The organism is Clostridium grantii DSM 8605 (assembly GCF_900129965.1).
GTDB classification, from domain to species: Bacteria; Bacillota; Clostridia; order Clostridiales; family Clostridiaceae; genus Clostridium_AF; species Clostridium_AF grantii.
On record NZ_FQXM01000009.1, the window covers coordinates 57672 to 164459 of the forward strand.

The following is a 106788-nucleotide window of genomic DNA, read 5'->3' on the forward strand; positions in this document are numbered from 1 at the left end:
GTTAAACCAGAATATTTCAGATCAATATATATTTTATCAGGAATGTGGAAAGAAACAGGTTTCGCTTCAATAGTTTTCTTTGCTGCTTTAAGCGGGATATCTCCAGCACTTTATGAAGCTGCAAAAGTTGATGGTGCAACTAGGATACAACAAATGTTAAATGTTAGTATACCAGGAATTGCTCCTACAATTATCATTATGCTAATAATAAGAATTGGGCAACTTTTATCAGTTGGATATGAAAGAGTTCTGTTATTGTATCAACCAGTTACTTATGAGACAGCTGATATTTTAAACACATATATATATAGGTTAGGATTAACGGGCTCAACAGATTTTTCACTAGCAACTGCAGCAGTATTTTTTAATGCAATCATCGGCTTTGTATTAGTTAGAACAGCCAATTCAATCAGCAGAAAAGTATCAGAAACTGCGTTATGGTAATTAAGCATAGGAGGATATGATTTTGAGAAAAAATAAATTTTTTAATGATGAAAAGATATTTGTTTTTATAAATTATTTAATATTAACACTTTTAGGTATTATGGCACTGTATCCTTTTCTTTATGTTCTAGGTGCTTCATTAAGTTCAGGACGTGCAGTAGATACAGGTAGAGTAACATTGTTTCCAGTAGAGTTCACTATTGATGCTTATATACATGTATTTAAAGATAATCAATTTTGGATATCATATGCAAATACTTTGTTTTATACTTTTGTAGGTACTTTATATAGTATGGTTCTTACTTCTATGGGTGCTTATGCTTTATCAAAGAAAAAGCTAATGTTTAGAAGAGAATTAAACTTGTTTGTAGCATTTACAATGTGGTTTAATGCGGGTATGATTCCTACTTATTTAAACTTACGTGATTTAGGATTTATTGATTCTAGACTTGGTATCATTATGGCCTTCGGAATGCAAGCTTTTAATATAATTCTTTTAAGAAACTATTTTGAAGGGGTTCCAGAAGCAATTGATGAAGCAGCTACAATTGATGGAGCAAATGAATTCAAAAAATTCTTTAAAATATATCTTCCTTTATCTAAACCGGCTTTAGTAACTGTTGCATTATTCTATGCAATAGGTAGATGGAATGGTTTCTTTTGGACAATGATTTTGATAAGAGATACAAATAAAATATCACTGCAAGTTTATCTTCGTACTTTAATTATAGATAAAGCTAATGCAGCAGAAGAAATTGCTAATAATTTATTATCTTTAAGTTATTCATATGATACATTAATTTATGCAATCATAGTATGTTCTATGATTCCAGTAATACTTGTTTATCCTTATATACAGAAATATTTTACCAAAGGTATTATGGTTGGAGGAGTAAAAGAATAATTTACAAATCTAACTTGATATAAAATATATAATTTATTAAATTAATAATATTTTAGGGAGGTAACATAATGAAAAAGGTTATAGCTACAGTATTAACAGCAATGTTGAGTTTGTCTTTACTATCAGGTTGTGGTAGTAACGCAAATAATTCAGAAGGAACAGCAAACGAGGCAGAAAAAGCTGCGGTAACATTTCCATTAGCAGCAAAAACAGAGTTTGATGTTCACTATCATGCAAGAGATAAATATGTATTTAATGAGTCATGGCCAGTGTTCCAAAAGCTTGGAGAACTTACAAACGTATATTTAAAAAATACTGCTAACGAAGTTGCTACAAACTCAACAGAACAGTTTCAATTACAAGCAGTAGATGGTTTCCCCGCTGATATATATGGAGGAAACAGTCTTGCACAATACTTTATACAATATGGACAAGAAGGCGCATTTAAAGCTATAAATGAATATTGGGATTACGCTCCTAATTTCAGAAAGTTTTTAGATGAACACAAGGATATTGAGGCAGCTATTACTGCACCAGATGGTAACATATACTACATACCATATGTTGTTGATGGTGATGTATCAAGAACATACTTTATGCGTACAGATTGGTTAGACAAGTTAGGTTTAGAAGTTCCAGATACAGTTGAAGATTTAGAAAAAGTATTAATTGCTTTTAGAGATGAAGATCCTAATGGTAATGGAGAAAAAGATGAAATACCATATTTCAATGATAAATGGCAAGAAATGCTTCGTTTATCAAACTTATGGGGAGCACGTGTATATGGAAACGACTCTTACGATGAGCACTTCATACCAGATGATAATGACAAGCTGTATAATTCTTTAGTTCAACCAGAATTTAAAGTTGCAGTTGAAAATATTTCACGTTGGTATGATGAAGGTTTAATAGATCAAGAAATATTTACAAAAGGAAGTTCATCACGTAAAGAATATCTTCCAACAAACGTTGGTGGTATGACACATGAATGGGTTGCATCAACTTCAGGTTATAATGATAAAGTAGATGTTGAAGGATTTAAGTTTGAAGGAATAATTCCTCCTACAGGAACTAATGGCGAGAAATGGGAAGAACATGAACGTATTCCTGTTAAACCAGATGGATGGGCTATTTCATCAAATTGTGATGATGTAGCAACTGCTATTGCTTACTTAGATTATATGTGGACAGAAGAAGGAAGAATATTAACTAACTTTGGTGTAGAAGGTGTTTCTTACACAATGGTTGATGGAAAACCTGTATTTACTGATGAAGTATTAAATGGTGAAAAAGCAGTAAACGCTTATCTTGAAGAAGATATGGGAGCTCAGTTAAAAGGTGGATATTGGCAAGATTATAACTATGAGTTACAATGGACAAATGCTATAGGTCAAGATGTAGTTTCAAAATATACTGGCGGAAAATATTCAGTAAAACAATTACCTCCATTCCAATTTACTACAGAAGGTCAAGCGATTGTAGATAAGTATTTAAGTAATATAAATGCTTATATGGAAGAAACAATTCAATCTTGGATCTTAGGTGATTACAAAGATATAGATGCTCAATGGGATAAATATGTAGCTACTTTAGATGAAATGGGACTTCAAGAATTACAAGCAGCATATCAAGAAGGTTATGATAATTACTTAAAGATAGCTGAATAAAAATTAATAAAATCATAGGTGTAAAGTATTTTACACCTATGATATATTATATAAAATCGAGGTATTATATATGAATGAAAAAAAATATTTATTTATTTCACAGGATATTGATGTACTAAGAGAAGAAATTAAAAACGTACGTAAACCATTTTTCAAACGTTTATACGACATGTGTCGTTTATATTCAACTGAGCAATTACCAGAGGTACATCCACCTAAAAGTACAACTTTTATGGGAATTGCATCTGTTAATTTAAGTTTAGCATATCTTTTGACTAAACAAAAACATTATCTTGAAGAAGCTAAAAGATGGATTTTTACTGCAGTAAATTACCCACATTGGGGTAACGCTCATTTAGTAGATGTTGATTTAAGTGCATCTTGGTTATTATTTGGACTTAGTTTATCTTATGATTGGTTAAAGGATGGATTAAGTGAAGAAGAAAAAGTACTATTTAAGGAAAAATTGATACTACAAGCAGAAAGAATGTATGAATTTAAAATTAATACAGAAGGTGAAGGTTGGTCTACAGCATATTGGCAGAATCATAATTGGATCAATCTAAATGGGTTAGCTACAGCAGGGTATGCCTTAAAAGAGGAATACGAAAATGCTCAATTATGGATTGACAATGCAAAAGAAAATTTTGAGATAGTATACAATGGTATGGCAGATGACGGAAGTGACTACGAAGGTGTAGTGTATTGGCGTTATGGTGCCATGTGGTTATTTGTATATGCTCATTTATTGAAAGATACAGAGAACATAGATTACTTTAAATCTTGTGGTTTTTTGAAAAATACTTTCTATTATAGATTATATCAAGCAGCACCTAATTTAGAAGAAATTATTAATTTTGGGGATTGTCATGATAGAAGAAGTGGCCATTCTTCAGCAGTATACTATAAAGTTGCTTCTGAGTATGGTAATGAACATGCACAATTTTTGGCGAACGATGTTCGCAATAACTACCTTTTTAGAGAACAATATGAAAGTGGAGTAAAACCTGGAATTTTACCAGAAGCAGCATTAGAATTACTTTGGTTCAATCCAGAAGTTCAAGAAAAAAACTTTGAAGATTTGCCTTTAGTAAAACACTTTGAAGATTTAGGCTTAGTTGTAGTTCGTTCAAGTTGGGAAAAAGATGCTATTCATTTTTCCTTTAAGTCAGGTCATCCAGGCGGAAAGAAACAATGGAAACAGTCTTGGGATATGTTTAGAGAAAAAGGATGGAAAACTAGAGGATTATCTCATCAACATCCAGATAATAATAGCTTTATTCTTCATGCTTTTGATGCATATTTAGCTGTAGATGAAGGCTATAATAGAACTGTTAAAGCATCAGAACATAATGTAGTTACAATAGATGGGAAAGGTTACACAAATGAAGGTGGAAACAATATTTGGAAAGAAACACCAAAAGATGTAGTAGCTGAAATAGAAACATTTAAAAGCGAGAAAGGTATAACTTATTTTGTTGGGGAAGCCCATAAGATGTATGACCCTAGTTTACAATTAACTCGGTTTGCTAGAAATGTTATCTACACTGAAAAAGGATATTTTATTATATTGGATGAGTTAATGAGTGATTTAGAACATACTTATACTTGGAATATGCATTCGGATACTTTCCCAAATAAGATAAAAGACAATGTTTTTGAATATGAAAATGGACCAGCAAAAATGAGATTATATTCAATTGAGTCAGATGAGTGTAGCTATAATTTCAAAAACACAAATGTAAGAGCTGTAATGACGACTCAAGAACCAGACAAATTTAGAGAAACAAGAATGAAGACAATGGTTATTGAGAACAAAGTCAAATCAAAAGACACATACTTCTTAAATATTCTTTCAACTAGAAGTGCTTTTGACGATGAAGGAAGAAAAGTGAAGGAAATTAATGTTGATGGGGCAAGAGGGTTTGTTATTGAAGACAATAGCGAAAAAGAAATATTCCTTTTCTCAAAATCAGGAAAAATTGAATTTGAAGATATAAAAGTTCATGCAAAGATTGTACTACTACAATATAAAAATGAAAAATTGATAAAGGTTATGGCTTCAGATTGCACACAATTTACATGTGGTGAGATAAAAATATTTGAGAATAGTTATCCTTTAACAATTATTCAGGAGGTATAGAATGAATTATTTTAGTGATTTAAACTTAGTAAAAGAACTAGATAAAGATAAAAAAATATACCATGATATGCTAAATGAAATGGATAAAGAAGTTACTTCTTTTGCTGAAAGCTTTAAAGATGATTCAAGCAAAATGAGTGAGTGGGGGCATAACTACTTCTGTGAAGAAGATGGGGGAAGACTTATATTTGACCTTGAAAAACCACATTCTCATGTATGCGAAATATGTGGTAGAGAATTTAAAGGCCAAATGTTTGATAATGTGTGGGTATATTTTTATAGAAACACTGCTATTATAACATTAGTAAAAGCTGCAACGCTTTATAAAGTAAGGGGAGATGAAAGATATTTAGCATATATAAAAAATATATTATCTTTCTATGCAGATCATTACAGTGAGTTTGTTATTCATGCTAAAAACAAAGTAATAGATGATTTAACTTATGATGTTGGTGGTGCTGCAAAAATAATGCCTCAAGCTTTAAATGAAGCAATAATTTTAGTTCGTATTATTAGTGCTTTAGAAATGGTAAAGAATGAAATTGGAAAAGAATATTTAGATGAAATAAATAAAAAATTATTTATTCCAGCAACAAATTTATTAACACCACAATTAATAAGAATTCATAATATTCCTTGTTGGATAAATAGTGCTTTAGGAATAGTAGCTTTATTTACTGATAATAAAGAATTACTAGATAAAGTATTTAATAGTGAATTTGGTGTTAGAAATCAATTAAAAGAAGGAGTTACAGACGAAGGATTCTGGTATGAAGGATCTGTTCACTACAATTTCTTTTTATTAGAAGGAGTAACAAATTTACTTTTATTCACTAAACTTTATGATTATGATTTTGGTGAAGAAGAAGCTATTATAAGAAAAATGTTTAAATCAGCATTTTACTATGCTTTTGATAATGATATTTTACCTAATCCTAATGATGGATGGCCAAATGTTAATTTGAAGACTTATAGTTATATTTATCATGTAGCAACTAAAATCTTTGGAGAAAACAGTGAAGTAGGTAATTTCTTGAAAAACATTGAGAAGGGAAGTTTAGATCGTGCAACTATCCCTCTATCAAGACCATATTATTATCAAAATGAAATTCCTTTAGAAAGATTAACTTTTAATCCAGAATTAGATTTTAGTACTATGGAAGTAATTAATCGTGAATCAAATAATTTTGCATCATCATATTATGGTACATTAAGAAATGACAAAATAAATGTATTCTACAAATATGGACATAGAGGACCGTCTCATGCTCATCCAGACAAAATGAATATTGAAGTTATGCTTGGAGAGTCAATATTAACGAGAGATTTATCAAATGCAGGATATGCTTCTCGTTTATGTAATGAATGGCATCGTATGTCTGCATCTCATAACACTGTAGTTGTAGATGGAAAAAATCATGTTTCAACTGAAGGCGGTATAATTTTAAAATTTACAGAAGAAAGTCTACATGCAAAAGTTGAGGATGTTTATGAAAAAGTAGATTATGAAAGAAAAATTGATTTACTTCCATCAGGATTTAATGATGAGTTTATAGTAAGCTCTTCAGAACAACATACTTATGATTGGTTCTTCCATAGTGAAGCTAAACTTTTATCAGAATTGAGTTATGAGTCAGCTTCTTTAGAATTCAATGAAAATGGATACCAACATATTAGTAATGTTAGAAAAGTGGTTACTGATAGCACTATTATTTCTTTAGAATGGGAGTTAGATGGAAAGATTATTGAAAGCAAAATAGATATTACAGATAAAGAAATGTTTATATGTGATACATTTGATAATCCAGTTTCATCATTACGTACATCTATTATTTTGAGAGAAAAAAATAATAAAGCTACATTTAAAGTAAATTGGACATTAGTGTAATTTAGAAGTGTTAAGTTAGAATAAAATACTAGGAGGCGAAATGAATGGCAGAAAAATATTTTTTCTACAACAAAGAAATAAAGTTTGAAAAAATAAATGATAAAATTCAAAGAAAAATCGTAGCTCATGGTGGAGATATGATGATTGTTGAAGTTCATTTTAAAGAGGGCGCAATAGGAACTCTACATGAACATTTTCATGAACAAGTAACTTATTGTATAAAAGGTAAGCTAGAGTTTACTGTAGGAGATGAAAAAACAATTATTAATGCAGGAGACTCAATTTATATGCCACCAGACATATTGCATGGATGCGTTGTTTTAGAAGATGACACAGTTTTATTAGATATTTTTACACCACAAAGAGAAGATTTTCTTTCTAGTGGAAAGTAATAAAGAACTTAAAAATTATGAAAATTTGAGGAGGACATAAAATGTCAAAAATCGCGTTAATTACAGGAGCAACAGCAGGTATTGGTTTAGCAACAGCTATGGAATTAGGAAAAGGTGGATATGATATAATTATTAATGGTATTTTTCAAGATCAAGCTGATGAAGCATTAGTAACTTTAAAAGAAGCAGGTATAAATGCAGAATATTTTGAAGCTGATATTACAAATGAAGATGCAGTAAATGCTATGTTTGTAGCTATTGGAGCAAAATATGATAAAATCGATGCATTAATTAATTGTGCTGGTGGATTAGGTGGAAGATCTCGTTTCGAAGATATGACTACTGAATTCTACAGAAAAGTTATGGCTTTAAATTTAGATAGCGTATTCTTTGTATCTAGAGCAGCTATTCCTTTCTTAAAGAAAGGTGAAAACCCTTCAATCGTTAACTTTGCATCAATTGCTTCTTACAATGCAGGTGGTCCTGGTGCTGGAATATATGGTACTTCAAAAGCTGGAGTTTTAACAATCACTCGTGCTTTAGCTAAAGATTTAGTTGAGTATGGCATAAGAGTAAATGCTGTTTCTCCAGGAACTATAGATACTGCATTCCATGCTGCTACAAATAGAGATATCATGGAAGGCTGGAAAAATGGAATTTTAATGAAAAGATTTGGAGAAGCATCAGAAGTAGCTTCAGTTATAGAATTCTTAGTTTCAGATAAAGCATCTTATTTAACAGGAGAAGTTATCCAAATAAATGGTGGCCAAGATTTCCTATAAGATTTATAGGGGATAAATAGTTTGTTAAAAAAATAGTTAGTTTAAGTGAAACAGTATATATATACTGTTTCACTTTATTAAGAGGAATTTATTTGAACAAAGTAATTCATAAAATAGAAAAAATCATAAATGTAAATTTACTAGAAATTATATTTTTATATTTAAATTAAATTTTGGAATAAAAAGTTTGGCATATTCTTTTAAAAATTTTAAATTGGAAAATAAGGATCTATATGCACTATTAATTGTTTCATTACCAATTATAATAGAAAAATCATCTATTGCTTATGTTTTTTGATGATTAATCAGTATGTTATTGGATATGGTAAAAAAGTTTTGGCGGCATATGGAATTACAAATAAAATTAATGCTTTCACTTTTAGTAGTATAAGTGGCTTTGGTGCTGAACTTGTCACCATTGTAGGTCAAAATTTGGGAGCAAACCAGATCTATAGAGCAAAAGAAACAGTGAAAAAAACATGATTGTTTTAGTGAACGTTGATACAATAGTTAAATTACATTATTAGTATTATTTAAGGTGCGGATATCTACTTTATTTACAAAAAATGATATAATAATGTTGAAATATAAACTAAAGGCTAAGACTGAGGTTTCTTCTTCAATAATTGGTTGGGCTATTTTTAGTTGATTATTTTCGCAATATTCGCGGTAATTCTTTACTTTAAATCAAATTGGATAAAAACAAATAAAAAAATAGTGGGTGAATAGGATGAAATTTTTAAAAAAAATAACTTTTGAACAGAAAAAATGGATATTTGAGGCTTATATGGCTGGAATGGCTTTCTTTGTGGGAGGAATACTGCTTGCTCAAAGTTACCTAGAAATTGCAATAGTGGTAGCAATATTGAAAACATTTGTAAATGAACCTTTATTAAGAGCTATCACACATGGTAATAAAGCAGATGAAGGTCCAAAATCTAAGTTTAGGTTTTTAAAAAATCTTTTATATGCTTTAATAATTTCTTCTCTTATAATGTTACTTTATCAGTATGTAATGCCTATACTAATTGAACCAATATCTTTTGGATTGCTTTATAAAGTGTTTGATTCATTAATACAAAAAATTATTAGAAAAATAAGAAGGTGATTTTATGAATTCTGAATTAATTAAATTTTCAAGAAAACCATTAAAATTGTTAAATAATAGAGTTTGGAGAACATATACTGGAGGAAAGCTTATTGAACAATGGCAAGGTAAAGATACTCCACAAGATAATGACAAACCAGAAGAATGGGTAGCGTCTACGGTAGAAGCTAGAAATAAAAATTATATTAAAGATGAAGGTTTGAGTTTTGTTGAGATTGATAATAATGAAACTATTAAGTTAATTGATCTTATAAATTTAAATAGCAAGAAGTTCTTAGGTGACAGTCACGTTGAGAAATATGGGACTAATATGGCGGTACTTACAAAGGTACTAGATGCTTCTATACGACTTTCTATACAGGTTCATCCAAATAAGAAGTATGCAAAAGATTATTTTAAATCTGACTTTGGTAAAACAGAGGCATGGTATATTCTTGGGGGTAGGGAAGTCGACGGTGAGCCACCATATGTTTTGTTGGGATTTAAAGAAGAAGTTACAAAAGAAATGTGGGGAGAATATTTTAGAAAACAAGATATTAATGCTATGGTTGATTCTCTTCATAAATTCTATGTTAAAGAAGGAGATGTATTTCTTATAGAAGGATCTATTCCCCATGCTATTGGTAGTGGATGTTTTTTAATTGAAGTACAAGAACCAACAGATTATACCATGAGAGTAGAAAGAGGGACTTTTGATGGTGGTATGTTACCAGATATGTTGTGTCATCAAGGCGTAGGATTCGATAAAATGCTTCAATGCTTTAATTATGAAAGTGTTTCAAGAAAAGAAACCTTGGAAAGATGGTATAAGGCGTCAACTTTAATAAGAGAACAAGTTGGTGGAAAAGAAGTAAGTCTTATTGGAGATAAAGATACAAAATGTTTCTCTATGAAAAAGTTTACAATAAGAGATAGCTTTGAAATTAATGACGATTCATCTTTTAGAGTAATTATTGCTTTGAAAGGTACAGGAAAAGTAATATATACAGATGGGGAAGTTGATATTAAACAAGGAGATATGTTTTTTCTTCCTTATGAAGTAAAAGAGATAACTTATAAAAATATAGGAGAATGTGATTTGGAAATTATTTGTTGCTATCCTCCAAAATAGATAATGGAAAACCAGATATTAATAAATATTTTATTAAAATGAACTTATAGGCAAAAAAATGTATTAAAAAACTATACAAATAATAGATACAAAATTTTTTTTTTATGATAAAATTAAATTGGTTTCGTAATTACGAATAAAATAAAATTTGATTAAAAATTATTGGAGGAGTATGCATGAAAGTAAATAGAACTTCTAAAAGAACTATAGAAATGCTTGAACTCATTTCTAAGAATCCTAAAGGGTTATCCTTAAATGAAATTGTGAATATGATGGATATACCTAAAACGAGTGCTTTTGATATTTTACATACACTAGAAGAGCTTGAGATGGTTGAATTAATAGATGCTAGATCAAAGTTATATTCAATTGGAGTACGTTCGTTTATTATAGGTAATGCTTATATTGATAATGCGGATTTAGTTAATATAGCCAAACCTTACTTAGAAAAATTAGGAGAACAAGCAGGTAAAACTGTGTTTCTAGGTAAAGAAAGCAAAGGAAAAGTTATATATTTGTATAAATATGAACCAGAGAGAGCTATTATTACAACCTGTAAAATAGGAAATCAAAACGAGTTACATTGTACTGGATTAGGAAAATGTGCACTTGCTTTTTCAGAGGACTATAAAGAAATAATTGATAAATTAGAGTTAAGAAAAAGAACTGAATTTACTATAGTTGATAAAGATAAATTAACTGAAAATGTAGAGCAAATTAAAAAACAAAAATTTTCTGTTGATTTTAGAGAATATGAGGAGCATATGTTATGTTTAGCAGCACCTCTATTTGATCATAAAGGAGAATTTCATGCAGCTATAAGTATATCAGGTTTGTATGTTGAGGGTATGGATTTTAAGGAAGAGGTTCAAATGTTGCAGAAAACTGCTGAAACTATTTCAAGAAAACTTGGATTTTCGGGGCACTATTAAAAACAACGATAGTTTTATAGTTAAAGATTATAATAAGCATAATAAAGGGGTATGGTTAATGTTAGAAAATTTTATATTTAGCATTAGTATTGCAATGCCTATATTTTTTGTGATGTGCATTGGATACTTTTTAAAAAGAAAAGAAGTAATTAATGAGGAATTTATAAAAACTGCAAATTTCATTATTTTTAATGTAGCTTTGCCAATTAAACTTTTTAATGATGTATCAAAAACTTCATTCGGAGAATACTTTGATGCAAAATTTATTGCTTTTACTATGGTAGGGACTATAACAAGTGTTTTGATAATTTGGATAATAGCTTCACTTTTTATAAAAGACAAGACTCAAGTAGGCGCTTTTATTCATGGTTCTTTCAGGGGAAATTTTTTGTATATTGGATTAACACTTATGGAAAATATAACAGGGTCAATAGGAATAAAAGCTCCTTTAATTATTGCAATTATAATCCCTTTATACAACATATTAGCCATTATCATACTTACTTATACAGATCAAAGTAGAAGCTCTAAAATAAGTTTTAAAGACACTATTCTTAGTATAGGTAAAAACCCGCTAATTAAAGCTATACTACTAGGAATAATTTTTTCTTTAACAGGATTAGAATTACCAATGATAGCAACTAGAACAATGAGTTATTTTGGATCACTAGTAACACCTCTGGCGTTGATTACAATAGGAGCTTCATTTAATTTTATGAATATTTCTAGAAATTTAAAACCAGCAATTATAGCAAGTATTATAAAATTATTTTTTATGCCAGTAATAGTAGTTTTTTTCACTATGGCTATGAATTTTTCTAATGAAGATGTTTTACTAATTTATTTACTATTTGGGGTTCCAAGTGCTACTGTTTCTTATATTATGACAGCAGCTATGAATGGGGATAAAGACCTGGCTGCCAATATAATTATGATTACAACAATTTTATCTACAATTTCTATGACTATATTTATATTTGTGTTTAAGACAATAGGTATTATATAACAAGTAGGATTTTCTCCGAAAATCTTAAGTTGTTAAAAGATAAAGAGCTGATCATCTTGGATGATAAGCTCTTTGATATTTTTCAAAGAAAAAACTTTTTTTGTTCTTATTAAATTTCTTTTAGTTTTTTGTTTTCACTATTTTTGATTGTGCAATTAATCAGTTTTTCTTCATCAAGAGTTTCATATTCAAGTAAGTTGTTTGATATACAATGAAGACTTTCCATATTTTCTTTTAAAATATCTTTAACTGAAGCATATAGGGTGTCCACAGTGTTTTTACACTCATCTAGAATGGCCATTTTATGGTGATGGGATAGATCTCCTAGTTCTTCTTCAGTTAAAAGCCCAAGAGAATCACCCATTCCATAAGTTGTAATCATATTTCTTATGGTATTAGTTGTTCTTTTTAAGTCACTAGAGGCACCTGTAGTTATTTTTTCTTTTCCGAAAAGTATTTCTTCAGCTGCACGACCACCTAATAAAACCATTATTCGATTTAAAATGTATTCTTTGTTTTGATACAATTTATCCTCAGGAATGCTCATGGTATATCCACCAGCACCTTTAGTTGTTGGTATGATTGTAACTTTTGAAACTTTTTCTTCAGGTAGTACAATTAAGGATATCAAAGCATGACCTGCTTCGTGATAAGCAGTAATTTTTCTATCCTCTTCTCTTATATGAGATCTATTCTTTTTTTCATGACCAGCTACAACTACGTTAAAAGCAGAATCTAAATGAATATCTTCTATTAAAGGACTTTCATCTTTACAAGCAAAAATAGCGGCTTCATTCACGAGGTGCTCAAGTTTTGCCCCGGAAAAATAAGAGGTTTTTTTAGCCCAATCATTAATATTAATTTTATCAAAAGGTTTATTCTTCATATGAAGATTAAGAATTTTTTCTCTTGCTTGCACATCAGGTAAGGATACTTCTATATGTCTATCAAATCTACCAGGTCTTAGTAAAGCGTCGTCTAACATATCTAATCTATTTGTAGCTGCCATTACTACAATACCTTCTTTTTCTGCAAATCCAGACATTTCAGTTAAAAGAGCATTAAGAGTTTGATCTCTTTCATCAGAACCACCAGAAGCGTTACCGCTTCTTTTTTTACCTATAGCATCAATTTCATCTATAAAAATAACAGCTTTTCCATGAGATTTTGCTTTTTTAAATAATTGTCTAATTCTTGAAGCACCTACACCTACATAAACTTGAATAAAGTCAGAACCAGAAACAGCATAAAAAGGAACATTTGCCTCTCCAGCTACTGCTTTTGCTAGCAAAGTTTTTCCGGTACCAGGTTCCCCATAAAGAATTACACCTCTTGGCATTTTTGCCCCGTAAGATGAATATTTTTCAGGATTTTTAAGAAAGTCAACAACATCCATAACACTTTCCTTAGCTTCTTCATTTCCAGCTACACTTTCGAAATTTAAAGTCATTTCTTCTACAGCCTCTGCATGAAGAGAATCAACTGATTTAAGCTTACCTTTAGATAAGTTGGAACCTTTAATCATAAAAATCAATATAAACCCTACAGAAGAGCCTAATAACACTATTGGAATTATTTTTAATGGAGACATATAAGATTGTTCTAAAACTTCAACACCTTGAGTTAGTATAGACTCCTTAAAAGTATCTACACGTGGATTATCAGTTTCGTAATAAACATTATTTGCAATTTTAACAGTTATTTTAGGAGAAGTGGTATAATAAACACTTTCTACAGAATTACTGGCTAAATCATTAAGAAAAGTATTATAAGGTTTATAACTTATAGGTTCATAGATAAAAGAAAAAGCAACCAAAGATAAAATAGATATCAAAGCAACTACAATAGGTAAAATCAGAATTTTTTTCTTTAGTTTATTCATTAATTGACCCCCTGAATTTTTGAATTATTATTATATAAAATTTTATCTATATACTTTGCGGTAAAAACTTTAAATTGAGACAAGTAAAATATTCAACCTTAAAAATGATGATTTTTGCAGGAAAAATTCATCATGTGGATATTAAAAATTTATATATGGCAAAGGGATTGAAAGATTAAGATGTTAAAGAATTAAGGAACTTGTGATATTAGATGATAAGAAAAGAATAAATAATACTATAGGATTTTATGCCCATAAGTATTCTCCATTTGTAACTATATTATAATATTTAAAAACACTTGTCCAATCAAAATCCTAACATTTACTAAAGTAAATATTGGAACTATATTTCCCAGTTTTTTATCTTGTAATAAAGTATTTGCATATAAAACTTATATTATCTATAATATAAGGTAAATGATTGTTAAGTTTGATTAATAAACCATTTTAATGGTAAAAATTTAGATAAAAGCTAAAAGTAGTTATTTTATTTATAAAGTAGATTTTTTATATGGAATATATGTAAAATATCACAAAAGATAGTGAAAGTTTTTCTCAAGGCTGTACAAGCTAATGATTAAAATATAACAAAAACTAGAATAATAGGAGGAATCATTATGAATATATCTAATGTATCAGTTAAATTAACAGAATCAGATTTACTTGGTATTTTAAAAGAATATGTAGAAGATGAGAGTCTACACTTTGAAAAAATAGTTATTGATAATAGTTTTAATATTAAAGGGTGGTATAAGAAAAAAATAAAAATTGGATTTAAAGGCGCTGTAGCTTTTGCTGGAGCCATAGATAATGTAATTAGTTTGAAAATTCTTTCAGCAGGGGTAGGGATTATACCTGTATTTATGCCTTTGATTAATTTTATTCTTAATAAAATATCTAATAAAACTAAGAATATAGGAATATATTTTGAAGAAGGGTTATTAAAAGTTGATTTTAAGAAGATGGGCAAAATAATACCTCAAGTGGACTTTACTATAAAAAAGATTTTTCTTTTTAACAATGAAATGGAAGTTGAATTAGAAAAAATAATTTATAATGAAGAAAAGAAAGTACTTACATTGGACGAGCTAAAAACTCAACTTCTTAGTGGAGAAGTTCAAGATTTAAGTGAATCTGAGCATAAAGAAAAAACTTTTCAAGAAAAAAATAATGACAATAAAAGTGATACTTATGAAGTTTTAAGAAAAGAAGCTAAAAATAGAACACCTGAAAAGTATAAAAACATAGTAAAATATGCTTTAATAATTCCAGATATAGTTGTACTTTTATATAATTTATTAAAAGATAAAAGAGTTAATATAAAAACACGTTGCATGATAGGTGGATTAATAGCTTATTTAGCTATGCCTTTTGACATTATACCAGATACTATACCAATTCTAGGTCAATTAGATGATGTGGCTATAGTATTTATTATGGTGGAAAAAATATTAAAAGATCTAGATAAAAATATAGTCTTTGACAACTGGCAGGGTGATGGTGATATAATAGCTAAGGTGAAAGAAGGAAGTGAATTTGTTTTAGCCTTTGTTAGTAAGGAAAAAATTCTTAAGATTATAAAAGGAATATTCTCAGTGAGCAAGAAAAAAAGGAGAAGATAGTATGCCAAAAAAATTTTATGCTGTGAAGTATGGAATTGATCCTAGTACAAAAAATGAAGTGAGAGATAAGATTTTTGAAAGCTGGGACAAGTGCTCTTTAGTAGTAAAAAAAGTTAAGGGAGCTAAATATAAAAGTTTTTCAACTGAAAAAGAAGCTATAGAGTTTTTAGAATTAGGCGATAAACTTTTAAAAAAAGGGGAGGATTCTTTTGATGAGAATATATTCCATGCTTATGTTGATGGAAGCTATTTGAATACAACTAAAGAATTTTCATACGGAATAGTTATTACTTTAAATGGAATTGTTCATTATTTAGATATGGGGGCATTTAAAAGTGATGAAGAAAACAATGTAAGGCAGGTAGCAGGCGAATTAATGGGAGCAATAAAAGCAATAGAGTTTGCAAAAGATAACAATATAAATGATATTGCTATTTTTCATGATTATGTAGGAGTGGCATATCATGCTACTGGATTTTGGGAACGTAAAGAACCTTCTTCAATAGAATATTATGAAAAAATGAATAACCTAATGAAAGAAAACTATATTAATGTATCTTTTGTTAAAGTGGATAGTCATACGGGTGATAAGTTTAATGAAATTGCTGATGAATTAGCAAAGCATGCTGTTGGAAATAAATCTACTGGAGAATTAAAAAAAATAATTGAAAAAGATGGAATAGATGTAGTAAGTGAAGATTTAAAATTAGAGTTAGAGAAAGTGGCTGGACTAAAAAGAAGTAATAAAATCAAACTAGTTAACAGCAATTTTTCTGCTGATATGAATTCAGCAAAAGCTGAAAAAGAAAGTACTAATGGATTAATTGATTTGCTGAAATCCTCAAAAAAAAATGAAATAAAACATATACTAGATACATTAGAAAAGAATGAATTGACAAAAATAATAATAGAACTTTTAGAGTAGAAACAGTATTTTTTTAAGGAAATTGCACAAGCTATTTATGATGGAAAGATTATTGATAAGTTTAAATAATCTTAAAATAAAGATAGGGAGTGAAAAAAATGCGTGCTAAATTCATAAAGGGTATTACTACAGGAGCTATGATTGGAGCGGCGGCTGGATTCATGGTGGCTCCAAATATGAAGAAATCAACTAGACGAAAAATTATTCGAGGAAGTAGACATTTTATAGACACTGCTGGAGAAGCATATGAGAGTATAATGCATTATATGAAATAAAAAAGAGCCTTAGGCTCTTTTTTGTTGTAATTTAGTTTTTGTAGCACAATGGTTCATTCTTATGTTATAATTAAATAAGTTTAACATCTTCTTTCAATATCATTAAAAAAAATACAATAAGATTCTTTTAAGAATCCTCAAAAGGTATATTAGGTAAAGTAGTATCTAATACACAGTTAAAATTATAGTGTTTTGTATAATAAACAAAAATAATTTAAATAAATGAATAGGAAGTGGAATAAAAGCATGGAAATACTGTCTTTAGGTGAAAAAATTAAAAGAAGTAGAAAAGAACAAAATATGACTTTAAAAGACTTAGCTGGAGACAGAATAACTCCAGGTCAAATTAGTTTAGTAGAAAGCGGAAAATCCAATCCAAGTATGGATCTTTTAGAGTACCTTGCGGGAATTTTGAATGTATCTATTGAATATTTGATGGAAACAGAAGAAAGTCAAGCTGAAAAAATTTGTGGTTATTTTGAAAACATAGCTGACTCACACATTTTTACTAGAACGTTTGATTTGGCACAACAATATATAAAAAGTTCTTTGTATTATGCAAATAAATATGATTTAGAATATAAAAAAGCGAGAGCTTTATATTTAGAAGGAAAAATTGCTTTATTATTAGAAGACTATGCTCAAGCACAACAATTATTGTTGTCTTCTAATGTAATATTTATAAAATATAATTATCATGGAGATATTGTTAAAACATACATAAAACTGGGTAGAATAGCATTGGAAATGAAAGCGTATCATTCAGCCTGTAGTTATTTTAAACAAGCGGAGAATGTATTTGTAGACAATAGTTTGTCTGATGAGCTAACATTAGGTCAAATTTTTTATTATATAGCGAATACTTATTATAAATTAGAGGATATAGAACAATCAGTAAATTATTCATATTTAGCAAAACAAAAATTTCAGCAAGTTGGAAACAAAAAGGAATATGCTAAATCTCTTTTGCTTTTTGCACAAGGAGCTAATAAATCAGGGGATATCGATGCAGCTATTAAGCATTCAAAAAAAGCATTAGAATTGTTTAAAGAAATTGATGAGTTAATGTATATTTCAGAAATTGAAAATAATTTGGGAAAATTATTTTACGAATTCGACAATGTAGAAGAATCGTTTATTCACTTTAATATGGCAAAAAAAATAAGAGAAGAGTTTCAGGATGAACAATATATTGATACTTTAGTGAATATATGTGAAAATCATATAAAGCTAAAAGATATTAAGAATGCAAAGAATATATTAGAATCTATTAAAAAATCAGCAGAAAAAATCAATGAGAAGTATTTGATAAAATATTATGTATTAAAATATAGAGTTGATATTATTGAAGGGGATAGTGTAGAAGCTGAATATACCTTAGAAAAAGCTTTGAGTTTTGCAAAAGAGAAAGATTTAAAAGAAGAGTATGCTGATTTAGCTATCATGATAGGTAGATTTTATATAAGTACTGGAAATAATGAAGCAGCAGCTAAATATTTAAGTTCAGGAGTAGAATTGTTTGAAAATTTGGGACTGATATAAAACTAGATTGTAGAATATATAAAATACTAAGTATCAAGTAATATTTTAATAATCATTATAGAGATAATAATAAGTCTAAGTTTAGTTGAGGTTGTGATAATATATGGAAGTTATAACTGTAGGTGAAAAAATAAAAAGAGCACGTATTTATAAAGGTTTCACTTTGAAAAATCTGTGTGGAAAAGATATATCAGTATCAAAATTAAGTTGCATAGAAAATGGTAAAGTTAAGCCAGAAAAATGGATTTTGAAAGCTTTATCTGAAAAACTAGGAGTTGATTATGAGGAATTAAAGAAAGAGATTGATCAACAAATAGTGGAAAGCATAAAACAAATAGAATCGGATAAGCATAAAAATGAAGAGGATTATATTGAGCATTTGTATGAATATGCAAAATTAGCCAATGAAAGCAAATATTATGAACTTGCCTTTTCATTAACTCACAAAATTTTTCTTTTCATGATAGAAAAAAAGAATTTCAAAAAAGTTCTTAATCTTCTTGGCCTTCATTATGAATTAAGTAATAAAACAAAACCAGAGAATAAGTTAACGTATTATTTTGATGCAGCTACTTATTTTTTTCAGAGTGAAGAGTATTTACAAGCAAAACATTATTATTATTCTATAAAAGAAGAATTATTAAAAGTAGACCCAGATAATAAAGAATTAATTTCAAAAGCTGCTTATTATGAAATTTTATGTTTTCATGGTATGAAGGAGTATAAAAAAGCCTATGAGCTAGCAAAACAACTAGAAGAATATTTCTATGAAACAAATTTTAATAATTCAAAATCAAATTTATATCATATAATGGCTATTTTAGCTATTATAAATAATGATGATAATTATTCAATATATATGGATAAAGCTTATACATATTATGAAGATAATAATATAAAAAAAGTTCAGGCTAAGCTGGATTTTGGTTTAGAATTTTTGAAGAATGAAGAAATTGAAAAAGGAAAGATTTTAATTGAAGAAGCTTTAAAAGAATTTGATAAAAGAGATAAAGAAGAGTATGCAGTATTTTTATTAAAAGCAATAGAGGCTTTATATAATCAAGGAATATACAATATGGTAGATGAATATATAGATGCAGCTTTGGACTTATCTATAATACTTAATAAAGCAAAATTGATGGAAAAAGCATATTATTATAAAACAAAACAATTAATTACACAGGAAAACTTTTTTTCAGCTGAGATGTATTTAACTTTATCTTTAGAATTTTTATTGAAGTTTGGGAAACCTAAAGAACTATATCAGAGATATATGGAAATGGGTAAATTTTATTATGATATTAAAAACGTGGAAGACGCTGTTAAATGTTTTACTTCGGCAAGGTCTATGAAAAACCGCCTTTAAAAATAAATAATTAAAAACGGAATACATATAATTCATATAATTTATTAAAAAAGCCTAAGGGGCTTTTTTTTTATAATAAAAATTAAATTAGTTCTTTAAGAATATTGCAACTTATATTGGTTATTATTATAATAATAATTAAATAAATACCAATTACAAATTAAAGCCGGAGGTTTACACATGAATGTTGAAAAAATGACCATGAGAGTACAAAAATCCTTATCAGATGCTCAAGGGGTGGCAATAAAAAACAATCATCAGCAAGTAGACACAATTCACTGGTTTGCAGCTTTGATTGATGATAATGATGGGCTTATCCCTAATATTTTTGAAAAGATGGGAAAAAATCTTACTATTATAAGAGAGGAAACCCAAAAAGAGTTAAATAAAATGCCTAAAATTCTTGGTGAAACTGGAAATTCCAATGTTTATGCATCTAGAAAATTAGAAGAAATTTTTATTGAAGCGGAAAAAATTTCTGAAAGATATAAGGATTCCTTTGTTAGTGTTGAGCATGTTTTATTGGCTATTATGAAGATGGAGTCTAAAGGATCTGTAGGTAATATACTAAAAAAAGTTAATGTAACTGAAATTGAATTCCTAAATGCTTTATCTTCAGTAAGAGGAAATCAAAGGGTAGAAACTCAAGATCCAGAAGGAACTTATGAAGCACTTTCAAAATATGGAATAAATTTAGTGGAGGATGCTAAAAAACATAAATTAGACCCAGTCATTGGAAGGGATGAAGAGATAAGAAGGGTTGTTAGAATTTTATCTCGAAGAACAAAAAATAATCCAGTGTTAATAGGGGAACCAGGGGTTGGTAAAACTGCAATAGTTGAAGGGCTGGCAGAAAGAATTGTTTCAGGGGATATACCAGAGGGGTTAAAAAATAAAACAATTTTTTCTTTGGATATGGGAGCTTTAATTGCAGGGGCAAAATATAGAGGAGAATTTGAAGAAAGATTAAAAGCAGTTCTTAAAGAAGTGCAAAGAAGTGAGGGCAAAATTATTCTCTTTATTGATGAAATTCATACTATTGTAGGAGCGGGAAAAACAGAAGGAGCTATGGATGCAGGTAATCTTATAAAACCATTACTTGCTAGAGGAGAACTTCATTGTATTGGTGCAACTACTTTTGATGAGTATAGAAAATATATTGAAAAGGATAAAGCATTAGAGAGAAGATTTCAACCAGTGGTAATTGAAGAGCCTACTGTAGAGGATAGTATATCTATTTTAAGAGGACTAAAGGAAAGATTTGAAATTCACCATGGAATTAGAATTCATGATTCAGCAATAATTGCAGCAGCAAAAATGTCTCATAGATATATTAATGATAGATTTCTTCCAGACAAAGCTATTGATTTGATTGATGAAGCTGGAGCCATGATTAGAACAGAAATAGATAGTTTGCCAGCAGAATTAGATGAAGTGAGAAGAAAAGTATTTCAATTAGAAATTGAGAAAGAAGCTCTTTCACATGAAAAAGATAAAGCCTCAGTAACCAGATTAGAATCATTGCAGCAAGAACTTTCAAATCTTAAAGATAAAGATAATGCTATGACAGCAAAATATGAAAATGAAAAGAAAGATATAACTTTAATACGTAATTTAAAAGAGCAATTAGATGAGGCAAGAGGTAAATTAGAAAAAGCTGAAAGAGAATATGATTTAAATAAAGTGGCAGAGCTTAAATATGGAGTGATTCCACAAATTGAGGGAGAAATAAAAAATAATGAAACTAAGATAAAAGAAAAAGGTGAAAATTCTCTTTTAAAAGAAGAAGTAACTGAAAGTGAAATCTCCCAAATAGTTTCTAAATGGACTGGAATTCCTATTACAAGTTTATTAGAAAAAGAAAGAGATAAACTACTTAGATTAGAAGAAGAACTTCATAAAAGAGTAATAGGTCAAGAAGAAGCGGTTATTTCAACTGCCAATGCAGTAATAAGAGCAAGAGTGGGTTTAAAGGATGCTAATAAGCCTATAGGGTCTTTTATATTTTTAGGACCAACAGGAGTTGGTAAAACTGAACTGGCAAAAACTTTAGCTAGAACTTTATTTGACGGCGAAGATAGTATGATTAGAATTGATATGTCTGAGTACATGGAGAAATTTTCAGTATCTAGATTGATTGGAGCACCTCCAGGATATGTTGGGTATGAAGAAGGGGGACAATTAACAGAAGCGGTGAGAAGAAAGCCATATAGCGTCATTTTATTTGATGAAATCGAAAAAGCCCATGATGATGTATTTAATATCTTCCTGCAAATTCTGGATGATGGAAGATTAACAGATAATAAAGGGAAAACAGTTGATTTTAAAAATACTATAATTATTATGACTTCAAATATTGGTTCATCATTTTTATTAGAAAATGAAGGTAAAAAAAGCATTGATGAAACTGTGGTTAAAAGAGTAATGGATAATTTAAAAAAAAGATTTAAGCCAGAGTTTTTAAATAGAGTAGATGATATAATTATGTTCAAACCATTATCTATTTATGAAATAGAAAAAATAATTGATATTTTCTTAGAAGGACTAAAAAAAAGATTAAAAGAAAAAAATATTGAAATAATAGTTTCAGAAAATGCAAAAGAATATTTAGCAAGAGAGGGATATGACCCTATTTATGGAGCAAGACCATTAAAAAGATTTATTCAAAATGTATTAGAAACTTCCATTGCTAAAATGCTTATAAAAGGTGAAATTTACGATGGATGCACTATAAAGGTGGATAGTGAAGAAGAAGAATTAAAGTATATTATTGAAAATTAAATAGTAAAATAAAAAGCAATGGATATTACCATTGCTTTTTATATAGGTATTTTCAGTTCAACTATTAATTTATACGTATCCAAAACTCCCAAAAGTCGTAGCTTTTGGAAAACTAGTTGGTGCGTCTAATTTTTAGAACAAGTGTAAATGAAGTTTTACATTAGGTTTCCTATAATTGTAATAAAAATGAAACCTTTATATATACAATAAAGTGTATAATTAAATGTGAATAAGTTAAAAGATAATAAAAGCTATGGTTAGCTAAATAGAAGGGGGAATTTTATTGTTATTAGTTAAAGATTTAACCAAAAAGTTCGATAAGGTATTAGCTGTGGATCAACTTACTTTTCAAGTGAATAGTGGGGAAGTTGCTGTGTTACTTGGCCCAAATGGTGCAGGGAAAAGTACCACTATCAAATCAATTGCAGGATTACTTAAATATACAGGGAGTATAAAAATTAACGGGGAAAACAATAAAAGCGTTAATGCAAAGAAAATTTTTGCTTATATTCCTGAAACTCCAGCACTTTTTGATATGCTAACAGTTGAAGAACACTTAGAGTATATTGCTCATGCATATGAAGTGGATAATTATAAGCAGCAAGCTGAAAAATTATTAACTAGATTTGATTTAATGGATAAAAGAGATAAATTAGGAAAAGAATTATCTAAAGGTATGCAACAAAAGGTAAGCATTTGTTGTGGATTATTGATAAAACCTAAAGTAATACTTTTTGATGAACCAATGATAGGGTTAGACCCTAAAGCTATAAAAGAATTAAAAAAGGTTTTTCTTGAATTAAAAGAAGAAGGTTCTGCAGTTTTAATAAGTACTCATATAATAGATTCTATTGAAGAAATTTGGGACAAAGCCCTTATTATGAATGAAGGAAAAATTGTTTTATTAAGAACAAGGAAAGAAATTGAAGAAACAGGAGAATCTTTAGAAGAAAGATTTTTTGAAGTGACTGAAAATACGGAAAACACTTCACCGAACATTCAATAAGGAGGAATTTTAAATGGGTCCATTATTTTATATAATGAGGAAAAGTTTTAAAAATACTTTATTAAGTTTAAAGAAAAAACCACTAGCTTTGATTGCTTATATTTTAGCAGCAGTAATTTTTATAGGTATGGTAGTGCTAAGTTTTATTATGCCTTCAAACGCAATAGCTAATGCCTCACCAGAAATTTTTGGTATGATTATAACGGGTATCATAATTAGTTTTACATTAATAGCTGTAAAAACAGCTGTAAAAAGTGGGGGAACTTTCTTTAGACAATCAGATGTAAATATGGTTTTTACATCTCCAATATCTGAAAAAAAAGTGCTTGTCTATGGATTTATTAAGCAATTGTATAAGATAGTATTTTTTCTGTTTATTATTATGTTTCAAATTCCTAATTTAAAAAATAATTTTTCTTTAACAAATAAAGGAATTGGTATTATTTTATTCGCTATGTTCATGTACTTTATGACAATTGGGGTTATATCTATATTGATTTATTCTTTTTCATCTAAAAGCAAAAAATCCACCAATTTAGTTAATAAAATAATTCTTATTATATGGGTTATATTAGCAGTTGCTTTTATTATGGAGTTTCTAAAAACTAATGATATTTTATTATCAGCAAAAATCGTACTGAATTCTCAATTTATTACGTATTTACCTTTCTTTGGATGGATAAAGAGTTTGTTTATGTATGCGGTTGGAGTGGGGAATACATCTATATTGATGAATGGAGCTTTATTGATTCTATTTTATGGCTTAATGGTTGCTTTATTAATTATGACAAATACGGATTATTACGAAGATGTCTTGCAAGCTACTGAAAATTATGAAGAAGCAATTACTATGAAAAAAGAAGGCAAAACAATGTATGGGACAATGAAAAACAAAAAGTTGAGAAAAGTAAAGTCTAATTTTACTTTTGTAGGTGCAAAGGTTATTTTTCAAAGGCATATGCTAGAATATAGAAAAGCAGGATTTTTGTTTGTTGATATATTTACTTTAATTATTGTAGGGTCCTCTATTGTTTTTTCTTCTTTTATGCAAATTGGAGGAATGGATAGTGTAATGTATTTTTCTATTTATATGTTACTTATTTTTTCTTTTCAGGGAAAGTGGATTTATGAGAGTAGTAAGCCTTATATATATTTGATACCAGCAACATCTTTTAATAAAGTGTTTTATGCTACTTTAGCCGATAATATAAAACATCTAGTAGATGGAATAGTATTATTTACATTAGCGGGCATTATGCAAAAATCAGATTTACTTACTATAATTCTATGTATTCTTGTATTTACAACTTATGGATCTGTTTTTACATATGGAGACGTGCTTTCAAGAAGAATTTTAGGGGGAACTCACAGTAAAAATTTATCTTTCTTTCTTAAATTTATTTTAATTATTATTATTATAATTCCAGGTATTGCAGTAAATATTGCTATATTGATTATTTTTAAAGAATTAGTTTTTGTTAGATATTTAGCATATCTAGCTATGATAGTTTATAATTTGATTGTTTCAGGAATACTATTATTTGCATCAAAGGGCATATTTGAAGATATTGAAATGGAATAAACTATTTTATAGGATAGTATTAAACTTGTAATGGAAATTATATTGTACTTAAATTAAAGCAATTTTTTTAAACAGCTAAAAAATCCTTAATTCGTTAATAAAAAGAATTAAGGAGCTTTTTTTTGAAAGGAAACAGGAAATTGGGTTTCTGATATTGGATAACTCCTAATTAGTATATTAAATATATAATTGTTAAAAATAATATTAAGATAATTATTGAAAGTAGCTTTAATAAAAAAATCCACTTGATGACAAATTATATATGGAGGATAGTTTATGAGAAAAAATAGGGTGATTACTATATTAATATTAATATTTATTACATCTACAGGTGGATATATTTTTTATCAATATAAAAGAATTAATAAAATAATTAATAAAGTAGAGATAAATCATTCAAGTGAAATTTTAGAGATAAATGAAGAAACTAATAAAGAATCAAAAAAGTTATCTATATATAATTTTGTGTTATTTGGATTAGATAGAAGAGAAAAAAGTGAAGATGCACGTTCGGATAGTATTATTATAGTTACTATAGATGAAAAAAATAATAAAATCAAACTTTCCTCTATTATGAGGGATACTTATGTATCTATTAAGGGACATGGCAAAAGTAAAATTAATCACGCTTATGCTTATGGAGGACCAGAATTAGCAATAAAAACAATAAATAAAAATTTTGAATTAAATATACAAGAATATGTAGCGGTTAATTTTTGGGATGTTATAGAAATTGTTGATTTAATAGGTGGGGTTAATGTAGACATTCATGAAGATGAAGTTAAGCATGTTCATGGTATAGATAAAGTAGGAAATTATAATTTGAACGGAAGTCAAGCTTTGGATTACTCTAGAATTAGATATGCAGAAGGAGGAGATTATGTAAGAACGGATAGGCAGAGAAAGATTTTAACAACTATGTATAATAAAATAATGAATTTAGAGGATAAGGATAAGTATAATTTACTGTCTCAAATAACATTAAATATTGAAACTAGTATGGATAATGATTTTATTTTAAAATTAGCTTCTTCAGTTATTTCTAATAAAATTACATCTATTGAAGAAAAAAGATTTCCCCTAGAAGGAGAAGATAAAAAGATTAAAGGAGTGTATTATCTTGTTACAGATATAGAAGAGATGAATACAGATATGAAAAAGTTTATATTCAACTAATAAATACATATATGGCAATAGAATAATGAATTTTTAAAATCACATAGTAGGACTATTTATTTTTATATATTGTAAATTAAACCAGTATTATATATAATAGTAATTGTTGGATTCTTTTAATCTAAAAATTTATTATATTTTAATAGATATTAAAATATAATAAATTAAATAAAGAGGTGATTTAATTTGAATTATGATTTTGCCATTAATGTTAATGAATATTTTACTTTAAATAAACTATCTTTAGGTGCATTTATAAATGCAGTTCTTGCGATGGTTTTCTTTATAGTATTTTTTTGTAGCTATTTTTTTGTGTTCAAAAATAAATTAATATATTTCATGTCAAAATTCTCATTCTTTATTTTTTTAATAACACTTTCATTTGGATTTTTCACAAATAGTAGATCCATTATGGGGGTAACTTATTGGCATAAAATCTGTTTTATTTCAAGTTATATGCTATACTACACCATAATACAAATAAATGAATTGATTACTTTAAATGATTTTAAAATATATAAAAAAGTAATGAAGATAGTAATAGTATTAGTTACTATTTTATTATTTTTGGATAAAGGCTATATTTTAGGACAGGAAGTAATTTTTGATAAATATCCTCATTTAAGTTCAGGAAAATTCTATTATATATTTGCTTATATAATACCTATAAGCGTAATTATTAATAATTATAAGACTGCAAGAAAAAATATTACGATTAAAGATAGGAATTTGTCTATAATTAAAATTTTTGATATATTAATAGTGATTAATCTTATGATTTCATTGATATCAATCAAAATTAATGAATTACAAAATTTGCTTTGGTTTTTTTTGATAGCTTTAGTTGTTATAATTATCATAGCAATTATTAAAAACCAAAATAAACTTTCTAAAGAGTTACAACAATCAATAAAGGATAAAGAGGATCTTTATGAAAAAGTAACTAGAAGTTCGTTGACTGGTGTTTACTCAAGAAGTTATGTGCGTGATATGTTTAATGAGTACAGCTTTAAAAATAAAAATGATAATGATTTAAAAAAAAATCATTGGGTTGCATTTATGGACATAGATAATTTCAAAAAAATAAATGATTTTTATGGACATGTAGTTGGGGATAAAATACTGAAAGAATTTGGAGAAATACTTTTAAAGAACAGTAAAGAAAATTATATACCATCAAGATATGGTGGAGATGAGTTTATGATTCTTATTAAAGAAGCTGATAAAAAAGAAGTTGAACATTATTTTGATAAAATATTACTGGAATTTGAAGAAAAAATAAATATAATATTAAATGAAAATAATAAATTTAGTGTTGGTCTGAGTATAGGAATAGTGGGATCAAACAATATAGGAGTAGATTTTCAAGAAACAATAATGATAGCGGATAATACAATGTATAAAGCAAAAGCAAAAGGTGGTAATAGATATTATTTTTTTGATTAATAGAAAAAAGTTGTGATCTACATAGGATATGTTTTTATGAAAAAGCATATATGTGGAAATCGCAACTTTTTATTTTAGGTTAAATTATTTTACATAAAATTATTTTATATCAAAGTCAAAATAAGTATCTTTATAAGGTTCATTTACTAAAGTGTAGTGCCACCATTCATTTTTATAGTACTTAAATCCATGTTTCTCCATTGTAGATTTTAATAAAGCACGATTCTCTTTTTGTATTGCAGAAAGATTTTCATAATAAAAGTGAGCTTGTACACCAAAAAAATCAAATTCCGTACCCATATCCAGTTCTTCACAATTTTCAAGACTTATGATAGTTAAATCTACAGTACTACCTCTTGAATGACCTGATTTACTAGCAATATACCCACTTGGAATTAAAGTGGATTTATCTAAATCTGGATAATGAATTTCTTTTGTAGCAAGATCGCTTTCATCAGAAGCCCATTGAACAAAATTATTTACTGCCTTTTGAGGCCTATATCCGTCGAAAATTTTAAGGCCAAGAGATTTTTCATTTAAATCATTTTGAACTAATGATAAAGCAATAGCTGATTCTTTGCTTAAAATAGCTAAATTAGAACTATATCCATCAATGATCTTTCCAACAAAATTATCTTTTGAAGAATACTTTGCATCTACAACAATATTAGGAATAATATCATCTACATAAACAAATCCTTCTGGAAGTTCATATGATTTTTCAGGTTTTTGTTGTTCAATTACAATAGAATCTTCTATAGGTGTAATTTTCGATGTAACTTCTTTTTCATCAATAACAGATTTTTCTAGTATTTTCATTTCTGCATTATCCTCACTTATAATATTTGTTTTATTATTTTTTTCTGTTTGTACATTTTCAGAATTAGTTGTGGTATTAGTGGAATTATTTTCTTCAATATTATTAGAGCAACTTGATAATGAAAATATGAGTATTAAAGTTACTAATAAAATAAATATATGCTTTTTTGTATGGTTCATAGTTCCCTCCTATTTAAAATTGTCTTAAAAAATTAATCTATATTTCAGTATAATAATATCACAAATTTCCTTTTGAGAGTAAATCTATTCGTAATAACTATAATAACTATAGTAGCTTAGAATATAAATTGATAAATTAATGAAAATTATCTTTGGAAACATAATGATTATGATAAGTATAATTTGAAAAGGAATACATTGATAAATTAATAAAAAAAATACCAAAAATATGATTATTAATCAAAAAAAGCTTGATTTTGTTAATAATAAATGATATATTCAATATAATAATTAACAGTTTAACAATAAGGCAATAAAAAAAATTATTAAATTGGCAATAGGTTATGACTTTATAAAAGATTCTTATTTAAATTGGTTTAATAACCATAAAAATTAATTGCAATTTTTATGGTTAAATAAAAATAAAATAGGTGTAAGGAGGAGTTAAAATGAGACAAGTAGCTATTTATGGAAAAGGTGGAATCGGGAAATCTACAACAACACAAAATTTAACAGCAGGTTTAGCAGAAATGGGTAAAAAAATAATGGTAGTTGGATGCGATCCTAAAGCAGATTCAACAAGATTACTATTAGGTGGGCTTGCACAAAAAACAGTATTGGATACTTTAAGAGATGAAGGGGAAGATATTGAATTAGATGCTATCTTAAAACCAGGGTATGGAGATATTAGATGTGTAGAGTCAGGTGGACCAGAACCAGGGGTAGGTTGTGCAGGTAGAGGAATTATAACTTCAATAAACATGCTAGAAAATCTTGGAGCATATGAAGCTGATACAAAAGAAGAAGAACTTGATTATGTTTTTTATGATGTATTAGGAGACGTTGTATGTGGTGGTTTTGCAATGCCTATACGTGAAGGTAAAGCACAAGAAATATATATTGTTGCAAGTGGTGAAATGATGGCACTTTATGCAGCTAACAATATAGCAAAAGGTATTCAAAAATATGCAAATACTGGTGGAGTTAGATTAGGCGGAATAATTTGTAATTCAAGAAAAGTTGATAATGAAAGAGAATTGTTAGAAGCTTTTGCAAAAGAATTAGGAAGTCAATTAATTCATTTTGTTCCTAGAGATAATCAAGTACAAAAGGCTGAAATTCATAAGCAAACAGTTATTGAATTTTCACCGGAAGAAGCACAAGCAGACGAATATAGAACTTTAGCTAAAGCTATTGATAATAATAAATTATTTGTTATACCAAAACCAATGGCACAAGATAGATTAGAAGAAATATTAATGGAATTTGGATTAATGGATATTTAGTTTAATTAAAGGTTGAGAGTTGAGAATTGAGTGTTGTAGAGAATTGAGTGTTATAAATGGAGGTTTCATTAAAATGAGCTTATTAGTTTATAAAAAAAGATACACCCTACGAATTTGGCGAGACGAGGGGTGCACCTTGACTATTGAAAATGAGATATAGCTTAATTGCCATACCCATATTTTCACTTATTTGAAATATCTCTTAAGCTCTCTTAAAATCAATGAATGTTAAAAGTGATGTCGAATTATGTAGAAAGTCAGTATCATCAATATTATATCAAAAAATAATGGGAGGGTCAATATTATGTTTATGATTAGAGCTATTATAAGACCAGAAAAAGTTACGAATGTACTTTCAGAATTATCTGATGCAAATTTCCCAGCAGTTACTAAAATGGATGTAGTGGGAAGAGGTAAACAAAGAGGAGTTAAAGTAGGAGATGTTCACTACGATGAGATTCAAAAAGAAATGTTGATGTTAGTTGTAAATGATGAAGATAAAGATGATGTAGTTAAAATAATAATGAAAAATGCTAAAACAGGTGAAAAAGGTGCTTTTGGTGATGGTAAAATTTTCATCACTGAAGTTGAAGAAGCATATACAATAAGTTCTAATACAAAAGCTTTATAAGGGGGCAGAAAAAATGAAAGAAGTCCTAGCCATAATAAGAATGAATAAAATAAATGATACTAAACATGCTTTATTAAATAATGGATTTCCATCTTTCAACTGTGTAAAAGTTCTTGGTAGAGGTAAGCAAAAGGTTGATTTTTCAATGCTAGATGGAATTGATGCTGAAGCATTAGCTAAAAGCTCATGGGCTAGTAGTTTAGTTGAATCGTATAGACTTATACCAAAAAGAATGGTTTCTTTAGTTGTAAAAGACGAGGATGTTAAAAAAGTAGTTAGTATAATAACAGATGCAAATATGACAGGTAATGCTGGAGATGGAAAAATATTTGTTGTGAATATTCCAGAAACAGTAAGGATCAGAACGGGTGAATCAAACGAGTTAGCAATTTAGAACAGAAAATTAAAGTGAGGTGGATTATAGTGAAGAATATTGTAGATAAGGCGCTAGAAAAATACCCTGCTAAAACCTTTAAGCAAAGGAAAAAGCATATTATTGTTAAAGACAGCGAAAATGAATCACAAGATATAGCAGCTAACACTAGAACAGTTCCAGGTATAATTACTAACAGAGGTTGTTGTTATGCAGGATGTAAAGGTGTTGTAGTTGGACCTATAAAAGATATGGTGCATATAGTTCATGGACCAATAGGATGTTCATACTATGCATGGGGTACAAGAAGAAATAAAGCAACAGCAGAAAAAGAGGGAGATACAGCTGGAGAAAACTTTATTGAATATTGTTTTTCTACAGATATGCAAGAAAGTGATATAGTTTTCGGTGGAGAGAAAAAATTGAAATTAGCTATTAAAGAGGCTATGGAGTTATTTAATCCTAAAGCTATTTCTATATCTGCTACTTGTCCTGTTGGACTTATTGGTGATGATATTAATGCTGTAGCTGTTCAAGCTGAAAAAGAGTATGGGATACAAGTTTTAGCCTTTAATTGTGAAGGATATAAAGGGGTTAGTCAATCAGCAGGACACCATATTGCAAACAATAAGTTTATTAAAGATGTAATAGGTAAAGGAAATAAAGATTTCTCAGATAAGAAATTCAACATCAATATTCTTGGAGAATACAACATTGGTGGAGATGCTTGGGAAGTTGAAAGGGTTCTTAATAAAATTGGATACAATGTAATAGCTACATTAACTGGGGACGGGTCTATTGAAAGAATAAAAAATGCTCATAAAGCAGATTTGAATTTAGTTCAATGTCATAGATCAATAAACTACATTGCTGAAATGTTAGAAGAAAAATATGGTACGCCATGGTTAAAAACTAATTTCATTGGTATAGATGCTTTTAGTCAAACCCTAAGAGATATGGCTATATTCTTTGATGATGAAGAATTAACAGCAAGAACAGAAGCAGTTATAGCAGAAGAATTGGAAGCTATTGAAGGTGAAGTTGAATATTATTCTGAAAGATTATCAGGAAGAACAGCTTTCTTATATGTAGGAGGTTCTAGATCACATCATTATCAAAATTTATTAAGTACTTTTGGTGTTGAAACAATTCTTTCGGGATATGAATTTGCTCATAGAGATGACTATGAAGGAAGAGAAGTTATTCCTTTTATAAAGCCTGATGCTGATAGTAAAAATATTGAAGAATTAAAGGTTCAAAAGGATGAAAAGAATTATAGAGTAATTATTTCTCCAGAAAAACTTGAAGAGTTAAAGAAAGTAATACCTCTTAATGAATATAAAGGATTAATAAAAGATTCTCCAGAAGGATCTATAATCATCGATGATTTAAATCATTATGAAACAGAAACATTTATTAAGATTTTAAAACCAGATATGTTTTTCTCGGGAATCAAAGATGTATTTGTAGCTAAGAAAATGGGAGTTATGGCAAAACAGCTTCATTCCTATGATTACTCTGGTCCTTATGCTGGATTTAGAGGAGCAATAAATTTTGCAAGAGATACAGATATGGGTGTTTATACTCCAAGTTGGAAATATGTAACAGCACCTTGGAAAACGGAACCAATGATAGTAGGAAATGTTGAGGAGGAGGTGGCATCATGTTAGATAAAACGCCAAAAGAATTATATGAAAGAAAAGCTTTAAGAATAAATCCAGCGAAAACTTGCCAACCTATAGGTGCAATGTATGCTGCATTAGGAATCCATAAGTGTTTACCCCATAGTCATGGTTCTCAAGGATGTTGCTCTTATCATAGAATGCAACTTACTAGACATTTTAAGGATCCAATAATGGCATCTACTAGTTCATTTACAGAGGGAGCATGTGTATTTGGCGGTGGATCTAATATGAAAACTGCTGTAAAAAATATATTTGAAATATATGAGCCAGATATTATTGCAGTTCACACAACTTGTTTATCAGAAACAATTGGTGATGATTTAAAAACTATTATAGCTCAATCTCAATCAATAGTTCCAGAGGGAAAACATGTTATTCATGCTAGTACTCCAAGTTATGTTGGTTCTCATGTAACAGGGTATTCAAATATGGTAAAAGCAATAGTAACTTATTTAGCAGAGAATACAGAAACTCCTAATGAAAAAATAAATATTATACCTGGATTTGTTAGTCCCGGTGATATAAGAGAAATTAAAAAATTGTTACAACTTTTAGGGGTTCCTTTTATAATGATGCCTGATACTTCTGGAGTTGTAGATGCTGGAATGACTGGACACTATGATATGTATCCAGCTGGTGGAACAAAATTAGAAGATGTAAAAGATACAGGAAATTCAAAACATACTTTAGCATTAGGATCTTTCTCTTCAGAAGCAGGTGCAGCTGAGTTAGATAAAAAATGTAAAGTACCTATGGATACTTTGACTATGCCAATAGGAATAGAAGCAGTAGATAGATTTTTAATGACTGTTTGCAAATTAACAGATAAAGAAGTTCCTTATGAAATTGAAGAAGAAAGAACACAATTAGTAGATTTAATGCTTGATTCTCATCAATATTTATATGGAAAAAAAGTTGCCATATCTGGAGATCCAGATACTGTAATAAGTATGACTGAATTTGTAGTAAGTTTGGGAATGATCCCTAAATATATAGTAACAGGAACTCCAGGAGCAAGTTTTGAGAAACAAATCAAAGCTATTTTAGTTAAAGCAGGAATAGAAGAAGAATGTAAATATAAAGCATCAGGAGATTTATTTGAATTGCATCAATGGATTAAGAATGAGCCAGTAGATTTATTGGTAGGAACAACTCACTCTAAATTTATATCAAGAGCGGAAGACATTCCACTGATCAGATTTGGTTTCCCAATAATTGATAGATATGCTCATGCTTATATGCCAACTACAGGATACAAAGGAGCTATAAGAATAATAGAAATGTTTACAAACGCAATCTTAGATAGACAAGATCGTGATTGTGCAGAAGAAGATTTTGAAATGGTAATGTAATACTAATTATGATGTAATACAAAATGTAATTTTTATAATGTATCGTAAAGATAAAATAAATCAGGATGTAGGGGGCGGTTTCCACGCCGCCCCTATTATTCAAATAATTATACAAATAATTATATAAATAATTATATAAATAATTATATAATGCAAGTTTTTAATTACTTGAAAATTTACATTATACAATTATAAATATAAAAAAATAGATAATATATATTTATAAATAGCTAGGGACTTTGACATAGGTAAATAAAAACTGGTAGGGGGATTATTTAAAAAGGGGGGCTTTAATATGAAAGATGGAAAAAACTTAGATTCTCACGGGACTGAGATCAATGTTACACCAATAAAGGAAAGAGAAAAATCTATTCATGTTAATTCTGGAGAATGTGGTATGAATATGAATTGTGATGGGAATAGTGTATCTGGATCCGTTAGCCAAAGAGCATGTGTTTATTGCGGGGCAAGGGTAGTTTTGAATCCTATTACAGACGCTTATCATATTGTGCATGGACCTATTGGATGTGCAAGCTATACTTGGGATATTAGAGGAAGTTTGAGTAGTGGAGAAGAAATTTATAGAAATAGTTTTTCTACAGATTTAAGGGAAAAAGATATAATCTTTGGAGGAGAAAAGAAATTAACAGAAGCTATAAAAGAGATAGTTGAACAAAATAATCCTAAATTAATTTTTGTTTATTCAACTTGTATTGTAGGTGTAATTGGGGATGATACTCAAGCAGTTTGTAGACAAGCGGAGAAAGATTACGGTATTAGAGTAATTCCAGTTTTTTCTCCAGGTTTTGCGGGTAACAAATCCATGGGATATAAAGCAGCGTGCAACGCATTAATATCATTAATGGGTGAAGAAAAACAAGAAAAAGTTGAAGGTATAAATTTCTTGGGAGATTTCAATCTTTCAGGAGAAATGTGGATGTTGACGAACTATTTAAAGAATCTGGGTATTAATATTATATCTAAAATAACTGGAGATGCCAGTTATGACGAGATAATTAAAGCACCATCGGCTACTTTAAATATTGTTCAATGTGCGGGGTCAATGACATTTCTTGCTAAAAAAATGGAGGAATTGTATGATATTCCTTTTGTAAAAATTAGTTTTATAGGGGTAGAGGATACTATTCAATCTATTAGAACTATTGTTGATGTAATTGGCGATGAAGAAATGAAAGAGAAAGCAGAGAAGTTCATAGAAGAAATGTTCGCTAAAACAGATAAAGAATTAGCTTATTATAGAGAAAAATTAAAAGGTAAAAAAGCAGCTATTAATGTTGGGGGAGCTTTTAAAGCAATATCATTAATAAAGCAATTCAATGATCTTGGAATTCAAACTGTAATGGTTGGAACTCAAACAGGTAAAAAAGATGATTATGAAATAATAAGAAGTATTTCAGATGAAGGAACAATAATTTTAGATGATACCAATCCTTATGAAATTGAAAAATTCGTAAAGCAAACTGAAGCAGATATTTTAGTTGGAGGAGTTAAAGAAAGACCTTTAGCTTATAAATTGGGATTAGCTTTTGTTGATCATAATCATGAAAGAAAACACCCTTTAACTGGATTTGAGGGAGCTATCAATTTTGCTAGGGAAGTACATGAAAGTGTAAATAATCCTGTGTGGAAATTTATAAAACAAGAAAAGATGAAGGGAGATGATAACTATGTCAAGGAACTATGTGAACTTGAATGTGAATCCATGTAAGATGTGTATGCCTATGGGAGGGGTCATGGCTTTTAAAGGAATCGAAAAAGCTATGGTAATTCTTCATGGGTCCCAAGGATGTAGTACTTATATTAGAAGACATATGGCTACTCATTATAATGAACCTATTGATATAGCTTCTTCATCTTTAACGGAACAAGGAACGGTTTATGGCGGAGCAGATAATTTAAAGAAGGGAATTATGAATGTACTTTCTTCCTATGAACCTAGTGTGATTGGAGTTCAAACTACTTGTTTAGCAGAAACTATTGGAGAGGATATAGAAAGAATAATTCTTGAACTAAGAGAAGAAAAACCTGAATTAAATAATGTGAAAATAGTTCCAGTACCAACGCCAGGGTATGAAGGCACTCAAGCAGAGGGTTATTACAGAGCACTTAAATCAATGGTTGTAAATTTAACTAAGAAAACAAAGAAAAATAGCAAGATTAATATAATCGCTGGAAATTTAAATCCTGGGGACATTAAAGCTTTAAAAGAAATATTAGAAGATTTTTCTGTAGAATATGTTCTACTTCCAGATGTTTCAGATACATTAGATGCTCCTTTTACTACAGAATTTAAAAGACTTCCTGATGGAGGAACTAAAATAGAAGATATAGAAATTATGGGGGGATCTATTGCAACCATAGAAATGGGAGCTACTATAGAAAAAGCCTATTCTCCAGGAGAATACTTAAAAGAAGAATATGGGGTTCCTTTGTATAAATGTGCTATTCCTATAGGACTTGAAAATACTGATATTTTCTTTGAAATTTTATCTTCTATAACTAAAAAACCAATGCCAGCAAAATATAAAAAACAAAGAGGATTATTATTGGATGCAATGATTGATGCTCATAAATATAACTCAGAAGCAAGAGCAATAATTTATGGAGAACCAGAACTTGCTTATGGCATTACAAAACTTTGTTTAGAAAATGGAATAAAACCTATATCTGTTGCTACAGGTTCTGTAAATAAAAAATTAAAAGAATTAATTGAAAATATTTATTTTTTAAATAATTTAGATGAAAGAGCTATAATTCTTGATGATACTGACTTTGAAACTATAGAACAGGTGGCATTAAAAGAAAAAGCTAATATTATGATAGGAAATTCAGATGGGCGAAGGATAGAAGAAAATCATGGGATTGCTTTAGTTAGAGTAGGATTTCCAATACATGATAGGATTGGAGCTCAAAGAAAATGTATCACAGGTTATAAAGGAACTATGGATTTAATAGAAGAAACAGCAAATGTGATGTTATCTAAGAAAGAAACATCTTTTAGAGAAGAAATGTACAATAAATATTATAAAAAAGCTGAAAAAGTTGGGGACAGGACATGTGAAACAAGAAAAATATCGGCAAAATTCGGGGACAGGTTAGATAAAAAGCTTTCAAATATAGGGGGTGCAGTAGAAATGGATATGGAAATAGAAAACAAGGATATATTGAAGAAGTCTATTGAACTTGAAACAATAAAAGAAAAAACAGAAAAACATCCTTGTTATAACCAAGGAGCTCATGACTATGCAAGAATGCATCTTCCAATAGCACCAAAATGTAATGTAAGTTGTAATTATTGTAGCAGAAAATATGATTGTCCAAATGAAAGTAGACCAGGGGTTACAAGTGAAGTATTGAATCCAGAGCAAGCTTTAGAAAAATTTAAGTTGGTGAAATCGAAAATGCCAAATTTAAAAGTTATAGGGATAGCTGGTCCAGGAGATGCTTTAGCTAATTTTGATGAAACAAGAAAAGCTATAGAATTAATTAAAGCAGAAGATCCTACTATTACATTCTGTCTTTCAACCAATGGGTTAATGCTTCCTTTTTATGCAGAAGAAATTATTAGACTTGGAATAAGTCATGTTACCATAACAATTAATACAGTTGACCCAGAAATTGGAGCTAAAATTTATAAAAATGTGAATTATTTAGGAAGAAAACTCTCAGGGGTAGAGGGTGCAACAATAATTCTACAAAATCAATTATCTGGACTTCAGTATTTGGCTTCTAAAGGAATAATTTGTAAGGTGAATATAGTTATGGTAAAAGGTGTTAATGCTGAACATATACCTGATGTGGTTAAAAAAGTTAAGGAAATGGGTGCTTATATAACAAATATAATGCAAATGATACCTGCACCAGGAAGTGTATTTGAAAACCAACCTTTAACTAGCAAACTTGAACTTGATAAAATGAGAAAAACCTGTGAAGTAGATATGAAGCAAATGTATCATTGTAAACAATGTAGAGCTGATGCAATAGGAACTTTAGAACAGGATAGATCCATAGAATTTAGATGTTCTGGTGGGGGATGTTCAAGTGAGAGCAAGGATAAGGTTGTTAGTATAGGCGATTTTAGTAACAAAACCTCTAAAACTCCTAAATATAGATTTGCTATAGCATCAAGCACTGGAATTAATGTAGATCAACATTTCGGGCAAGTAAGTGAATTTTATATTTATGATGAGATAGATGGGAATATTACTTTCATTGAAAAAAGAAATGTTGAAAAATATTGTAATGGAAAAACTTGTGTTGAGAATAATGAATATTTAGATGAAAGTGTAAAAGAAGATAAAACCTCTAAATTAGATAAGATATATAAATCTGTTGAGGATTGTCAAGCAGTATTAACTTTAAGAGCGGGAGAAAAACCAGTACAAGAATTATCTAAAAAAGGAATAAAAGTTTTCCAAATGTATGATGGAATTCATAAAGCAATAAAAGCGGCTAAAGAAAATCTATTGGCAAGTTAAAAACAAAATAAGGGAGGAATATAGAAATGATGAATATTAAGAAGCATATTTTTGTGTGTACTAGCTGTAGAATAAATGGTGTTCAAAAAGGTTTTTGTCACCAAAAGGGTGCTGTGGATTTAGTAGAAATGTTAAATGAGGAAATTAGAGACAGAGATTTATCAGACGTAATGGTTACTAATACAGGATGCTTTGGAATATGTGAAAAAGGACCTGTTATGGTAGTTTATCCAGAGGGTGTTTGGTATGGAAATGTTACTGAAGATGATATAGAAGAAATAATAGAATCTTATATTGAGAATGATGAACCTGTTGGAAGACTAATGATTTAATAGATAAGTTTATTTTATTAAATTATTGATTATTACCTAGGAAATTAATTGCTAATTACTATGCAGGAGCAAATAAATTTTTTTAACTTGTCGGTAAAGAAGTTTATTCTCTTAAATTAAGGATAAGACGTCCCTGTTATCTTTAATGTTGAATTTATTTTGGTACTCCTGCTTTTTTAAAATATTTTTTTAGACTAAAGAATATGTTACACACTCTTTAGTCTTTTCTCCTTTATATTAAGTATTTAAAGAAGGTTTATTGAGGATTTAATAGAGCATTTGATGAAAAAACAAGGATGATTTTAGTGAATCTAATATGAATTATAAAAAAAGGGGGTATTCATGTGAATAAAACTAGAATAATAGATCGAAGCGTTTTAGAAATTTCAAGTTATATTAAATCAAGAGAATTTAGAGAATTTGACGGGGACAGGTACCGAAGAATACTTAATGGGGTCGGGGACAGGACTCATAAAAAAAAGGAAGACATAAGGGAAGACATAACTGATTTGATTGAGTTAATGAAAATTTTAGGTGCAGACCTCCAAGAAATTAATAGTATAACTATTGAATTGCTGAAAAATCTGCCTAGAGATATTAAATATATTTTTAATTTAGAAAAAAAAGAAGATTTTTTTTATATACAAAAATATGGGTTTGATACTGTAGTTATCAATAAAAATATTGTAGAAAACTCAAGTGTTGAATATGATTTGGATAAAATCAAAAAAAAGAATATTAAAATTATATTAGAAATTTATGCTAATAATCTGGAAAAGGCTTTATTACAAATTGAAGAACTAAAGGGTAAAATAGATTTATGTGATTTTAAAGGCATAAAGATTTTTGGATTGAGCGAAGAATATCCCCATGAAATAGGAGTTAATATTAAGAAGTTTAAAAATAAACTTGTTTGTATGGGCGAAAATATTGATATTTGGATTTGTCCTGATAATAAATCTTTTTCAGCAACTGCTTTGGCTGTTGAATTATATGATGAAGGTGTGGACTATATAAATTTGAGTTTTAATGGGTTCAAGTCAGAAAGCATTAACAATTGGGCTTGTTTTGAAGAAGTAGTAATGGCTTTAAATATTATTTATAAAAAAGAAATAAAAAGCACAACAAATTTATTTCCACAGGTTAAAGGTTTGTTTGAAAAACTAACAGATTTTATAATTGAAGATAATAAACCGGTTATAGGCAGCGGGATATTTAAATGCGAATCAGGAATACATGTTGATGGAATTAATAAGGATTCATCTACTTATGAACCTTTTAATCCAGAAATTATAGGGCAAAAAAGAGAATTTATATTAGGAAAACATTCAGGGTCTAAAGGCTTAGAAATAAAATTAAAAGAGCTAGGTATTAATTTTAAGAAAGAGGAACTTTCAAATTTGTTGGATAGAATAAGAGAAAAAAGTATTTTAAATAGTGGAGTAATGGATAATCAAATTATTTTTAATTTGGTTAGTGAATGTGAATTGTAAATTAAAATATAATACAAGAGGGTGATTTCATGGGAATTTTAAGTTATAGAGTTGTTGATACAACAATGAGAGACGGAGAGCAGAAAGCAGGGATTGCTTATAGTAAAATAGAAAAAATAAAAATGGCAACTAAATTAGATTCAATGGGTATTTATCAAATTGAAGCAGGCATTCCAGCTATGAAGGGCGAAGAAAAGGAAAGTATTTGTGAAATTATGAAACTTGGTTTAAAAGCTAAGATTTCATCATGGAATAGAATGAATATTGAGGATATTAAACATTCTCTTGATTGTGGAGTGGATATAATTCATATATCAGCTCCAAGCTCCGATATTCAAATAAATAGTAAATTAAAAAAAGATAAGCAATGGGTAATAGACAATTTAATTCAATGTTTAGAGTTTGTTGATAGTAAAAAAAGAAAAATAACAGTTGGTTTTGAAGATGCAACTAGAGCAGATATTAATTTTTTAGAAGAATTATGTTTAGTATGTGAAGAAAATCAAGTATCTAGAATAAGACTTGCAGATACTGTAGGTATTATGACGCCTAGTAAAACTTTTGAAATAGTAAGTAGAATAAAAAATAAATTTAATCTAGGAATTGAAATTCATGCCCATAACGATTTTGGTATGGCAGTGGCAAACTCTATAGCAGCTGTTAAAGCGGGGGCAGGTTATGTGAACTGTACTTTGAATGGTATAGGGGAGAGGGCAGGTAATTGCGATTATTATAAGGTTAAAGAGTTGGATAGCTTGGCTATGAGGTGCAGATAAATCTACGTGGAACAGCCAAGCTGAGTATTATTTGGTCATTTGTAAATAGTATTCAACAATAGAATGTTCAATATTTCTAAAATTTTTAGATTTACACATAAATCTTAAGGTCAATGTAATTGTATCCTTATCCATTGAAGTGTAAATGGTATGTCCTAAATTTGTATAGTATATAGGGTACTCTTTTGATGCATTTTCTAAAGCTTCAGTAACTTCGGCTACTTTGTTACCTAATATTTTATCAGCAGCTTCTTGAATAATTTCTTTTGATTTTTTCCAATCTGATTCTGAAGATAAGCTAAAGGGAATCTCATTCCAAGTATAGGGAAAAGTTGTGTTTTCATTAACAACATCTTGAGTAAGTATTTTCACATTAGGAATATGAATATATCTACCAGTGCTTTGTCCGTAGTAACTATGTTCTTTTTTTGACTCTAGAATTGTAGTGTGAAACCAATCAATTTTGAGAACATCACCTACATTATCTTCTATTTTAATTCTATCTCCAACTTTGAATACTTTTTTAGAATTTATTACTGTCCATCCAAGAAAATTGGCAACAACATCTCTTAAGGCAAAAGCTAAGCCGGCTGAAAATAGTCCTAAAAAGGTTAATATGTCTTTTGAGTTATACCAGATGGTCAATAGAATAACTCCAGTTATTGTCTTCACAACTAATGAATAATTCTGTTTGGTTTTCATAATTGTAGAGGGTTTTAAAGCACTTTTATCTAAGTTTCTGTTCCAAAATTTTATTAATATATTTGAAAAGAAAAGTATTGCTAAGGTAGCTATAACTTTTGTTAATATGGAAACATTAGATAAATCCGCTGCTGCTTGTAAAAAAAAATTTTTCAATGTAAATCTCCTTTTAAATTGATTATAGAATTAATATTCCCATAAGAATAAAAAAATTCTTATTAAAATTATAATTAATAAGATTATGAAGGTCAATATATTATAGGAATCCCATTGTGAAACTTAATTTATACTTGTACAAAATCTCCACACTTCTAGGAGTTTTGGACATGTATAAATTAATAGTTGAACTGGGATATCTATAAGATGAATATTTTGTAAGAATTTACATATAAAAAAAAGATGCAGAGCATCTTTTTTTTATATACACATATTTTATTTGAATATCCCGAATGGTTTTCCAACAGGTAAAAATATTTTTCCAAAGTGTGAATTTAAAACTGCAGCAGCTGAACCATAGAATGATAGCATAGCTATTATAAATTCAGAGTAAGCAGCAAAAGCATGTCCAAATTCAGGAGCAATTCCTAAAGTACTTAATGATAAACCTATAAATAAGAAATCAATAAATAAAAATATTAAGAATAATACCTTGTGTACTTCCATAGCACCTATTGTCATATAAACTGAGAAAATAAGATAACCAACAAAAGCAAAACCTAATTGTCTTACATCAGCAGTTTCAGCAAGTTTAGCACCAAAAACTCCATTTTGTATTAACCAAGTTAAAGCAACACCAAACCAAAAGAATGCAAATCCACCAAAAGCAGTAGCACCAAATACATTATTTTTTTTTGCATCTTGAATTGAAGCATATAATTGAGCCGCAGCTCCTAAAAATATTGCCCATGGTAAAATAAGTGAAACACCTGTAGTTAAACCAAGTTTTTGTGAAGAGGCAACTAAAGTAACCATAGCTAATCCAAATAATCCTAAAGCAGTAGGATCAGCAACAACAATTTTTCTTTCTTCCATTAATAAAACCCTCCTAAATGAGTCGAACAAAGTCGAATTTACAACCTTAATAAGTATAGCAAAATTCTTAAAACACTTCAATGGAAAATAATAAATATTATAAAGTTTGAAAATTTGCTTTTGAGTACATTTTCAGAAATGAAGAAATAATAATGAATTAATGATAAAATAGAAGAAATTGTTATAATAGTTAAAGGGGAAATTATATATGGGACAAATGAAAAGAAATATATCAAAAATAGGTAAAGCACCTGGTAGTGCTATTTATACTGGAAATAAAGAATCTTTTGAAACAAAGATAGAGTATATAATGTATAACGAAAGTGATTATAAAAGAGAATCAGTAAATAATCTAAAAGAAATAGATTGGAAAGCTGAAGAAAATACATGGATAAATATAGTTGGAATAAATGAATCAGAGGTTGTAGAAGAAGTAATGGAATATGTGAATTTAAATTCGTTAGTTGTGGAAGATATTCTTCATATTGGTCACAGACCCAAAATAGAAATTTATGATGATTATATTTTTATTGTAATAAAAATGCTTACATTTGAAGAAAATAATTTAAGAATTAATAGTGAACAAGTATCTATGATTCTGCATGGAAATACTTTAATTACCTTTCAAGAAATAGAGAAAGATGTTTTTGACCCTATAAGAAAAAGAATAGCGAATAAATTAGGCTCAATCAACAAAAGACATATGGATTATTTATTATATTGCTTAATTGATTCAATTGTAGATAATTATTATATTTTGCTAGATGAGATAGAAGATAAAATTGATGAATTAGAAGAGGATATTCTTATAAATGATAATGAATCTAATCCTTTGCCAGAGATATATAAATTAAGAAAAGAATTACTTTTATTAAAAACAGCAGTTTGGCCTATAAAAGAAATAGTAAATGAACTTCAAAAGGATTATTCACTGCTTACTGAACCAACAAGAATTTATTTATCTGATTTAAATGATCATGTTAATCAAATAATGGATTATATTGTGGTTTATAGAGAAATGATTTCAACTATGTTTGATACTCATTTATCAAATATGAGCAATAGAATGAATAAAGTTATGACAACTTTAACTATATTTTCAGCTATATTTATTCCTATAACTTTTTTAGCAGGAATATATGGAATGAACTTTAATTATATGCCAGAGTTATCTTATAAATATGGATATCCAATATTTATTTTATTATGTTTTATTATATCAATTAGTATGCTTTATATTTTTAAGAAAAGAAAATGGATGTAATTTATAGTTGAATTGTGATACCTATAAAATATTTTACAAAAATAAGTAAAATAAGTATAAAAAATTATAAATATAAACATAGAATATAAATATAAAATATAAATATAAACGTAAAATATAAGTATAGAATCAAACAAAATACTAATTTAAGCATAAAACCCATGAAATATGCATAAAAAGTATAAAAAAATCAAAAAAATATAGACATTAAAAAAGAAATATGTTAAACTTAAAAAAGAAATGAAACTATGTTTTATATTACGAAACCACAATGAAGTAATGATAAATTTTTATTGCAAGTTATAAAAACTATATTTGAAGCATAGCTTTTATTTATAAAATTAGTTTAAAACTTGGTTTCATAATAAGAAACAACAAATAAATTATTAGAAACTCATAATTATTTATATTAGCAGTAAAGTGGAGGAATTAACGTGGAAAAAACTTTAGAAGTAGTTACTTTTGGTGAAACAATGGTTTTATTTAATCCAGATAATATAGGTCCACTAAGATATGCAAATAATTTTAGTAAATCAATAGGTGGGGCTGAGTCCAATGTTGCTATTGCACTTGCTAAGTTAGGGCACAATGTTGGTTGGTTTTCAAAGCTAGGCAATGATGCTTTTGGAATGTATATTAAATCGGTAATTATGGGAGAGGGAGTAGACGTATCTAGAGTTGGCTTTGATGAAGAAAGAAAAACTGGAATTATATTCAAAGAAAGGTTTCAACATACTAATCCTAATGTGTATTATTATAGACAAAATTCTGCAGCAAGCCATATAGGTGTAAAAGATTTGGATGAAGATTATCTTAAATCAGCTAAGATTCTGCATATAACAGGTATTACTCCAGCAATTTCTGAAAGTGCGAGAGAAGCAGTTTTTAAAGCAGTAGAGATAGCAAAAGAAAACAATGTTATTGTATCTTTTGATCCAAATATAAGATTGAAATTGTGGAAACTTAATGAAGCTAAGGAAGTTATTTTAAAAATAGCAGAGAAAGCAGATATAATTTTCCCAGGAGAAGATGAAGGTAAAAAGCTTTTAGGAACAGATAATCCAGAATTGATTGCTGACGAGTTTATAAAACTTGGTTGTAAATTGGTAGTTGTTAAACTTGGAGAAAAAGGATGTTATGTTCAATCAAAAGATGAAAAAATATATGTAGAAGGATATCCGATAAAAAGGGTAGAAGATACCGTTGGTGCAGGAGATGGATTTGCAGCAGGTTTTCTATCAGGATATTTGAAAGAATTAAGTTTAGAAGATTGTGCTAAGTATGCTAATGGAGTAGGTGCAATGGCAGTTTTAGTAAGAGGAGACATGGAAGGCTATCCAGATATAGAGCAATTAGAAAGTTTTATTGGTATCACAGAGAGTGTTGATAGATAGATTTAAGTAGTATGTATATGAGTGAACAATAAAATAAATATATCAAATTAAAAGGGGTGTTCTTATGATAGGAATGGAGCATGTTGGAATTTGTGGAAAAGATACTAAAGCTTTGAAAGATTGGTATGTTAAATTATTTGATTTTAAAATTGTTTATGATAGCCAAAAGGAAAGACCTACTTATTTTTTATTGATGGAAGATGGTAGCATGATTGAGATTTATGCATCGGAAGATAATATTGATACTTTTAATAATAGAAAACAAGGAATTAGACATATTGCTTTTAGTACTGATGATATAGAAAAAGAATATAAGAATCTTGTAGATAATAATGTTGAAATTGTAACTGATTTGACTACAAGCGACAAAGGCGTTTCAACAGTTTTCTTCAGAGATATAGAAGGAAATATACTTCACTTCATATATAGACCTGAAGACCAAAAATTAGCACCCTAATATAACCTTATAATATAGTATGAATAAAAAAGTCTCTTTTTAAATAAAAAGGGGCTTTTTTATTGTAGGAAAGGTGAAAATAAAAAAAATGTTTAAAAAATAGATTCAGGAAAATAATTATAATGACTATAATTATTTTATTTGAAATTAATTACAGATTAATACAAAAAAATAGTAAAGTTATGGTATAATATTTTCGAATGGGTATAAATCAAATATAAAATATAAGGCTATTCAAATAGAATCATAGCCAACTATGAAGGAGTGTTTTTATGAAAGTGAGAAAAGCAATAATTCCAGCAGCAGGATTGGGAACTAGATTTTTACCAGCAACAAAAGCACAACCAAAAGAAATGTTACCAATAGTAGATAAACCTACAATTCAATACATAATAGAAGAAGCAGTGGCATCAGGTATTGAAGAAATATTAATAATAACAGGAAGAAATAAAAGAGCTATTGAAGACCATTTTGATAAATCAGTAGAGTTAGAACTTCAGCTTGAAAGCAATAATAAAACTGATATGCTTCAAATGGTAAGGGATATTACTAATATGGTAGATATTCATTATATAAGACAAAAAGAACCTAAAGGTCTTGGGCATGCTATAAGTTGTGCAAAAGCATTTGTTGGCAATGAACCTTTTGCGGTTTTACTAGGGGATGATGTAGTTGATAGTGAAGTTCCTTGTTTAAAACAAATGATAGACTGCTTTAATGAATATAAAACAAGTATATTAGGAGTGCAAGAAGTTCCAGATGAAGATGTATGCAAGTATGGTATTGTAAAAGGAACGCACATAGAAGATAGAGTCTATAAAGTTAAAGGATTAGTTGAAAAACCTTCAAAAGAAGAAGCACCTTCCAATGTTGCAATTCTTGGTAGATATATAATTACGCCTAAAATTTTCGAAATTTTAGAAAATACTAAGCCAGGAAAAGGTGGAGAAATTCAATTAACTGATGCACTTTTAACTTTGGCATCACAGGAAGCTATGTATGCTTATAATTTTGTAGGAAGAAGATATGACGTAGGAGATAAATTAGGTTTTTTAGAAGCAACAATAGAATTTGCTCTTAAAAGAGAAGACTTAAAAGAACCATTTACAGAGTATTTAATAAAATTACAAGAAAAATATAAAAAATAAAAAGTAATATAAGAAATAGAAGAAATAGAAGAAATATTACATTAATAAAATAAACTATTAGTGTGGTATTTCTTTTTGTTTGAAATAATTATTTAATGTATAATGTATTAATAGATAGTATATATAATTAATAATTATGGAGATTTTTAAATTAAATGACTATAAGCTTTTTTAATACACTTATGAAATGGAGGAAGAAGATTGTTATATTATGAAATAATAATTAGGTTGTTATTAGCCATATTTATAGGTGGTTTAGTTGGATATGAAAGAGAATATAAGCATAGACCAGCAGGGTTTCGTACACATATATTAGTTTGTGTTGGCGCAACAGTGGTGTCTATGATACAAATATATGATTTGCAGCGAGTAATGACTTTATTAGAGCAAAATCCTAGTTTGGTAGGGTCGTTAAAAACTGATATTGGAAGACTTGGAGCCCAAGTGATAACAGGGGTAGGGTTTTTAGGGGCTGGAACTATCATAAGAGACAAAGGAGCAGTTAAAGGACTAACTACAGCAGCTAGTTTATGGGTTGTTGCATGCATTGGACTAGCAGTAGGTATGGGATATTATTTTTTGAGTATAGTATCAACTTTAACTGTATTTATAGCTTTAGTTTCCTTGAAAAAAATAGAAATTAGATTAATAGACAAAAGCAAATTAGTTAAATTTGAAATTGAATATTATGATAAAAATTTTATAAGAGATGCAGAAATTATTTTTGATGAAAATGGTATTAAAATTAAAAATATTGAATTTGATATTGAAGAAAATGAAGAAGTAGAAAAAATAGAAAAATCATCAAAAAAGGAAAAAGTATTGCAAAATGATAAAATAGTTTTTTATACAATACTTATTCCAAGACACATACAAACATCTTATATTTTAAGTGAAGTTAGCAAAATTAAAGGGGTAAGCAAAATCGAAAAAATCTAAAAATATTGTGTAATCTTATTTCTAAATTCACTAGGAGTTAAGGTTACATTTTTTTTGAAAGAAGTAGAAAAGTGGGGTGCATTTTTAAACCCACATTTTAAAGCAATATTTTCTATAGAGTTATCAGTATGTATCAAAAGATTCTTTGCTAAAGATATTTTTTTATTCAAAATATATTTATTAGGACTAATACCAAGGTATTTTTTGAATATTTTTTGAAAATACCATGGACTTAAATTGATTAAATTACTTAATTCTAATAAGGGTAAGGGTTGATCTAAGTTATTTTCTATGTAATTAAGTACTTTTTTGAGTTTTAAATTATAAGGAGAATTAATTGTGTTAAAGTTATTGTATAAGGAAGATTTACTTTCTTTAAATAAATTATATAAAATTTGTATAATAATAGCTTTTATTTGTATTTCTGAATATAAATCGTTTTTTATAAAAGCATCTAAAATTTCGGAAAAATAATGTTCAAAGAGTTTAGGGTTTGAACATTTTAAAACACGTGGAATTGAATCTAAAAATTCATGTTGATAAATTGGTTGAAAACTTTGAGGGTTATAGATATTGTAATCAGTACTACTTTTATTAGTATTATTTTTTAAATCAATTGCTATCATATAGCACTTATAAGGATAGATACCATAGGTATAGTCGCCTGGCCTTCTAAATACAATTGAATTAGCAGGTATATCAACAAAATCACCATTGATGTACATCATACCTTCGCTTTCAATGATAAACTCAATTTCGTAGTCAAAAACATATCTTGGATCAGATTCTTCTGATTTGTTTTTAAGATTAATTAAATAACAAGTCAATAATCTGGGTGAAATTTCATTAATATGGATTTTATCAGTAGATATTTTTTTGTGCATAAGGTCACTCCTTTTAATTTATTAAAAATGAAAATTAATAGTTGAACTGGGATTCCTATATATAGATAAAGTTTATGTATAAATTGATGCTACATATGGTTTGTACATATATTTATACATAGTGAGCATAATATTATTATAAAACAATTTATAAAAATGACAAGAATATATAAATAATCACAGTTTATTATATTAAAATAAAACAATTTAAGTGGTATAGTTATAACAAGAAAAGAAATTAAATCAAATAATTAAATGGTAAATAATGTGCAATTGAAAGGAGTTTAATAATGAAGTTTAAAGATGATTTTACATGGGGTGTGGCGGCTGCATCTTATCAAATAGAAGGTGCTGCTTATGAAGATGGAAAAGGATTATCTATATGGGATATGTTCTGTAAAACACAGGGAAATGTATGGGAAAAGAATACGGGCGATATGGCTTGTGATCATTATCATAAATTTAAAGAAGATATAGCTATTATGAAAGAACTTGGAGTAAAAGCTTACAGATTGTCATTAAGTTGGCCTAGAATTATGCCAAAAGGAATTGGTGAGGTAAATGAAAAAGGCATAGAATTTTATAATGAATTGATTGACGAATTGATTGCCAACGATATTGAACCTTATGTAACAATTTTTCATTGGGATTACCCTTATGAGCTTTATAAAAAAGGACATTGGTTGAATACTGATTCCTCAGCTTGGTTTGAAGAGTATACTAAAGTAGCAGTAGATAGATTTTCTGATAGAGTTAAAAATTGGTTTACTTTAAATGAACCACAATGTTTTATTGGATTGGGTTATGGACAAGGAGAACACGCGCCAGGGTTGAAATTAAGTGAATATGATTTGATTTTAATGGCTCATAATACATTGCTTGCCCATGGTAAGGCAGTGAAAATAATAAGAGAAAACAGTAAATTGCCGGCTAAAATTGGTTATGCACCAGTGGGTGTAGTAGCAATTCCAAATTCAGATAGAGAAGAAGATGTAAAAGCGGCAGAAATAGCAATGTTTCATATGGATGAACATACACCAGTGGGGAGTATTTTTTGGTCCAACTCATTATGGAATGATCCTGTATTCTTGGGAAAATATCCAGACGAAATTATTAGAAGATATAAAGCTTATCTTCCAGATACTCTTGAGGAAGATTTAAAAATAATTAGTGAGGAGTTGGATTATTTCGGATGCAATATTTATAATGGTAGGGAAGTGGAAATGAAAAATTCAGTACCTGTCCCCGCAAAACGTCCATATGGATATACTATAACAGCTTTCGAATGGCCAATAACACCAAAATCATTGTACTGGGGACCGAGATTTTTTTATGAAAGATATAAGAAACCAGTTATGATAACTGAGAACGGATTATCTTCAAGAGATGTAATAAGTTTAGATGGAAAAGTTCATGATGCAAATAGAATTGATTTTCTTAATAGATATTTATTGGAACTTAGAAAAGTATCAAAGGAAATACCAGTAGAAGCTTATTTCCAATGGTCAATAATGGATAATTTTGAGTGGGCTCATGGATATAAACATAGATTTGGTTTAGTATATGTGGATTATGCTACTCAAGAGAGAACGATTAAAGATTCAGCATATTGGTATAAAACAGTTATTGAAAGTAATGGAGAAAATTTAGATTAAGATGTTAATTAGATTTTAATGATTATACAATTCAAAAAAGTTGCGTACTAAACATACTGCAACTTTTTTTCAATTCTTAAAACTAAGGATTACGAGGAATTTGTTATTTGATGGGCATGGTGATTAATTTGAAGTTATTGGAGTTATTGGAATTAAATTAACTGTGATAGATAATGGGTCTATTTAGATGATAGTTTACAATAAAAGCGAATTATAAGAACAATTTGGCTTTACAAGTATAGGAAAATCAAGTATACTAAGGACAGTAAATAATATAAAGATTATAGTAGCTAGGGGTGTCTTGTTTTGACTGAGAAATAAATCAATGTGAATTGAGTTATTACCCTCATTACCTGATCTGGGTTATACCAGCGTAGGAAAGCAGAAAATATTAATATTTTCTAACAAGAAACTTCTCGCGCAATAAGGGAGGTATTTTTTTATGTTTTTAAGCGCATCTATAGGAGAAAATTTAACAGAAATCTTTTCTTATCCAACGACCTACATAACATTGTTAGGAGTGTTGATTCTTTTAATTGGGTTGAATAAGATGAAAAAAATTCAATTTACAACCAAAATGTTGACATTTATGGGACTTGCGATTGCATTAACAGCAGTTTTAAAAATGTTCAAGGTTTACCAAGCACCATTTGGAGGAAGTGTAACTTTTGGAAGTATGATTCCTATTCTTTTGGTGGGATATTTTTATGGAACAGAGGTTGGACTACTTACAGGATTTGTTTATGGAATTGTAGATTTAATTTTAGGTCCTTATATTTTGCATCCTGTACAAGTATTATTTGACTATCCACTTCCATTTATGATGTTAGGACTTATTGGATTATTTAAAGGAAGAGATAAAAAATTTGTATTTTTAGGAACCTTGGTAGCAGTCTCAGCTAGATTTATGTGTCATTACTTTGCAGGAGTGGTTTTCTGGGGAAGTTATGCACCGGAGGGAATGTCACCTTATTTATATTCCTTACTATATAATGGATCATATCTAGTATTTGATTCAATAATAGTAATAGTTATTTTAGCTATATTACCATTAGATAAATTGAAAAAAATTATTACTGAATAAATTTTTTTGAATAAATGAAAAAAACACTATATTAATGTATAGTGTTTTTTTCATGGTAATATTAAGCTAGTTTTTATTTATACATTTTTGTAGAAGTATTCTAAGAGTTTTCATATAGGTAAATCAGATGTGTTTATTATCATGTTAAAATAATATATATGATCCATAAAGTGTGTAGATCTTAAGTATATAAGGTGAGAAAATAAAAGTAGCTATGAAACTATGAATCTAGCTTAAATGTTGATATTTCATTTATTGAAACTTATTGAATATATTAAGGAGAAAAATATAAGTCATCTAACAATAAAAATGTTAGATATGTAACTATTTGTGATATAATTTAAATAAGATTAGTTAAATATATAAGAGTACACAAAATTGTTTAAATGGGAGAAGTACACAATGAATACATTAAGTGGATTAATAAAGAGACATAAGTTAAAAATTTCATTGACGGCTGTATTAATTGTTTTTTTGGTATTTATATTAGCTGCCTATCCTATAAAAAGTAAAACCCGCCTAACAGTAGTTAATGGCAACATAGACCTTAGTTCTTTTGATTTTAAAAACAATGTTAAACTCAATGGACAATGGAAATTATATCCTTACAAGTTGCTTAGTTATGAGGAAATCATTAATATAGATGATTATGAAGGTATTAATATAAAAGTTCCTTCTTTATGGACAGGCGTGGAATATGGGTCTTCTATTATGGAGGGAAGAGCATTTGGAACGTATGTATTAAAGGTTCAGCTTCCAGAAGGAAACAAGGACCTGTCCCTGGAAATTAGGGATATTTGTTCGGCGTACAAACTATATATAGATGATGATTTAATGATTGAAAATGGCAAAGTCACCACATCAAAAGAAGAATTCATAGCATCATATAAGCCTAATTTAATAAATTTCTATACAAATGAAACTGAAATTAATATTATAATCCAAGTAGCTAATTTTTCTCAACTCGATGGAGGAATTTGGGATTCTATTTATATAGGGACAAGTTATAATATAATTAATAAAGCTTTAAAAGATCATATTTTAGATTATTTTATAATAGGTGGACTTGTTTTGATGGGTATTTATCACTTGGTATATTTTATTTTTAAGAATCAATGGAAAGAATATTTGTTTTTTTCTTTGTTCGCAATTACAATTGCTTTGCGTAATATTGTAACAAGAAGTAGGAGTATTTATTTGATATTTCCTAATATAAAGTGGATTTTTGTAACTAAATTAGAGTATTTAACTATATATTTAGCTTTCTTATTTTGTAATATGTACGTATATCATATTTATAAAGAAGTTTATAATAGGCGGATTTATAAAGTTATTAAAATATTATTTATTTTAGCTATATTATTGCACCTTTTTCTGCCAACAAGTATAACACAAAAATATTTGAATGTTTTCTTGATAATGTCAGCCCTCTTATGTCTATATATATTAAATGTATTATTTAAGACTTATAAAAATCAAAAGGAAGGTGCTTTTACTTTTATAGTAGGCATGTTCATTATTTTCTTATGTTTTATAAATGATGCTTTAGTAACTATTGAAGTTTTAGAAACATCTTTTTTAGTGCCAATAGGAGTATTTATTTTTATCGTTATACAATCAATTGCTACTGGAAGATTGTTTACAAATGCATTTAAAAATCTTGAAATTTATGCTAATGAAAATAGAAAAATGTATGTAGAAATTAAAAATTTAAATGAAACTCTTGAGTTAAAAGTAAAAGAAAGAACTAATGAGCTGAAGAATAAAAATATGGAATTAAAAGAATTGGCTTGTATAGATAGTCTTACAGGAATTTTAAATCATAGAAATATTGTGAATTATCTACAAACGAGTATAGATAATATAGATGAATATAAATTTTTATCGGTATCAATGATGGATATAGATTATTTTAAAAGAATTAACGATAGTTATGGACATCAAATGGGGGACAGGGTATTAGAAAAAATTGTAGAACTAATCAAAAATACTTTAAATAAAAAAGGTATAGTTGGTAGATATGGAGGAGAAGAATTTTTAATAGTGATGCCAAGATTAGGTATTTATGAAGCTTTTAAATTAATAGAAAAGATAAGAGTTAACGTAGAAAATTTGAAAATAGAAGGTATAAAAGATAAAGTAACAATAAGTGCTGGCATATGTGAGTGCACTGTAAATTCAAATGTTTCCGATATAATAGATAGATGTGATGAGCTTTTATATAAAGCAAAAGATTTAGGAAGAAATAGAACTGAATTCTGATAAGGTAATTTGGAAAATCATAAAACGCAGCAAAAGCAAAGGAATATAAAAAGACTGTTAAAAAGGAACAAGGTAGAGAGCATTCTACCTTGTTCCTTTTATTGGGTTTTATTAATTTATTGAAAGTATATAATTAGTTAGCTTTTTTGTTTGAAACTTTTTTAGTTTCTTTTTTTTCTTCTTTTACTTCTGAACCGTTAAAAGCATTGATATAAAGTTCTTTTATTTCACTAATTAATGGGTATCTAGGGTTAGCTCCAGTACATTGATCATCAAATGCATTTTCGCATAATTCATCTAAAGTTGCATAGAATTTTTCTTCAGATACACCGAAAGCTTTTATAGATTTAGGAATTCCTACTTTTGCTTTTAATTCATCTATAGCTTTTATCAATAGTTCAACTTTTTCATCATCATTACTTCCACCAAGATTTAAGTAATCTGCAATTTTAGCATATCTCCATTTTGCATTTGGATATTTGTATTGAGCAAAAGCAGCTTGTTTTCTTGGGTTTTCTACAGCATTGAACTTGATTACTTCGTTAATTAATAAAGCATTTGCTACACCGTGTGGTACATGGTGTTCAGCGCCTAATTTGTGTGCCATTGAGTGGCAAACTCCTAAGAAGGCATTTGCAAAAGCCATACCAGCCATTGTTGAAGCATGAGCCATTTTTTCTCTAGCTTTTACATCAGTTGTTCCATTATTATATGCATCTGGAAGATATTTAAATATCAATCTAATAGCTTCTAGTGCAAGACCATTTGTATATTCAGAAGCTAATACAGAAACATAAGCTTCGATTGCATGTGTAAGAGCATCTATACCTGAAGCAGAAGTTAATCCTCTTGGCATATTCATCATAAGCTCTGCATCAACAATAGCCATATCTGGAGTTAATTCATAATCAGCAAGAGGGTATTTAGCACCAGTTTTTTCATCTGTAATTACAGCGAAAGGTGTAACCTCTGAACCTGTCCCTGCTGAAGTAGGGATAGCAACCATCATTGCTTTATCTCCAAGATGAGGGAATTTATATACTCTTTTTCTAATATCCATAAATCTCATAGCTAAATCTTCAAAATGAACTTCAGGGTGTTCATACATAACCCACATGATTTTAGCAGCATCCATTGGAGAACCGCCACCTAAAGCAATTATTGTATCAGGTTGGAAACTTGTCATTTCAGCAGCACCTTTTTTAGCAGTTGCTAAAGTAGGATCAGGTTGAACATCAAAGAAAACCTTACAATCAATTTCATTTTCTTCAAGAACTTTAACTACTGAATCAACATATCCTAAATCATATAAAACTTTGTCTGTAACAATGAATGCTTTTTTCTTACCTAAATCTTTTAATTCTTTAAGAGCTATAGGTAGGCAACCAAATTTAAAATAAACTTTTTCAGGAACTCTAAACCAAAGCATATTTTCTCTCCTCTCAGCAACACTTTTAATGTTTAATAGATGTTTTACTCCTACATTTTCAGATATAGAGTTTCCACCCCATGAACCACAACCAAGTGTTAATGATGGAGCAAGTTTGAAGTTATATATATCGCCGATAGCACCTTGAGCAGATGGCATATTAATTATTGTTCTACCAGTTTTCATTTTAGCACCAAATTTTTCAACTCTATCTCTGCATTTTACTTGATCAGTATATAATACTGAAGTATGGCCAAATCCACCAAGTTCAACAAGTCTAGCAGCTTTTGTTAATGCTTCATCAAAGCTCTTAACTTTATACATAGCTAATACTGGAGATAATTTTTCATGAGAAAATTCTTCTTCTAATTCTACAGATTCAACTTCTCCGATTAATACTTTAGCAAATTCAGGTACTTCTATACCAGCTAATTTAGCTATTTGGTAAGCAGATTGACCAACAATTTTAGCATTCAATCCACCATTGATAATAATAGTTTTTCTAACTTTTTCAATTTCATCACCTTTTAGTATATAAGCGCCTCTGTCAGCAAATTCTTTTTTAACTTCTTCATAAACTGAATCCATTACTACTATAGATTGTTCTGATGCACAAATTACACCATTGTCAAAAGTTTTTGAAAGAAGTATTGAGTTAACAGCCATTTTAATGTGAGCAAATTCGTCTATGATTGCAGGCGTATTACCAGCACCAACACCGATTGCAGGTTTACCAGATGAATAAGCAGCTTTAACCATTCCAGGACCACCAGTTGCAAGTGTTATATCACAATTTTTCATAACAGCACTTGAAAGTTCAACAGATGGTTCATCTATCCAGCCAATAATATTTTTAGGAGCACCAGCTTCTATAGCAGCATCTAAAATAATTTTTGCAGCAGCTATAGTAGAATTCTTAGCTCTTGGATGAGGTGAGAAGATAATACCGTTTCTAGTTTTTAATGATATTAAAGCTTTGAATATAGCAGTAGAAGTAGGATTTGTAGTTGGTACTATAGCAGCAACTACTCCGATTGGCTCAGCAACTTTTTCTATTCCGAAGGAAGCGTCTCTTTCGATAACTCCACATGTTTTTTCATCTTTATATTGATTATAAATATACTCAGAAGCAAAATGATTTTTTATAACCTTGTCTTCAACAATACCCATACCTGTTTCTTCAACAGCCATTTTTGCAAGTCTAATTCTTGCATCATTAGCAGCCATTGCAGCTTGTCTGAAAATTTTATCTACTTGTTCTTGTGAAAAAGTAGAGAATTCTTTTTGTGCTGCTTTAACCTCAGCAATTTTTAATAATAGTTCATCCATATTTGTAACTTTCATAAAACCACTCCTCAGATATTATTTTTATTATCTTAATTTACTTAATTTACTTAAAGCATACTACTAGTTTTTGTTTTAAAATATTAAATCATACTAACATTTTTGATTCAGTATTGTTTATTGTAATATTTAGTACTGATTTACTATTGAAATTTAGTTAAAGTTTGTTAACCATTTAACAATTTAATTATATGACATCGTTAAAATTTTGTCAATACTATTTCTCAAAAAAAGAGGCATATAGATTTAGCTTTTTTTATGTAAAAAATTAAATATTTGCGTAAAATCATTGTAAACGTTGTTAGATAGCTTAATGATTTTGTAATAATAAGGATTAAATGTAAAATTATAAATCAAATAAGATGTTATATATTATCCTAAAAATATTTAGTCTAGCTTAAGTAAAGGATTAAAAAAGGAGTAAAATCAAAAAAAATGTAAATGTTTACTCAGATATAGTTAAAAAATTAACAAAGAAATGATTGACTGATGTGGGGGACTGATGTGGGGGACAGGTACTATTAGAGTATTATATACATAAAGATGAACAAAGCAAGTATGGGGACAGGTAATACTTACTTTGTTTTATTTATTTTGTAAATAACAGTGTATTAATTAATATGGTATAATACAAAAGAAAAGTAAAATCAAAATGTAAAAGAAAAGAGTTTTACATAAAATAATTATTAAATAATCATTAAAATAATGAAATACAATGAAGTTATAGTTATTTGAAATTTGAAATGTAGTAATATTATTAAAGATATAGTGGTTTAAATATTCAAATAACATTCGTATATTTTGTAAACTTGTTTTTTTAGCTATAAAGATTTAAGAAGTTATTTATTTATATTGAGAAGTATAAGTAACTCTTAGCATAAATAAACAAATATAAAAAGAAAGTGAGTTGAGCAAATGTATTTACAATTATTCGTAATTGCGGTCCTTCCAGGGATTGCTTTGGCGTTAGCAGCATATTTAACTGATAGGTTTGATAGGGAACCACTTAGTTTGTTAGGAAAAGTGTTTTTGTTTGGAGCATTATCAGTAATACCAACAGCTTTAGTTGAAGGAATTTTATCTAGATTTAATATATTTATTGGAGTAATTGGAATTGCTTATACTGCTTTTATTGTAGCTGGATTTACAGAAGAGCTAATAAAAAGATTTGTTGTTATGAAATTTGCATTTAAGAATCCGGCATTTAATGAGAAATTAGATGGAATAATTTATGCTGTATTTGCATCATTAGGATTTGCAACAGCCGAAAATATTATATATGTAGTATTCAGATTTGCAACAAATCCCTATGTGGGTTTATCAAGAGGAATTTTTTCAGTGCCAGCTCATATGCTTTTTGCAGTTACAATGGGATATTACCTGTCCCTATCTAAATTTTGCATTTATCCAAAATTGAGTAGGGTATATTACAGAAAAGCGTTAACAGTACCTTTGGTTCTTCATGGTATTTTTGATTTTATTCTAATGTATGGCAATGGATTTGTATTTTTGGTGTTTTTTCCATTTATAATATATTTATGGGTAGCTAATTTAAGAAAACTTAACATTTATTATAAAGACTCTAAAGAAAGATCATCTAATTTAGATTAAGACATCTATTTGCGTTTTATAATGTGAACCAATATTAAACAAAAAAAGCATGTAAACAAAGATAAGCATAAAGCAAATCTTTATTACATGCTTTTTTAATACTTAGCTGTTGGAGGGGCATCCAGCAGCTAAAGTAAGGGGTAGTTATAGGAGGCTAAGTATATATACTTACTAATAACTTATTAATGTAATGCTTATTTTGGTTATTAAAACATACATATAATATTTATAACAAAGTATCAATATTAAGAACATTATATAGTATATATTGCTCTTAATTAAACATGACTAAACTTTAAGCATGTCCACCATAAAAAATATATAAACCTAGTTTAGTTATTGGATAGTATAGTAGAAAAGTAATACTATTTTATAATTAATAATAATTCTTTTTTAATAATTTGTCAATGACAAATAAGAAATAAATTCATTTAATGGCATAAAAATAACTAAAAACAAAAATAGGCAGTTATACTTGGAAAACATCAAGAGATATAGAATATAAAGATAATTTAAATGAAAATTGGGCCAAAATCTAAAGAAAGATTAGCGATAAAAATATATATTGAGTTGGTGAGCTAAATAATAGTTTTTCAATTTTCACTCATCACTTAACTCATCACTTATAGGGATAGAAAATTTTTTGAGAAAGCAGTAGTATAGTTGTTTGAAATATGGTTCTTTGCAGATTAAATCATATCCTCTCGAAAATTTAAGGGACATAGAATCAAGGTTATAAGTTTTAAAAATATCAATAATTTCAGAATATTTTAGGCCTTTGAAACCATGTAATAGTAATATACAAAAGGATATGTGTTCATTAACTTTTGTATTATATTTTTTCAAAAATTCAGTTTCAGGTATATTAGATTGATTAATTAAAAATGCTAGTATTTTTTCAGTATCAACAGATCTTTCGAAAGCAGGGAAAGAATTATTGAGATTAGGGGAATTAATTTTATTATTTAGATATTCTAATTGAACTATATCTAAATTTCCATCAAAGTCTTCAATACAAAGCTTTGATTTAACAAAATTAATGAATTTTATTCTAGACTGGATAATATCATTACCCCAAATTTTTAGAATAAAATCACAGTCTATCAATAAATACTTATCTTCGAATATACCAGTATATATGCCGAAACTGGAGAATTGATATTTTTCCACACAATCGTTGTAACCCTTTATATCTTTAGGATTATTATGTATATATGCTGCAACATTGAGTAAATCATAATTATCCTTAGTTATTCTACTGTAAAAACGGTCGCCAAATACATGACCTTTGCGATTATATTGTTTATTGTAATAAATTGCATAGGATTGATTTATTCCATGCATAAACTTACTTATATCAGCTCCGTTTGAATATATTAATAAATGACAATGAGTACCTAATATACAGTATTCATAAACTGTAAATAAATAAATTAATTGATATTTTTTTAGGATTTTTAAAAACTTGTTTCTATCTTCATCATTTCTAAATAACCATGAATCACTAAAGCCTTTAAGTGATATATGATAAATTCCATTTGGAAGTTTAATTCTATTTTTTCTTGACATTAGAAGAGCCTCCTTAGTTTTTGATTTTTAGTTGTTATTTGTTTTGAATATATTCGTTAGCTTAATTATCACCAATAATATTAAAAATAATCATAATTTCATAAAAAACAATTAATTATTTAATTTGCAAATTATAGGAAAATAATATTTTGATTAATGATAGATATGATAAAATAATTTTATTGAATAATAATGCTTAATAATTTAATAATAGTATGATAATATGCCATTAAGGTTAAATAGTTAGAATATATAAAAGTGGATTAAATATTTTTTAGGAGGAATAGCAAATGAATATTGAAGATATAGAAAAGTATTGTTTATCTAAATTAGGTGCTGAAAAAGGAATGCCTTTTAAGGTACCTGTCCCCGTATATAAAGTTGGGGGGAAGATTTTTGGACTTGCTAATATTCATGAGAATAGGCCAAGTATTAACTTGAAAAATTATAAAGAAGAAAATTTAATATTAAGGGAAATGTTCCAAGAAGTTATTCCAGGATATCATATGAATAAAGTACACTGGAATACAATTTATTTAGATGGAAAATTAGACGATAATATTATTAAGAAATTTATTGATGTATCATATGATATAGTATTTAATTCTTTAACGAAGAATAAACAAAAAGAAGTTTTAAGGGACAGGTAATAAAAAATTCAAGGAGCGATTAGGAAGCCTTAGAGGTAAGTTATATGAAAAATTATAGACTACATAAAATATATGTAGTCTATGTATAAAACAAGTAAAACAAAGGCTTGTGTTGACATATACACGAGATATCAAAAGGAGTGAAATTAAATGATTGAGAAATTGATTACAGAAATGATAACCTATTTTGATGGAGATATAAAACGTATTAATCATGCGTTGAAGGTACATAGTTTTTCAAAATTTATTGGGGAAAATGAAAAGTTGAATTACGATGATAGAATAATATTAGAAATTGCTGCTATTTTGCATGATATAGGTATAAAAAATAGTGAAATTAAATATAATTCATCTAATGGTAAATGGCAACAAATAGAAGGACCACCTGTTGCTAAAGAAATTCTGCAAAAATATAATGTGATGGATAAGGTAGTAGAAAGAGTTTGCTATCTTATTGCGCATCATCATGACTATAGCAATATACAGGGACAGGACTATCAAATTCTTATAGAAGCAGATTTTTTAGTTAACATTTATGAAGATGAGTTTGATAAAGGATCAATAAAAACCGTATATGATAAATATTTTAAAACTGAGACAGGTAGAATGTATATTGAAAATATTTATAAGGTATATTAAAAGAATAATTATAAAGTATAATTCAAAGTATCAATTTTTATAATTTTATAGTATAATAAAAGAAAACAGATAAATAATAGTATATAATAATAATTATTATTTATTAGCAAAGATGTATTAAAAATCAACCTAAGGGGGTACTTATATGAGCAATTTAGTTAAATTCGTAAAAGAAGTTGAAAGTAAAAAAGGTAAAACTATTCTAAGTGTAGCAGAAGAATCTAAAGTAAAAATAAAAGATTCATGTGGTGGTAAAGGTAAGTGTGGAAAATGCTTAGTAAAAGTTTTGGAGGGAAAAGTATCAGAACCTACTAAAGCAGAGAAAAAAATTATAGGAGATAAAAAATTGGAAAAGGGTTATAGACTTGCTTGTGAATGCCAGATTGATGGAGATGTTTCTATTGAGGTTGTAAAATAAGCAATTAATTAATAAAATACATGTTGGTTAAAAAAAATATATAATGTACCTGTCCCCGTATAAGTACGGGGACAGGTACATTAACAAAACAAAGTTTTCTTAGTAATTTGGAGGCTTTGTTTTGTTTTTTTTGACTATATACATGAGGTAAGGTAAACTTTTTAGGTGTTATTTGTATTAATTTCTTTATTTTTATGGATAGTAATAATGGGGAAGTATTATCAAATAAAACATGAAAAACTGACAATGATAACCATATAGCAAAAATCAAATTAATTAACCAAATAGACAATTAAAGCTTTGAGTCATAAGTATTAAGTAAGAATAAAAACAAAGGATGAAAAAATCATATAATAAGCAATTTTGTGACAATACATACATTGCAATAAAAATGTGAGATTTTTTAAAAGTTGAGAATTTGATATAAGTTAAGATCAAAATAATTCAACATATAATAAGATTAAAATAATTCTAGATTAATTATTGGAATAGAATAAACTTTGTGTTAAAATCAAATTTAAGGTTTGTGAAAAATTAATGTGTTAGAAATGGGTTAGTAATTATAAATTATTAACTCGCTTAATCTTAAAAATAAGTAAAAATGATTTTAGCTTGGGGACAAAGTTTACACTTTGAGGTATTGTCATTTGTGAGTTTTTAAGAAAAATATGAAGTGAGGTAGTAGGAAGAGGAGGAAAAAAATGTTTAAAATTTTAAAGAAGGAACTTTTAACAGAAGATATCTATTTAATGGATATTGAGGCTCCAAGGGTTGCTAAATCAGCAAAACCAGGTCAGTTTATTATTGTAAAAACTGACGAAAGAGGTGAAAGAATTCCACTTACTATCTGTGATTATGATGCTGATAAGGGGTCAGTAACCATTGTATTTCAAAAAATAGGTAATTCAACTTTGGAAATGACTAATTATGAAGTAGGTGATTCTTTTAAGGACTTTGTTGGACCGTTAGGACAACCTTCTGAATTTATTTATGAAAATATTGAAGAGTTAAAAAATAAAAGATTTTTGTTTATAGCTGGAGGAGTAGGGACAGCACCTGTATATCCTCAGGTAAAATGGTTAAATCAAAATGGAATTAAAGCAGATGTTATTATTGGAACAAGATCAAAATCTACATTAATATTAGAAGAAGAGATGAAAGCAGTTGCAGGAGAATTATATGTGGCTACTGATGATGGTTCTTATGGATTTAAAGGTTTAGTAACAGATGTATTTAAAGATTTATTAGATAACAAAGGTAAAAAATATGACCATGTAGTTGCTATCGGACCAATGATAATGATGAAGTTCGCAGCTTTAGCTACAAAAGCATATAATATTCCTACAACAGTTAGTTTGAATCCTATAATGGTTGATGGGACTGGTATGTGTGGAGCATGCAGAGTTACTGTAGGGGATGAAGTTAAATTTGCTTGTGTGGATGGGCCAGAGTTTGATGGACATTTAGTAAATTTTGATGAAGCTATGAGAAGAAGCAGAATGTATAAAACAGAAGAAGGGAAAGCACAACTTAAAACAGAAGAGGGAGATACTCATCATCATAAAGGTGAAGGCTCATGCGGAGGTGATCACTAATGGATAGAATGAAAAAAGTTCCAGTTAGAGAACAAGAAGCAGATATAAGAAATAAAAATTTTGAAGAAGTTTGTTATGGATACAATGAAGAAGAGGCAGTAGCGGAAGCAGCAAGATGTCTTAATTGTAAAAAACCATTATGTGTTGCAGGATGCCCAGTAAGTATTGATATTCCAGGGTTTATTCAATGTGTTAAAAATAAAGAATTTGAAGAAGCTGCAAAAGTTATAGCTAAATATAGTGCTCTTCCAGCGGTTTGTGGTAGAGTCTGTCCCCAAGAAACTCAATGTGAACAAAAATGCGTATTGGATATAAAGGGAGAAGCTGTTGCTATTGGTAAGTTAGAAAGATTTGTGGGGGACTGGTCAAGAGAAAATAACATAGACCTATCTGTTACAGCAGAGAAAAATGGCAAAAAAGTTGCCATAATAGGAAGTGGCCCAGCGGGATTAACATGTGCAGGAGATTTAGCTAAAATGGGTTATGATGTAACTATATTTGAAGCTTTACATGAAACAGGTGGAGTTTTAGTTTATGGTATACCAGAATTTAGACTTCCAAAAGATACTGTTGTAAAAACTGAAATTGATAATATTGAAAAGCTTGGCGTTAAGATTGAAACTAATGTAATTATAGGTAAAACAGTTACTATAGATGAATTATTAGAAGAAGAAGGTTTTGAAGCTGTATTCATAGGTTCAGGGGCAGGTCTTCCAATTTTCATGGGCATACCTGGAGAGAATGCAAATGGGGTATTTTCTTCTAATGAATTCTTAACAAGGGTTAACTTAATGAAAGCTTATAAAAAAGAATATTCAACACCAGTGAAAATCGGTAAAAAAGTAGCAGTAATAGGTGGAGGAAACGTAGCAATGGATGCAGTTAGAACTTCATTGAGATTAGGTTCCGAAGCTCATATAATTTATCGTAGATCTGAAGCTGAACTTCCAGCAAGATTAGAAGAGGTTCATCATGCTAAAGAAGAAGGTGTAATATTTGATCTTCTTACAAATCCAGTGGAGATTTTGATAGATGAAAATGGCTGGGTTAATGGAATGAAATGTGTGAAAATGGAACTAGGTGAGGCGGATGCATCTGGAAGAAGAAGACCACAAATTATTGAAGGTTCTGAGTTTGTAATGGATGTAGATACTGTAATAATGGCACTTGGAACTTCACCAAATCCATTAATTTGTTCTACAACTGTTGGACTTGATTTGAATAAATATAGATGTATATGTGCTGATGAAACAGGAAGAACAGCAAAGCCAAGAGTTTATGCAGGTGGGGATGCTGTAATTGGAGCAGCTACAGTAATATTAGCTATGGGTGCAGGAAAAGAAGCAGCTAAAGCTATTGATGAAGATATTAGAAATTCTGTGAATTAACTAAAGCTGTTTAAATGAGAATTTGGTTGAGTGAACAATTTTAAGTATTATTAAAAATTTTACAATGGACAGGATATAGATTTGTAATTACACAAATTTATATCCTGTCCTAAAGTTTTTATATGGCGTTTTATTGTTTTTGGAGGATATAGCGAGTTAAATATTTGTATAGTGAAACCTTTTATATAAGGTATTCAACGATACCTGTCCCCAATGAATCAATAATTTTAAACATGAAGCATGTCTTATGTTTAAAATTATTAATTTGATTAGTATATTTCTTTTATAATCAAATCAACTAAATCATCTATAAGTTCAACAATTTTACAATCTTTTACACCGGCCACTAGTAAACCACATCTGTTTAAAGGTAGTAATATCTTTTTTGCATCACTAGTTCCAATTGAAAAAGCAATTTCAGAAGAAATTTCCCCCAACATAGAATTTGGAACGCAAATGGCTATGGGACCAGATATAATATCTACTTTCTGACTCATTACTTTTATAGCATTCTCTCCGGTAGCACCAGACGTAGCACCTGCTTTTAGCATTTCCATTGTAGCAATAGAATTAGTGCCCAATGCTATAATATCAATTTTTATTGATGAATTTTCAATGGATTTTTCACTCAAATTTTCTTTTAATTTCTCAATGATTTTTTTCCCGATTCCTCCACCTTGACAATCTACAACAGCTATTTTCATAATATAATCCTCCAGAACAAATTAAAAAATATTTTAACAAGATTAATTATATCATATTTAAATAAGTATTATGATATATATATTTGAGTTAAGTAAAAACTAAAAAACAAGGTTATATGAATAGTACATTTAATAATATTTAAAAAATAATTAAATAATTTGTTTTTAGAAGATAAATATTGTTTATATTTGTATTTTGATATGGTATTATTATTATAATAAAATACAAATTAACTAAAAAATATGTATTTTACCATATATGTAAATGGTGGGTGAATTATCAGTAAATAAGGGGGAAATTGTATGAATCAGGATATGATAATTAAATTAATTACTAACGTTTGTGAAAACAAAAGATTTGCAGATAGCATTTTTAGTGGAGAAAACACGAAAGAAATTATCCATGCAGCTTGGGAAAAAGGGATTTTACTTACAAATGAAGAAGTGAATTTTTTTAATTCTGTTCTGAGACAATATAGTTTAAAAGACAGTCAAAATGATTTGGAATATAATTTAAATTATGATTTAGATATAGAGTCAAAAGAGGAAAAACATATCCTAAATAATAGTATATACAGTTATGAAGATATGTATTTCAAAATTCAAATGATGAATAAGCCACTTTGGAATGAATATAAAAATAGATTATTATTTAAATAACTGCCTTATGGGCAGTTTTTTCGGTTAAAATGGATAAAATAATTAATTTTTTATATGTTAAATTATAGGGTTCGCATCTTAAAAATTAACTTATATCTATTATTTATTCATTAGTAAATCAAGTTTTGAAGGAATGTGTAACTTTATATATAAATTATAAAAGACATGCTCAGGTAAAATATGAGCATATCTTTTATATTCTTGTAATTTAAAAGACAAAAGTTTAAAAATTTCTGTACAATTATAGGAATTTAGTAGGGACAGGTACCGAAACTTGGTACCAAAACTTTACAAGAAAGGAGCGGACTTTTAAGTTTGAGTTGAAATATTTGAATTAATTGACTTCTTTTATTTTAACTAATATATCATTCATCTGGATATAAGTCATCATTCCAGGGACAGATCCTAATAAAATACCTTCTTCATTAATGAAAAAGGAAGTTGGAAAAGAACTGACTAAATAAGTAGAAGATATGTTGCCAGTTTCATCCAATAGTACAGGAAAAGAATAAGCACTATTATCTATATAATTTTTGACAATATCATAGTCTTCTTGAACATTTACAGCAAGAACAACAATTTCATCATTTTCATCATCAAATTTTTGGAGGTCGGGCATTTCTTTAACACAGTATTTACACCATGTAGCCCAAAAATTCACAATAACAATTTTACCTTTGTAATCACTTAAAGAAACTTCCTCACCATTTAAATTTTTAAGAGTAAAATCAGGAACTTCTTTTCCAACTTCAGGGATTGTTGCTGATGGCTGATTTTCAACAGTTGATTGATTGTCTTTTTCATTGGTTTTATTTTCTATAACAATTTCGTTAACTTCATTTGAAGAAGAATCATTTGTATTTGAAGATTTTGAAGAAAGATTTTCTACCACAAAATAAGATAGAGCACCTATAAAAAGTATTGATACTATTAAAACTACAAAATTATCTTTTTTCATTCTTGAGCCTCCAATTAATTATTTTTGAACATAAGCAAAAATAAAAATATTATTTATAAAATTTTTAATACTTAACTTTGAAATATCATTAAATCTTGTTATATAAAGTAAGTAGAAGTAGCTAAAAGTTAAACAAAAAGCCTACTAAGGTTTATTATTTTATTAAAGAAAACAAGAAAACCAAAAATCACCATTATAGCTCCACTTATTTTAGGAATAAAGATGAGAAATTTTCTGGATTTTTTTATAAATTTTCTAAAATAATTAATAAATAAGGCTGTAACAATAAATGGAATAGCCATCCCTATAGAGTAAATTAGAAGTAACAATATTCCTTTTAACATAGTTTCAGAACTTCCAGCAAATATTAATATAGATGCAAGAATTGGCCCAAAACAAGGGGTCCAACCAGCAGCAAAAGCCATTCCAACTAAAATTGAACTAAACCAACTAGTAGCTACTCTTGGTTCAGATACTTTTTTTTCAATTTGTAGAAAATTAAATTTGATAATGCCCATCATATTTAATCCAAAAATTATAATTAATAGACCACTTATTTTTGAAAAAATTGATTTGTTTTGTACAAATATCTTTCCAATAAAAGTTGCAGTGGCGCCCATTAATATAAATATAATTGTAAAACCGATAACAAATCCTATTGTTCTAGTTAAAACTATTTTTTTTTGGTTCAATAACTGGCTTTCTATAGTGCTTTCAGTAATATACATGAAATAAACTGGAATCAAGGGAAGTATACAGGGAGAAAAAAAAGACAAGATACCAGCACCAAAAGCTACCCAAAAAGAAACGTTTGTTGCAAACATAAAAATTCTCCTTTCATAAGTAGGTTGGAACAATTTGATGATAATGTGACAACAATATTGTACAAAATAAAGCAGCTAAATTTTAGCAGTGTAATATTATAGAATTCTAAAGTTGAGTTTAGTATTATTAGCAATAAATTTTGTAATCATATAGATTATTATACCACATAATTAATAAAGTATATCATTTAATAATTAATATTTTTGTTTTTTAGCGTTTTGGTGGGGACAGGTACAGAAGACAAATCTTTTGTACCTGTCCCCGGTTATAGGGATCTTTATCGGTTATAGGGATCTTTATAAGATAAGCATAAATCAAAGTTAATTAGATTAAATTAAATAATTGATCATTCACGGGTGTAAAAGAACATCTAATATTTTATGGATTGAAGGTTTATTTTCAATTGAGATTTTATTATTTAAAGAAATATTTACAGGTAAGGAAGGTTCTTTACAAAGTTATAAAAATCTTCATAATTACCTTTGTAATCGAATTTTATTTCACTAGTATCTCTGTTAATTATATGATTTTCAATTAGATAGGTTTTAATACCTAGTTCACTGGCTATGAGGTCTTCTTGAACATCATTTCCAACCATTAAACATTCTTTTGGAGATTTGTGTAAATCGTTCAAAATTTCTTTGTAAAAATTTAAACTTGGTTTAGTAAAACAATTTTTTTCATAAGAAGATATGTACATAAAGTCATTGGGGTCAAGTTTAGCCCAATTAATTCTATGAAGGATAGCTTTTAAGGGGAAGAGTGGGTTAGTTGCTATGGCTAAGGTATATCCTTTTTCTTTTAATATTTTTATCATTTCAGGTACTAATTTATTATCAAAAATCGAAGCTTTTGTTTTTAGAAATGCTGAATCGTAGAAAGAATCAAATTTTTCATTGTAAAATTCTAAATCTTCTGAAATTCTATTGGAAAAATCACACATAAAAACTTCTTTATTAGTTTTAGTTTCAGTATTTTCTAAAATAGCTTTTGTAGATGATAATAAATTTTGAATAAAAATATCCCCATCGGTAAATTCATTAAAATAAGCCTTAATTTCTTTAAAATATATTTCCATAAAAACATCAGTATTCATAGGAAGTAAAGTTCCATCTAAATCAAATAAAATTGTATTCATTAGTATCTCCTTCATTTTTATTTTTTTGGGTGGGAATTATATATGTATACAATACTATAATATTTTAACATATTATTGTTATTAAGAAATAGTGTTAAAGAAAGTATTAAAATTAAAAATGAGGGGACAAAAAATGAGGGGACAGGTATAGTTAAATGGGATAAGCAATCAGTTAAAAGTTTAAAGGACAAGTTTAAGGGACAGGTATAATAAAAGAAACTTGTCCCGTGATAAGATTTATAGTTGTCATGGTATAGAAAATAGGGATAGTATAAGTATTATGGGTATTGTTTAGGGGTTATAGTTAAATCTAAGTTTTGAAGGGCATTGCTATTAAGTTTTGACCCTATAGTAAAATTAATTATTTTTTTTATTATTTCTTCTTTTTTATCCTTAGATAGTATATGAACGTTTAAATTTTTTGATATAAATAATAAATCTTTTTTCAAAAATGAATTCTCATTGAATAATTTATATGCCTCACTTAGATTTTCACATTTCTTTAAATCATTTATGAAAGATAAGTTTTTTGATGGGTTTGGCGATAAGTTTTTATTTATATTATCTGATGATAATGATTTTTTTGAGCTTGTTGCATTAAATTTTTTGGAATTTTTGGATATAGTTTTGTGAGAATCAAATGTTTTAGTTAGTGATAGAGTGCATTTATTTTGTAGTAAGAGTTTAAATTCTTCATCAGAAATATTATCAAGGAATTCTTCTAATATCTTAAATATACACGATAAATCTGTTTTATTACTCAAATTAATCACCTACTTTTTCTATAAATTCTTTTACAAAATTTGTTAGCTCTTTATTAACAGAACGTGATGTTGCATTTGTTGGTTTTACTAATATAACAGGTATTTTTTCGCTAGGAGCCATACAAAACAGGGTATTACTTTCCCTTATTTTACTGTTAAAAACAGGAATAGCTTTTGAACGAATTTGATCTTCAAACTGTTTTTGTGCTGATATTAAATCATTTTTTTTTATTGTGACCATGTTAAAAATTACACCTAAAAAGCTTGGATTTACACTAGTATAATTATTATCAGTAAAGGATGCATAATTATTATAGGTGCTTAACAAATTATCTGTATGTTTTTTTAATTGTTCAATACCAAGAGTTGAAAGAAAATCCGGTTTTGCAGGAACTAAAAAATAATCGCTACAAATCAAAGAATTTTTTGTTACAATATTAAAATTCGGGGGACAGTCTATTAAAATAAAATCATATTTTCCCTCTAAAGATTTAATACCATTTTTCAACATTGAATGAACTTTCAAGAAATTATTTCTTTGTTGGCGTTCAGATGCACCTCCTAACATGACAGCTAGTTCAAGATCAATATTAATAAGTGCTAAATGTGAAGAAATTAAGTCTAAGTTTTTGCTGACATGCTTGTTTACTTCATATGGTTTTATTATAAATTTTGATAATTCTATAGGATCATTTTCATCTATGCATTTGTTAAACCAGGTTTTTATGGTTTTTTTAGATTCATATTTTTGATGCCATTTGGAAACATCTAAAAATGAAAAAGTTAGGTTTGATTGAGGATCCAAGTCAATTGCTAAAACCTTATTCTTGTTTTTAGATAATTCGGCAGCTAAGTTAGAGGTTATAGTTGTTTTACCAACACCACCTTTATAATTTATTATAGATATAACTTTCATTAATAGGCCTCCAATTATAAATTCTACTTAAAATTATTTATATGATAATCTATTTGATACTAGAATAAATAAATTTAGATTCATATTGATTGAATTGATATTGATTCAATTAATATGAAGGGACAGTTCTTTAAAATAGTCCTTTAAAGGATTTAAAAAACAGTAGCTCTTAAAAAGCTATAAACAATACGCATATGTAAAAAAAATACAAAAATACAAAATATAGTTTGAAAAAACTCAAAATTGATATATAATATATATAGAAGTAGAAAAGGTGTATTTAAAATTTTATCTTCCGGGGATTGATTTTAAATTTATATCTTTTAAGTGTTCAAAAATGCTTGTGTTAATTATTGATGTTTTAACTTGTTAAAATAGACAATCATTGAAGTATAAAAAAGAAGACATATAATAATAAGTTGTTAAGTGCTAGAAATAATTACTTAAGAAATTTGAACTTATTATTGGAAATGTATTTTTACAAGTTAATGTAACCTCTATATGATGAATGAATCATATTTGTAAACCACACTGTTACTATAACTATAGGAAATGACACAATATATTATAAGTTCTTATTGGGAAATATTAAAAATAATTAGTTTAAAAGTATTTGTTATAAATTTAGAAAAAAGTTCATTGTTAGTCAAAGCATAAAATCTAAATAACAAATGTGATCAACAGAGGCAAAGACAAACATGATGTATATAAAATTGTTGGTGATACTTATTTATTTAAAAACTTATTTATTTCATTTGATAGTGTATTAATTATAGGATAGTTGACAATTAAGTGATGCATTAATATTTATATGCTATTTTAATGGCACATACAAAATCCAGTGAAATATATGTACATTTTTTCATTAATATTTTGATAAGTATGTAAAAGTCCTATTATATAGGGCTTTTATTGTTTTAGATTATATAATAGTGGCTAATTTGCATTTATATGTAATCAGGAGTATTATAATAAGTGACAAAAATAATAAGCATTTTTAGAGATATACTACAAGTAGAGGGGGAAAAGTAAGTATGTTCTTAGAAATGAGAAGAAAAGAAAAAGAAATTACCAAAGATAAATGTGAAGAAATATTATATAAAGGTGAATATGGTGTTTTATCAACTATTGGATTGAATGGGTATCCTTATGGAACACCACTTAATTATGTTTATTTTGAAGGAAATATTTATTTTCATAGTGCAATAGATGGTCATAAATTAGAGAATATTAAAGAAAACAACAAGATTTGTTTTTCGGTTGTGGGGGATGTAGAGCTAATACCAGAAAAATTTACAACTAAGTATGAAAGTGTTGTTATATTTGGGGAAGCAACTGTAATTAAGGGGAAAGAAAAGGTTGATGCCTTACTTGCTTTAATTAAAAAATATTCAAATGATTACTTGATTGAAGGAGATAAATATATACTTAAAGATAGTAATGTTACAGAAGTGATAAGAATAAGTGTAGATCATATGACAGGTAAAGCGTCGAAATAAATAAAAAAATCTGTTTAATTATCATAATAAATATAAGATGTATACAACTTTTTTTGCAAGCAATAAGGACTGAATATAGTATAAGCTATTTTCAGTCCTAGTATATGTTTCGATTCATTATGGGGGGAATCAAAACTCTTATTGTCTAATTAATATATTAATTAGATAATGCTATTATATAATAAAATCAGGAATAATTCGAGCTTTGGCTACGTATACATTGAGAAAATTTAATCTAATTAAAAAAAATCGTCAAAAAACATAAAAAATATGAATCAAATATGTGAAAATATACAAGTATATTTTGTGAAAGTTATACATAATAACCTTAAAAAGTAGTTATTATTTTAAATTTCAAATATAAGTTTGATAAAACTATACTAAGATAAAATAATATGGAGGACATGTATGGATTATAAAGTAGTTAAATTTGAAGTATTTATACCAGAAGAATTTGTGGAAGAACTTAGAAATGAATTAAATAAAGTGCATGCTTTAACTGTAGATGGAATATATGATAATTGTATGGCGGTTTCTAAAGTAAAAGGATCTTGGAGACCTTTAGAAAATGCTAATCCTTATGAGGGTGTAATTGGTGAGATTTCGGAAGAAGAAGAATGTAAGGTAGAGTTTACTTGTAGATATGAAATTAGTAAAGAGGCGATTAAAGTAATTAAAAGAGTACATCCTTATGAAACACCGGTTATAAATATATTACCCAACTTGATTTTTGATATATAGGATTCCATCTTAAAAATTAACTTATACCTATTATTTATTCATTCATTTGATAGTTAGTTTTAAAAATAATTGAAATGTGTGATGATAAAATATATAAAATGTGATAAAATTAAAATAACGTAAGCGCTTACTCTTAATTATAAGATTAATTTGTAAGAGTTAAGCTAGAGTTAATATATATTAGGAGAGATCTCCATGAAGATAACAATTAGCGATGTTGCATTAAAGGCAGGGGTATCAGTAGCTACGGTATCAAGAGTTGTGAATAATCAAGTAGGATATTCAGAGAAAACTAAAGAAAAAGTTCTTAAAGTAATAGAAGAGTTAAATTATACGCCTAATGCAATTGCAAGGGGACTTGCTAGTAATAGCAGTTCTACAATAGGAGTATTAGTACCATATATACCAACAAATATTGTTTCAACTATTATAAAAGGATTAGAAACTTCGGCTAGCGACAAAGGATATAGTATTATAATTTCTAATACTGGGATTGATGGTGAAAGAACAGGTAAATGTTTGGGGCTTATGAGTGAAAAAAGAGTTGATGGCATAATTATAGTTAGTGAGCCTATTCATGATGAATACTATAAAATTTTAGAATTAATGAATATACCTGCAATACTAGTATCAACTCTTTCATATAAATATGAAGTGCCATTTGTAAAGGTAAATGATGAAAAAGCGGCTTATGATGCTGTACAATATTTGATTAGTAAAAATCATCGAAACATTGCAATGATAAGTGGTTGTGAGGATGATTTAATAGCTGGAAAACCAAGACTTGAAGGATATATTAATGCTTTGACTGAAAATAATATTAATATAAATAAAAGATTGATAAAGTATGGAGATTTTTCCTACAAAAGTGGCAAAACATGCATGGAAGAGCTAATTTCACAAGAAAGAAATAATTTTACTGCTGTTTTTGCAGCAAGTGATGATATGGCTATTGGTGCATTGAAGGCGGCGTACTATAATAATATTAAAGTACCTGAAGATGTTTCAATTATGGGATATGATAATACTCAAATTTCTGAGATGGTAACACCAGCATTAACAGTGATTTCTCAACCCTTTGAGGAAATGGGTAAAGTTGCAGCTAGTAATTTGATTAAAATTATAGAGAAAAGTAATGTAGTTAAAAACACTATTTTAAAGCATGAAATTATTGAAAGAGAGTCAGTTGAAAAGTTAATATAGCTTTTTAACTTTTGTTTTGAATTTAACGTAAGCGCTTACTCTGGATAATAAAAGATAGACTCGAATAAGCAAATAAGTAAATAAATAAGCAATTAATTAGTAAATCAATTAATTAGTAAATCAATTAATTAGTAAATCAATTAATTAATAAGTCAATTGCGAAAGTAAACTGAAGAAGTAAATTAAGAAATTAATCAAGGAATTAATTAACATTAATAAAAGGAGAGAGTAGAAATGAAAAAGGCCTGGTGGAAAGAAAGTGTGGTATATCAAATTTATCCAAGAAGTTTTATGGATTCAAATGGTGATGGAGTTGGAGATTTAAAAGGAATAATTCAAAAATTAGATTATTTAAAAAATTTAGGGATTGATATTATATGGATAAGCCCTATTTATAAATCACCAAATGACGATAATGGGTATGATATAAGTGATTATAGAGATATAATGGATGATTTTGGAACTATGGATGATTTTCATCAGTTACTTAAAGAAGCTCATGATAGAGGTTTAAAAATAATGATGGATCTAGTTGTAAATCATAGTTCGGACGAGCATTATTGGTTTAAAGAAAGTAGAAAATCAAAAGATAATCCATATAGAGATTATTATATTTGGAAAAAAGGTAAAGACAGTTTAATAGATGAATTATATCAAAAAGAATATATATATGAAGAAAAACAGTTAAGTAAGGGGATAGAGCTTGAGCCACCAACTAATTGGGAAGCTTGTTTTAGTGGTTCCGCATGGCAGTACGATGAAGCAACAAAAGAATATTATTTGCACTTATTTTCAAAAAAGCAACCAGATTTAAATTGGGAGAATGAAAAATTAAGAAAAGAAGTTTATGATATGATGCACTTTTGGTTAAAAAAAGGTGTTGATGGATTTAGGATGGATGTAATAACTTTTATTTCAAAAGACCAATCTTATGGAGAAGGAATTATTAGAGAAGGGAAAAAATACGGGGACGGGTCCCGGTTTTATGTATCAGGACCAAGGGTGCATGAATTCTTAAGAGAAATGAATGAAGAAGTCCTAAGTAAATACAATTTGGTAACAGTAGGGGAAGCTCCAGGAGTGGGTGTAGAGGATGCATACAATTATGTTGGAGAAGATAGAGAAGAATTAAATATGCTTTTTCAGTTTGAGCATGTGGAAATTGGCGGTGGTGAAAAAGGTAAATGGAGCAATAAACCTTGGAAACTAAGTGAATTAAAAGGAATTCTTACAAAGTGGCAAAAGGGCTTAGAGAATAAAGGTTGGAATAGCTTGTACTGGAACAATCATGATCAACCACGTGCAGTTTCAAGGTTTGGTAATGATAAAGAATTTAGAATAGAAAGTGCAAAAATGTTAGGGACATGTCTTCACATGATGCAGGGAACTCCTTATATTTATCAAGGAGAAGAATTGGGAATGACAAATGTAGCTTTTGAATCTATTGAAGATTATAAAGACATCGAAATTATTAATTATTATAATGAAGAAATTAATAATTATGGATCGGATGCTAAAGATATTTTAAAGTCTATATATGCTAGAGGACGTGATAATGCGCGTACTCCAATGCAGTGGGATGATAGTGAAAATGCAGGGTTTACTAAGGGAAATCCTTGGATTAATATTAATGAAAATTATAAAGAAATTAATAGTAAAGAATCATTAAATAATCAAGATTCTATATATTATTATTATCAAAAACTTATCAAATTAAGAAAAGAAAATAAAATAATTGTATATGGGAGTTATGATTTGATTTTACCAGAACACGAGAAGATTTTTGCATTTACAAGAACTTTTGAAAACCAAAAACTTGTTGTTGTTTGCAATTTTTCATGTGAGCAAGTGGAATTTGAATTACCAGAAAATATTAATTATAAAGAAAAGAATTTATTAATACAAAATTATAATGCAAACAAAGAAAAAGAAAAAGAAAAAGATAAAGATAATGGTAATGGTGAAAATCAAGATTGTATAGAAAAATTTGAACTTAAACCTTATGAGGCAAGAGTGTATATTTTAGAAATTTAAAATAACCGGGGACAGGACCTATCATTTCATAGAATGATAGGTCCTGTCCCCACTAAATTCATTAGAAATTTACCTAGTAACTAACAATTTTTATGTTATTATGTTATTATAGTCATAATGAAATATGGTGTTTAAGATACTTAAATAAATTTTAATAAATTTAAATAAATTCACACAAAGGAGAATAAATTATGAGAGACAATTTAATAAGTATAGTAATAATGATAGTATCATTCTTTACATTTAGAAGTATATATAGAAAGTTTAGGGTTAAAGAAAGAATAAATAAAAAGATAAAATTAGATACTTCTTTTAAAGTTTTAAACTTTAATGCAATAGTTATAATAGTGCTATTTTTAGTTGGTATGTTAATTAGTTATTTGCTAGGAGTTTCATTGGAGGGACCATATAGAATATATTCGTCAATATTATTGGGATTGTTGGTTACTAATCAACAAGAGTTAGAAATAAAAAATGACAAGAAAAAGGGAAAAATTTAATAGAATAAAGCGAAAAGAAAATATAAATAATAATTTACAATTCATTTAAAAAATAGTATAATAATATAAAATATTAATATTTAACAAATAGAGCAGGCGATACATTTATATTTAATGTGTGGGGCTGGGCCAGCAATTACTGGCAGCAGGGAAAATACCTGTGGGACTATAATCTAAAAAATTATGGTGCCACAGGTATTTTTTTATAAAAATTTTATATTAATAAACCGAAGAATATTAAAAAAAAAAATTATTTTACAATTTTTGAGGAGGGTTTATTGTGGATAATGAATTATTGAGGTGTTCACAAGCAAAAAAAGTTACATGGGTAGGATTTTTAGTAAATTCATTTTTGACAGCTTTAAAACTATTTGCTGGATTTACAGGTAATAGTGGGGCAATGATTGCTGATGGTGTTCATTCATTATCAGATTTTCTTACGGATATAGTAGTGTTGGTGGGTTTTAACTTTATAGAGAAACCAGAGGATGAGGACCATAATTATGGTCATGGCAAATATGAGACTTTTGCAACAATAATAATAAGTATATTCTTATTAATAGTAGGTGTAGGTATATTTAAGACAGGTTTTGAGAAAATAATAAGCATAATAAATGGTAGTGAATTATCTAGACCAGGGGTTAGGGCTTTATTTGCAGCAATGATATCAATTATAAGTAAAGAATTATTATATCGATATACAATTAGAATAGGTAAAGATATTAATAGTTCCGCTGTTATTGCAAATGGTTGGCATCATAGATCGGATGCATTTTCTTCCGTAGGAACACTTTTGGGAATAGGTGGTGCACTGATTTTAGGACACAAATGGATCATACTAGACCCTTTGGCTTCGATTATTGTTAGTTTATTTATTTTTAAAGTAGCTGCTGAGATATTTGCACCGGCTATGAATGAACTTATGGAGAAATCTTTGGAAGAAGATGAGAAAAAACAGATTATAGAAATTATTAGTGAATGTGACGAAATTGAAAGCTATCATCAGTTAAGGACGAGAAAAATAGGTTGCAAGGTGGCTATAGAATTTCATATTTTAGTTAATGCAAATATTAATATTGCAGAGGCTCATGGAATTGCTACCAAAGTGGAAAATAAGATAAAAGATATTTTTGGGAGATTAAGTATTGTAACAATTCATATAGAACCATATTTGGATAGTGAAATTATAAAATATGTATAGGTATTTTATAAAGTGTCCGTGTGAAAGTTGAGTTATTAACAAAGCACTAGGGGCAGGTTGTCCAATACCATGATTATTAACGCTTTTGCATCTAATAATCATGTAGATGTCATAATTGCAATGGGGTTTGCTATTATGGGAGGGACTTTGGCAGGAACGGTAGGGTCTTCTTTAACAAAAATTATTAGAAAAAAGCATACAACTAAGAGTGAAGTAGAAGACAACTTGTTTTAGATACTGAACAGAATTAATATATATGAGAGAGAAAGGAAATGGTATTTTTAAGAAGAATATAGTATGATAGATATAATAATTTACAAATGTTTAAAGGAGCATACTATGCTATTAAATAGAAATGATGTTCAAAAGATTGTTAATCGGGTAGTTAGTATTCTAGGAAAAAATATTAATATAATGGATCAAAATGGCATAATTATTGGGTCAGGAGATGAGCTTAGAGTAAATGATTATCATGAGGCTGCTAAAATTTCGGCTCAGGAAAAAAGAGAAATAATTGTTACTGAGGAAAATAAAAATTTATACAAAGGGAGCCAACCAGGAGTAAATATTCCTATTTATCACAATAATCAGGTTCAAGGGGTAGTAGGTATTACTGGAGAAAAGGCTGAAACACAAGGGTATGGACAATTGGTAAAAGAATTAGTGGAATTAATGATAAGTGAAATTGAGCAAAAGAAAACAGAACAATTTAAAGTGAGGGCTATGGAAGAATTTGCAAAGGAATTAATAAAAGAGAATTCTGAAGAAGATGTTGAGATTTTAAAGTGGCGAGCTCAGTTAGTAGGTTTTGATTTAAAGCAAGAAAGAAGAGTAATATTATGCGATATAATAAATTTTAAAGAAGCTATAGAAGACTTGAAATCCAAAGATTCATTGGAATCCTTGGATTCTTTTAAAATTGATATAAAAGAGGAACAGAAAAAAACTTTAGTAATGCCACAAGATACTTTGGAGATAAAAATTCAAAAGCTAAAGCAAAAGGTAATTGAGTTAATTCAAAGTTTAAGTAATAGAAAATTTGATTTAGTATTTAATTTATATCAAGATAGATTTGTAATTTTAACATCAAGTAAGGAGAATCCACTGGAATATTGTGAAAGAATTAGAAATAAAGTAATGAAAAACACAAAATTAGATTTGGTTATGGGTATAGGAGATAAATGTTCCCATATTAATGAATATAATAAATCATTTAATCTGGGAATAAGCTTATTAAGAGTAGGGACAGGTACTGATTATTTCCTTGAATCTAGTCTTAAACTTGATAAAAAAATATTTGGTTATAATGATTACAGTATGTATCTTTTATATGAAAATATTGCAAAAACAACAAAAGATATTTATCTTAAAGAGTATAGAAAATTATTCTATGACATGACCAATAATACTAGCATAAAGGAATTACTTGCCACAGTTAAAGTATATTTTTTGAATGATATGAGTATAAAAATAACCAGTGATAAAATGTTTATACATAGAAATACTATAATATACAGATTTAAAAAATTAAAAGATAATTATGATATAGATGTAACGAATTCGTATGAGTGTATGAAACTTTATACTGGGATTATTATATATGAACTTGAACAATTACAGCAAAATTAGTTATGGTGCACAAAGTATATTAAAACACACAGGGATTTCTTGTGTGTTTTATATATTTTATAAACAAATCTTAGGGAGTATAATATAATTATAAAGTATTATATTTTAATTTTAATATTGAATTGAAACATGAAGGTTGAAAACATAATAAAGGATAAGAATAAAAACTCAAAGTGTGAATAAAAATAACTTAAAAATATATGAGGAGTGATATAAATGAAGTTTGTTATAGCACCAGATTCATTTAAAGGAAGTTTAACAGCAGAAGAGGTGGCAGAGTCCATTAAAAAAGGAGTACAAAAGGTTTTTCCAGATTCGGAAATTATAACAATACCTATGGCCGACGGTGGAGAGGGAACTGTGCAGTCTTTGGTGGATTATACTAAAGGACATATTAAAAAACTTATAGTTAAGGATCCTTTATTTAGAGATGTGGAGGCATTTTACGGGATTTTAGGTGATAAACAAACTGCTGTTATAGAAATGGCTGCGGGGTCAGGTCTTCCACTTTTAACAAAAGCAGAAAGAAATCCTATGAAAACTACAACTTATGGAACGGGACAAATAATAAAAGATGCATTAGATATGGGGTGCAGAGATTTTATAATAGGAATTGGGGGAAGTGCTACTAATGATGGAGGAGCTGGAATAGTTCAATGTCTAGGGGGTAGTTTTAAAACAAAGGATGGCAATGAAATTCCCTTTGGTGGAGAAGGTTTGGAATTTATAGATTCTATAGATTTATCTAATTTTGATGAAAGAATAAAGGAGTGTAAAATTACAGTAGCTTGTGATGTGGATAATCCTTTGATTGGTAAGAAAGGAGCCTCTGTAGTATTTGGACCGCAAAAGGGTGCTAATAAAGAGATGGTTAAAAAGTTAGATGAAAACTTAGAACATTATGCTGATAAGATTATGGAGTTTAATGAAATAGAAATCAAAAATTATCCAGGGGCTGGAGCAGCAGGTGGACTTGGTGGAGGATTATTGGCATTTTTCAATGCTAAATTAGAAAAGGGAATTGATATAGTTATAAAAACTGTAAATTTAGATACAGCTATAAAAGATGCGGATTATGTGTTTACTGGAGAAGGAATGATGGATTTCCAAACACAATTTGGTAAAACACCTTACGGAGTAGCTAAAACTGCTTTAAAATATAATATTCCGGTAATAGGAATAGCGGGTGGGCTAGGAAAAGATTATATGGAATTATTAGATAAAGGATTTAATTCAGTGTTTTCTATTACTGACAGGCCTATGACATTAGAGGAAGCCATTTTAAATTCTCATGTATTGGTAGAGAATACAGCAGAGAGAATTGCAAGAATGTTGAAAATTATAAAATAATAAATTAAAGAGATTCCTTTTTACAGTTTGAAAACTATAAAAAGGAGTCTCTTTTTTTAGCTATGATTAAAAATATGCATAAGGGCATTTAAAAAATACACAAACAACAATAATAAAATCAAAAATATTACAAATTTTAGAAAAGTATGGTATAATTGCAAATATAAAAAGGAATAAAATGTAATAAAAAATATATATAATATCATGGAGGGATACTAATGCAAAAGGATGATAGACTAGATTTAAGGGACTATTTACATATTATAAAGAAAAAAATAATGGTAATTATCACAATAACATTTTTAACAACATTAATAGGGGGTATTTATAGTTTTTATGTTTTAAAGCCTACATATTATTCAAGTATGAGTGTTATTATTGGTAAAACAGTGAGTGTTGACGGTAATATATCTATGGATATAAATGATGTAACCATGTATGTTAAAGCTTTAGAAACTTATATACAAATTGCTAAATCAGAAGATGTTGCAGAAGGAGCTAGGGGAATTTTAGGAGATAGATATTCTTCGGGTCAACTTATGGGGATGTTATCTGTGGGAGCACAATCAAATACTCAAATCATGAATATAACAGTTCAAGCTGGGAATGAAGAGGAAGCGAAAGAAATAGTACTTGCTATTACTCAATCATTTAAAGAAAATGCTGAAAAACTTATCCCAAATGGAAACATAAAGATTTTTCAAAATCCAAGATCATTTCAAGATTCAGTAAATAAAATTAAAATAATTTTATATAGTTTTATATTAGGGTTATTAATATCAATTACATTAGTATTTCTTTTGGATTTTTTAGATAACACTATCAAGACTAAGGAAGAAGTAGAAAAATTCATCGGTTTACCTGTGATAGGATTAATACCTAAAATAACCGAAAAAGTGTATTTAATTGTAAAAAGCAATCCTAGTAGTATAGCAGCTGAAGGGTTTAGAACACTTAGGACAAACATTCAGTATTCTTCAATTGATAAAAAGATAAGAACAATAGTAGTTACAAGTGCAGGTCAAGGAGAAGGTAAAACACAAGTTTCTGGAAATCTTGCGTTGACTATGGCAAATTTAGAAAAAAAAACAATAATAATAGATTGTGATATGAGAAGGCCTAATGTGCATAGAAAATTTAGAATTTCTAATGAAATTGGATTATCAGATATATTAAGTGAACAAGCAGAGTTTGAAGAGGTTGTGCACAGCTATGATAAGCATCTTTGTGTGATTCCATCAGGACCAATGCCCCCCAATCCCGCAGAAATGTTAAATTCAATTAAAATGAAGTTTTTTATTGAAAAACTAAAAAATGATTTTGACTATATAATTTTAGATACCCCCCCAGTTATTCCGGTAACAGATGCACAGGTTATAGCTAATGAAGCAGATGGAGTTATTTTGGTAGTTGCCTCAAATGAAGCAGATAAGGATGCAGTAGTTAGAGCTAAAGAACTATTATTAAAGGTAAGAGCTAATATACTAGGTGTAGTTTTAAATAAGATTGAATTTAGTAAAGGAAAAGGATATTGGTATAATTATGAATACTATTATTCCTATGGTAGTAGTAATAAGCATAAAAATACAAAATCTAAAAGATTAAAGCAAAAATCAATATAATATATACAAAATAGTAGTATAAAAACAATTTATACTACTATTTTTATTTTACTGAAAAAAGTTTAATGTAAGTATTAAATTTTTTGAAAAAAAGTTCAACGAATGAAGTAAAGATTTATCAGTATATGTTTTAATATAGGATTAAACACAGCAAATACAAGATAATATGAGCAAATGATAGTATATATAAGTATATAAAAAATAATTCAACTGAATACCCCAAAAACACCGTATATGAGGTAAAATAAAACAATACAATAAATGTAAAAAAAATACAATGATGTTATACTTTGCTTAATGTTAAAATATGGAATAAGAGATTTGTAAATAAAAAATAAATAATATATATATATGATAACTATAGTATTTTTGTATGAAAAAATAAAAAAATTATTAAGGTCAGCAAATAGTAAAATGAATAAAATATAAAATTTATTAATGAGGGATGTGGACAAAATATGAAAAAATTATTTAATAAAATAAAAATCCGGCAGAAAAAAATTATATTGTTGATTTCTGACATTATTTTTGTGAACGTTGGATATTTATTTGTACTATTTTTATTTAATGAAAGATACAAAGGAATTTTTATAACAGCATTTTTAGTAACTAGTATTTATATATCCATATTCACATTATTTAGATTATACGACAGTTTATGGAAGGTTGCAGGTTCTTATGAGTTCTTTAATGTTATAAAAGCAAATTTATTATCATGGGGAATATTTTACGGTGTAAATTTTTATATGATGAATTCAAAGTTTGATTTTGTTATATATTTTATATTCTTTATTTTTACTTTGAGTTTAACTTTTTCTTTTAGAATATGTTATAGATTCTTAAGAAGATATATGATTTTTAGTTATGGCAATTCAAGTAATTGTTGCAAGGTTGAAAAAAGAGTAATGATAATAGGGGCAGGATATACAGGCAGCTTGATTATAAAAGAAATGCTATCAAACAAACAAGATGGTTATAACCCTGTAGTTATTATAGATGATGATAAAAGTAAATGGGGAAATTATATTAATAAAGTAAAAATAGTTGGTGGCAGAAATAAAATTATTCCAACAGCAATTAGTGAAAATATCGATGTTATTGTAATTGCCATAGCTAAAATTCAACAAACTAATAAAAAAAGCATTATAAATATTTGCAAAAATACTGGTTGTAAATTGAAGATAATACCTTCCTATAATGAAATTTTAAATGAAAAAGTATTTTTAAGCAAAATTAGAGATGTAAATGTTGAAGATTTATTGGGGAGAGATCCAGTACAACTAGATATGGAAAACATCAGTGATTATATTAAGGATAAAACAGTATTGGTTACTGGTGGCGGGGGTTCCATAGGTTCTGAAATATGTAGACAAGTTTCTAAATTTAAACCTAAAAAACTTTTAGTATTAGACATATACGAGAACAACGCTTATGACCTTCAAAATGAATTAAAGACAACTTATTCAGAACTAGATATGCAGGTAATTATAGCATCAGTTAGAGATAAAAACAGGTTGGAGAATATATTTGCCAAATATAGACCAGAAGTCGTTTTTCATGCAGCAGCGCATAAACATGTGCCATTAATGGAAGAAAATCCAGGTGAAGCTATCAAAAATAATATTTTTGGAACATTGAATACAGCAGAGTGTGCTGATAAATTTGGAGTTAAAAAATTTGTTTTGATATCTACTGATAAAGCAGTAAATCCTACAAATATAATGGGGGCAACAAAGCGTGTTTGTGAAATGATAGTACAATCAATGAATAATATAAGTGAAACAAGTTTTGTGGCGGTACGTTTTGGAAATGTATTAGGAAGTAACGGTTCAGTAATACCACTTTTTAAAAACCAAATTAGAAGTGGAGGACCAGTAACCTTAACTCACAAAGATATAATTAGATTCTTTATGACTATACCAGAAGCGGCACAGCTAGTACTTCAAGCAGGAGCATATGCCAATGGGGGAGAAATCTTTGTTTTAGATATGGGTCCGGCAGTTAAAATATATGATTTAGCATGTGATCTTATCAAGCTATCAGGACTTGAACCAAACAAAGATATAAAAATAGAAATTACAGGATTAAGACCTGGAGAAAAGCTTTATGAGGAATTATTAATGGATGGGGAACTAAATGGACAAACTAAACATAACAAAATATATATAGGTAAAGTAAGTAATACTGATTTCTATAGATTAAGAAATAAACTTAATAGGATTAGATTGATAATAAGCAACGAGGATGATGAACTCATATATGCTATTATGAAAGATTTAGTTCCAACATTTAATCCAAAATGTATGCAGATAAATAGTAATAATGAAGAATTTGATTTTGATTTAGAAGAAGGTAATGTAGCAGTTACTTTAGAATAATGTGAGATTGGAGTGGGTGTTATGGGAGAAAAAAGAATTTATTTAGCTTCCCCTCATATGGGCGGATGTGAAGAAAGTTTTGTAAAAAATGCATTTGAAACAAATTGGATTGCCCCTTTGGGGCCACATGTTGATGGTTTTGAGAAAGAAGTTGCGAGTTTAGTTGGAATAAAGTCTGCAGCTGCGTTATATTCTGGTACTGCTGCAATACATATGGCTTTAAAATACTTAAATGTTTCAAAAGGAGACATAGTATTTTGTTCCTCTTTAACATTTTCTGCTAGTTGTAATCCTATTATTTATGAAGGGGCTATACCAATTTTTATAGACTCAGAATTAAATAGTTGGAATATGTGTCCAGAAGCTTTAAGCCAAGCTTTTGAGGAATGTGAGAAAAACAATATTCTACCAAAAGCGGTTGTTGTAGTTAATTTATATGGACAAAGTGCTGATTTTGATAAGATAACAGAAATTTGTAATAAGTATAAAGTACCAATAATAGAAGATGCAGCTGAATCATTAGGTGCAAAATATAAAGGTAAATATAGCGGCACAATTGGAGAATTTGGAGTATATTCTTTTAATGGAAATAAAATAATAACTACCTCAGGAGGTGGAATGATAGTATCAAACAATGAAGTAGCTATTAAAAAGATAAAATTTTGGTCAACTCAAGCAAGGGATAGTGAAAGATATTATCAACATAGTGAACTTGGATATAATTATAGGTTGAGTAATGTATTAGCAGGGATAGGAAGAGGCCAACTTCAAGTTTTAAATCAAAGAATAAGTCAAAAGAAACACATATATGAAACTTATAGAAAACAATTTTCAGATATTGAAGAAATTGAAATGATGCCTATTGCAAAATATGGAGAACCTAATTACTGGCTTTCTGTAATCACATTAAAAGAATGGAGTAAAGTCAAACCAATAGATATAATTTTGGAACTAGAAAAAGAAAATATAGAAGCTAGATTAGTTTGGAAACCTATGCATTTACAACCGTATTATTATAAAAACAAGTTTTATTCAACTAAAAATCACAATGAGAGTATAGCAGAGGATATTTTTAATAGAGGAATTTGTCTACCTTCAGACACTAAAATGACAGAAGAAATATTGTTAAAAGTAATTCAAGTAATAAAGAATCAGTTTAATAGATAATTTTTATATCTTTTTTTAAGAAGTAAATAAAATATTGAGAGGAGGAAACTTTATTATTAAGAGATTAGTTGATTTAATGTTTAGCTTTATAGCTCTAGTTACATTTTCTCCATTATTCATAATAGTAGGAATTTTAGTATATGTAAAGTTTGGAGCCCCAATTATATTCTCTCAAAATAGAGTTGGGAAAAATGGAAATATTTTCAGAATGTATAAATTTAGAACTATGTTAAATTCCAAGAATAGTGAAGGGAATTTACTTTCTGATGAAGAAAGGCTAACTTCTTTTGGAAAATTTTTAAGAAGTACAAGTCTTGATGAATTACCAGAGCTGATAAATGTATTAAAAGGTGATATGAGTTTGATAGGACCTAGACCACTGTTGGTTGAATATATTCCATTGTATAGTGAAAAGCAATTTAAAAGACATGATGTGCTACCAGGTTTATCTGGGTGGGCTCAAATTAATGGTAGAAACACAATATCATGGAAGGAGAAATTTGAACTTGATATTTGGTATGTTGAAAATCAATCATTCGTATTGGATCTAAAGATTATGATGTTAACAATAAAAAAGGTATTTATAAGAGAAGGTATAGATCAAAGTTATGGGGTTACAATGGAAAAATTTAATGGGGTAAATTAAAAAGAGGTATTTAAATGAAAGATATATTGATTATTGGTGCAGGAGGAGTTGGAAAAGAGACAGCATGGATTATAGAACAAATTAATGAAGCGAAGAAAACGTGGAATATTATAGGTTTTATTGATGACAATCAGGAAATTCAACACAAAAATATTAATGGATACCAAGTTGTTGGAAGATGCGTTGATGTAAAAAGATATAAGGGAGCCAGGGTAGTATGCGCTATAGCTAACTATAAAGTAAAGAAACAAATTGTAAGTAGAGTACAAATTTATGGAAACGAGTTTGTGAATATAATTCATCCATCAGTATACATATTAAAATCTAATCATATAGGCCAAGGAAACATTATTTATCCAGGAGTTGTTTTAACAACAAATATTTCTATTGGAAATCATATAATTATAAGTCCTAAGTGTGGAATTGGACATGAGTCAAATATTAATGATTATAGCTCTATTCTTTGGAATGTAAATATCTCAGGGAATGTGACAATTGAAGAAGGATGTTTTATTGGAACAGGAGCAACTATTCTTCAAAACATTAATATTTGTAGAGAATCGATAATAGGTGCTGGGTCTGTAGTATTAAAGGATATAGAAGAAAAATGTGTTGTAGTTGGAGTTCCTGGTAAAGTGATTAAGAAAATTAATGTATAAATAATTTAGCACATATTAGGTTAATAATTCACAAGATATAGCTACATAATATACAGGAAGTTGCTACAACAAAAGCAGCGCTAGGGTAGGTGACGATTAAAATGAAAAAAATCTTATATGTCACAACAGTAAGTAGAACAATAAATGCTTTCCTTGTGCCGCATATAGAAATGTTACTAGATAACGGGTATCAGGTTGATTGTGCTTGTAATATAGACAAGCCTTTTAGTAGTAAGTTGGTAGATCGTGGAGTTAGGGTATTTGATGTTCCTTATCAAAGAACTCCCTTTAACATAAAAAATTTAAAAGCATTAAAGGAATTGCAAAAGTTACAGATAGAAAATCAATATGATATGATTCATGTCCATACACCGGTGGCATCTTTCTACACCAGATTATTAAAACGTAAATTCCAAAATGTAAAAATGGTTTATACCTGTCATGGGTTTCATTTCTATAAAGGGGCGCCACTCATTAATTGGGCATTATTCTACCCAGCAGAAAAATTAGCTGCTACATTGACAGACACATTAATTACTATTAATGAAGAAGATTATCAAAATGCTTTGAAACTAGGAATTAAAGCTAATAAGGTATTTAAAGTCCATGGGGTTGGTGTAGGTGAACTGGCTTTTACTGTGAAAGAAAGTAATATTAGAGAAGAATTAAATTTAGAGGATAGTGATTTTATAATTACTGTTGTTGCGGAATTAAATAAAAATAAGAATCATATACAAATAATTGATGCGATAAGAGAAATAAAGGATGAGTATAAGAATATAAAGGTTTTGTTTGTAGGTGACGGAAAATTAATAGGACATTTAAGGAATACTATAAGTAAATATGGTCTTGAAGATAATATTCATATATTAGGTTTTAGAAATGATGTACCAGATATAATTAAACACTCAGATGTTATAGGGTTATTTTCTAAGAGAGAGGGACTTCCAAGGTGTTTGATGGAAGGGATGATGTGTGGTAAACCATTAATTACTTCTAATAATAGAGGCACAAGAGAGTTGGTTATATCCAACAAGAATGGTTATTTGTTAAAAAATGATGATGTAAATATGACTAATAAGGCAATCATAAATTTATATAAAAACAAAGAAAATATAATTTGCATGGGAGAAAAGTCAAGAGAATTAGTGCAAAAGTACACATTGAAAAACGTTTTAAACCAACTAACTGAAATTTATCAAAGTATTTAAAAAGGATGGGAAAAATGGATAAACCTCTTAGAATTCTGCATGTTGTAGTGAATATGAATCGTGGTGGTGCCGAAACACTAATAATGAATCTTTATAGAAATATGGATCGTTCTAAGATTCAGTTTGATTTTTTAACATGTAAAGAAGGGGTTTTTGATAAGGAAATATTAGAAATGGGTGGAGCAATAAATAGAATCCCCTATGTGACAGATGTGGGTCATTTTGAATATATAAAGGCTCTAAATAAGTTTTTTGTTACTCATCCAGAGTATAAAATAGTTCATTCACATATGGATAAAATGAGTGGTTTTATACTTCGAGCCGCAAAAAAAGCTGGAGTTTCCATGCGTATAGCCCATAGTCACAATACTAGTAGCGAGGGAAGCATAGCTGCGAAAATGTACAAATGGTACTCAGGAATTTCTATTAATAAGGATGCAACGCAGTTTTTAGCATGTTCAAATGAGGCATCTAAATGGTTATTTGGGAAAAAATCAAGAAGTTCATTGGTGCTTAAAAATGGTATTGAGTTAGATGATTTTGGATTTTCGCATAAAGTTAGAAATAGTGAAAGAGAAAAAATGGGGTTGGATGAGAAAGCTCAAGTTATTGGCCATGTAGGACGTTTTTGCGAACAGAAAAACCATTCATTTATTATTGATATATTTGATGAGCTTTTAAAGATTAATCCCAATGCTGTACTTATTTTAGTAGGTGATGGACCATTACGAACAAAAATTGAAAGTAAGGTCACAGATATGGGATTAACTAATAGTGTTAAGTTTCTAGGGGTTCGCGGTAATGTAAATGAATTATTGCAAGCTTTTGATTCCTTTATATTCCCATCCTTACATGAGGGTTTGCCAGTGACACTAGTTGAGGCACAAGCATCAGGATTATCTTGTTTTATTTCCGAGGCAATTACACCAGAAGTAAATATGGAAACTGGGTTGATAAATTATTTGCCAATTAATGATAAATATCAGTGGGTTGAAAAAATAAATGCTATTGATAAAGATTTCCCTCGTGAGATAGCACACCATGCTTTAAATAAAAAGGGATACGATATAAAAAATACAGCTAAAGTCATTGAGAGACTTTATTTAGAAGGGTGAGGTGATTTATATGAAAAAGCTGACAGTTTTTACCCCAACTTATAACAGAGCATATTGTCTTAGTAAGTGTTATGAGAGTTTAAAAGAACAAACCTCAAAGGAATTTGTTTGGCTAATTATAGACGATGGGTCTACTGATGACACAAAAGCATGGGTAAATGCTTGGATTTTAGAAAATCAGATACAAATAAGATATTATAAACAAGAAAATATGGGTATGCATGGAGCACATAATACTGCTTATGAACTCATTGATACTGAGTTAAATGTGTGTATTGATTCCGATGATTATATGCCAGTGGATGCTGTGGAAAAAATCATTTCATTTTGGCATAAATATGGCAATGATGATGTTAGCGGTATTATAGCATTAGATGCTTATACTAACGGTTGTATAATCGGGAGTAAATTACCAGAACAATTAAAAACTTCTACACTTTTTAATTTGTATTATAAGTATGGTGTTATAGGAGATAAAAAATTAGTTTACCGTACTGAGTTAGTAAAAAAATATCCTTATCCATTATTTAAAGATGAAAGATATGTTGGATTAGCTTATAAATACTATAAGCTTGATGAACAGTATGAAATGTTACTTATGAATGAAGTACTTTGTTTTGTAGAATATTTACCCGATGGTTCCTCTATGAATATGCTAAAGCAATATCGTAAAAATCCAAAGGGTTTTGCATTTTATCGTATAGAGCTTATGAAATTATCTTTTACAAATATATTATTTAAATTTAGACAGGCTGTACATTATGTGTCAAGTAGTTTGATCTCTAGAAATAAAAGATTTATTAAGGAATCGCCATACAAAGTTATAACAGCATTGGCAGTACCTTTTGGAATATTATTGTATTGTTATATCATGAAGAATACTGAAACAGCTTAGGTTTACTTTAAGATGACACTATGAAAATAGGAGACTAATAATGAAAATTATATATATAACATTAATTTCCGTATTTATATTTGCTTCATTATCAAGATTATTTAGTGAAAAATATAAGAGCTTAGCTAAGTTTTATTATATTCTTGCGTTAGTAATGTTAGTGGCGGTCGCAGGACTTAGAACAAATATTGGAGATACTGGAATGTATGCTCATTTTTATTATCTGGCTGATAGTACAGCAGTTTTTGATGGTGGTTACGAAAGTGGTTTTGTAATATTTATATTAATTTTGAAGAGTATTTCTATGAATCCTCAATTCATGATTTTTATGACATCTTTCATAACTCATTTCTTAAATATGTTAACCATGAAAGCATATTCTACATGTGTAGAATTAGCCACTTATTTATACATTGCGTCAGGATATTATATTGCAGCAATGAATGGCATAAGACAATCATTAGTAGCAGCAGTATTATTTGCATCAACAAAATTAATTATAGATGGTAAATTTAAAATATATTTACTAGTAGTGGTGTTAATGTCTACATTTCATTGCTCAGCTTTAATTATGATTCCCATTTATTTTATTGTGAGATTAGAAGCATGGTCACCAAAGATATATAAGATAATATTTATATTTGCTATTGGCATGATATTTTTTCAGCCACTTATGGACAGAATTTTTGGTTTATTACAAAATACGAAATATGGGCAGTATAGTGATTTTAATGAAGGTGGAGCGAATGTTCTTAGAGTACTAGTTTCAGCAGTGCCAGTGATATTAGCTTATATGAGAAAAAATGAGTTGAAAGAAAAGTTGCCGGAAAGTAATGTTTTGGTCAATATGACCCTTGTGAATTTTATAATAATGAGTTTTTCATTATACAATTGGATATTTGCAAGATTTATATATTATACGCAATTATATACATTTGTAATATTGGCAATAATTATCAAAAATTGCTCTGTAAATAAAGAAAAAAACTTTTTATATTATTTATGTGTAATATTTTACTTTGTTTTTTTCTATTATGATCACGTAATAACACTTGGCATTCAATATAGAAGTAATTATTTAAACTTTTAATAAGTAGGTGAGTAGGTGAAAATGGATAATAAGAATATACCCAAGATAATTCATTATTGTTGGTTTAGTGGAAAAGAAAAACCTAATATAGTAAAAAAATGCATTTATAGTTGGAAAGAAAAATTACCTAATTATGAAATTAAAGAATGGAATGAAGACAATTTTGATATAAATATCAATATGTTTGTGAGACAAGCATATAATTCAGGAAAATTTGCATTTGTTAGTGATTATGTAAGAGTCTATGTTCTCTATAAATATGGTGGGATTTATTTGGATACTGATGTGGAAGTTTTACAATCCTTAAATAAATTTTTGGAACATGAGTCTTTTTGGGGTTTTGAAGAAAAAAATTATATTGCAACCAGCACCATTGGAGCTAGAAAAGGTAATCCATTAATAAAAGAATTTTTAGATACTTATGAAAATAAAAGGTTTGTAAAAGAAAATGGATCAATAGATACATTAACTAATGTATCGGTTGTTTCTGAGATGATTCAAGAATATGGAATAAAATTAAATGGAGAATATCAAGAAATAGAAGGGTTATGTACTATTTATCCACAAACGTATTTTTCGCCTTATGATTATATAAATTGCTATAGTAAAGCTAATGCAAATAGTTTTACAACACATCACTTTTTTAAAAGTTGGCTTCCTTTTAGTGATAGAGTAAAGACTTATTTAAAGGTATATTTAGCAAAAGTAATAGGTGGTAAGAATATTGCACTTTTAAGAAATCGCTTATTTACTAGATAAAAAGGAGGTTAATATGATTTTAAATGTAGCATATTCAACTGATAATAATTATGTTCAGCATGTAGGCGTATCTTTGATTTCTCTGTTTGAAAATAATAAAGAGTTTGATGAAATTACAGTTTATATTATTGAAAATAATATATCTGAAATAAGTAAAGTTAATATTAAGTTAATATCGGAAAAATATAATAGACAAATAAAGTTTATAGATTTTAATAAGTTTAAGGGTAATTTGAAATTAGATATTAAAAATTCTATCTCACTAAGTTCTTATGCAAGATTATTTTTAGGAAGGATTATTTCAACTAACGTTGAAAGAGTTATTTATATGGATTGCGATTCTGTTATAAATAAAAGTTTAATGGATTTATGGACTATGAACATATACCAATATTATATTGCTGGGGTTTTGGATACGGTAAGTAATGAAACAAAAGTAAAAGTTGGTATGGACTTAAAATCTCCTTATGTAAATGCAGGTATGTTATTGATAAATTTAAAAAAATGGAGAGAAGATAATATTGAGGAAAAGTTTATTGAGTTTATTGATACTTATAATGGGAAAGTATTTCATCACGATCAAGGAACAATAAATGGGGTGTTAAATAAGAAAATACTCATATTACATCCAAAGTATAATGCTATGACTACTTTTTTCACAATGAATAGAACAGATATAATTACATATTATGGGTTGAGTGATTATTATGATGAAGTGCATTTAAAGGAAGCAATAGAAGAACCAATATTTGTACACTACACCCCAGCATTTACAACTAGACCTTGGATAAAAGGGTGCAAGCATCCATTAAGAGGACTTTATGAAAAATATTTAGATATGACACCATGGAAAAATATTAAGTTACGTAGTGACAGCAGAAAAGCAGTAGAAAAGTTTGTTGCTTCTTTATATAATAATTTACCATTCAATGTTGCTAATAGAATATGTAAATCTTTATACAGATAGTTTAATTATTAGATTGGGGATACAAGTATGAAAAAAAAAATATTTATTAGTATGTATTCATTGAATATTGGTGGAGTAGAGAGAAGCTTAATAGGACTTTTGGAAACTATTGATTATTCTAAGTATGATATAGATTTGTTTCTGTATAGGCATGAAGGGGAATTTATGGAATTTATACCGAAGGAAGTTAACTTGCTTTCACAAATACCACAATATTCAACTTTTGAGAGGCCTATAAAGAATGTTATCAAAGAAGGACATGTACTATTAGGTTTTGCAAGAATTTTAGCAAAAGTGAGAAGCAAAATTAAGAGTAAAGGCTTAATAAATGAAGAAGGTACCTATAAATATATGCAATATATTTGGAGGTATTCCATTCCTTTTTTACCTACTTTAAAAAAACAATATAATCTAGCAATAGGTTTTTTAGGACCATATGATTTTTTAATCAATAAGGTAAAGGCTGAAGTTAAGATGGGATGGGTTCATACTGATTATTATACAATTGTTAATCCTGATAAAAAAATAGATCGAAAAATGTGGAATAAGCTAGATTATATAGTTAATGTCTCTGAGGCGTGTGAAAAATCATTTTTGAAAGTGTTTCCAGAGTTTCGGCACAAAACTATTGTTATAGAAAATATTCTATCTACTAATTTTATAAAACAGCAAGCAAAAATAGAGGTATGTGATGAACTATATGATAATTGTAAAGTTAAAGTATGTTCAGTTGGAAGACTTTCACATCAAAAAGGATTTGATATGGCAGTACAAGCATGTAAATTATTAGTAGATAAAGGATATAATATAAAGTGGTATATTGTAGGACATGGTTGTGAAGAAGGAAAAATAAAATCTTTGATAAAGCAGTATAGTATGGAAAATGAGTTTATATTGTTAGGCAAAAAAGTAAACCCATATCCATATATCAAAAAATGTGATATATATTGTCAACCATCACGATACGAAGGAAAAGCTGTAACAGTACGCGAGGCTCAGATATTGAACAAGCCAGTGGTAATATCAAATTTCCCTACAGCAAAAAGTCAACTTGAAAATAGAGTAGATGGTTATATAACTGAATTATCTATAGAGGGGATAGCTGATGGAATAGAAAAACTATATCAAGATGAACATTTAAGATACGAATTAAGTGAAAATTGTAAAAAGCATGATTATAGTAATAAGAATGAATTAGAAAAAATATATGATATTTTATAATAATTGATGATTAGAGAGGTATATCAGTATGTTACCCAAGGTAAGTGTTATAATACCAGTTTACAATTGTGAAAAATATATTGCTAATTGTTTAGAGAGTGTATTGAATCAAAGTTACACAAATATTGAAGTAGTGATTATAAATGATGGATCAAAAGATAGAAGTCAAGAAATAATTAAAACTTATGAACTTATAGATAAGAGAATAAAATTGTTGAATCAAGAAAATAAGGGACCATCTGAAGCTCGTAATAATGGACTTACAAACGCAACTGGTGAATATCTAGTTTTTGTTGATTCTGATGACACAATACATGAAATTTATATAGAAAAGCTTTTATATAAATCACTAGAGGGAGGATATGACATAGTCTGTTGCGGATATAATGAGGAAAGTAAAAATGGGATGATAAGTTATAATGATTTTTGGTTTAATAAAGAAAAAGTTTTGCGTAATGATTTTGCAAAGTATATTTGTAGTGGTGTTGGCGGGACGATATGGGGAAAAATATTCAAGCGGAATATTATTGTAGAAAATAATATTCGAATGGACTCTAAAATTTTTATGTGTGAAGATTTGTTATTTGTTTTAAATTACTGCCTTTATTGTAATACATTTGCCGCGATACCAGATTTTCTATATCACTACAACAGATTAAATAATTATAGTATAACTTCAAATATTAACATAAGTTATTTAAAAAATAATATTACTGTCATTCAAAATATGGAATCTTTATTAATAGATATAGGTATATATGAAGCAGTTATTGAAGAAATAGTAATATCTAGGGTTCAATCTCTAGTTATGGGTTTTATTTTTATCGAGGCTCAAAAATTTTTAAATAATAAATCTCACTATTGTATAAAAAACATTGAGAGTATCATTGGCAACGAATATGTATCCTCATATAAAAAAAGTTTTGAGGTTAAAGATGGTAAGGACAAGTTGATAATGCCATTTGTAAAAAACAATAAATATTTTATGGTATTTTTAATTTCTATTACCATTGAAACAGCTAAGAAGTTTAAAAATATAAAAGCTAAGGTTAATTGATAGGAGCAGTATATAGTATGACTAATGTATTATTTGTTATAGATTCTCTAACTTGTGGAGGAGCACAAAAAAGTTTGATTTCGTTACTTAATAATATAGATTATTCACAATACCAAGTAGAACTTTTACTTTTTAGAAGAGGAGGAGGATTTGAGAGGTTTCTTCCATCTCAAGTTAAAGTACTTAATGTTCCTCAATACTTTCGGTTTGTTTCAGGAGATACTTCAATTAATTTTAAAAGTAGAGTAAAGTATCATCTATATAGACTGAAAACCTCATTAAAATTAAGATTAAATAATATTACTAGGAAGAAAAAACATTCTGAACAAATAGTATATACATCAATTAAGACTATTTTAAATAATGTTGGTAAAAAATACGATGTAGCAATAGCCTATAGTCAAGGGTTGCCAACATATTTTATTGTTGATAAAGTAGAGGCAGATAGGAAGATAGCATGGATTAATTGTGATTATATAAATACATTATATGATAAAGACTTAGATAATGTATTCTATAGGAGTATAGATACAATGGTTACAGTTTCTTCTTATACATATGATTCTATATCAAAAATGAAATATAACTATAAAGATAAGTTGAAAGTAATACTTGATATTGTTAATCCTGAAATAATTACTAAAATGTCATTAGAGGAAGAACCAAGAGAGTTTCATCAAAACGTACTTAAAATTCTAACAGTTGGTAGATTAGCCACAGTTAAAGGATATGACTTGGCAATTAAAGCGGCAAGTTTATTAAAGAAAGGTGGATATAAGGCCAAGTGGTATGTTATAGGAGAAGGATCAGAAAGAAAAGAAATGGAAAGGCTTATAGATAAATATGAACTATCAAATAATTTTATACTATTAGGTGAAAAATCAAATCCATATCCATATATAAATAATTGCGATATATATGTTCAAACATCTAGAAAAGAGGGGTTTGGGTTAACGGTAATTGAAGCTAAAATTCTAAAAAAGCCTATAGTTTGTACTAATTTTGATACTGCATATGAACTGATTAATGATAAGGTAGATGGTTATATAGTATCTAAGGAAGAAAATGAAATTTTCAGTGCCATTAAAAAATTTATCGATAATGAAAATGAACGTAAGAGGGTTATATGTAATTTAAATAATTGTAAAGCATATAGTTCGGTGAATGAACTTGAAAAATTTTATGAAATAATTAATTAGTGAATTTACTAAAATATGATTTAAAGAGGTACTAAGAATGAAGAAAATTTTTATTGATGTATACTTAGCTTTTAATTTAGGAGACGATTTGTTTTTAGATATAATTGCTAAGAAATATCCAAACTGTTCATTTACGGTGAATTACGTAGGAGGTGATTATGATAAGTTTATTTCACAATACAATAACGTTAATAGAAGAAATTATAATTTAATTAATAAGATAATGCGACGACTTAAAATAAAGGATGCTTTAACAGAGTATAATAGGATTGCTGAAGAACATGATGCTTTAATATTTCTTGGGGGTTCTATTTTCAGAGAAGAAGAATATCATCAGTCTCTATATAAAGATAGAATGAACATGGTAAAAGAATTCAAAAATAGAGAAAAGCCAATATTTGTACTAGGAGCAAATTTTGGACCATTTGAGACTCAAGGATTTATAAATGATTATAGGAGATTTTTTGAATTATGTAAAGATGTTTGTTTTAGAGATACAGACTCCTATGAATTATTTAATGATATGTTAAATGTTAGATATGAACCAGATATAGTGTTTCAAATGGATATAGAAAAATATAAAAATAAGAAAAATAAAAAAAGGATAGGGTTTTCGATTATAGACGTGAGACATAAGCAAGGATTGGCAATGTATCATGAAGAGTATATAAATAGTTCAGTTAAGTCTTTAGAGTTATTAACAGCTAGTGGGTATGATTGTTACTTAATGTCTTTCTGTCAAAGAGAGGGAGATTTAGATGTAATAAATGCCATAAAATCAAATCTTACATTAGAAAGTTTAAAGAAAATATCCATATATGAGTATAAAGGTAACTTAACTGAGGTTATTGAACTAATTTCAACGTTTCAATTGTTTATTGCAGCAAGGTTCCATGCTAATATTATTGGACTATTATTAGGTACTTCTATATTGCCAATTATATATAGCAAAAAAACTATTAATATGCTTAGAGACATCAATTTTAATAACATATTAATAAATATGAATGAACTTCATTTACTATATGATAATAAAGTATTGAAAAGAGCTTTAGATAACAACTTACTTTTAGGAGATTTATCAAAGAAGGCAGAGAAACAGTTTAATAAATTAAATACTTTTTTGATAAATTAATTTTGGAGGGTACATGAAAAAGATTTTATTTATGGTTATAAATATGAACATTGGTGGAGTAGAAAAAGCACTATTAAACATGTTATCTGAAATACCAAAAGACAAGTTTGAAGTAACTATATTAATGTTAGAAGAGTATGGGGGATTCTTAGATCATATTCCAAAATGGGTTAATGTACAAGTACTAGAAAGTTATAACAATATTAAAGAATACGTTAATGAACCACCACAAATTGTTGCATTAGAACTTCTAAAGGATAAGAAGTATATAAAAGCATTTAAGACTTTATTTTATCATATACTTTCAAAGATAACAGATAACAGAGAACATTATTATAAATATGTATTAAGAGATTATGATCAAATGGAGAATCAATATGATTTGGCAATAGCCTACCATGGTCCAATGGATTTCATTAGTTATTTTGTAGCAAGAAAGATAAAGGCAAAAAAGAAAGTCCAGTGGATTCACTTTGATGTAACAAAAATCCATATAAATCATAAGTTTACAAGAAAGATATATGGTCTGTTTGATAATATTTTTATAGTATCTGAAAAAGGAAAGGATAAATTTTTAGAAGTTTTTCCAGAGTTCAAAGAAAAAACAAAAACATTTTTTAATATTGTATCAGCTAAATTAGTCAGAGACAGTGCAGGAAAAGGTGTAGGATTTACAGATGATTTTAAGGGTACTAGAATACTAACAGTAGGGAGACTATGCACTGAAAAAGGGCAGGATTTAACCATTCTTGTATTAGCAAGGCTAGTTGAAGATGGATTTAATGTTAAATGGTATTGTGTTGGCGAGGGTAGTGCAAGAAAAAAATATGAAGAGCTAATAGATAAATACAATGTAAAAGATAAATTTGTTTTATTAGGTTCAGATCCCAATCCATATCCCTATATGAAACAGTGTGATATTTATGTGCAATCATCTAGGCACGAGGGGTATTGTATTACTCTTGCAGAGGCAAGGTGTTTCGATAACCCAATAATCACTACAAATTTTACAGGTGCAAGAGAGCAGATAATTCATGAAAAAACAGGATTAATAGTGGAGTGTAATGAACAACAAATATATAGTGATATAAAAAAGCTATTAGATGATAAATATTTAATGGATACGTTAAGGAAAAATCTACAACATGAGATAGTAAATACTACAAATAATATGGAAAAATTATTTCAAATAATGAATGGTATAGACAAAACTCATAGGGAAGTTAGTAATGAAGAAAATATTATTTATGGTCAGTAGTAGGATATTGGAGGGATAGAAAAATCACTACTTTCTCTACTATCTTTTATATCTTCATATTTCATATTTCATATCTAAATATTTAGATAATACATATATTTATTACAAGCATGTTTTAAAAGTGTGTCAAACAACGTTAATACATATGATGTAGCAATAGCATATTAAAGACCAACAGATATTATAGACTACTATATTATAAATAAAGTTAATTCAAAAAAGAAAATATCATGGGTGCATTTTTATGTTTCCAAATTTTTGATTAACAAAAAATTATATTGTAGGTTGTACAATAAGTTCGATAAAGTATTTGTAGTTTCTCAACAAGCAAAAGAACATTTAATTGAAACAATACCAACAGTTACTAGCAAAGCTGAGGTGTTTTTGAATATAGTATCATCAAATTTAATAAATGGAATGTCACAAAAGTCAGTTGAATTTGATAAGGATTTTAAAGGGATAAAGATTATAACTGTTGGAAGACTTTCTTTAGAAAAAGGACAAGATCTTGCTATTAAAGTTTTATCTAAGTTGCGAAAAGATAGATATAATGTGAGATGGTATTGCGTTGGTGATGGTAATGATAGAAAAGAATTTGAGATATTAATAGGTAAGTATAATTTGAAAAATGACTTCATACTATTAGGAGCAACACCAAACCCATATCCCTATATAGCAAAAGCAGATCTTTATGTTCAAACGTCCAGACATGAGGGGTACTGTCTTACCTTAGTAGAAGCAAAGTGTTTACATAAGCCTATTGTGACAACAAGTTTTGCAGGATCATATGAGCAACTTAGAGATAGGTATGATAGTTTTATTGTCGAATGTAATGAAATAGAGTTATATGAAAAGATTAAATATTTAATTGATAACCCTATACAACGAGATAAACTAACCAAGAATCTATCAAAAACTAAAGTAGATATAACAAAAGAAGTATATAAATTATTTGATTATATCCAAATAGAAGGGAATTAAAATTATGAACCCGAAAATAAGTATAATTGTTCCAGTGTATAAAGTAGAACCATATATTCACAAATGTGTTGATTCGATATTAGCACAAACATTTACAAATTTTGAACTTATACTAGTAGATGATGGATCACCTGATAATTGTGGTAAAATTTGTGATGATTATGAACAAAAGGATTGTAGAGTAAAAGTAATACATAAAGAAAATGGTGGCCAAGCAACGGCGAGAAACGCAGCTTTAGATATAGCAAGAGGCGATTATATAGGTTTTGTTGATAGTGATGATTGGATTGAACCAGATATGTACGAATTGTTATATGGTATGTGCACAAAAAACAATTGTGAAATCTCAAGCTGTACGATGAATATATACTATAAAGATAAAATGATAATTAACGGTACGCACCCACTAACAATCCATAATAAAAGTCAAGCTATGGAAGCAATAATTAAGGGAGATCTATATGATGAAGTAGTATGGACAAAGTTATTTAAAAGGGAATTGTTAGAGGGAATGAGATTTCCAGTTGGAATAATGTATGAAGATACAGCATTTACATATAAAGTTATCCATAAGGTTGGAAAAGTTTGCTGCATAGGAGCTCCTAAATACAATTATTTAAAACACGATAACAGTACAATGGATAGGGCTAGAAAAAATATAAGCTTAGATGCTATTTATGTGTATGAAGATATGTATAAATTTATACAATTTAATTACCCTTACCTTATTGATTTGGTAGTATTAAAATTAGCTAATAACTGTATGCGCATTCTGAATTTAATACTAAATAGTAACAATTTTGAAAAATATAAAAAAAATTATTATAAAGTGGGGAAAATACTTAATAGTTATTTTGATAAAACTGTAAAATTAGAAGATTATCCTAGGAATGTGAAGATATTATTGATAGTTAATAAAATACATCCTACTATATACAAATTTATAATAAAAAAATATCAACCATAGTATCTAAAAAAATCGTTAGTATGTAGCAATATCATATCAAGAACAAATAGATACTATAGGTTACTATATTGCAAATAAAGTAGATTAAAAAAAGAAAATATCGTGAGAGCATTTTGATGTTTCTAAATTTCTTATTAGTAAAAAATTATAAAGTAAGCTATGCAATAGCCTTAATAAAGTATTGTAGTTCCTCAAGAAGTAAAAGTTTGAAAGGAAGTTAAATTATGAATCCCAAAATAAGTATAATTGTTCCAATCTACAAAGTAGAAGCTTATTTGCAAAAATGTATAGATTCCATTTTAGTTCAAACGTTTAATGATTTCGAGTTAATACTAGTAGATGATGGTTCGCCTGATAAGTGTGGAAGAATTTGTGATGAATATGTTAAGAAAGATAAAAGAATAAAAGTAATACACAAACTAAACGGAGGGCTTAGTTCTGCAAGAAACGCTGGGATTGATATTGCACAAGGCAAATATATTGGATTTGTAGATAGTGATGATTATATTCATACAAGGATGTATGAGGTGTTATATAATAGCGCAGTTGAGTATTTGTCAGACATAATAATGTGTGATTATTCAAAAGTAAGTGAAGGACAAGTAAAAGAACTGATTAATTTTAATACAAATAGTAAGATAGAACATTTCACAAATACACAGGCTTTAGAGCAATTATTTACTAAGAATGGAGTTGGTTTTGTTGTAGCCTGGAATAAGTTGTATAGAAAAGAATTGTTTAAAAACTTAAGATTTGCTGAAGGAAGAATCCATGAGGATGAATTTATAGCACATAAAATTTTATATAAGAGCACAAAAATAACCTATGTTTCTATTTATTTATACTATTATCTTCAAAGAAATAATAGCATTATGGGATCACAAGTCAGACTAAAGAAATTGGATTTCCTTTATGCCCTAAAAGAAAGAACAGATTTTTTCAAATCAATAAAACAAGAACAGCTTCAATATAAAGCAGAGAAAACATATATATGGGTGTTGATTGGAAGGTATTATAAAACAAAATCAGAATTAACAAATGTTAATAAAGAACTGAGAGAAATGAAAAAAATGTTCAATAAAGTTTTAAATTTAAGATTTTTATTAAATAATAATAATTTTACTTGGAAAGAAAAATTAAAATTGTTATTATTTAAAATAAATCCAGTTTTGTACAATCTATATAATAAAACTAGAATGAATTTTATAGAAAAGCGAATATAAAAATAATGGAAAAATTATTATATTATTTTGAAGAAAGGATCAATAAATATGAATGATATTATGTTAATAACAAGTAATTCATCAAAAAAGCAAAAGATAAAAGAACTTTGGAAATATAAAGAAGTTTTATATTTTTTATCTTGGAAAGATATTATTGTTAGATATAAGCAGACAGTACTAGGCATTATGTGGGCTATACTTCAACCGGTATTTACTATGATAGTAATGAGTTTTATTTTTGGTAATCTAGCAAAAATGCCATCAGAAGGAATTCCATATCCTATATTAGTATATTCAGCAATATTACCATGGAACTTTTTTTCCAGTGCATTTAGTGGTACATCTAATAGTTTAGTAAGTAATGCACACTTACTTAAAAAAATATATTTTCCAAGATTGGCGTTACCAATAGCGTCTGTAATAACTTCATTTATAGACTTCTTGATATCATTTGGAATTTTAGTAGTGATAATGATTGGCTATAAATATGTTCCACCAATAAGAATTCTATTGGTTCCATTATTTATATTAATTACATTTATAATTTCATTAGGAGCAGGATTATTTTTTTCCACTATGAATGTAAAATATAGGGATATAAGATATATAGTTCCATTAATACTTCAATTCGGAATGTATTTGTCACCAGTGGGCTATTCAAGTGAAGTAGTTCCAGAAGGATTAAGACTTATTTATTCCGTTAATCCTATGGTTGGTGTAATAGAAGGTTTTAGATGGTGTCTTATACCAAATTCAGTAATTTATATGCCAGCAATTATAATTTCTATATTAGCAGGAATTATATTTTTGATTTTAGGAATTAAATTCTTTATTAAATTCGAAAATACCTTTGCAGATTTAATATAACGAAAGGAAGATAAATACATATGAATGAAGAAATAATGAGAGTTTCAAATATTAGCAAAAAGTATAAACTTCTATCAAATAATACTAAACATGATACATTCGCATCAGTACTTTTTAATTCTTTTAAAAGTGGATTAAGTAAAAAAAAGAATAAGTGTAAATCAAAAGAATTTTGGGCACTTAAAGATATAAATTTTACGGTAAATAAAGGGGATAGAATTGGAATAATAGGTCACAATGGAGCTGGTAAATCAACTTTATTAAAAGTTTTTTCTAGAATAACAGTACCTACAGAAGGACAAATAGAGGTGAAAGGGAAAATCTCTTCACTGTTGGAAGTAGGAACAGGATTCCATCAAGAACTTACTGGAAGAGAAAATATATATTTAAATGGTTCTATATTGGGAATGTCTCGGAGTGAAATAGAAAGGAAATTTGATGAAATTGTAGAGTTTTCGGAAATAGGCGATTTTTTGGATACTCCAGTTAAAAAATATTCAAGTGGAATGTATGTAAGGCTTGCTTTCGCTGTTGCATCACATTTAGATCCAGATATTTTAATTGTAGATGAAGTTTTAGCAGTAGGGGATATGAAATTTCAGCAAAAATGTTTAGGTAAGATGGAAGATGTTTCAGGGGAAGGTAGAACAGTAATATATGTTAGTCATAATATGAATACAATCCAACAACTATGCAATCGTGTTATTGTGATGGACCATGGGAAAATTATATTTAATGGAAATGTAGATGATGGAATTAAAGTATATATGGAGAACACAAAAGAGATGCAAATATTTAATGATTTATCTGAAATAGATAGACCAAAGAATAGTATGAATGCCTATTCAAAAATGTTGAGCGTTGAAATATTAGATAAGGAAGAATGTATATTTAATTGTAATGAATCTTTAAAGTTTAATATAAGATGGAATATAATTAAAGATTCTCCAAACGTGTGTATGAGAATGATAATATTATATTCAGATAGTACTCCAGCATGTATGGCAACAACTAGAACAATTAATATTACAACAAAAAATAGTGTTATTGATACAATATTTGAATCAGATATATCTTGTTTAGCTCCGGGGAAATACATAACTAAACTTGTATTGTATTCAGTAAATCAGTACGGAGCATTTGAACATATTGATATTGTTGAAAACGCATTTAGTTTTCAGATTACACCAAAACATGATGAAAATAATAATCTTGAATGGCAACACCGTTGGTGGGGACATACAAAGTTACCAGAAATTAAAGTTAGACTAGAAGGAAACTGATTTTATAAAAGATGATTACCTAAAAGAAGAAAAGGAGAACAATATGGGAAGAATAAAATCATTAGCTTATAATATTCTAGGTGGTAATAATAAGAATAAAATCGATTATTTGCTAAGCTTTAGATATTATAAATACTTTAAAAACTATAAAAATAAAAAAAAAATCTTATATGCATTAGTCCCCACACATGGAAATTTAGGAGATCAAGCCATCGTTTATGCATCATTAAGATATATAGATGATAATTTGCCTGAATATGAGGTTATTCAAATTAATTTTAATGATACATATAAATATGGGAAAGCCCTTGAAAAGATTATGAAAAAAGATGATTTGATATTTTTACCCGGTGGTGGAAATATGGGAAATCATTATTTGTGGGAAGAGGAAGCTAGAAGACATATAATTGAGAAATTTAAAAAAATACAAATAGTATCTTTTCCTCAAACTATATTTTTTTCTAATGATGAAAATGGTAAAAAAGAGTTTAATAAAACTAAACATATATATAATTCTCATAAAAACTTATCACTTTTAGCAAGAGAAGATAAATCTTTTGCAATTATGAAAGAGAACTTTCCTAATTGCAATGTTGTTAAGTCTCCAGATATTGTTTTTTATCTAAACAATAAATTAAAAAACAATAGTTATGAAAGAAAAAAAATAATGATTTGTTTTAGAAAAGATAAAGAAACTTATGTATCTATGGATAAGAAAGCTATTTTAATAGACCAACTAATAAAGAATTATGAAGATGTATTGGTTAGTGATACTATTATAAATAAAACAGTAAGCAAAGAAGAAAGAGAAGGAAAATTATTAGAACTTTGGAAAGCGTTTTATGAATCCAAAGTTGTAATAACAGATAGACTCCATGGCATGATATTTTGTGCAATTACTAAGACACCATGTATTGTTACTAGGAGTTTAGATCATAAAGTTGTTGAAAGTTATAGTTGGATTGCCAATCTGAACTATATTAGATTTATAGATGAATTAAACTTCAATGAAATTAAGTATAATATTGATTATTTACTTAGTATAGATGAATTAAATAACTTCGATTTTGATACAAGCCACTTTAATAAACTTTTGCAGCAGTGCAAGTTAATATAAGAGTGGTAATTTAGCAATATATTTATGAGGCTGTAAAAGGGAAAAATTAATGTTATTTAATAATAGTTTGATTGGTCATATAAATTGTTGGAGGACATATTTTGAATAATTTAAACAATTATAATACAAGAAGGATTAAATTTTTTCTATGGGGAGTTATATCATTAATATTAATTTGTATATTAATTAACAGAATAATATTTTTTGAAAGTAATGATAAAGAATATTCTTTGCAAACATCCCAAGGAATGGATAATTCAGTGGAGAATGAATATACAATTGAACTTGATAAATTTGGGATAAAGAATGATGCAACATTTGCCGTAGAAACTTCAAAAGGTATAAATGATGCTTTACAATATGCTAAGGAAAAAGGTTATGAGAAAATAGTATTTCCTAAAGGGGAATATTTAATTAGTGAATTAAATCCTGTAGTTATTGATTTGAAAAATGTAGTTATAGATTTAAATCAAGCTACTTTTCAAATAAATACAAATGGGTTAGAAAAATACTCCATAATTCAAATAGTTGATGGCGCAGAAAATATTAGATTAACAAATGGCATAATTAGAGGAGATAAAGATACACATGATTATAAAACCATAAAGACACCTCATGAATGGGGATGTGGAATTGTTTTTAAAGGTGGTAAAGACTTAGAAATGGATAATATAACAGTGACTAATGTTACTGGATATGGAATATATACAGAAAGTGGAACCAATAGTAACAGATTTGATGCAGTATATACTAAGAATGTAGTTTCAGGGTCTATATCAGAAAGTGGTATTATGATAGAAAGCAATAAAAATAGTAGAACTAAAGAAGTTTACAATATAAGTAAATGTGGTGAACAGTTTGAATTAGGATACACATTAGGATATCAGGGTTATCCATATCTAAAAAATAAAGAATACACTTCTTATTTCTATGATGAGAATATGAACTTTGTAGAAAAGAAAGATTGTATTCAATTCAA

General features: G+C 28.2%; 92 protein-coding genes and 2 riboswitches (1 of these 94 cut by a window edge). Of the genes, 79 read left to right on the plus strand and 13 right to left on the minus strand.

Annotation, left to right across the window (positions count from 1 at the left end):
• From BUB83_RS09495 to BUB83_RS09550, 12 genes are all read left to right on the plus strand, one after another.
• Positions 1 to 444, plus strand: the 3' portion of a protein-coding gene (locus BUB83_RS09495) for an ABC transporter permease (RefSeq protein WP_073338229.1). 519 nt of this gene lie to the left of the window's left edge; 444 of the gene's 963 nt are visible here — the last part of the coding sequence; the start codon falls outside the window, past its left edge; it ends in the stop codon at positions 442 to 444.
• A gap of 22 nt (positions 445 to 466) precedes the next feature.
• Positions 467 to 1348 carry a carbohydrate ABC transporter permease gene (locus BUB83_RS09500; protein WP_242950660.1) on the plus strand — a complete coding sequence of 294 codons (882 nt, stop codon included), beginning with the start codon at positions 467 to 469 and terminating at the stop codon, positions 1346 to 1348.
• A 68-nt stretch (positions 1349 to 1416) separates the two neighbouring features.
• Positions 1417 to 3015: a type 2 periplasmic-binding domain-containing protein gene (locus tag BUB83_RS09505; RefSeq protein WP_073338231.1), complete on the plus strand. Its 1599-nt coding sequence runs from the start codon at positions 1417 to 1419 to the stop codon at positions 3013 to 3015.
• Positions 3016 to 3085: 70 nt separating this feature from the next.
• The gene (locus tag BUB83_RS09510; protein WP_073338232.1) at positions 3086 to 5158 is read left to right on the plus strand and encodes a DUF4962 domain-containing protein; all 2073 of its coding nucleotides are present in this window, start codon (positions 3086 to 3088) and stop codon (positions 5156 to 5158) included.
• 1 nt (position 5159) lies between these two features.
• Positions 5160 to 7046, plus strand: a complete 1887-nt coding sequence (locus tag BUB83_RS09515; protein ID WP_073338233.1) for a heparinase II/III domain-containing protein — start codon at positions 5160 to 5162, stop codon at positions 7044 to 7046.
• Between the two features lie 44 nt (positions 7047 to 7090).
• Positions 7091 to 7438, plus strand: coding sequence for a cupin domain-containing protein (locus tag BUB83_RS09520; RefSeq protein ID WP_073338234.1), 348 nt, complete (start codon positions 7091 to 7093; stop codon positions 7436 to 7438).
• A gap of 41 nt (positions 7439 to 7479) precedes the next feature.
• A complete protein-coding gene (locus BUB83_RS09525) occupies positions 7480 to 8220 on the plus strand; it encodes an SDR family NAD(P)-dependent oxidoreductase (RefSeq protein WP_073338235.1) in 741 nt (246 codons plus the stop codon).
• Positions 8221 to 8496: 276 nt separating this feature from the next.
• Entirely contained in the window at positions 8497 to 8703 is a 207-nt protein-coding gene (locus BUB83_RS09530; RefSeq protein WP_278336924.1) for an MATE family efflux transporter, read from the plus strand.
• Between the two features lie 247 nt (positions 8704 to 8950).
• The gene (locus BUB83_RS09535; RefSeq protein ID WP_073338237.1) at positions 8951 to 9328 is read left to right on the plus strand and encodes a hypothetical protein; all 378 of its coding nucleotides are present in this window, start codon (positions 8951 to 8953) and stop codon (positions 9326 to 9328) included.
• 4 nt (positions 9329 to 9332) lie between these two features.
• Positions 9333 to 10439 carry a type I phosphomannose isomerase catalytic subunit gene (locus BUB83_RS09540; RefSeq protein WP_073338238.1) on the plus strand — a complete coding sequence of 369 codons (1107 nt, stop codon included), beginning with the start codon at positions 9333 to 9335 and terminating at the stop codon, positions 10437 to 10439.
• Positions 10440 to 10615: 176 nt separating this feature from the next.
• Positions 10616 to 11371, plus strand: coding sequence for an IclR family transcriptional regulator (locus tag BUB83_RS09545; RefSeq protein ID WP_073338239.1), 756 nt, complete (start codon positions 10616 to 10618; stop codon positions 11369 to 11371).
• A gap of 58 nt (positions 11372 to 11429) precedes the next feature.
• On the plus strand, positions 11430 to 12377 hold the full coding sequence (locus BUB83_RS09550) for an AEC family transporter (RefSeq protein ID WP_073338240.1): 948 nt from the start codon (positions 11430 to 11432) through the stop codon (positions 12375 to 12377).
• Positions 12378 to 12486: 109 nt separating this feature from the next.
• Here BUB83_RS09550 and BUB83_RS09555 read toward each other — a convergent pair whose 3' ends face one another.
• Complete coding sequence (locus tag BUB83_RS09555) at positions 12487 to 14259, minus strand: ATP-dependent metallopeptidase FtsH/Yme1/Tma family protein (RefSeq protein ID WP_073338241.1); 1773 nt, start codon at positions 14257 to 14259, stop codon at positions 12487 to 12489.
• A 617-nt stretch (positions 14260 to 14876) separates the two neighbouring features.
• On the opposite strand from BUB83_RS09555, the gene BUB83_RS09560 reads away from it, so the two are divergent.
• The 10 genes from BUB83_RS09560 (at position 14877) to BUB83_RS09605 (ending at position 27980) form a co-directional block, all read left to right on the plus strand.
• Positions 14877 to 15881, plus strand: a complete 1005-nt coding sequence (locus BUB83_RS09560) for a YkvA family protein (protein WP_073338242.1) — start codon at positions 14877 to 14879, stop codon at positions 15879 to 15881.
• 1 nt (position 15882) lies between these two features.
• Positions 15883 to 16806, plus strand: coding sequence for a ribonuclease H1 domain-containing protein (locus BUB83_RS09565; protein WP_073338243.1), 924 nt, complete (start codon positions 15883 to 15885; stop codon positions 16804 to 16806).
• 98 nt (positions 16807 to 16904) lie between these two features.
• Positions 16905 to 17081, plus strand: a complete 177-nt coding sequence (locus BUB83_RS21580; RefSeq protein ID WP_073338244.1) for a YtxH domain-containing protein — start codon at positions 16905 to 16907, stop codon at positions 17079 to 17081.
• Positions 17082 to 17327: 246 nt separating this feature from the next.
• The gene (locus tag BUB83_RS09575) at positions 17328 to 18623 is read left to right on the plus strand and encodes a helix-turn-helix domain-containing protein (RefSeq protein WP_073338245.1); all 1296 of its coding nucleotides are present in this window, start codon (positions 17328 to 17330) and stop codon (positions 18621 to 18623) included.
• A gap of 103 nt (positions 18624 to 18726) precedes the next feature.
• Positions 18727 to 19989 (plus strand): helix-turn-helix domain-containing protein, encoded by a 1263-nt coding sequence (locus BUB83_RS09580; RefSeq protein WP_073338246.1) that lies wholly within the window; start codon positions 18727 to 18729, stop codon positions 19987 to 19989.
• Between the two features lie 180 nt (positions 19990 to 20169).
• A complete protein-coding gene (gene clpB, locus BUB83_RS09585) occupies positions 20170 to 22770 on the plus strand; it encodes an ATP-dependent chaperone ClpB (protein ID WP_073338247.1) in 2601 nt (866 codons plus the stop codon).
• Between the two features lie 283 nt (positions 22771 to 23053).
• Positions 23054 to 23776 carry an ABC transporter ATP-binding protein gene (locus BUB83_RS09590; RefSeq protein ID WP_073338248.1) on the plus strand — a complete coding sequence of 241 codons (723 nt, stop codon included), beginning with the start codon at positions 23054 to 23056 and terminating at the stop codon, positions 23774 to 23776.
• A 13-nt stretch (positions 23777 to 23789) separates the two neighbouring features.
• Entirely contained in the window at positions 23790 to 25358 is a 1569-nt protein-coding gene (locus BUB83_RS09595) for a putative ABC exporter domain-containing protein (protein WP_073338249.1), read from the plus strand.
• Positions 25359 to 25634: 276 nt separating this feature from the next.
• The gene (locus tag BUB83_RS09600; protein ID WP_073338250.1) at positions 25635 to 26534 is read left to right on the plus strand and encodes an LCP family protein; all 900 of its coding nucleotides are present in this window, start codon (positions 25635 to 25637) and stop codon (positions 26532 to 26534) included.
• Positions 26535 to 26720: 186 nt separating this feature from the next.
• Entirely contained in the window at positions 26721 to 27980 is a 1260-nt protein-coding gene (locus BUB83_RS09605) for a GGDEF domain-containing protein (RefSeq protein ID WP_073338251.1), read from the plus strand.
• A 99-nt stretch (positions 27981 to 28079) separates the two neighbouring features.
• On the opposite strand, the gene BUB83_RS09610 is transcribed toward BUB83_RS09605, so the two are convergent.
• Entirely contained in the window at positions 28080 to 28979 is a 900-nt protein-coding gene (locus tag BUB83_RS09610) for a M15 family metallopeptidase (protein WP_200801460.1), read from the minus strand.
• 449 nt (positions 28980 to 29428) lie between these two features.
• Here BUB83_RS09610 and nifH point away from each other — a divergent pair, with 449 nt between their 5' ends.
• The 10 genes from nifH (at position 29429) to BUB83_RS09660 (ending at position 41406) form a co-directional block, all read left to right on the plus strand.
• Complete coding sequence (gene nifH / locus BUB83_RS09615; RefSeq protein WP_073338252.1) at positions 29429 to 30265, plus strand: nitrogenase iron protein; 837 nt, start codon at positions 29429 to 29431, stop codon at positions 30263 to 30265.
• Positions 30266 to 30569: 304 nt separating this feature from the next.
• Complete coding sequence (locus BUB83_RS09620; protein WP_073338253.1) at positions 30570 to 30896, plus strand: P-II family nitrogen regulator; 327 nt, start codon at positions 30570 to 30572, stop codon at positions 30894 to 30896.
• Between the two features lie 13 nt (positions 30897 to 30909).
• Positions 30910 to 31290, plus strand: coding sequence for a P-II family nitrogen regulator (locus BUB83_RS09625; protein WP_073338254.1), 381 nt, complete (start codon positions 30910 to 30912; stop codon positions 31288 to 31290).
• 29 nt (positions 31291 to 31319) lie between these two features.
• Positions 31320 to 32939: a nitrogenase molybdenum-iron protein alpha chain gene (gene nifD / locus BUB83_RS09630; protein ID WP_073338255.1), complete on the plus strand. Its 1620-nt coding sequence runs from the start codon at positions 31320 to 31322 to the stop codon at positions 32937 to 32939.
• Positions 32933 to 34306, plus strand: a complete 1374-nt coding sequence (gene nifK, locus BUB83_RS09635; protein WP_073338256.1) for a nitrogenase molybdenum-iron protein subunit beta — start codon at positions 32933 to 32935, stop codon at positions 34304 to 34306. Before nifD ends, nifK begins: the two co-directional genes overlap by 7 nt.
• A gap of 295 nt (positions 34307 to 34601) precedes the next feature.
• Entirely contained in the window at positions 34602 to 36035 is a 1434-nt protein-coding gene (nifE, locus tag BUB83_RS09640; protein ID WP_073338257.1) for a nitrogenase iron-molybdenum cofactor biosynthesis protein NifE, read from the plus strand.
• Positions 35986 to 38805 (plus strand): nitrogenase cofactor biosynthesis protein NifB, encoded by a 2820-nt coding sequence (nifB, locus tag BUB83_RS09645; RefSeq protein WP_479723232.1) that lies wholly within the window; start codon positions 35986 to 35988, stop codon positions 38803 to 38805. The genes nifE and nifB overlap by 50 nt, the downstream gene beginning before the upstream one ends.
• Positions 38806 to 38831: 26 nt before the next feature.
• Positions 38832 to 39137 (plus strand): 2Fe-2S ferredoxin, encoded by a 306-nt coding sequence (locus tag BUB83_RS09650; protein ID WP_073338259.1) that lies wholly within the window; start codon positions 38832 to 38834, stop codon positions 39135 to 39137.
• 344 nt (positions 39138 to 39481) lie between these two features.
• The gene (locus BUB83_RS09655; RefSeq protein ID WP_073338260.1) at positions 39482 to 40630 is read left to right on the plus strand and encodes a homocitrate synthase/isopropylmalate synthase family protein; all 1149 of its coding nucleotides are present in this window, start codon (positions 39482 to 39484) and stop codon (positions 40628 to 40630) included.
• Between the two features lie 29 nt (positions 40631 to 40659).
• Entirely contained in the window at positions 40660 to 41406 is a 747-nt protein-coding gene (locus tag BUB83_RS09660; protein WP_073338261.1) for a beta/alpha barrel domain-containing protein, read from the plus strand.
• Positions 41407 to 41433: 27 nt separating this feature from the next.
• Here BUB83_RS09660 and BUB83_RS09665 read toward each other — a convergent pair whose 3' ends face one another.
• Both BUB83_RS09665 and BUB83_RS09670 read right to left on the minus strand, forming a co-directional pair.
• A complete protein-coding gene (locus BUB83_RS09665) occupies positions 41434 to 42264 on the minus strand; it encodes a mechanosensitive ion channel family protein (RefSeq protein ID WP_073338262.1) in 831 nt (276 codons plus the stop codon).
• A gap of 276 nt (positions 42265 to 42540) precedes the next feature.
• Positions 42541 to 43140, minus strand: coding sequence for an acetate uptake transporter (locus tag BUB83_RS09670; RefSeq protein WP_073338263.1), 600 nt, complete (start codon positions 43138 to 43140; stop codon positions 42541 to 42543).
• Positions 43141 to 43348: 208 nt separating this feature from the next.
• Here BUB83_RS09670 and corA point away from each other — a divergent pair, with 208 nt between their 5' ends.
• From corA to BUB83_RS09695, 5 genes are all read left to right on the plus strand, one after another.
• On the plus strand, positions 43349 to 44404 hold the full coding sequence (gene corA, locus BUB83_RS09675; RefSeq protein ID WP_073338264.1) for a magnesium/cobalt transporter CorA: 1056 nt from the start codon (positions 43349 to 43351) through the stop codon (positions 44402 to 44404).
• A gap of 434 nt (positions 44405 to 44838) precedes the next feature.
• Positions 44839 to 45798 (plus strand): sugar kinase, encoded by a 960-nt coding sequence (locus tag BUB83_RS09680; RefSeq protein ID WP_143160513.1) that lies wholly within the window; start codon positions 44839 to 44841, stop codon positions 45796 to 45798.
• A gap of 64 nt (positions 45799 to 45862) precedes the next feature.
• Complete coding sequence (locus BUB83_RS09685; protein WP_073338265.1) at positions 45863 to 46255, plus strand: VOC family protein; 393 nt, start codon at positions 45863 to 45865, stop codon at positions 46253 to 46255.
• A 272-nt stretch (positions 46256 to 46527) separates the two neighbouring features.
• Complete coding sequence (galU, locus tag BUB83_RS09690) at positions 46528 to 47403, plus strand: UTP--glucose-1-phosphate uridylyltransferase GalU (RefSeq protein WP_073338266.1); 876 nt, start codon at positions 46528 to 46530, stop codon at positions 47401 to 47403.
• Positions 47404 to 47604: 201 nt separating this feature from the next.
• The gene (locus BUB83_RS09695; RefSeq protein ID WP_073338267.1) at positions 47605 to 48342 is read left to right on the plus strand and encodes an MgtC/SapB family protein; all 738 of its coding nucleotides are present in this window, start codon (positions 47605 to 47607) and stop codon (positions 48340 to 48342) included.
• Here BUB83_RS09695 and BUB83_RS09700 read toward each other — a convergent pair.
• On the minus strand, positions 48339 to 49226 hold the full coding sequence (locus tag BUB83_RS09700) for a helix-turn-helix transcriptional regulator (RefSeq protein WP_073338268.1): 888 nt from the start codon (positions 49224 to 49226) through the stop codon (positions 48339 to 48341). The two genes, BUB83_RS09695 and BUB83_RS09700, sit on opposite strands and share 4 nt — an antisense overlap.
• Positions 49227 to 49516: 290 nt before the next feature.
• Between BUB83_RS09700 and BUB83_RS09705 the strand changes: the two genes are divergently transcribed.
• The 3 genes from BUB83_RS09705 to BUB83_RS09715 all read left to right on the plus strand — a co-directional run bounded on the left by BUB83_RS09705 (position 49517) and on the right by BUB83_RS09715 (position 54227).
• Positions 49517 to 50881 (plus strand): GH1 family beta-glucosidase, encoded by a 1365-nt coding sequence (locus BUB83_RS09705; RefSeq protein WP_073338269.1) that lies wholly within the window; start codon positions 49517 to 49519, stop codon positions 50879 to 50881.
• A gap of 282 nt (positions 50882 to 51163) precedes the next feature.
• A riboswitch (TPP riboswitch) is annotated at positions 51164 to 51278 on the plus strand.
• 45 nt (positions 51279 to 51323) lie between these two features.
• Complete coding sequence (gene thiT, locus BUB83_RS09710; RefSeq protein ID WP_073338270.1) at positions 51324 to 51965, plus strand: energy-coupled thiamine transporter ThiT; 642 nt, start codon at positions 51324 to 51326, stop codon at positions 51963 to 51965.
• A 402-nt stretch (positions 51966 to 52367) separates the two neighbouring features.
• Positions 52368 to 54227, plus strand: a complete 1860-nt coding sequence (locus tag BUB83_RS09715; RefSeq protein ID WP_073338271.1) for a sensor domain-containing diguanylate cyclase — start codon at positions 52368 to 52370, stop codon at positions 54225 to 54227.
• A gap of 133 nt (positions 54228 to 54360) precedes the next feature.
• On the opposite strand, the gene adhE is transcribed toward BUB83_RS09715, so the two are convergent.
• Positions 54361 to 57000, minus strand: a complete 2640-nt coding sequence (gene adhE / locus BUB83_RS09720) for a bifunctional acetaldehyde-CoA/alcohol dehydrogenase (protein ID WP_073338272.1) — start codon at positions 56998 to 57000, stop codon at positions 54361 to 54363.
• Positions 57001 to 57915: 915 nt separating this feature from the next.
• Here adhE and BUB83_RS09725 point away from each other — a divergent pair.
• On the plus strand, positions 57916 to 58611 hold the full coding sequence (locus tag BUB83_RS09725) for a PrsW family intramembrane metalloprotease (RefSeq protein WP_073338273.1): 696 nt from the start codon (positions 57916 to 57918) through the stop codon (positions 58609 to 58611).
• 600 nt (positions 58612 to 59211) lie between these two features.
• Here the strand turns inward: BUB83_RS09725 and BUB83_RS09730 are convergent.
• Entirely contained in the window at positions 59212 to 60180 is a 969-nt protein-coding gene (locus BUB83_RS09730; protein ID WP_073338274.1) for a transposase, read from the minus strand.
• A gap of 290 nt (positions 60181 to 60470) precedes the next feature.
• Between BUB83_RS09730 and BUB83_RS09735 the strand changes: the two genes are divergently transcribed.
• The 5 genes from BUB83_RS09735 to gltA all read left to right on the plus strand — a co-directional run bounded on the left by BUB83_RS09735 (position 60471) and on the right by gltA (position 64870).
• Positions 60471 to 60830, plus strand: coding sequence for an MmcQ/YjbR family DNA-binding protein (locus BUB83_RS09735; protein WP_073338275.1), 360 nt, complete (start codon positions 60471 to 60473; stop codon positions 60828 to 60830).
• A gap of 150 nt (positions 60831 to 60980) precedes the next feature.
• Positions 60981 to 61469 (plus strand): HD domain-containing protein, encoded by a 489-nt coding sequence (locus tag BUB83_RS09740; RefSeq protein ID WP_073338276.1) that lies wholly within the window; start codon positions 60981 to 60983, stop codon positions 61467 to 61469.
• Positions 61470 to 61614: 145 nt separating this feature from the next.
• On the plus strand, positions 61615 to 61887 hold the full coding sequence (locus tag BUB83_RS09745) for a 2Fe-2S iron-sulfur cluster-binding protein (protein WP_073338277.1): 273 nt from the start codon (positions 61615 to 61617) through the stop codon (positions 61885 to 61887).
• Positions 61888 to 62588: 701 nt separating this feature from the next.
• Positions 62589 to 63482 (plus strand): sulfide/dihydroorotate dehydrogenase-like FAD/NAD-binding protein, encoded by an 894-nt coding sequence (locus BUB83_RS09750; protein WP_073338278.1) that lies wholly within the window; start codon positions 62589 to 62591, stop codon positions 63480 to 63482.
• Positions 63482 to 64870, plus strand: coding sequence for an NADPH-dependent glutamate synthase (gene gltA / locus BUB83_RS09755; RefSeq protein ID WP_073338279.1), 1389 nt, complete (start codon positions 63482 to 63484; stop codon positions 64868 to 64870). Before BUB83_RS09750 ends, gltA begins: the two co-directional genes overlap by 1 nt.
• Before the next feature lie 269 nt (positions 64871 to 65139).
• On the opposite strand, the gene BUB83_RS09760 is transcribed toward gltA, so the two are convergent.
• Entirely contained in the window at positions 65140 to 65574 is a 435-nt protein-coding gene (locus BUB83_RS09760) for a DUF3842 family protein (protein WP_073338280.1), read from the minus strand.
• 303 nt (positions 65575 to 65877) lie between these two features.
• Here BUB83_RS09760 and BUB83_RS09765 point away from each other — a divergent pair, with 303 nt between their 5' ends.
• Complete coding sequence (locus BUB83_RS09765; protein ID WP_073338281.1) at positions 65878 to 66234, plus strand: hypothetical protein; 357 nt, start codon at positions 65878 to 65880, stop codon at positions 66232 to 66234.
• A gap of 334 nt (positions 66235 to 66568) precedes the next feature.
• On the opposite strand, the gene BUB83_RS09770 is transcribed toward BUB83_RS09765, so the two are convergent.
• From BUB83_RS09770 to BUB83_RS09790, 5 genes are all read right to left on the minus strand, one after another.
• On the minus strand, positions 66569 to 67192 hold the full coding sequence (locus BUB83_RS09770; protein WP_073338282.1) for a TlpA family protein disulfide reductase: 624 nt from the start codon (positions 67190 to 67192) through the stop codon (positions 66569 to 66571).
• Between the two features lie 128 nt (positions 67193 to 67320).
• Complete coding sequence (locus BUB83_RS09775; RefSeq protein WP_073338283.1) at positions 67321 to 68016, minus strand: cytochrome c biogenesis CcdA family protein; 696 nt, start codon at positions 68014 to 68016, stop codon at positions 67321 to 67323.
• Positions 68017 to 68447: 431 nt separating this feature from the next.
• Positions 68448 to 69155 carry an HAD family hydrolase gene (locus tag BUB83_RS09780; protein ID WP_159434067.1) on the minus strand — a complete coding sequence of 236 codons (708 nt, stop codon included), beginning with the start codon at positions 69153 to 69155 and terminating at the stop codon, positions 68448 to 68450.
• Positions 69156 to 69433: 278 nt separating this feature from the next.
• Positions 69434 to 69919: a hypothetical protein gene (locus tag BUB83_RS09785; protein ID WP_073338285.1), complete on the minus strand. Its 486-nt coding sequence runs from the start codon at positions 69917 to 69919 to the stop codon at positions 69434 to 69436.
• Between the two features lies 1 nt (position 69920).
• The gene (locus BUB83_RS09790; protein WP_073338286.1) at positions 69921 to 70835 is read right to left on the minus strand and encodes a ParA family protein; all 915 of its coding nucleotides are present in this window, start codon (positions 70833 to 70835) and stop codon (positions 69921 to 69923) included.
• 1034 nt (positions 70836 to 71869) lie between these two features.
• On the opposite strand from BUB83_RS09790, the gene BUB83_RS09795 reads away from it, so the two are divergent.
• From BUB83_RS09795 to BUB83_RS09950, 32 genes are all read left to right on the plus strand, one after another.
• The gene (locus BUB83_RS09795; protein WP_073338287.1) at positions 71870 to 72334 is read left to right on the plus strand and encodes a pyridoxamine 5'-phosphate oxidase family protein; all 465 of its coding nucleotides are present in this window, start codon (positions 71870 to 71872) and stop codon (positions 72332 to 72334) included.
• A gap of 408 nt (positions 72335 to 72742) precedes the next feature.
• A complete protein-coding gene (locus BUB83_RS09800; protein ID WP_073338288.1) occupies positions 72743 to 73075 on the plus strand; it encodes a YqfO family protein in 333 nt (110 codons plus the stop codon).
• A gap of 195 nt (positions 73076 to 73270) precedes the next feature.
• A complete protein-coding gene (locus BUB83_RS09805) occupies positions 73271 to 74278 on the plus strand; it encodes a LacI family DNA-binding transcriptional regulator (RefSeq protein WP_073338289.1) in 1008 nt (335 codons plus the stop codon).
• Positions 74279 to 74512: 234 nt separating this feature from the next.
• Positions 74513 to 76312 carry a glycoside hydrolase family 13 protein gene (locus BUB83_RS09810; protein ID WP_073338290.1) on the plus strand — a complete coding sequence of 600 codons (1800 nt, stop codon included), beginning with the start codon at positions 74513 to 74515 and terminating at the stop codon, positions 76310 to 76312.
• A 191-nt stretch (positions 76313 to 76503) separates the two neighbouring features.
• A complete protein-coding gene (locus tag BUB83_RS09815; RefSeq protein ID WP_073338291.1) occupies positions 76504 to 76812 on the plus strand; it encodes a hypothetical protein in 309 nt (102 codons plus the stop codon).
• Between the two features lie 78 nt (positions 76813 to 76890).
• Positions 76891 to 76983: riboswitch (NiCo riboswitch) on the plus strand.
• A 109-nt stretch (positions 76984 to 77092) separates the two neighbouring features.
• Entirely contained in the window at positions 77093 to 78013 is a 921-nt protein-coding gene (locus BUB83_RS09820; protein ID WP_143160514.1) for a cation diffusion facilitator family transporter, read from the plus strand.
• A gap of 69 nt (positions 78014 to 78082) precedes the next feature.
• Positions 78083 to 78247 carry a hypothetical protein gene (locus BUB83_RS21910; protein ID WP_159434068.1) on the plus strand — a complete coding sequence of 55 codons (165 nt, stop codon included), beginning with the start codon at positions 78083 to 78085 and terminating at the stop codon, positions 78245 to 78247.
• A gap of 63 nt (positions 78248 to 78310) precedes the next feature.
• Positions 78311 to 79642, plus strand: coding sequence for a CdaR family transcriptional regulator (locus tag BUB83_RS09825; RefSeq protein ID WP_084133495.1), 1332 nt, complete (start codon positions 78311 to 78313; stop codon positions 79640 to 79642).
• Between the two features lie 216 nt (positions 79643 to 79858).
• Complete coding sequence (locus BUB83_RS09830; RefSeq protein ID WP_073338293.1) at positions 79859 to 80992, plus strand: glycerate kinase; 1134 nt, start codon at positions 79859 to 79861, stop codon at positions 80990 to 80992.
• A 218-nt stretch (positions 80993 to 81210) separates the two neighbouring features.
• Positions 81211 to 82614: a tyrosine-protein kinase domain-containing protein gene (locus BUB83_RS21275; RefSeq protein ID WP_084133496.1), complete on the plus strand. Its 1404-nt coding sequence runs from the start codon at positions 81211 to 81213 to the stop codon at positions 82612 to 82614.
• 458 nt (positions 82615 to 83072) lie between these two features.
• On the plus strand, positions 83073 to 84992 hold the full coding sequence (locus tag BUB83_RS09845) for a polysaccharide biosynthesis protein (RefSeq protein ID WP_143160515.1): 1920 nt from the start codon (positions 83073 to 83075) through the stop codon (positions 84990 to 84992).
• Positions 84993 to 85013: 21 nt separating this feature from the next.
• Entirely contained in the window at positions 85014 to 86159 is a 1146-nt protein-coding gene (locus tag BUB83_RS09850) for a DegT/DnrJ/EryC1/StrS family aminotransferase (protein ID WP_073338294.1), read from the plus strand.
• Between the two features lie 31 nt (positions 86160 to 86190).
• On the plus strand, positions 86191 to 86805 hold the full coding sequence (locus tag BUB83_RS09855; protein WP_423231142.1) for a sugar transferase: 615 nt from the start codon (positions 86191 to 86193) through the stop codon (positions 86803 to 86805).
• Between the two features lie 14 nt (positions 86806 to 86819).
• Positions 86820 to 87464, plus strand: coding sequence for an acetyltransferase (locus BUB83_RS09860; RefSeq protein ID WP_073338295.1), 645 nt, complete (start codon positions 86820 to 86822; stop codon positions 87462 to 87464).
• Between the two features lie 101 nt (positions 87465 to 87565).
• A complete protein-coding gene (locus BUB83_RS09865) occupies positions 87566 to 88675 on the plus strand; it encodes a glycosyltransferase family 4 protein (protein ID WP_073338296.1) in 1110 nt (369 codons plus the stop codon).
• 14 nt (positions 88676 to 88689) lie between these two features.
• Positions 88690 to 89790 carry a glycosyltransferase family 1 protein gene (locus tag BUB83_RS09870; protein ID WP_073338297.1) on the plus strand — a complete coding sequence of 367 codons (1101 nt, stop codon included), beginning with the start codon at positions 88690 to 88692 and terminating at the stop codon, positions 89788 to 89790.
• Between the two features lie 10 nt (positions 89791 to 89800).
• Positions 89801 to 90685 carry a glycosyltransferase family 2 protein gene (locus BUB83_RS09875; protein ID WP_073338298.1) on the plus strand — a complete coding sequence of 295 codons (885 nt, stop codon included), beginning with the start codon at positions 89801 to 89803 and terminating at the stop codon, positions 90683 to 90685.
• A gap of 40 nt (positions 90686 to 90725) precedes the next feature.
• The gene (locus BUB83_RS09880) at positions 90726 to 91775 is read left to right on the plus strand and encodes an EpsG family protein (protein WP_073338299.1); all 1050 of its coding nucleotides are present in this window, start codon (positions 90726 to 90728) and stop codon (positions 91773 to 91775) included.
• Between the two features lie 21 nt (positions 91776 to 91796).
• The gene (locus BUB83_RS09885; RefSeq protein ID WP_073338300.1) at positions 91797 to 92534 is read left to right on the plus strand and encodes a glycosyltransferase family 32 protein; all 738 of its coding nucleotides are present in this window, start codon (positions 91797 to 91799) and stop codon (positions 92532 to 92534) included.
• 13 nt (positions 92535 to 92547) lie between these two features.
• Complete coding sequence (locus BUB83_RS09890; RefSeq protein WP_073338301.1) at positions 92548 to 93501, plus strand: glycosyltransferase family 8 protein; 954 nt, start codon at positions 92548 to 92550, stop codon at positions 93499 to 93501.
• 27 nt (positions 93502 to 93528) lie between these two features.
• Positions 93529 to 94722, plus strand: coding sequence for a glycosyltransferase (locus BUB83_RS09895; protein ID WP_073338302.1), 1194 nt, complete (start codon positions 93529 to 93531; stop codon positions 94720 to 94722).
• Positions 94723 to 94750: 28 nt separating this feature from the next.
• A complete protein-coding gene (locus BUB83_RS09900) occupies positions 94751 to 95779 on the plus strand; it encodes a glycosyltransferase family 2 protein (protein ID WP_073338303.1) in 1029 nt (342 codons plus the stop codon).
• 17 nt (positions 95780 to 95796) lie between these two features.
• Positions 95797 to 96978 (plus strand): glycosyltransferase, encoded by a 1182-nt coding sequence (locus BUB83_RS09905; protein WP_073338304.1) that lies wholly within the window; start codon positions 95797 to 95799, stop codon positions 96976 to 96978.
• 37 nt (positions 96979 to 97015) lie between these two features.
• Positions 97016 to 98113 carry a polysaccharide pyruvyl transferase family protein gene (locus BUB83_RS09910; RefSeq protein ID WP_073338305.1) on the plus strand — a complete coding sequence of 366 codons (1098 nt, stop codon included), beginning with the start codon at positions 97016 to 97018 and terminating at the stop codon, positions 98111 to 98113.
• A gap of 13 nt (positions 98114 to 98126) precedes the next feature.
• Positions 98127 to 99371, plus strand: coding sequence for a glycosyltransferase (locus BUB83_RS09915; RefSeq protein WP_073338306.1), 1245 nt, complete (start codon positions 98127 to 98129; stop codon positions 99369 to 99371).
• Between the two features lie 258 nt (positions 99372 to 99629).
• Positions 99630 to 100352 (plus strand): glycosyltransferase, encoded by a 723-nt coding sequence (locus BUB83_RS09920; protein WP_143160516.1) that lies wholly within the window; start codon positions 99630 to 99632, stop codon positions 100350 to 100352.
• Between the two features lie 4 nt (positions 100353 to 100356).
• The gene (locus BUB83_RS09925) at positions 100357 to 101319 is read left to right on the plus strand and encodes a glycosyltransferase family 2 protein (protein ID WP_073338308.1); all 963 of its coding nucleotides are present in this window, start codon (positions 100357 to 100359) and stop codon (positions 101317 to 101319) included.
• Positions 101320 to 101543: 224 nt separating this feature from the next.
• On the plus strand, positions 101544 to 102542 hold the full coding sequence (locus BUB83_RS09930) for a glycosyltransferase family 2 protein (RefSeq protein WP_073338309.1): 999 nt from the start codon (positions 101544 to 101546) through the stop codon (positions 102540 to 102542).
• A gap of 48 nt (positions 102543 to 102590) precedes the next feature.
• Positions 102591 to 103409 (plus strand): ABC transporter permease, encoded by an 819-nt coding sequence (locus tag BUB83_RS09935; RefSeq protein WP_073338310.1) that lies wholly within the window; start codon positions 102591 to 102593, stop codon positions 103407 to 103409.
• A 20-nt stretch (positions 103410 to 103429) separates the two neighbouring features.
• On the plus strand, positions 103430 to 104692 hold the full coding sequence (locus tag BUB83_RS21915; RefSeq protein ID WP_073338311.1) for an ABC transporter ATP-binding protein: 1263 nt from the start codon (positions 103430 to 103432) through the stop codon (positions 104690 to 104692).
• Positions 104693 to 104735: 43 nt separating this feature from the next.
• On the plus strand, positions 104736 to 105809 hold the full coding sequence (locus BUB83_RS09945) for a polysaccharide pyruvyl transferase family protein (protein WP_073338312.1): 1074 nt from the start codon (positions 104736 to 104738) through the stop codon (positions 105807 to 105809).
• A 101-nt stretch (positions 105810 to 105910) separates the two neighbouring features.
• The coding region (locus tag BUB83_RS09950) for a hypothetical protein (RefSeq protein WP_200801462.1) at positions 105911 to 106788 on the plus strand (878 nt) is incomplete at its 3' end.

Excerpts from the sequence above, each read along its gene's own strand:
- BUB83_RS09865 (WP_073338296.1), top strand. The coding sequence starts at position 87,566 with ATGAAAAAAATCTTATATGTCACAACAGTAAGTAGAACAATAAATGCT.
- BUB83_RS09870 (WP_073338297.1), top strand. The coding sequence starts at position 88,690 with ATGGATAAACCTCTTAGAATTCTGCATGTTGTAGTGAATATGAATCGT.
- BUB83_RS09610 (WP_200801460.1), bottom strand. The coding sequence starts at position 28,979 with ATGAACCATACAAAAAAGCATATATTTATTTTATTAGTAACTTTAATA.
- nifH (WP_073338252.1), top strand. The coding sequence starts at position 29,429 with ATGAGACAAGTAGCTATTTATGGAAAAGGTGGAATCGGGAAATCTACA.
- BUB83_RS09825 (WP_084133495.1), top strand. The coding sequence starts at position 78,311 with ATGATAGATATAATAATTTACAAATGTTTAAAGGAGCATACTATGCTA.
- gltA (WP_073338279.1), top strand. The coding sequence starts at position 63,482 with ATGGATAGAATGAAAAAAGTTCCAGTTAGAGAACAAGAAGCAGATATA.
- BUB83_RS09620 (WP_073338253.1), top strand. The coding sequence starts at position 30,570 with ATGTTTATGATTAGAGCTATTATAAGACCAGAAAAAGTTACGAATGTA.
- BUB83_RS09600 (WP_073338250.1), top strand. The coding sequence starts at position 25,635 with ATGAGAAAAAATAGGGTGATTACTATATTAATATTAATATTTATTACA.
- BUB83_RS09685 (WP_073338265.1), top strand. The coding sequence starts at position 45,863 with ATGATAGGAATGGAGCATGTTGGAATTTGTGGAAAAGATACTAAAGCT.
- BUB83_RS09595 (WP_073338249.1), top strand. The coding sequence starts at position 23,790 with ATGGGTCCATTATTTTATATAATGAGGAAAAGTTTTAAAAATACTTTA.
- BUB83_RS09715 (WP_073338271.1), top strand. The coding sequence starts at position 52,368 with ATGAATACATTAAGTGGATTAATAAAGAGACATAAGTTAAAAATTTCA.
- BUB83_RS09895 (WP_073338302.1), top strand. The coding sequence starts at position 93,529 with ATGAAAAAAAAAATATTTATTAGTATGTATTCATTGAATATTGGTGGA.
- clpB (WP_073338247.1), top strand. The coding sequence starts at position 20,170 with ATGAATGTTGAAAAAATGACCATGAGAGTACAAAAATCCTTATCAGAT.
- BUB83_RS09815 (WP_073338291.1), top strand. The coding sequence starts at position 76,504 with ATGAGAGACAATTTAATAAGTATAGTAATAATGATAGTATCATTCTTT.
- BUB83_RS09750 (WP_073338278.1), top strand. The coding sequence starts at position 62,589 with ATGTTTAAAATTTTAAAGAAGGAACTTTTAACAGAAGATATCTATTTA.
- adhE (WP_073338272.1), bottom strand. The coding sequence starts at position 57,000 with ATGAAAGTTACAAATATGGATGAACTATTATTAAAAATTGCTGAGGTT.
- BUB83_RS09935 (WP_073338310.1), top strand. The coding sequence starts at position 102,591 with ATGAATGATATTATGTTAATAACAAGTAATTCATCAAAAAAGCAAAAG.
- BUB83_RS09800 (WP_073338288.1), top strand. The coding sequence starts at position 72,743 with ATGGATTATAAAGTAGTTAAATTTGAAGTATTTATACCAGAAGAATTT.
- BUB83_RS09860 (WP_073338295.1), top strand. The coding sequence starts at position 86,820 with ATGAAAGATATATTGATTATTGGTGCAGGAGGAGTTGGAAAAGAGACA.
- BUB83_RS09810 (WP_073338290.1), top strand. The coding sequence starts at position 74,513 with ATGAAAAAGGCCTGGTGGAAAGAAAGTGTGGTATATCAAATTTATCCA.
- BUB83_RS09510 (WP_073338232.1), top strand. The coding sequence starts at position 3,086 with ATGAATGAAAAAAAATATTTATTTATTTCACAGGATATTGATGTACTA.
- BUB83_RS09515 (WP_073338233.1), top strand. The coding sequence starts at position 5,160 with ATGAATTATTTTAGTGATTTAAACTTAGTAAAAGAACTAGATAAAGAT.
- BUB83_RS09580 (WP_073338246.1), top strand. The coding sequence starts at position 18,727 with ATGGAAGTTATAACTGTAGGTGAAAAAATAAAAAGAGCACGTATTTAT.
- BUB83_RS09900 (WP_073338303.1), top strand. The coding sequence starts at position 94,751 with ATGTTACCCAAGGTAAGTGTTATAATACCAGTTTACAATTGTGAAAAA.
- BUB83_RS09550 (WP_073338240.1), top strand. The coding sequence starts at position 11,430 with ATGTTAGAAAATTTTATATTTAGCATTAGTATTGCAATGCCTATATTT.
- BUB83_RS21915 (WP_073338311.1), top strand. The coding sequence starts at position 103,430 with ATGAATGAAGAAATAATGAGAGTTTCAAATATTAGCAAAAAGTATAAA.
- BUB83_RS09915 (WP_073338306.1), top strand. The coding sequence starts at position 98,127 with ATGAAAAAGATTTTATTTATGGTTATAAATATGAACATTGGTGGAGTA.
- BUB83_RS09745 (WP_073338277.1), top strand. The coding sequence starts at position 61,615 with ATGAGCAATTTAGTTAAATTCGTAAAAGAAGTTGAAAGTAAAAAAGGT.
- BUB83_RS09560 (WP_073338242.1), top strand. The coding sequence starts at position 14,877 with ATGAATATATCTAATGTATCAGTTAAATTAACAGAATCAGATTTACTT.
- BUB83_RS09905 (WP_073338304.1), top strand. The coding sequence starts at position 95,797 with ATGACTAATGTATTATTTGTTATAGATTCTCTAACTTGTGGAGGAGCA.
- corA (WP_073338264.1), top strand. The coding sequence starts at position 43,349 with ATGGGACAAATGAAAAGAAATATATCAAAAATAGGTAAAGCACCTGGT.
- BUB83_RS09705 (WP_073338269.1), top strand. The coding sequence starts at position 49,517 with ATGAAGTTTAAAGATGATTTTACATGGGGTGTGGCGGCTGCATCTTAT.
- thiT (WP_073338270.1), top strand. The coding sequence starts at position 51,324 with ATGTTTTTAAGCGCATCTATAGGAGAAAATTTAACAGAAATCTTTTCT.
- BUB83_RS09780 (WP_159434067.1), bottom strand. The coding sequence starts at position 69,155 with ATGAATACAATTTTATTTGATTTAGATGGAACTTTACTTCCTATGAAT.
- BUB83_RS09930 (WP_073338309.1), top strand. The coding sequence starts at position 101,544 with ATGAATCCCAAAATAAGTATAATTGTTCCAATCTACAAAGTAGAAGCT.
- BUB83_RS09660 (WP_073338261.1), top strand. The coding sequence starts at position 40,660 with ATGGGAATTTTAAGTTATAGAGTTGTTGATACAACAATGAGAGACGGA.
- BUB83_RS09735 (WP_073338275.1), top strand. The coding sequence starts at position 60,471 with ATGAATATTGAAGATATAGAAAAGTATTGTTTATCTAAATTAGGTGCT.
- BUB83_RS09805 (WP_073338289.1), top strand. The coding sequence starts at position 73,271 with ATGAAGATAACAATTAGCGATGTTGCATTAAAGGCAGGGGTATCAGTA.
- BUB83_RS09725 (WP_073338273.1), top strand. The coding sequence starts at position 57,916 with ATGTATTTACAATTATTCGTAATTGCGGTCCTTCCAGGGATTGCTTTG.
- BUB83_RS09760 (WP_073338280.1), bottom strand. The coding sequence starts at position 65,574 with ATGAAAATAGCTGTTGTAGATTGTCAAGGTGGAGGAATCGGGAAAAAA.
- BUB83_RS09700 (WP_073338268.1), bottom strand. The coding sequence starts at position 49,226 with ATGCACAAAAAAATATCTACTGATAAAATCCATATTAATGAAATTTCA.
- BUB83_RS09565 (WP_073338243.1), top strand. The coding sequence starts at position 15,883 with ATGCCAAAAAAATTTTATGCTGTGAAGTATGGAATTGATCCTAGTACA.
- BUB83_RS09650 (WP_073338259.1), top strand. The coding sequence starts at position 38,832 with ATGATGAATATTAAGAAGCATATTTTTGTGTGTACTAGCTGTAGAATA.
- BUB83_RS21275 (WP_084133496.1), top strand. The coding sequence starts at position 81,211 with ATGCAAAAGGATGATAGACTAGATTTAAGGGACTATTTACATATTATA.
- BUB83_RS09535 (WP_073338237.1), top strand. The coding sequence starts at position 8,951 with ATGAAATTTTTAAAAAAAATAACTTTTGAACAGAAAAAATGGATATTT.
- nifK (WP_073338256.1), top strand. The coding sequence starts at position 32,933 with ATGTTAGATAAAACGCCAAAAGAATTATATGAAAGAAAAGCTTTAAGA.
- BUB83_RS09520 (WP_073338234.1), top strand. The coding sequence starts at position 7,091 with ATGGCAGAAAAATATTTTTTCTACAACAAAGAAATAAAGTTTGAAAAA.
- BUB83_RS09845 (WP_143160515.1), top strand. The coding sequence starts at position 83,073 with ATGAAAAAATTATTTAATAAAATAAAAATCCGGCAGAAAAAAATTATA.
- BUB83_RS09795 (WP_073338287.1), top strand. The coding sequence starts at position 71,870 with ATGTTCTTAGAAATGAGAAGAAAAGAAAAAGAAATTACCAAAGATAAA.
- BUB83_RS09765 (WP_073338281.1), top strand. The coding sequence starts at position 65,878 with ATGAATCAGGATATGATAATTAAATTAATTACTAACGTTTGTGAAAAC.
- BUB83_RS21910 (WP_159434068.1), top strand. The coding sequence starts at position 78,083 with ATGATTATTAACGCTTTTGCATCTAATAATCATGTAGATGTCATAATT.
- BUB83_RS09850 (WP_073338294.1), top strand. The coding sequence starts at position 85,014 with ATGGGAGAAAAAAGAATTTATTTAGCTTCCCCTCATATGGGCGGATGT.
- BUB83_RS09770 (WP_073338282.1), bottom strand. The coding sequence starts at position 67,192 with ATGAAAAAAGATAATTTTGTAGTTTTAATAGTATCAATACTTTTTATA.
- BUB83_RS09875 (WP_073338298.1), top strand. The coding sequence starts at position 89,801 with ATGAAAAAGCTGACAGTTTTTACCCCAACTTATAACAGAGCATATTGT.
- BUB83_RS09945 (WP_073338312.1), top strand. The coding sequence starts at position 104,736 with ATGGGAAGAATAAAATCATTAGCTTATAATATTCTAGGTGGTAATAAT.
- BUB83_RS09790 (WP_073338286.1), bottom strand. The coding sequence starts at position 70,835 with ATGAAAGTTATATCTATAATAAATTATAAAGGTGGTGTTGGTAAAACA.
- BUB83_RS09730 (WP_073338274.1), bottom strand. The coding sequence starts at position 60,180 with ATGTCAAGAAAAAATAGAATTAAACTTCCAAATGGAATTTATCATATA.
- nifE (WP_073338257.1), top strand. The coding sequence starts at position 34,602 with ATGAAAGATGGAAAAAACTTAGATTCTCACGGGACTGAGATCAATGTT.
- BUB83_RS09525 (WP_073338235.1), top strand. The coding sequence starts at position 7,480 with ATGTCAAAAATCGCGTTAATTACAGGAGCAACAGCAGGTATTGGTTTA.
- BUB83_RS09890 (WP_073338301.1), top strand. The coding sequence starts at position 92,548 with ATGATTTTAAATGTAGCATATTCAACTGATAATAATTATGTTCAGCAT.
- BUB83_RS21580 (WP_073338244.1), top strand. The coding sequence starts at position 16,905 with ATGCGTGCTAAATTCATAAAGGGTATTACTACAGGAGCTATGATTGGA.
- BUB83_RS09575 (WP_073338245.1), top strand. The coding sequence starts at position 17,328 with ATGGAAATACTGTCTTTAGGTGAAAAAATTAAAAGAAGTAGAAAAGAA.
- BUB83_RS09670 (WP_073338263.1), bottom strand. The coding sequence starts at position 43,140 with ATGGAAGAAAGAAAAATTGTTGTTGCTGATCCTACTGCTTTAGGATTA.
- BUB83_RS09880 (WP_073338299.1), top strand. The coding sequence starts at position 90,726 with ATGAAAATTATATATATAACATTAATTTCCGTATTTATATTTGCTTCA.
- BUB83_RS09910 (WP_073338305.1), top strand. The coding sequence starts at position 97,016 with ATGAAGAAAATTTTTATTGATGTATACTTAGCTTTTAATTTAGGAGAC.
- BUB83_RS09925 (WP_073338308.1), top strand. The coding sequence starts at position 100,357 with ATGAACCCGAAAATAAGTATAATTGTTCCAGTGTATAAAGTAGAACCA.
- BUB83_RS09885 (WP_073338300.1), top strand. The coding sequence starts at position 91,797 with ATGGATAATAAGAATATACCCAAGATAATTCATTATTGTTGGTTTAGT.
- BUB83_RS09625 (WP_073338254.1), top strand. The coding sequence starts at position 30,910 with ATGAAAGAAGTCCTAGCCATAATAAGAATGAATAAAATAAATGATACT.
- galU (WP_073338266.1), top strand. The coding sequence starts at position 46,528 with ATGAAAGTGAGAAAAGCAATAATTCCAGCAGCAGGATTGGGAACTAGA.
- BUB83_RS09545 (WP_073338239.1), top strand. The coding sequence starts at position 10,616 with ATGAAAGTAAATAGAACTTCTAAAAGAACTATAGAAATGCTTGAACTC.
- BUB83_RS09555 (WP_073338241.1), bottom strand. The coding sequence starts at position 14,259 with ATGAATAAACTAAAGAAAAAAATTCTGATTTTACCTATTGTAGTTGCT.
- nifB (WP_479723232.1), top strand. The coding sequence starts at position 35,986 with ATGATAACTATGTCAAGGAACTATGTGAACTTGAATGTGAATCCATGT.
- BUB83_RS09540 (WP_073338238.1), top strand. The coding sequence starts at position 9,333 with ATGAATTCTGAATTAATTAAATTTTCAAGAAAACCATTAAAATTGTTA.
- BUB83_RS09505 (WP_073338231.1), top strand. The coding sequence starts at position 1,417 with ATGAAAAAGGTTATAGCTACAGTATTAACAGCAATGTTGAGTTTGTCT.
- BUB83_RS09830 (WP_073338293.1), top strand. The coding sequence starts at position 79,859 with ATGAAGTTTGTTATAGCACCAGATTCATTTAAAGGAAGTTTAACAGCA.
- BUB83_RS09740 (WP_073338276.1), top strand. The coding sequence starts at position 60,981 with ATGATTGAGAAATTGATTACAGAAATGATAACCTATTTTGATGGAGAT.
- BUB83_RS09775 (WP_073338283.1), bottom strand. The coding sequence starts at position 68,016 with ATGTTTGCAACAAACGTTTCTTTTTGGGTAGCTTTTGGTGCTGGTATC.